Annotated in this window: 96 protein-coding genes, 5 tRNA genes and 1 pseudogene (1 of these 102 running past the window's edge); 83 read left to right on the forward strand and 19 right to left on the reverse strand. The window is 32.8% G+C overall.

What is annotated here, in order from left to right:
- From CVU84_14490 to CVU84_14505, 4 genes are all read left to right on the forward strand, one after another.
- Positions 1 to 322, forward strand: a 322-nt coding sequence (locus CVU84_14490; GenBank protein ID PKM93576.1) for a phosphoenolpyruvate--protein phosphotransferase, incomplete at its 5' end; no start/stop codon positions are given.
- Positions 323 to 426: 104 nt separating this feature from the next.
- Positions 427 to 1,518, forward strand: a complete 1,092-nt coding sequence (locus CVU84_14495) for a hypothetical protein (protein ID PKM93577.1) — start codon at positions 427 to 429, stop codon at positions 1,516 to 1,518.
- Between the two features lie 79 nt (positions 1,519 to 1,597).
- Complete coding sequence (locus CVU84_14500) at positions 1,598 to 2,011, forward strand: transcriptional regulator (GenBank protein PKM93578.1); 414 nt, start codon at positions 1,598 to 1,600, stop codon at positions 2,009 to 2,011.
- A 17-nt stretch (positions 2,012 to 2,028) separates the two neighbouring features.
- Positions 2,029 to 2,856 carry a hypothetical protein gene (locus tag CVU84_14505; GenBank protein PKM93579.1) on the forward strand — a complete coding sequence of 276 codons (828 nt, stop codon included), beginning with the start codon at positions 2,029 to 2,031 and terminating at the stop codon, positions 2,854 to 2,856.
- Between the two features lie 35 nt (positions 2,857 to 2,891).
- On the opposite strand, the gene CVU84_14510 is transcribed toward CVU84_14505, so the two are convergent.
- Complete coding sequence (locus CVU84_14510) at positions 2,892 to 3,740, reverse strand: hydrolase (GenBank protein ID PKM93580.1); 849 nt, start codon at positions 3,738 to 3,740, stop codon at positions 2,892 to 2,894.
- Between the two features lie 504 nt (positions 3,741 to 4,244).
- On the opposite strand from CVU84_14510, the gene CVU84_14515 reads away from it, so the two are divergent.
- From CVU84_14515 to CVU84_14560, 10 genes are all read left to right on the forward strand, one after another.
- Positions 4,245 to 6,398 (forward strand): arylsulfatase, encoded by a 2,154-nt coding sequence (locus CVU84_14515; protein PKM93581.1) that lies wholly within the window; start codon positions 4,245 to 4,247, stop codon positions 6,396 to 6,398.
- 284 nt (positions 6,399 to 6,682) lie between these two features.
- Positions 6,683 to 8,158, forward strand: a complete 1,476-nt coding sequence (locus CVU84_14520; protein ID PKM93582.1) for a YdiU family protein — start codon at positions 6,683 to 6,685, stop codon at positions 8,156 to 8,158.
- 53 nt (positions 8,159 to 8,211) lie between these two features.
- Positions 8,212 to 10,158, forward strand: a complete 1,947-nt coding sequence (locus CVU84_14525) for an ATP-dependent DNA helicase (GenBank protein ID PKM93583.1) — start codon at positions 8,212 to 8,214, stop codon at positions 10,156 to 10,158.
- Positions 10,159 to 10,218: 60 nt separating this feature from the next.
- On the forward strand, positions 10,219 to 10,614 hold the full coding sequence (locus CVU84_14530; protein PKM93584.1) for a BlaI/MecI/CopY family transcriptional regulator: 396 nt from the start codon (positions 10,219 to 10,221) through the stop codon (positions 10,612 to 10,614).
- Complete coding sequence (locus CVU84_14535; protein PKM93585.1) at positions 10,607 to 12,400, forward strand: BlaR1 family beta-lactam sensor/signal transducer; 1,794 nt, start codon at positions 10,607 to 10,609, stop codon at positions 12,398 to 12,400. Before CVU84_14530 ends, CVU84_14535 begins: the two co-directional genes overlap by 8 nt.
- A gap of 165 nt (positions 12,401 to 12,565) precedes the next feature.
- The gene (locus CVU84_14540) at positions 12,566 to 14,617 is read left to right on the forward strand and encodes a hypothetical protein (protein ID PKM93586.1); all 2,052 of its coding nucleotides are present in this window, start codon (positions 12,566 to 12,568) and stop codon (positions 14,615 to 14,617) included.
- A gap of 106 nt (positions 14,618 to 14,723) precedes the next feature.
- The gene (locus CVU84_14545) at positions 14,724 to 17,228 is read left to right on the forward strand and encodes a hypothetical protein (protein ID PKM93587.1); all 2,505 of its coding nucleotides are present in this window, start codon (positions 14,724 to 14,726) and stop codon (positions 17,226 to 17,228) included.
- Complete coding sequence (locus tag CVU84_14550) at positions 17,209 to 18,195, forward strand: hypothetical protein (protein ID PKM93588.1); 987 nt, start codon at positions 17,209 to 17,211, stop codon at positions 18,193 to 18,195. Before CVU84_14545 ends, CVU84_14550 begins: the two co-directional genes overlap by 20 nt.
- 96 nt (positions 18,196 to 18,291) lie before the next feature.
- Complete coding sequence (locus tag CVU84_14555) at positions 18,292 to 19,281, forward strand: D-alanyl-D-alanine carboxypeptidase (GenBank protein ID PKM93589.1); 990 nt, start codon at positions 18,292 to 18,294, stop codon at positions 19,279 to 19,281.
- Between the two features lie 453 nt (positions 19,282 to 19,734).
- Positions 19,735 to 21,246, forward strand: a complete 1,512-nt coding sequence (locus CVU84_14560; GenBank protein PKM93590.1) for a hypothetical protein — start codon at positions 19,735 to 19,737, stop codon at positions 21,244 to 21,246.
- A gap of 225 nt (positions 21,247 to 21,471) precedes the next feature.
- Here the strand turns inward: CVU84_14560 and CVU84_14565 are convergent.
- Positions 21,472 to 21,546: transfer RNA gene (locus CVU84_14565), tRNA-Gly, on the reverse strand.
- Positions 21,547 to 22,225: 679 nt separating this feature from the next.
- On the opposite strand from CVU84_14565, the gene CVU84_14570 reads away from it, so the two are divergent.
- The 24 genes from CVU84_14570 to CVU84_14685 all read left to right on the forward strand — a co-directional run bounded on the left by CVU84_14570 (position 22,226) and on the right by CVU84_14685 (position 48,073).
- Entirely contained in the window at positions 22,226 to 22,957 is a 732-nt protein-coding gene (locus CVU84_14570; protein PKM93591.1) for a DNA-binding response regulator, read from the forward strand.
- Positions 22,958 to 22,963: 6 nt separating this feature from the next.
- A complete protein-coding gene (locus CVU84_14575) occupies positions 22,964 to 24,274 on the forward strand; it encodes a hypothetical protein (GenBank protein ID PKM93592.1) in 1,311 nt (436 codons plus the stop codon).
- A gap of 176 nt (positions 24,275 to 24,450) precedes the next feature.
- Positions 24,451 to 25,593 carry a hypothetical protein gene (locus tag CVU84_14580; GenBank protein ID PKM93593.1) on the forward strand — a complete coding sequence of 381 codons (1,143 nt, stop codon included), beginning with the start codon at positions 24,451 to 24,453 and terminating at the stop codon, positions 25,591 to 25,593.
- 136 nt (positions 25,594 to 25,729) lie between these two features.
- Positions 25,730 to 25,939 carry a hypothetical protein gene (locus tag CVU84_14585; GenBank protein ID PKM93594.1) on the forward strand — a complete coding sequence of 70 codons (210 nt, stop codon included), beginning with the start codon at positions 25,730 to 25,732 and terminating at the stop codon, positions 25,937 to 25,939.
- 123 nt (positions 25,940 to 26,062) lie between these two features.
- On the forward strand, positions 26,063 to 26,644 hold the full coding sequence (locus CVU84_14590) for a hypothetical protein (GenBank protein ID PKM93595.1): 582 nt from the start codon (positions 26,063 to 26,065) through the stop codon (positions 26,642 to 26,644).
- Positions 26,645 to 26,646: 2 nt separating this feature from the next.
- Positions 26,647 to 26,799, forward strand: coding sequence for a hypothetical protein (locus tag CVU84_14595; protein PKM93596.1), 153 nt, complete (start codon positions 26,647 to 26,649; stop codon positions 26,797 to 26,799).
- A gap of 60 nt (positions 26,800 to 26,859) precedes the next feature.
- The gene (locus CVU84_14600) at positions 26,860 to 28,029 is read left to right on the forward strand and encodes a hypothetical protein (protein PKM93597.1); all 1,170 of its coding nucleotides are present in this window, start codon (positions 26,860 to 26,862) and stop codon (positions 28,027 to 28,029) included.
- Positions 28,013 to 28,927, forward strand: coding sequence for a hypothetical protein (locus tag CVU84_14605; protein ID PKM93598.1), 915 nt, complete (start codon positions 28,013 to 28,015; stop codon positions 28,925 to 28,927). Before CVU84_14600 ends, CVU84_14605 begins: the two co-directional genes overlap by 17 nt.
- Before the next feature lie 39 nt (positions 28,928 to 28,966).
- Positions 28,967 to 30,025 (forward strand): asparaginase, encoded by a 1,059-nt coding sequence (locus tag CVU84_14610; protein PKM93599.1) that lies wholly within the window; start codon positions 28,967 to 28,969, stop codon positions 30,023 to 30,025.
- A gap of 111 nt (positions 30,026 to 30,136) precedes the next feature.
- Positions 30,137 to 30,208: transfer RNA gene (locus tag CVU84_14615), tRNA-Met, on the forward strand.
- Between the two features lie 43 nt (positions 30,209 to 30,251).
- On the forward strand, positions 30,252 to 32,438 hold the full coding sequence (locus tag CVU84_14620) for a hypothetical protein (GenBank protein ID PKM93600.1): 2,187 nt from the start codon (positions 30,252 to 30,254) through the stop codon (positions 32,436 to 32,438).
- On the forward strand, positions 32,416 to 34,677 hold the full coding sequence (locus CVU84_14625; protein ID PKM93601.1) for a hypothetical protein: 2,262 nt from the start codon (positions 32,416 to 32,418) through the stop codon (positions 34,675 to 34,677). The genes CVU84_14620 and CVU84_14625 overlap by 23 nt, the downstream gene beginning before the upstream one ends.
- A gap of 196 nt (positions 34,678 to 34,873) precedes the next feature.
- Positions 34,874 to 35,731: a class I SAM-dependent methyltransferase gene (locus tag CVU84_14630; GenBank protein PKM93602.1), complete on the forward strand. Its 858-nt coding sequence runs from the start codon at positions 34,874 to 34,876 to the stop codon at positions 35,729 to 35,731.
- 18 nt (positions 35,732 to 35,749) lie between these two features.
- Positions 35,750 to 36,739 (forward strand): hypothetical protein, encoded by a 990-nt coding sequence (locus tag CVU84_14635; protein ID PKM93603.1) that lies wholly within the window; start codon positions 35,750 to 35,752, stop codon positions 36,737 to 36,739.
- 74 nt (positions 36,740 to 36,813) lie between these two features.
- Positions 36,814 to 38,298: a hypothetical protein gene (locus tag CVU84_14640; GenBank protein ID PKM93604.1), complete on the forward strand. Its 1,485-nt coding sequence runs from the start codon at positions 36,814 to 36,816 to the stop codon at positions 38,296 to 38,298.
- Positions 38,299 to 38,429: 131 nt separating this feature from the next.
- Positions 38,430 to 38,762 (forward strand): hypothetical protein, encoded by a 333-nt coding sequence (locus CVU84_14645; protein ID PKM93605.1) that lies wholly within the window; start codon positions 38,430 to 38,432, stop codon positions 38,760 to 38,762.
- Between the two features lie 463 nt (positions 38,763 to 39,225).
- Entirely contained in the window at positions 39,226 to 39,426 is a 201-nt protein-coding gene (gene thiS, locus CVU84_14650) for a thiamine biosynthesis protein ThiS (GenBank protein ID PKM93606.1), read from the forward strand.
- Between the two features lie 5 nt (positions 39,427 to 39,431).
- Positions 39,432 to 40,229 (forward strand): adenylyltransferase, encoded by a 798-nt coding sequence (locus CVU84_14655; GenBank protein ID PKM93607.1) that lies wholly within the window; start codon positions 39,432 to 39,434, stop codon positions 40,227 to 40,229.
- 42 nt (positions 40,230 to 40,271) lie between these two features.
- Positions 40,272 to 41,750, forward strand: a complete 1,479-nt coding sequence (locus tag CVU84_14660; protein ID PKM93608.1) for a hypothetical protein — start codon at positions 40,272 to 40,274, stop codon at positions 41,748 to 41,750.
- A complete protein-coding gene (locus CVU84_14665) occupies positions 41,743 to 42,732 on the forward strand; it encodes a hypothetical protein (GenBank protein PKM93609.1) in 990 nt (329 codons plus the stop codon). Before CVU84_14660 ends, CVU84_14665 begins: the two co-directional genes overlap by 8 nt.
- Positions 42,733 to 42,799: 67 nt before the next feature.
- Positions 42,800 to 44,359 carry a methionine--tRNA ligase gene (locus CVU84_14670; GenBank protein PKM93610.1) on the forward strand — a complete coding sequence of 520 codons (1,560 nt, stop codon included), beginning with the start codon at positions 42,800 to 42,802 and terminating at the stop codon, positions 44,357 to 44,359.
- Positions 44,347 to 45,057 carry a TfuA-related McrA-glycine thioamidation protein gene (locus CVU84_14675; GenBank protein ID PKM93611.1) on the forward strand — a complete coding sequence of 237 codons (711 nt, stop codon included), beginning with the start codon at positions 44,347 to 44,349 and terminating at the stop codon, positions 45,055 to 45,057. The genes CVU84_14670 and CVU84_14675 overlap by 13 nt, the downstream gene beginning before the upstream one ends.
- A gap of 762 nt (positions 45,058 to 45,819) precedes the next feature.
- The gene (locus tag CVU84_14680; GenBank protein PKM93612.1) at positions 45,820 to 47,457 is read left to right on the forward strand and encodes a hypothetical protein; all 1,638 of its coding nucleotides are present in this window, start codon (positions 45,820 to 45,822) and stop codon (positions 47,455 to 47,457) included.
- A gap of 22 nt (positions 47,458 to 47,479) precedes the next feature.
- Positions 47,480 to 48,073, forward strand: coding sequence for a hypothetical protein (locus tag CVU84_14685; GenBank protein PKM93613.1), 594 nt, complete (start codon positions 47,480 to 47,482; stop codon positions 48,071 to 48,073).
- Between the two features lie 293 nt (positions 48,074 to 48,366).
- On the opposite strand, the gene CVU84_14690 is transcribed toward CVU84_14685, so the two are convergent.
- The 8 genes from CVU84_14690 to CVU84_14725 all read right to left on the reverse strand — a co-directional run bounded on the left by CVU84_14690 (position 48,367) and on the right by CVU84_14725 (position 55,066).
- Positions 48,367 to 48,438: transfer RNA gene (locus CVU84_14690), tRNA-Gly, on the reverse strand.
- An 82-nt stretch (positions 48,439 to 48,520) separates the two neighbouring features.
- Positions 48,521 to 48,605 (reverse strand) — tRNA-Leu (locus CVU84_14695).
- A gap of 35 nt (positions 48,606 to 48,640) precedes the next feature.
- Positions 48,641 to 48,714: transfer RNA gene (locus tag CVU84_14700), tRNA-Lys, on the reverse strand.
- A gap of 128 nt (positions 48,715 to 48,842) precedes the next feature.
- Complete coding sequence (locus tag CVU84_14705) at positions 48,843 to 50,075, reverse strand: hypothetical protein (GenBank protein PKM93614.1); 1,233 nt, start codon at positions 50,073 to 50,075, stop codon at positions 48,843 to 48,845.
- Between the two features lie 116 nt (positions 50,076 to 50,191).
- Complete coding sequence (gene lysA / locus CVU84_14710; GenBank protein PKM93615.1) at positions 50,192 to 51,448, reverse strand: diaminopimelate decarboxylase; 1,257 nt, start codon at positions 51,446 to 51,448, stop codon at positions 50,192 to 50,194.
- 15 nt (positions 51,449 to 51,463) lie between these two features.
- Complete coding sequence (locus CVU84_14715) at positions 51,464 to 52,141, reverse strand: TrmB family transcriptional regulator (protein PKM93616.1); 678 nt, start codon at positions 52,139 to 52,141, stop codon at positions 51,464 to 51,466.
- Between the two features lie 264 nt (positions 52,142 to 52,405).
- A complete protein-coding gene (locus tag CVU84_14720; protein PKM93617.1) occupies positions 52,406 to 52,639 on the reverse strand; it encodes a polya polymerase in 234 nt (77 codons plus the stop codon).
- Between the two features lie 669 nt (positions 52,640 to 53,308).
- The gene (locus CVU84_14725) at positions 53,309 to 55,066 is read right to left on the reverse strand and encodes an arginine--tRNA ligase (GenBank protein ID PKM93618.1); all 1,758 of its coding nucleotides are present in this window, start codon (positions 55,064 to 55,066) and stop codon (positions 53,309 to 53,311) included.
- Positions 55,067 to 55,451: 385 nt separating this feature from the next.
- Here CVU84_14725 and CVU84_14730 point away from each other — a divergent pair, with 385 nt between their 5' ends.
- Both CVU84_14730 and CVU84_14735 read left to right on the forward strand, forming a co-directional pair.
- Positions 55,452 to 56,342, forward strand: coding sequence for a fatty acid-binding protein DegV (locus tag CVU84_14730; GenBank protein PKM93619.1), 891 nt, complete (start codon positions 55,452 to 55,454; stop codon positions 56,340 to 56,342).
- A gap of 647 nt (positions 56,343 to 56,989) precedes the next feature.
- The gene (locus CVU84_14735) at positions 56,990 to 57,682 is read left to right on the forward strand and encodes a uracil-DNA glycosylase (protein ID PKM93620.1); all 693 of its coding nucleotides are present in this window, start codon (positions 56,990 to 56,992) and stop codon (positions 57,680 to 57,682) included.
- Between the two features lie 96 nt (positions 57,683 to 57,778).
- Here the strand turns inward: CVU84_14735 and CVU84_14740 are convergent.
- The 3 genes and pseudogenes from CVU84_14740 to CVU84_14750 all read right to left on the reverse strand — a co-directional run bounded on the left by CVU84_14740 (position 57,779) and on the right by CVU84_14750 (position 58,824).
- A pseudogene (locus CVU84_14740) lies at positions 57,779 to 57,964 on the reverse strand (spore coat protein).
- Between the two features lie 149 nt (positions 57,965 to 58,113).
- Positions 58,114 to 58,377: a hypothetical protein gene (locus CVU84_14745; protein PKM93621.1), complete on the reverse strand. Its 264-nt coding sequence runs from the start codon at positions 58,375 to 58,377 to the stop codon at positions 58,114 to 58,116.
- 72 nt (positions 58,378 to 58,449) lie between these two features.
- The gene (locus CVU84_14750; protein ID PKM93622.1) at positions 58,450 to 58,824 is read right to left on the reverse strand and encodes a hypothetical protein; all 375 of its coding nucleotides are present in this window, start codon (positions 58,822 to 58,824) and stop codon (positions 58,450 to 58,452) included.
- A gap of 167 nt (positions 58,825 to 58,991) precedes the next feature.
- Here CVU84_14750 and CVU84_14755 point away from each other — a divergent pair, with 167 nt between their 5' ends.
- From CVU84_14755 to CVU84_14805, 11 genes are all read left to right on the forward strand, one after another.
- Positions 58,992 to 60,008 carry a LacI family transcriptional regulator gene (locus CVU84_14755; GenBank protein PKM93623.1) on the forward strand — a complete coding sequence of 339 codons (1,017 nt, stop codon included), beginning with the start codon at positions 58,992 to 58,994 and terminating at the stop codon, positions 60,006 to 60,008.
- A gap of 3 nt (positions 60,009 to 60,011) precedes the next feature.
- Positions 60,012 to 61,184, forward strand: coding sequence for a galactokinase (locus CVU84_14760; protein PKM93624.1), 1,173 nt, complete (start codon positions 60,012 to 60,014; stop codon positions 61,182 to 61,184).
- A 14-nt stretch (positions 61,185 to 61,198) separates the two neighbouring features.
- Positions 61,199 to 62,182, forward strand: a complete 984-nt coding sequence (galE, locus tag CVU84_14765; GenBank protein ID PKM93625.1) for a UDP-glucose 4-epimerase GalE — start codon at positions 61,199 to 61,201, stop codon at positions 62,180 to 62,182.
- Positions 62,183 to 62,198: 16 nt separating this feature from the next.
- Positions 62,199 to 63,734 (forward strand): galactose-1-phosphate uridylyltransferase, encoded by a 1,536-nt coding sequence (locus CVU84_14770; GenBank protein ID PKM93626.1) that lies wholly within the window; start codon positions 62,199 to 62,201, stop codon positions 63,732 to 63,734.
- A gap of 72 nt (positions 63,735 to 63,806) precedes the next feature.
- Positions 63,807 to 65,450: a DNA-binding response regulator gene (locus CVU84_14775; GenBank protein ID PKM93627.1), complete on the forward strand. Its 1,644-nt coding sequence runs from the start codon at positions 63,807 to 63,809 to the stop codon at positions 65,448 to 65,450.
- A 156-nt stretch (positions 65,451 to 65,606) separates the two neighbouring features.
- On the forward strand, positions 65,607 to 67,361 hold the full coding sequence (locus CVU84_14780; GenBank protein PKM93628.1) for a sensor histidine kinase: 1,755 nt from the start codon (positions 65,607 to 65,609) through the stop codon (positions 67,359 to 67,361).
- A 2-nt stretch (positions 67,362 to 67,363) separates the two neighbouring features.
- The gene (locus CVU84_14785) at positions 67,364 to 68,332 is read left to right on the forward strand and encodes a hypothetical protein (protein ID PKM93629.1); all 969 of its coding nucleotides are present in this window, start codon (positions 67,364 to 67,366) and stop codon (positions 68,330 to 68,332) included.
- A 183-nt stretch (positions 68,333 to 68,515) separates the two neighbouring features.
- On the forward strand, positions 68,516 to 69,553 hold the full coding sequence (locus CVU84_14790; protein ID PKM93630.1) for a galactose/glucose ABC transporter substrate-binding protein MglB: 1,038 nt from the start codon (positions 68,516 to 68,518) through the stop codon (positions 69,551 to 69,553).
- Between the two features lie 132 nt (positions 69,554 to 69,685).
- Positions 69,686 to 71,188 (forward strand): galactose/methyl galactoside ABC transporter ATP-binding protein MglA, encoded by a 1,503-nt coding sequence (locus CVU84_14795; GenBank protein ID PKM93671.1) that lies wholly within the window; start codon positions 69,686 to 69,688, stop codon positions 71,186 to 71,188.
- Positions 71,189 to 71,199: 11 nt separating this feature from the next.
- Complete coding sequence (locus CVU84_14800; GenBank protein PKM93631.1) at positions 71,200 to 72,237, forward strand: galactose/methyl galactoside ABC transporter permease MglC; 1,038 nt, start codon at positions 71,200 to 71,202, stop codon at positions 72,235 to 72,237.
- Between the two features lie 142 nt (positions 72,238 to 72,379).
- Complete coding sequence (locus CVU84_14805; GenBank protein PKM93632.1) at positions 72,380 to 73,402, forward strand: methyl-galactoside ABC transporter substrate-binding protein; 1,023 nt, start codon at positions 72,380 to 72,382, stop codon at positions 73,400 to 73,402.
- A gap of 22 nt (positions 73,403 to 73,424) precedes the next feature.
- On the opposite strand, the gene CVU84_14810 is transcribed toward CVU84_14805, so the two are convergent.
- Positions 73,425 to 75,665, reverse strand: coding sequence for a beta-galactosidase (locus CVU84_14810; GenBank protein PKM93633.1), 2,241 nt, complete (start codon positions 75,663 to 75,665; stop codon positions 73,425 to 73,427).
- 119 nt (positions 75,666 to 75,784) lie between these two features.
- Here CVU84_14810 and CVU84_14815 point away from each other — a divergent pair, with 119 nt between their 5' ends.
- From CVU84_14815 to CVU84_14875, 13 genes are all read left to right on the forward strand, one after another.
- A complete protein-coding gene (locus CVU84_14815; GenBank protein PKM93634.1) occupies positions 75,785 to 76,606 on the forward strand; it encodes a hypothetical protein in 822 nt (273 codons plus the stop codon).
- A gap of 165 nt (positions 76,607 to 76,771) precedes the next feature.
- The gene (locus tag CVU84_14820) at positions 76,772 to 77,842 is read left to right on the forward strand and encodes a branched chain amino acid aminotransferase (protein PKM93635.1); all 1,071 of its coding nucleotides are present in this window, start codon (positions 76,772 to 76,774) and stop codon (positions 77,840 to 77,842) included.
- A gap of 66 nt (positions 77,843 to 77,908) precedes the next feature.
- On the forward strand, positions 77,909 to 78,751 hold the full coding sequence (locus tag CVU84_14825; GenBank protein PKM93636.1) for a hypothetical protein: 843 nt from the start codon (positions 77,909 to 77,911) through the stop codon (positions 78,749 to 78,751).
- A gap of 119 nt (positions 78,752 to 78,870) precedes the next feature.
- Positions 78,871 to 80,244 (forward strand): hypothetical protein, encoded by a 1,374-nt coding sequence (locus CVU84_14830; GenBank protein ID PKM93637.1) that lies wholly within the window; start codon positions 78,871 to 78,873, stop codon positions 80,242 to 80,244.
- A 279-nt stretch (positions 80,245 to 80,523) separates the two neighbouring features.
- On the forward strand, positions 80,524 to 81,369 hold the full coding sequence (amrS, locus tag CVU84_14835; protein PKM93638.1) for an AmmeMemoRadiSam system radical SAM enzyme: 846 nt from the start codon (positions 80,524 to 80,526) through the stop codon (positions 81,367 to 81,369).
- A 4-nt stretch (positions 81,370 to 81,373) separates the two neighbouring features.
- Entirely contained in the window at positions 81,374 to 82,801 is a 1,428-nt protein-coding gene (locus CVU84_14840; protein ID PKM93639.1) for an AMMECR1 domain-containing protein, read from the forward strand.
- A gap of 77 nt (positions 82,802 to 82,878) precedes the next feature.
- The gene (locus tag CVU84_14845; protein PKM93640.1) at positions 82,879 to 83,880 is read left to right on the forward strand and encodes a hypothetical protein; all 1,002 of its coding nucleotides are present in this window, start codon (positions 82,879 to 82,881) and stop codon (positions 83,878 to 83,880) included.
- Between the two features lie 27 nt (positions 83,881 to 83,907).
- Complete coding sequence (locus tag CVU84_14850) at positions 83,908 to 84,534, forward strand: hypothetical protein (GenBank protein PKM93641.1); 627 nt, start codon at positions 83,908 to 83,910, stop codon at positions 84,532 to 84,534.
- Positions 84,531 to 85,583 (forward strand): hypothetical protein, encoded by a 1,053-nt coding sequence (locus CVU84_14855; protein ID PKM93642.1) that lies wholly within the window; start codon positions 84,531 to 84,533, stop codon positions 85,581 to 85,583. The genes CVU84_14850 and CVU84_14855 overlap by 4 nt, the downstream gene beginning before the upstream one ends.
- A 3-nt stretch (positions 85,584 to 85,586) precedes the next feature.
- Entirely contained in the window at positions 85,587 to 86,564 is a 978-nt protein-coding gene (locus CVU84_14860; protein ID PKM93643.1) for a magnesium chelatase, read from the forward strand.
- Between the two features lie 10 nt (positions 86,565 to 86,574).
- Positions 86,575 to 87,876 carry a hypothetical protein gene (locus tag CVU84_14865; GenBank protein ID PKM93644.1) on the forward strand — a complete coding sequence of 434 codons (1,302 nt, stop codon included), beginning with the start codon at positions 86,575 to 86,577 and terminating at the stop codon, positions 87,874 to 87,876.
- 11 nt (positions 87,877 to 87,887) lie between these two features.
- A complete protein-coding gene (locus CVU84_14870) occupies positions 87,888 to 88,583 on the forward strand; it encodes a hypothetical protein (protein ID PKM93645.1) in 696 nt (231 codons plus the stop codon).
- 26 nt (positions 88,584 to 88,609) lie between these two features.
- Positions 88,610 to 89,566 carry a hypothetical protein gene (locus tag CVU84_14875; GenBank protein ID PKM93646.1) on the forward strand — a complete coding sequence of 319 codons (957 nt, stop codon included), beginning with the start codon at positions 88,610 to 88,612 and terminating at the stop codon, positions 89,564 to 89,566.
- A 497-nt stretch (positions 89,567 to 90,063) separates the two neighbouring features.
- Here the strand turns inward: CVU84_14875 and CVU84_14880 are convergent, their stop codons facing one another.
- The 3 genes from CVU84_14880 to CVU84_14890 are packed head-to-tail and all read right to left on the reverse strand — an operon-like array spanning position 90,064 to position 93,012.
- Positions 90,064 to 91,029 carry a 2-hydroxyglutaryl-CoA dehydratase gene (locus CVU84_14880; protein PKM93647.1) on the reverse strand — a complete coding sequence of 322 codons (966 nt, stop codon included), beginning with the start codon at positions 91,027 to 91,029 and terminating at the stop codon, positions 90,064 to 90,066.
- Entirely contained in the window at positions 91,017 to 92,102 is a 1,086-nt protein-coding gene (locus CVU84_14885; protein PKM93648.1) for a 2-hydroxyglutaryl-CoA dehydratase, read from the reverse strand. Before CVU84_14885 ends, CVU84_14880 begins: the two co-directional genes overlap by 13 nt.
- Positions 92,074 to 93,012, reverse strand: a complete 939-nt coding sequence (locus tag CVU84_14890) for a 2-hydroxyglutaryl-CoA dehydratase (protein ID PKM93649.1) — start codon at positions 93,010 to 93,012, stop codon at positions 92,074 to 92,076. The genes CVU84_14885 and CVU84_14890 overlap by 29 nt, the downstream gene beginning before the upstream one ends.
- 201 nt (positions 93,013 to 93,213) lie before the next feature.
- On the opposite strand from CVU84_14890, the gene CVU84_14895 reads away from it, so the two are divergent.
- From CVU84_14895 to CVU84_14935, 9 genes are all read left to right on the forward strand, one after another.
- On the forward strand, positions 93,214 to 93,705 hold the full coding sequence (locus CVU84_14895) for a phosphohydrolase (protein PKM93650.1): 492 nt from the start codon (positions 93,214 to 93,216) through the stop codon (positions 93,703 to 93,705).
- Between the two features lie 73 nt (positions 93,706 to 93,778).
- Positions 93,779 to 94,906, forward strand: coding sequence for a hypothetical protein (locus tag CVU84_14900; GenBank protein ID PKM93651.1), 1,128 nt, complete (start codon positions 93,779 to 93,781; stop codon positions 94,904 to 94,906).
- Positions 94,903 to 97,485, forward strand: coding sequence for a hypothetical protein (locus CVU84_14905; protein PKM93652.1), 2,583 nt, complete (start codon positions 94,903 to 94,905; stop codon positions 97,483 to 97,485). Before CVU84_14900 ends, CVU84_14905 begins: the two co-directional genes overlap by 4 nt.
- Before the next feature lie 51 nt (positions 97,486 to 97,536).
- Positions 97,537 to 97,740, forward strand: a complete 204-nt coding sequence (locus CVU84_14910; GenBank protein PKM93653.1) for a 2-oxoacid:acceptor oxidoreductase — start codon at positions 97,537 to 97,539, stop codon at positions 97,738 to 97,740.
- A gap of 26 nt (positions 97,741 to 97,766) precedes the next feature.
- Positions 97,767 to 98,834, forward strand: coding sequence for a 3-methyl-2-oxobutanoate dehydrogenase subunit VorB (locus tag CVU84_14915; protein PKM93654.1), 1,068 nt, complete (start codon positions 97,767 to 97,769; stop codon positions 98,832 to 98,834).
- The gene (locus CVU84_14920; protein PKM93655.1) at positions 98,835 to 99,572 is read left to right on the forward strand and encodes an MFS transporter; all 738 of its coding nucleotides are present in this window, start codon (positions 98,835 to 98,837) and stop codon (positions 99,570 to 99,572) included. It begins immediately after the preceding gene.
- The gene (locus CVU84_14925) at positions 99,573 to 100,109 is read left to right on the forward strand and encodes a 2-oxoacid:ferredoxin oxidoreductase subunit gamma (GenBank protein PKM93656.1); all 537 of its coding nucleotides are present in this window, start codon (positions 99,573 to 99,575) and stop codon (positions 100,107 to 100,109) included.
- Between the two features lie 197 nt (positions 100,110 to 100,306).
- Positions 100,307 to 100,870: a transcriptional regulator gene (locus CVU84_14930; GenBank protein PKM93657.1), complete on the forward strand. Its 564-nt coding sequence runs from the start codon at positions 100,307 to 100,309 to the stop codon at positions 100,868 to 100,870.
- A 49-nt stretch (positions 100,871 to 100,919) separates the two neighbouring features.
- Entirely contained in the window at positions 100,920 to 102,575 is a 1,656-nt protein-coding gene (locus CVU84_14935; GenBank protein PKM93672.1) for an acetyl-CoA synthetase, read from the forward strand.
- 214 nt (positions 102,576 to 102,789) lie between these two features.
- On the opposite strand, the gene CVU84_14940 is transcribed toward CVU84_14935, so the two are convergent.
- Positions 102,790 to 104,703: an ABC transporter gene (locus CVU84_14940; GenBank protein ID PKM93658.1), complete on the reverse strand. Its 1,914-nt coding sequence runs from the start codon at positions 104,701 to 104,703 to the stop codon at positions 102,790 to 102,792.
- A 174-nt stretch (positions 104,704 to 104,877) separates the two neighbouring features.
- Between CVU84_14940 and CVU84_14945 the strand changes: the two genes are divergently transcribed.
- From CVU84_14945 to CVU84_14985, 9 genes are all read left to right on the forward strand, one after another.
- Entirely contained in the window at positions 104,878 to 105,513 is a 636-nt protein-coding gene (locus CVU84_14945; protein ID PKM93659.1) for a redox-sensing transcriptional repressor Rex, read from the forward strand.
- Between the two features lie 230 nt (positions 105,514 to 105,743).
- The gene (locus CVU84_14950) at positions 105,744 to 106,340 is read left to right on the forward strand and encodes a hypothetical protein (protein PKM93660.1); all 597 of its coding nucleotides are present in this window, start codon (positions 105,744 to 105,746) and stop codon (positions 106,338 to 106,340) included.
- Positions 106,333 to 106,704 (forward strand): holo-[acyl-carrier-protein] synthase, encoded by a 372-nt coding sequence (acpS, locus tag CVU84_14955; protein PKM93661.1) that lies wholly within the window; start codon positions 106,333 to 106,335, stop codon positions 106,702 to 106,704. The genes CVU84_14950 and acpS overlap by 8 nt, the downstream gene beginning before the upstream one ends.
- Before the next feature lie 2 nt (positions 106,705 to 106,706).
- Positions 106,707 to 108,227: a bifunctional ADP-dependent NAD(P)H-hydrate dehydratase/NAD(P)H-hydrate epimerase gene (locus CVU84_14960; GenBank protein ID PKM93662.1), complete on the forward strand. Its 1,521-nt coding sequence runs from the start codon at positions 106,707 to 106,709 to the stop codon at positions 108,225 to 108,227.
- A gap of 47 nt (positions 108,228 to 108,274) precedes the next feature.
- Positions 108,275 to 109,435 carry an alanine racemase gene (gene alr, locus CVU84_14965; protein PKM93663.1) on the forward strand — a complete coding sequence of 387 codons (1,161 nt, stop codon included), beginning with the start codon at positions 108,275 to 108,277 and terminating at the stop codon, positions 109,433 to 109,435.
- 173 nt (positions 109,436 to 109,608) lie between these two features.
- Entirely contained in the window at positions 109,609 to 109,956 is a 348-nt protein-coding gene (locus CVU84_14970; GenBank protein ID PKM93664.1) for a PemK family transcriptional regulator, read from the forward strand.
- A gap of 157 nt (positions 109,957 to 110,113) precedes the next feature.
- Positions 110,114 to 111,478 (forward strand): MATE family efflux transporter, encoded by a 1,365-nt coding sequence (locus tag CVU84_14975; GenBank protein ID PKM93665.1) that lies wholly within the window; start codon positions 110,114 to 110,116, stop codon positions 111,476 to 111,478.
- 73 nt (positions 111,479 to 111,551) lie between these two features.
- Entirely contained in the window at positions 111,552 to 112,283 is a 732-nt protein-coding gene (locus CVU84_14980) for a YebC/PmpR family DNA-binding transcriptional regulator (GenBank protein PKM93666.1), read from the forward strand.
- Positions 112,284 to 112,774: 491 nt separating this feature from the next.
- Positions 112,775 to 114,730 carry a DNA ligase (NAD(+)) LigA gene (locus CVU84_14985; protein PKM93673.1) on the forward strand — a complete coding sequence of 652 codons (1,956 nt, stop codon included), beginning with the start codon at positions 112,775 to 112,777 and terminating at the stop codon, positions 114,728 to 114,730.
- Positions 114,731 to 114,889: 159 nt separating this feature from the next.
- Here CVU84_14985 and CVU84_14990 read toward each other — a convergent pair whose 3' ends face one another.
- Positions 114,890 to 115,117 carry a hypothetical protein gene (locus tag CVU84_14990; GenBank protein ID PKM93674.1) on the reverse strand — a complete coding sequence of 76 codons (228 nt, stop codon included), beginning with the start codon at positions 115,115 to 115,117 and terminating at the stop codon, positions 114,890 to 114,892.
- 166 nt (positions 115,118 to 115,283) lie between these two features.
- Here CVU84_14990 and CVU84_14995 point away from each other — a divergent pair, with 166 nt between their 5' ends.
- On the forward strand, positions 115,284 to 115,343 hold the beginning of the coding sequence (locus tag CVU84_14995) for a heme ABC transporter ATP-binding protein (protein PKM93667.1). It continues 1,500 nt past the right edge of the window; the window shows 60 of its 1,560 coding nt (coding positions 1–60); the start codon lies at positions 115,284 to 115,286; the stop codon falls past the right edge of the window.

Below are 115,343 nucleotides of genomic sequence, written 5' to 3' on the forward strand. Positions count from 1 at the left end.
TCCATTGGTTTCCCACCTATATTCACCTTATGATCCTGCAGTTATACGTCTGATTAAAAAGATTATCGATGCAGGACATGAAGAGGGTATTTGGGTAGGCATGTGTGGTGAAGCAGCATCTGATCAAAAAGCAATTCCTCTTTGGTTAGGAATGGGACTCGATGAATTTAGTATGAGTGCCTCTGCCATATTAGAATCGAAATGGTTGATTCAAAATATTAGTAAGAAAGATGCGGAAACATTGTGTGAACGTATCATGTTACTTAACACCGCAGCTGATATTGAGGAAGCATTAAGAAAAAATATAGACCCTATGAAGTAAGTACCTACATTTTCGATAGACTCCCTTTGTATAATCCCTACAGAATCCTCCCCAGATTTTCTAGGGATTATATATTTAAATTTAAACAAAAAGGAGCAAAACAGATGAATTTATTTAAAATAACAAATAAGAAAGAATGGGACAATCTAAATAAGCTTATTGAAAGCACATGGGACGAAGAGAACAAAGATATCATAACAAGTATATGGCCAAATCATATCAATGCGTCAAATTCAAGAGGAATAGGAAAGGTTGAGAGAAGTTTGTTTATAATGTTTTCTAATATGAAATCATTTGTGCAAAATATAAAATTGGTAAGTAAAGAAATCCTGGAACTCATTAAACACCTATCTAGTGCTGATGAAGAGAATAGATCCATTCTTGACGAGGAAAAAAATATGCTTGATAAAATGCGGTATGAAGTCGAAAATCAAGTTGAACACATATCTCAAGCCAATCTTTTAGCAGATGAAATGTCGACTTCTCTTATAGAAACAGATACATTTGTACAAACAATGTCTAAAAGTGCGGAGCTTGCCTTTACAACTGCAGCTGAAGGACAAGACTCTATTCAAAACTCTATGACGCAGATGCACTGTATAAAAGAAGGTGCGAATAGTTTAGAGGAGGTTATTCAATCTCTTAAAAAACAATCCGTTGAAATTGGAAACATGAACGCGTTAATTACTCAAATTTCAGAACAGACCAATCTACTTGCGCTTAATGCAGCGATAGAAGCTGCAAGAGCGGGTGAACATGGAAGAGGGTTTGCTGTTGTAGCAGATGAAATTAGAAAATTAGCTTCTCAGACACAAGATTCTGCACACAATATTCAGTTTTTGACACAGAATATTCAAAGTGAAATAACTGTTGCAAGTGAATTGATTAAAGACGAACATGAGAAAGTAGATATCGGTATTGTGTCTTTTGAAGAGTCTGAGAAAGCCTTCGATATGATTGGTGAATATATCAATGAAGTGGTTATGAATATATTAGAAGTAATGAATTCGGTGGGTAAGACTCAAATTTCCAGCAAAAGTGTAGTTGAAAAATTAGAAGAAGTTGGAGAATCAATGCATGTAGCTGTTGATTATACAGATGGGATGCTTAATGCCATTTCTAATCAAGTTCAAATATCTAAGGAGTCAAATGGTTTTATCGAACAATTAAGAAATATGAGTGGCTCTCTAGAATGAAGGATAAATGATCAACTATCCTCCTATTAAAATAATGTAAAATCAAAAGGCTTCAGAATGGTATCATTCAGGAGTTTTTTTGAATTTATCATTGACAAGTGCATACAAATGCACATATAATATTTTTATGAAGAAAATATTTAATTGCACAAAAAAAGTCAACGAACAAAATATTGATGACCTACTTAATGGAGATTTTTTCAAGATACTTAGTGAGCCAACAAGACTGAGTATTATAAAATATCTTATTATAAAGGGATCATCAGATGTAGGCACGATTGCTGAAAATTTTTCTCAAGATCGATCTGTTATTTCGAGGCACTTAAAAATGATGCAACAATCAGGGATACTTATTGTTGAAAAGTCCTCAAGGAATAAAGTATATACATTTGATGGATTTAATTTTCTTGAAAAGATGGAAGCATCAACAGCTAAGATACGAGAGCTTTTGGAAACGCATTGTATTTTACCAGAAAGTAAGCCTACAAATTAATTATTATTTTGACGGATATGTGCATTTGTGTGCAAGTATGCACGAAAGGAAATTCTATGACAACAGAAATTTTTTATTTTTCGGGATCTGGTAATTCTCTTTTTATAGCAAAATATCTAGGAGAAAGATTAGGAAATAGCAAGCTTACTTCGATAGCTAGTTTGAATAATAAAACAGAAATCAATTGTGAAGCTCAGACTATTGGAATTGTTTTTCCAGTCTATTTTATATCTATACCAGAGTATGTAAGTGATTTTTTGAAAAGGTTGAAAGTGGGTAAAGAGGCTTATGTTTTTGTTATTGCAAATGCAGGGGAAACGGTAGGAAATACGTTAATACATACAAAAAAAATATTAGCTAATAAAAGTATCACGATGTCAGCAGCATTTAAAGTCTATTTACCGGATAATAGCATCTTCTTTGCAACGGTAAAAAGCAAACATGAGTTGATGATGCTAGAATGCGAAAATCAATTGAAGGAGATCATTAAAAAAATTGTAAATAAAGAACTTATTGTTCCAGATAAAGAACCAATATATTATGCAAAGGCAACAGCGAATGTTGTTAAATTTTATTGTGAATATATCCTTGGGTTTGATGATTTTATAGTCGATGCCAAGGCCTGTATTGGTTGTGGATTGTGTGAGAGGGTATGTCCAGTGCAAAATATTAAATTAAAGGAAGGAATACCTAAATGGGAGGATCATTGTACCATGTGTTTCGCTTGCCTTCATTGGTGCCCAAAGCAAGCAATTGAACTCAAAAAGCAAAAGGTTCATCAAGATTTTCAATATACCAATCCCAAAATACAAGTTCAAGAAATGATTGAGAGGAATAATGATTAATACTATGATCAATTATTATAGTAATAGGGGATTCATTAACCAATATACATATTTTCATCAGAAATAAAATCAGCTACTTCAGAAATGATCTCTGATAATATTGTTTCATCTAAATTCAAAAGTTCCATGGCTGAATTGGAAAAATTATAGGCCAAACCATCTGAACCTATGTGTAGCCCCATCATCATAACCAAGCCATCTGCAACATGTGTTATTGCCACTAATTTTAAATTCAATTGAGCTTTTTCAGGTTGATGATGATAAGCGATTGCCTCAACTAAATCCTCAGGTAATTTCCATTTTTCTGCAATCCTAGCTCCAACTTGACAATGATTAAAACCTAGTATTTCTTCCTCTACTTCAAGGAATGGTTTATTACCTTCATTTATTTGATCCATGATATTTTGGAATTGGTCATTTAAGTAATGATCCAAAATAACCTTACCTATATCTTTTAACAAGCCCGCGGTATATGCTTGATCTGGTTGTGGGAATTTGATCTTTTTTGATATTACTCTAGCCGTAATTGCACATATTTGTGACTGTTTCCATAAAGCTTCTCGTTCTAAGGCATAACCTATTAGTTCTTTAGAGAGAACTGAACCTACCGAAGAGGCTAAGACCATACTTCGTATAGCTTGAAAGCCCAATAAGGTGGTTGCTTGTGAAACAGTTTTAATTTGTCTTGATACGCCAAAATAAGCCGAGTTTGCTAATTTTAGAACCTTGGTTGTAAAGCCTTGGTCTTTCAAAATTTCATTTTCTATATCACGAATATTTGTTTTTGGATCGTCGACCAGCTTTAGAATCTTGCTTACAGTCTGCGGAAAAATTGGAATTTCATCAATACGACTTACCAATTCGTTAAGGGTTATTGTGCCCACTATATTTAAACCTCCTTAAACAACGAAATAATACTATAATTATAACTTCGGGATATTAAATGAATATACTCTTTACAAGTTTATAATACCATATTATATTACTATAATCTATATATTTATCTAAAGGGTATCTAAAGGGGACAGGTACTTTTGACCTGTTTTGTCTTTTCTTTGTTCTGTGTGTTTTATCCTATATCTAAAGGGGATATCTAAAGGGTATCTAAAGGGGACAGGTACTTTTGACCTGTTTTGTTTTTTCTTTGTTTTGTGTATTTTATCCTAGAATTTTTGTTCTTAGTATTACACCTTGTCTTATACCTTGAATTCATTGCACTTTGATATTTGCTTTCAAAGTGTAAGACAAAAGTGCCTGACCCCATTGTCCCCCCATTGTCCCCATGTCTTAGCCAGCACTCATAGTTCAGATTGACGATTTTATATTGGAATGGTATAATTGTGCTGTCTATTGTAAAGAAATATTCGAGAAAGAAAGTGAGTTTAAATATGGTTTTAAAAATAAAGAATGTAGTATATAAAAGCGTTAAAACGAAGTTATCTTATATAGAAACAAAAATGAAGCAACTTGATAAATATCCAATATTACAATTGCTGACATTTTCAATAGTGTTAATTTTTGCATTAGAGATGTTGAGTCGGCGCTCAATTTTTAAAGGATTGGGATTTGTAATAGCTAATCCACTCATGTTTATATTCAATGTGTTGATCGTTTTATTAACATTATCCTTGACAATGATGTTCTCGAGAAAAAGTTTTTTACTTGTATTAATTTTGACCATATGGTTTGGACTTGGTATGATAAATTTTGTCTTATTGGGATTCAGAACTACACCACTAACGGCAATTGATTTTTATATATTAAAATCAGTATTTGGGATTATACATATATATCTTAATCCTTTTCAAATTATTTTGATTTTATTAATTGGTGTTGTTGTTATAGTAGCAATGATCTACTTATGGAAAAAAATGCCAAAGAATAAGGTTCAAGTTAGAATGCCATTGATTTATTTATGTGTTGTAGCTGTTTCGATGTTTATGGTGTCTAACATTTCCTTTAAAGTGAGCGCACTATCAAGTAACTTTGGTAATCTTGCAGAGGCTTATTCAGAATATGGTTTTGCATATTGTTTTTCTACGAGCCTATTTGATCGTGGAATAAATGAACCAGACGAGTATTCAGAAGAAAATATAGAGGCTGTTTTTAAAATTATTGAAAGCGAGTCGAATAAAACAACAAACAATTTAGAAGGCGGAAATATTGCTGGAGCTCGCCCCAACATTGTTATGGTTCAATTAGAATCTTTTTTTGATGTAAATCTTTTGCTCGACTTTTCTTTTTCAGAAAATCCGATACCCAATTTTACCCAATTGAAAAAGACGTATTCGTCTGGTTATCTTACGGTTCCTTCAATTGGTGCGGGCACTGCAAATACAGAATTTGAAATTATAACCGGCATGAATATTGAACACTTTGGTGCTGGTGAATATCCTTATAAAACTATTTTACAATCTACTACATGCGAAAGTATTTGTTTTAATTTAGACGAGCTCGGGTATCATAGCCATGCAATTCATAATAACACAGGAACTTTTTACGATCGAAATGCAGTCTTTCAAAAACTGGGTTTTGACAGTTATAGTTCTATTGAGTATATGAACAATGTTGAGTACAATCCTCTTGGATGGGCTAAAGATAATGTTTTAACAACTGAAATTCTTAAAGCACTTAATGCCAAAGAGACTCAAGATTTTATTTATGCAATATCGGTGCAACCTCATGGGAAATATCCAGATACGATTGTTGATGAAAATCAAAAGATAAAAGTGATACTAGACCCGAGTAAGAGACAACTTGAGGAAAATGGTTCGAAAAAAAACAATCCGGAAAGCAATTCGCTAGAAGATTACACAGAAGATACTGATTCAGAGAAGAGTGATATAGAGGAAATTGACATTGACGAAAGCTATATGATTGGATTTGATTATTTCGTGAATCAACTTGCTGAAACTGATAAATTTATTGGAGAGTTGATCGACGAGTTGTCTGTTTACGATGAGCCGACGGTAGTCGTCTTTTATGGGGACCATTTACCAGCCATGTCTTTTGAGAATGGTCATTTAGTAAACAATAATAAATTTCAAACCGAATATATCCTATGGAGTAATTTTCCAATGGAACAAACCAATCGCGATTTAAACGCCTATCAACTAAATGCATATGTGATGGAACGACTAGGTTATGATGAAGGAATTTTAACCAAATTTCACCAGACATATGAAGGTGAACCAGATTATCAAGAAGAGCTTGAGATTTTGCAATATGATATGCTATATGGAGATCGAAATGTATTTCAAGGAGAGAATCCCTATATAGAGAAAACAATTCAAATGGGTGTTTTTGAAGTTGTGGTAACGAATGTCTTAGAAAAAGGTGAAGTAATATTTATAGAAGGTGAGAATTTTACGCCATGGAGTGTTGTTTATATTGAGGAGGAACCAATGGAAACTCTGTATATCGATGAAAATACTTTGATTGTACCTTATGAAATATTTACGGATCAAGGTATTTATGTGGCACAAGTGAGCGATAATAATAAAATTCTCAGCCAAAGCAAAGAATGGAAGTCAATCAATTAAATTTTGCAGAGAAGAAATAGTGAAATAAAGGATAAAAAAACATTCAGGGGTTTGATTTTCTGAATGTTTTTTACTAGGCACGTGACTCGATCTAAATATTAACAGCATATAATTTTTCCGTAGCAAGCCTTGCATAATAATGGAAAAAGCAAAGAGGTTTGATTAACATTTCTAAAGTCAAAGAAGCTATAATATCAGCTTCTTTTTAGGTTAAATTTACTTGAAATAATAAATTGGCAGAAGTAGACACTATAAAGAGTTAGAAGAAGCAAAGGAGATATAGAATGAAAGATAGAAAAGAAATAATAGAAATAGGATGGAACTTAGACAACAGTTATGCTCGATTGCCAAAATCTTTTTTTACAAGTCTGAAACCAAGTCCTGTACGCTTGCCGAAGTTGATCATTCTCAATTCTGAGTTGGCAATATATCTTGGATTAAACGACCAAGGATTACAAAGTAATGATGGTGTAGCAGTACTTGCAGGCAACCAAGTTCCACAAAGCGCTTTGCCGCTTGCCCAAGCTTATGCAGGTCATCAATTTGGATATTTTACGATGTTAGGGGATGGAAGAGCAATGTTAATTGGTGAACAACTATCACCTTTAGGTCAACGATTTGATATTCAGCTCAAGGGTTCAGGTAGAACACCATACTCACGTCGGGGTGATGGTCGAGCCGCACTTGGACCGATGCTGCGTGAATATATTATCAGTGAAGCAATGCATGCGCTAGGTATTGCTACTACCCGTAGTTTGGCGGTAGTGACAACGGGTGAGTCAATCATTCGCGAAACAGAGCAACCTGGTGCTATCCTAACTCGGGTGGCTGCTAGCCATCTACGCGTCGGTACCTTTGAATACGTTTCAAAGTGGGGTACTATTCAAGATCTTCGTACCCTAGCAGATTATACAGTACAAAGACATTTTCCTGATGTTGATATTGATATAAATAAATATCTGATTTTACTTCAAGAAGTAATCAAACGACAGGCCGTACTGATTGCTAAGTGGCAACTAGTTGGATTTATTCACGGGGTTATGAACACCGACAATATGGCACTTAGTGGAGAAACCATTGATTATGGTCCTTGTGCTTTCATGGATACCTATGACCCAGAAACAGTATTCAGTTCCATTGATATTCAAGGCCGCTATGCCTATGGAAATCAGCCATATATTGCCGGATGGAATCTCACACGATTTGCTGAAACGCTATTACCGTTGCTACATGATAACCAGGAACAGGCTGTTAAGCTGGCTCAAGATGCAATTTCAGATTTCACTAAATTGTATCACAGTAATTGGCTTGCAGGTATGAGAGCAAAACTAGGCTTATTTAATGAAGAACCACAGGACGAAGCGCTTATTGAAGACCTACTTAGTATGATGAAGAAGTATCGTGTAGACTATACGAATACCTTCCTTGCATTAACATTTGATAAGCCTGAGGATACGCTTCTGTATGGCACCACGGACTTTGTGCAGTGGAAGGAACAATGGCAAGCTAGACTAGGTAGGCAGCAAGAGCTCAAAGATACCTCCTATCAGCTGATGCGAAACAATAATCCTGGTTTAATACCTCGGAATCACCAGGTAGAAGCGGCATTAGAAGTAGCAGTAAAACAAGGAGATTATAGCGTGATGGAACGTCTTCTTGATGCTCTTTCAAATCCCTATGCCCACGATATTAAACACGCTTATTATTCCACGCCCCAAACGACAACAACTTGTCCTTATCGAACCTTTTGCGGTACCTGATGTTTTTTATTAAAGGAACAATAATCCACTAGTATAGCAGGAGGAAATTTAGCATGTCTGTAACAATGAAAACACTTTTTGATTATGATAAAAAAGAAGAATTTCCAGTTAAATTGGCCGAATGGATTGGCCAAGTATTTTATGATATCCTTCCAGAGCACGGATATGAAGTCCGTGAGGAACAAATATTTACTGCTTTTCAACTTGCAGATGCAGTTTGTAAAAGAAATGTTCACTTAGCAGAAGCCGGACCCGGTACAGGCAAAACTTTCGCCTACCTACTTACAGCAATTGCATATGCTCGCTTCAGCGGGAAACCTGTAGTGATTGCATGTGCAACTACAGCACTCCAAGAACAACTTTCAGGCCCTAAGGGTGATATTTTGACCCTTGCTCATATACTTGGACTAGAGATAGATGCACGAATGGCAAAGGATCCACGTCAGTATATCTGCGATGCGAGAGTAAATGAATCTGAAAGCTTGCTTTTTGACAAATCAAATACAATGTCAAACGAGATTCATCAATGGTTAGCGAAAACGAATCGTGGTGAACGCTCTGAAATGCCACTTGTACCAGATCGTGTTTGGAAGCAGATTGGGTGGGATGAATATATGTCCTGTGATATGTGTTCTAGCCGTGGGTATTGTAAACTCGTTAAGGCAAGAGAACATTATCGACCTGCTAGAGATTTAATTATTGCTGATCATGGAATCTTCTTTGATGACCTATGGACACGAGATGAACGAATTGCTGATGGTAAATTACCTATCCTTCCCAGTTATGCAGCGGTCATTTTTGATGAGGGGCATAAAGTAATACTTCCAGCAGCCATGCATGCAGGAGAACAAATTATTAAGGAGGATATAGATACGATTACGGTATCTATAGAACATATCCAGGGTGCTAGGGAATCACTGATATCGATTACAGATGCTTTGGAACAAGCTTCTTCTGATTTTTTTAGTAAGCTTCATCAATGTGTGATCCCAGATGAAAGTTCGAATCGATTAGCACTTAAGGTAGATGATACATTACTTAAAGTAGCGAATACTTTTCATAAAGCGTTAGATCATCTGTTACTCGAATTTCAAATTGAGCAAGAACTATATATAGAATCTCTACCTGCTTATTTACTACAAACATATGAAGCTCAAATTGAAAGGGCTACGATAGCATTAAGTAGATTCTATAGGAATCAAAGTAGGGATGTTATCGCTTGGTTAGATCAGCAGGATGGCAGCTTTTGGGTAGTTCCAAAAAACATTGGTAAAATGTTAGACAATTATTTGTTTCAGAAGGGATTACCCGTAGTGTTTACGTCTGCAACCTTAAGCAATGAAGGTGATTTTGGTTACTTTACACGTGCTCTTGGGTTAAATAAACCATCCTGTTCTACAGTTGGAAGTTCTTTTGATATGAAAAACCAAGTTATTGTTTATTTAACCGAGAACTTGTCAAATACGAATAACGACGATAAGTTTTCCCTTGGCATGAAAAAATTAATATCTTTATTAGAAAAAAATGAGGGGCGTGCGCTAGTACTTACCAACTCCTTAGAGGAAGTTCGGAAAATCAGAATGGGATTTAAAGATTATCAACTACCTTTTGAGGTTTTATGGGAGGACAAAGGAGAGCGGGGATATCTTGTCCGAAAATTCCGAGAGGAAGTGTCTTCTGTATTGATTGGTGCTAATTTTTGGGAAGGTATCGATGTACCTGGAGAGGCGTTAAACCTTCTAATTGTTTGGCAACTTCCTTTTCCATCACAAGATCCTTTAATTGAACAACAACGTAAGGTGGCAAAGGAAGAGGGATTGGACCCAATGAAGACAGTAGATTATCCTGAAATGGGGCTTAAATTAAAACAAGGATGTGGTAGATTAATTCGAACGAAGGATGACCAAGGGGCGATAGCTATTATAGAGCCGGTTATAGGAACCCCTTGGGAGGAAGTCGTCATGGGTGCCCTACCACCTGGTGCTATAATAAAGAATTGACAAGGGTGAGATACGTGTTATAATAAAATTATTACACACGTAGTAATTGGGAGGTTTTTTATGAATACGATGCCAACTATTTCAGAAGCTGAATACCAGGTCATGAAAATTATATGGGCAAATGCACCCATTAGTACCAATGAAGTGATCGAAAAGCTAGTGGACACCAGTACATGGAGTCCTAAAACGATACAAACACTGCTCTCTAGATTGGTAAAAAAAAGAGTGTTGGATTATAAGAAGGATAGTAGGATATTTGTCTATACGCCTTTGGTGAAAGAAGAAGAATACTTAGTTCAGGAAAGCAATACTTTTCTGAATAAATTTTATGATGGAACGCTAAGCTCTATGGTAGTTAATTTTATTGAACAAGATAAATTAACGAAAGATAATATTGATGAACTGAAAAGAATTTTAGATGATAGCCTAGCGAAGGCAGGAAAGAAGTATGATTGATTTCTTATTTACACGCTTTATAATAAGTTCCCTTATTTCCTCCTCTCTAATTCTGTTTATTTTACTAATCAAAAGGGTATTTCAAAAGCATATTTCCATAAGGTGGCAATATAATATAGGGTTTTTATTTCTCATTATGTTGACGATCCCATTTATACCAAACCGATTATTCAATTCTGGGAATTTATATGATTTGGTATTCAATAAGATCAATATGAATAACAACATAACATCAGGAATTTTCCCGTTGAATAGTAAAGGAAATATATTATATAGTACTGATTGGTTGCAAGACTTTACCCTGTCGGTTAACCAATCTACTCCAGAATATTTAAACATATTGTTTATTGGAATATGGGGTATAGGGATACTCATTTTTACTATCTTTATTATAGTTAGCAATCGTAATATAAGACTTATTAAAAAATCTGTTCAGCCAGTAGAAAACAAAGATATTGAAGTACTATTTGAAAAGTGTAAAAATGATCTTAATGTCGTTAAAAACCTTATATTAGGTGAATCTTCTTTAGTACAAACACCTATGGCAATTGGTTTTTTTCATCCGTACATTATATTGCCCAAACGAATTATGAAACAGCTATCAACAAACGATATAAATTATATAATTCTTCACGAATTAAACCACTATAAAAATAAAGACATATTAATCAATTATATGATGTGTCTTTTCCAAATACTGTATTGGTTCAACCCACTTGTATATTTGGCTTTTAAAGAGATGCGTATAGATAGAGAAATTGCGTGTGACATGTCAGTATTAAAAATGCTTCATGAAGACAATTATATCGATTATGGAAGAACAATTATAAATTTTGCGGAAAAATTATCACAAGGAGCTTATTTAACCGTAGCGGTAGATATGGGTGATTCTAAGAAACAAATTAAAAAAAGAATTGAAAAAATTGCTTCATTTAAAACAGAAACAAAGCTATTAAGAATGAAAAGTATTGGTATTTTTACACTTATAGGTTTTCTTATTTTTAGTCAACTTCCTGCTATTTCAGCAGTAATTTATGATGACAATAAATATGATTTTCAAGAAAATCAGTTGGTATACGAAGATTTAAGTTCTTATTTCAATGGTTTTGATGGGAGTTTTGTGCTTTATGATTTAGAAACTGACGAATATTGTATCTATAATAAGAATAAAAGTATAACCAGGGTGTCCCCTAACTCAACTTATAAAATATTTAGTGCATTAATTGCACTGGAGTTAAATATAATACAGGATGGAAATTCAAATCTAAATTGGAATGGTACAAAATATCCTTATGAAGCTTGGAATCAACATCAAGACCTAGCTTCAGCAATGAAAAATTCTGTTAGTTGGTATTTTCAAGATCTTGATCAGTTAATTGGAAAGAAAAAACTGCAAACTTATTTTAAACAAATTGGTTATGGGAATTATAATCTTTCAGGTGGGATATCGGAATATTGGATGGAATCTTCATTACGTATATCACCTATTGAACAAGTGCAACTTATGAAAGATTTTTACAACAATGATATGATAGTTAAACAGGAAAATATTAACACAGTAAAGACTGTATTACAGCTATCTAAAAAGGATGGAGCTATCCTCTCAGGAAAAACAGGAACAGGTGTTGTGGAAGGCAAAGGAATAAATGGTTGGTTTATTGGATATGTGGAGAAGAATGGAAATACTTTCATTTTTGCAACCAATATACAAGGTGATGATGGCGCGAGTGGAAGCGTGGCTGCTAACATTACACTGTCTATTTTAGATGATAAAAACATTTATTAATGCATTGCAATTGAATCATTACTTCGTTGTGTGTTGTAAATAAGGCAAGCGCCGCTAGTTGACGCTTGCCTTTATTAATAACCAATTCTATGAAAAAGCTCTTGACTTTAAAATACTACAAGTGTAATATTATATTCATTACAAATGAAGATCTAGGGGGAAAATATGTATCATAAAAAAATGAAATCAAAAGTGGTCAGGATAACATGTATTGGATTAAGTATTTTAACATTAGCGTTTGTTAGTATTCTTATTTATTCGTTCTATGGTAGCAAAAAAACGATTCAACCTGATGCGCTTCTCCACCAATACATGGCCAATATTAATGACGGCAAATACGAAGAAATGTATACTTTATTGAGTGAGCAGAGTCAAGCTATTGTATCGCAAGAAGATTTTATCTTAAAAAACCAAAAAATATATGAAGGAATAGAGGGGAAAAATTTAACCATTAAGATTACTAAAATAGATGAGCTAGGCAAAACTCAAATACTTGTTAGTTATGATACTTATATGGATACTTTAGCAGGTGATATTTCTTTTTCTAATGAAGCATATTTTACAAAGAATGATAATAAAGAATACCGTTTGTTATGGCAACCTCAATTAATTTTTCCGATGTTAAACCCAGATGATAAAGTAAGAGTGAATACGTTGAAGGCAGAACGAGGTGATATATTAGATAGAAATGGAGAGGTAATTGTCGGCAAAGGGATTGCATCTTCTATTGGTTTAGTGCCAGGTAAAATGAGTGATAGTAAGGAGCTTGATATTGCAAGAGTTTCTGAACTTTTAGATATACCAGTTGACCATATAAATAAAGCACTGAATGCTACTTACGTGAAAGACGATACATTTGTTCCACTCAAAAAGATTCCTAAAGATCAACAAGAATTAGAAGAAGCCCTTTTGGAAGTCCCAGGAATAAAAATTTCGGACATAGCAGTCAGAGTTTACCCTTTCGGAGAAAAAACATCCCATTTAACCGGTTATATACAAAATATCAATGCAGAAGAATTGAAAAAACTGAAAGAGCAAAATTATAATGCCAATAGTATAATAGGAAAATCAGGACTGGAAAAAATTTTCGAAGACCGCATTCGAGCCATTGATGGATATGAAATTATTGTAGTTGATAGTAGTGGTGAGAAAAAAGAAACGTTGGCAAAAATGAGTCCAAAGGATGGAGAAACCCTTAAACTTACCATTGATGCCCAGATACAAAGTGTTTTATATGACCAATTTCGTGAAGATAAAAGTTGTTCTGTGGCTATAAATCCAAAAACAGGCGAGGTATTAGCTCTTGTTAGTACCCCTACCTTTGATTCCAATGATTTTGTGCTTGGAATGTCAACAGATAAATGGAATGTGTTAAATGCAGATACCAATAAACCTTTGTTCAATCGCTTTAAAGTTGCTTTATGTCCTGGCTCTTGTTTTAAACCAATTATTGGCGCAATTGGATTGACCACAGAAGTAATCAAGCCCTCTGATAATTATGAATCAAGTGGTCTCAGTTGGCAAAAGGATGGGAGCTGGGGAGAATATAAAGTAACGACCTTAAAAGAATATGGTGACCAGGTGAACCTGCAAAATGCTTTGGTATATTCAGATAATATTTATTTTGCAAAAGCAGCCTTAAACATAGGAGGAGATTTGTTAGCAGAACAATTAACAAATATTGGTTTTCAAGAGACAATACCTTTTGAACTTGGAATGTATCCATCAAGTTTTTCAAATACAGGCACCTTCGATACGGAAATTCAGTTGGCAGACAGCGGTTACGGTCAAGCACAAATACTTATAAATCCCCTTCATATGGCTTCTATATATTCTGCTTTCGTCAACGATGGAAACATGATAAAACCATATCTAATTTATAAAGAGAGTACAGTTCCTGAATATTGGAAAGAACAGGTTTTTACAAAGGAAGCAGCCCAAATTGTACGTAATGATTTAATACAAGTGATAGAGAATGGAACAGGGAGTGATGCTAAAATAGACAGCCTCACATTGGCGGGTAAAACGGGTACTGCAGAAATCAAACAATCCAAAGATGATCATGAAGGCACTGAGCTAGGCTGGTTTAGCCTTTTTACTGTAGATGAACATACCGAGAATCCTATTCTTGTAATTACTATGGTGGAAGATGTAAAAGAACGTGGGGGAAGCCATTATGTTATACAAAAAGTAAAGACTGTTTTTGAAAAACGATAAGTTCCTTTGGATGGTAGTATAATTCGAAAAAATGCTTGACTTTCTTAACCTACAACTGTAGTATTTAAATTACTACAGTTGTAATAATTAAAAGGCAGGCATACAAATGAACAGAGAATTATATCTTAAAGTTATAAAAATAGTAAAGAATCGTTTATTTATATTGTTTTTAGGTATTGTATTTTGTTTTTGGATACTAGCACAGAGGCTATTTGATTTACAAATTGTTAATGGAGAACAATATGCTTCTAATATACAAGCTACTATAGTCCGCACCATATCTATTCCATCTTTACGAGGCAATATTTATGACAGATATGGACGTCCCTTAGCTGTAAATGAACCAGCCTTTAATGTTATATTTGATACTAATATTGTGAATGCTGATTTAAATGGAGTTATTTATCAATTATTAAATACATTAGAAAAAAACAATGAATCTTTTATTGATGATTTACCAATTACCAAAGATGAGCCATTTGCTTTTACATTTCATAGCCCTTCTTCAGAAAAGTGTTGGAAAGTTGATATGGGATTGCAAAAGGAGCAGTTAGATTATACGGCTTCAGAAACAATAGAATACCTAAGAAAGTTTTTCAAAATACCTGAAAATCTGACTAACATTGATGCCAGAAATATGATTTCTATAAGGTCTGCAATTTATATGCAAAGATATCGTCAATATAATACGATTACAGTAGCTAGAGATGTGAATCAGGAGGTTGTTGTAGAAATGGAAGAGCGAAACAATAAATATACTGGTATTTATATAGATGTCGTGCCACTTAGATCCTATCCTGAAGGAGAAAGCTTTTCACATATATTAGGATATATTAGCCCTATTAATGAAGAGGAACTAAAAGAATATGAAGACTATGGATATACGAAGACGGACTTAATTGGAAAGATAGGTATTGAAAAAGCGTATGAGCTTACCTTGAACGGGCAAAAAGGGGAAGAAGTCGTAGACGTAACCGCTACTGGTAAAGTGATGAATAGAGTTGAAACGGTTTCTTCAACAAATGGAGAAAATGTTTTTCTAACATTGGATAGTAAACTCCAACAGGAAACAGCCAATATTTTAATTGAAAACTTAAAAGATGTTCTCATTAAAAAACTTGATTCAGGTGAAATAACAATAAAACAGTTATTTACATCAATGGTAGAAAGCAATAATATTTCTATTAAAAAAGTTATGAACGCTGATGATGAATTCACGCAAAGTATTTTAAAGACGTTGATATTAAAGGATAATCCTAAATTTAATATAAACAAATCTAAGGATTTGGAAAAAGCAAAGGAAATTATAATAAATGCAATAGAAGAAGACGCAGTAACAACTTTACAATTTATATTATGCTTGGTTGAACAGAAAATAATATCTTGTGATGAAGAGACGTTGATGAAATTGCATAATGGTACAGCGTCGTCGTACATGATTATAAAAGAAAAAATATCAACTAATGAAATCTCTCCTAGAGCAACGAATCTAGACCCATGTACCGGCTCTGTATCTGTAGTTGATGTTAATTCAGGAGATGTATTAGCACTTGTATCATATCCTACTTATGACAACAATATGTTGGTAAATACATTTAATAACGAATATTATGAACAATTATTAAATGATCCAACAACCCCATTAATAAACAGACCACTTATGGAAAGAAAGGCACCGGGTTCTACATTGAAAATGTTATCAGCCATCGCGGGGCTTGAATCTGGAGTGATTAACCCTTCAACAAAAATACAAGATTTAGGAATTTTTAAAAGCGCTGGACTACCCTATGCAAAATGCCTGATTTATTCTAGATATGGATTAACACATGGTGCAGTTGATGTTTCGAAAGCAATTGAAGTCTCCTGCAATTATTTTTTTTATGAAACAGCATATAGAATGGGAAATGCAAAAAAGGGGACAACACTTAATGGTATTACTACGTTTAATGATTATATAAAAAAGTTTGGACTTGATGATTATTCAGGGGTAGAAATTGAAGAATATAAACCCAAAATGGCTTCGCCTAAAGCAAAAGAAAATGCAATTAAAGCAATAGATAATAATGCAACGGCAAGCCAAATGGGCTGGATGGATGGAGACTCCATAAGGAATGCAATTGGACAATCTTTTAATAGTTATACTGTTATCCATATGGCAAAATACATTGCAACCTTGGCCAATGGGGGAACAAGATACAAATTAAATTTAGTAAAAGGTACAAAGGCAGCGAATGATATTGAAATGAATAAAGTCCTCCCAATCGTAGAGGAAGAACTCAATTTTGCACCTGAAAACTTAGAAGCAGTTTTTGAAGGTATGTTAGGTGTAACAAGCGGAAGTCAAGGCACACTTAGGAATGTGTTTGCTGATTTTCCCATTCAAGTAGCAGCAAAAACAGGAACTGCAGAGGAATCTGATAAAAGACCTTCACATACTTGGTTTACAGGTTTTGCACCTTATGAAAATCCTCAAATTGCTATTGTTGTAATGATACCTTTTGGAGAGTCATCAACAAACATTGCACCCCAAATAGCAAAAGAAATATTTGCAGAGTATTTTGGACTTAACAAAGAACAGGAGAGCCCTATTTATGAAAACTCGATCAACTGATTTTATATTTATTATTTCTATTGTTTTCCTACTTACAGGTTGCGATGATATGACAAGTTCTTTTGCTGATAAGGAGTATTCATTAACTGAAAATCAAACGTTAGTTCAAGATGGATCAAATGATTTATTTGAATGCTATCCAAATCTTGATGAAAGCTTAAAAAACAAAATAAGTGAACTACGTATACTTTGGTCAAAATTCAATGACGAAAAGAGTGACGACATCGATCCTACAGAAGATTTTCATAATTCTGAATATATAACAAAATTTAAAAATCTTTTAGGACTAAGAGAAAGCCTTGAGATATCACAACGTACCCTAGCATTGCTTCTGGAACAACATGGTTTAGAATCAATCGATAAAAAAATTGTTGTAGGAAAAAAAGAATATAACATTCGAGTAATAGGCTACAACGTAGATTTTGATGTGAAAGCTATTACGGACATTGTTGATGTGAGAGATAAGTGGATTTTTGTTCAGTGCTGGAATAAAGAGGAGTATTATTTTACAACATTATCAGACGGAGATATAAATATAGTTCATGATTTTATACCTTTAGAGATTAATCATAAGCTTCACATTATACTGAGAGGATATTCTTTTGCAGGTTATCCGCATACTCCTTTTTTATGGGCATGGCATTTGGAAGAAGACGGTTTTTATCCAAGTGATTTATTGAACTTTAATTCAGTAGAAACGGATGAGTATTGTATTTACGATAATATAGATTTAGCAAATGGCTACGGAAAAAGAAAATGGACATTTTATACAAATGGTTCATATTTATTAGCAGAAAAAAGATCTTCTACTAAGGGAAGTGAATCGTGGCCTTCCGACTATTTGAATATACGTTGTGAAATAGATGAGGAAAATAGAATATTTTCATTTGTTAGTACAGACGGGGAGGATAAAGGAGAATCAACCATAAAGCTTAAACTGGTTAATAATCTGTTTGTTATTGAATAGTATTCTTAAGAAAAGTTTAAGAAAAACCATCAGTTTAATTTTATTATTGTATATTATAATCGAAAGGTACAACAATGAAACTGAGGGAGAATACTTATGAAGAAAAGGATATTGATATTATTCCTGATTATGATGGTGCTAACATTAGGCAATTATACACTTGAAGATCAAATAGGTGGTAAAGAAAAGACTGATAATCATGTATATTCAACCAGTACCTCTGAAGTAGCAGACGAATTAACTGCGAATCATCCTGCTAACAAACAGATAAACAGTAATTTTGATGAGGATTTAATCTGTGAAAGTGCTATTTTAATTGATGAGAGTTCGGGAGAAGTATTATTTGAAAAAGAAGCATTAAAAAAAATGTATCCAGCAAGTACAACAAAAATCTTAACAGCACTTTTGTTTATGAATATGGGTAACAATAGTGATTTGATTGTTGTAGGTGATGAAATAAATAGAGTAGCAGTAGATGCTAGTAAAGCAGGTCTTAATCATGATGAACAGATATCGTACAAGGATTTATTAAGTGCTCTAATGATCCCGTCTGGGAATGATGCTGCCTATGTAATTGCTAAGTATATAGGTGCCCAACAAGTAGGAGAAATAGACTCTAATGTTGCTTTAGAGAGTTTTATTACACTGATGAATACATATGGTGAGGATTTGGGGTTAAAAAACTCTCATTTTGAGAATCCTGATGGTTATCATAATGATAAACATTATTCTTGTTCCTATGATCTAGCAATAATTACTAAGGAAGCAATGAAATATGATTTGTTTCGGAAAATTGTAAATACCTCATATTACGATATGTTAGAGACAAATCAACTCAATAAAACCGAAGGGGGAACTAGAAGTTGGATCAATACGAATCAATTGCTATTTGAAGGGACTGATTATTATTTTGAATTTGCAACAGGTGTAAAGACAGGTTTTACAGACCAAGCCGGGTATTGTTTGGTATCATCAGCAACTTATGACGGTAGAAGTGTTATTGCAGTAGTGTTAAATAGTACTGAAAATGGTCGTTATGAGGACGGTATTAAGCTATTGAGGTATGGGTTGGATTCTACGAATTAATATTTTGAATGTGTTTCATTAACAATTTATAGTTCTGATAATTCTTTAATCACCAATAACTATAAATTCGTTAAAATATTGTATCTTCATTATTGATGAAAATGTATTGAATATGTGATAGCGAGAGAAAGGCTTATAAGTTAAATTTATAGGTCTTTCTTTTGCTATGGTTGCCACCAAAAAGGCAGTAGATGACTTTGCTTTTCAAAAATTTACTCATGAAAATGTAGAGCAGACATAAAAAGAAATAAAGTAAAGTAAAAGTAAATACATTAAAAATATGGAAAAACAGCAACATAAATGGTATAATATACTAGTGATTTTTAATAGACTAATTGTTTCGACATTTTAATATACTAAAAAATTAAGGTTAAATTTGTGAGCAAGATATGGAATAGCTGGAACCAGCTCCGAAGAGGGGTATAACAAAAAGAAAAGAATTGGAGGAGTAACATGATGAAAAAAATATTAACAGCATTTTTAATTATGACATTAGTTATCGGAACAATGCTTATGCCTGCAGTGGCAGAAACAACAACCCCTACAACGATTAGTCCACCACAGTACTTTGGCGCATACCCATATATTGGAGAGCACTTTACATTTACAATCAGTGCACCTGATGATATGAGGGCATATATAGAAGCTGGAACCATGCCAGGTTATACAGATACCCAAATAGATTATAAAATGGGAAATGGTGATTGGCATTACACTAGTGATTGGGATACTGCAGGAAGAAGTCTTAAAAATACCTTTAGATTTTCATTTATTAAGGACAAAACATATATTGCTCATGGCAGGGATAGTTTAATCGTACTATTTCCGGATGATACTGCTAGTCTACAATCCTTGAAAGATAAAGGTTGGGACTGGAATTATTTTAAAACGAATCCAATTTCCTTTAGAGCCAGGTTTGTTTCATCTTTTGACAATGGGGTAACTTTCGTCTATTCAGATTGGTCAAATACCTTTGTTCTTTCAGATAAGGTTGACTATAACCCTATAGAGCTTATGAAGCATGCACCAACGCTAACCACAGCGGCCGTAGAAAAGAATTCTGGCGGTATGCCATTCTTAAATATTAAGATTGGTAGGTTGCCTGGAGAAGTGCAATCTTTGAATTCTATGACGGGAGAAAGCGTATGGACAGAAATCTGGATGAGAAAGTTAGGAGATAAGGAGTTTAAAAAAATAAATAGCTCATTTTTCTCAAACGAGTATTTATTGATCGGTGTAATGGATTACTTTGATAAAACGTTGGCAAATTATGATTCTGAGAGTTATGAAGTGAAAATCAGATTTAGTCTTGACATGAGAAAACTACCGTTTGAAAATAATTCAAATACCATTTATAGTCCGTACTCGAATATAATTTCCCATAATATGCCTGCTTGGAGTGAGGCATCTGCGTGGGCAACAGATGAGCTTAAAAAAGCCGAGGACAAAGGATTGATTCCCGATATATTAAAGGGAGAGGACTTAACTAAACCAATTAACAGAGAAGAGTTTGCAGAGCTAGCTGTTTTGCTTTATGAAAAAACAACGAGTAAAGCAAGTATTCCGCTTACTCCAAATCCATTTACTGATACAAATAACCCTCAGATTTTGAAGGCAGCTAAATTAGAGATTACTTTCGGTACCTCATCAACAACATTTACGCCAGCTAAGCTAATTAATCGTGAAGAATGTAGTGCTATGCTGTTTAGGACAATGAATGCAATTACACCAGATGGTGATTATAATATTGACGGAATAAAAGATTTTCCAGACCAAAAGGATATTTCAGAATGGGCTATTGTTGCAACAAAATATATGTCTAAGTTAGGTATCATTGAAGGTGATTCCCAAGGTAAATTTATGCCTAAGGCAACGACAACAGCACAACAAGCTTCAGCCTACGGTATGGCAACAAGAGAACAAGCAATTATAATGTCAGGCAGGACGTTTGATGCAATTAAGTAAACAGGTATAGGGTTTTTTATCCTCGAAAGTGGGGGATCGGTTATTTTACCACTCCAGTTGATTATCTTACCTAACTTAAGATGATAAAAAATCGTTTGGTTATACCACTGCAAAAAATCTGTATATAGAAGAGAATGAATGGGTTAAGAATGTGAATGGTACTATAAGGTCGAAATTTTTAACTATAACACAAAAACCGTGTTCTTAAGAATACGGTTTTTGTTATGAAGCACAAGAAGAGACTCAAACTCGCGACCCTCTCCTTGGCAAGGAGATGCTCTACCACTGAGCCACTTGCGAATATCTTCCGAAGAAGTTATACAGATATATCTATTGGATGCAGTTGAGGGCTTCTATATGTCAATTTTGGGGAAATGGAATTGCCCAACTTTTCTTGATGAGTTTTAAAAAAAATATTATTTAGAGTTACAGATAAAAATATTACTATTTTATAGTCCAGCTAAGAATTGTCAATAAGAAATAGTGCAAAGTTTGAAATACTCATTCCTTGATAAAAAGGTAAATTTTAATAGACTTTTTGACATTTCGTCAAATGGCTGGTGCGTTTGAAGCAATTATGAAGTTTGGAAAACAACCTTACGAAGGAGTGAGATAGTATTCAGAAAAGAAATTTTATAGAAGAATAGATCTACACGTCGAAAAGTCAACAGTAAGTAATAATGTAATTTGCCAACATCTTTAACCACTTAACAAACATTGATCGCTATAACGAAAAAAAATTGATTAAATATTGCATAAATATGAAATATAGTATATAATTTTATTATAGTGTATAAAGAGATGACTTAGGGAGAGGGTTAGTGACAATTTAAGACTTTTTGATAATTAAGGGAATATAATGTTCCCTTAATTTAAAAGATGCCCTCATCTTAGCAGCAGATACATTTGTTAAACAAATAACAAGTGGTTTTTTGTTGATATTACTGAGGGTATTATTGTTTTAAAGGGGGATATAAAGATGAAATTCTACTTCGCTTTATGTGATGATGAAAAAGAACATTTGTTAATTTTACATGAAAAAATTGCGAATATTATGGAAGAAAATGATTATGAAGTTATTGTTAACGGGTATGAATCAGGACAAGAACTTATTAATTGCATAAAAAACCGGATTAACAAGTATCACATTATATTTCTAGACATACAAATGACGGAAACAAATGGCATAGAAACTGGTAAAAGAATTAGGGAGCTTAATAAAAATATAATCATTATTTACATTACGGGGTTTATGGATTATTCGATAAATGCATTTGAGATAAGAGCATTCGATTATATACTTAAACCAATTAATACAAATAAATTAAAAAAAGCAATATTAGATGCTATTGTTCGCATTGAATTATTTGAGAATCAGCAAAGGAATATAGAACAATTTCTTACATTAAGTTATAACAAAGAGATTCTTAATATAAGACTAGAAGATATTATTTACATAGAGAAGATTAAAAATAAGAGCATTATTATATGTGGTGAAGAAAAATATGAAGTGTATGATAGCTTATGTAATATTAAAAAGAAATTAAATGAAAACATATTTATTCAACCACATCAAGGATATATAATTAATAAGAATAAAATAAACCACTATAAAAACCAGCAGCTTACACTTACCTCCAAATATATAGTACCAGTGAGTAAAAACAATATAAATACTATAAGAAAAGCTTTTTTTGAAAGTTTAAGGTGATGTTTGATGGATATGATTTGGGAGTTTATTAATTTTACAGTAAATATAGTAGAAACAGTAATTATTTTTAAATATGTGGAGACGTTTTTTGTAAAAAAGTATACTGAAAATAAAAATTGGATATGGATTACTATAATAAGCATTTTATCATATTCGATATGCAATATTAGTGAAAACTTTTTATGGAAGTTTATGCTATACATTATTATACTGTTATTTGTTGTTATCTTATTTGAAGGAAACATTGGCAAGAAATTGGTAGTATGGCTTAGTTTGTTAATTGGTGTAATTGCTATTGAAAATATTGCTGTACTTATATTAATGGTACTTTTTAATCAACCAGTAATAGTTTTTATAGATAATACTATCTTTCGTCTGGTTGCTATTTTAATTTCAAAAATCTCTCTATATTTCTTAATCTTAGGGTATGTAAATCGAAAAGAGCATAGATTATTAGAAGTAAAAAATAAGTCGTTTGTCGTGACCTTAGTAGCTTTGTTTTTTGTGAATATAATAGTAATTATGGTATTGGTGTTAATGGTTTATAAGAAAGTTAATACTCAAGATAATTTAATGAATATAATGGTGTTCAGTTGTGCAATGATTTGCATATTAGCAATTTGCATTTATGAAAGTATGCTGAAACAAAATAATGAGCAAATGGATATTCGGTTACTTAGCCAACAAAAAGATTTGCAATATAAATATGTTAATGCTATCGAAACTTCGATAGATGAAATGAAACGTATAAAGCATGATTTTTCTAATCATATGATGTGCATCATGGGGTATCTTGAGACTAATAAATACAGTGATCTAAAGAAATATTTAACAAAGCTATTTAATCCTATAGAAAATACTGATGAGATTATTGTTACTGGTCATCCTGTTATTTCTTCTATGATATACTCAAAGATCATAGAAGCTAAGAAAGGAAATATTAAGATAAAATTGGCAACTAGTTTTGAGTCATTAATAAATATTGAAGATATAGATTTATGCATTCTTATTGGAAACATATTAGACAACGCTATTGAGGCATGCATGCATGTTGAAGAAGATAAAAGAGAAATCATGCTATGTATTCAAACAAAATGCGATTGGTTCTTAATTGATTGTATAAATAGAACGAAGAATCAAATTTTTGTAAGAAAAGGAAGCATTATAAAGACAAGCAAAGAAGATAAGGTAAACCATGGAATAGGTTTGAGAAATGTTGAGTCAATAGTCAAAAAACATAAAGGGGAAATAGCTATTGATATAATTGAAGGAAATTATATTATTAAAGTAACTATGATTAATGATTACGTCAATTGAAACTTTTGTCATAAATCAGCTAATCATCATGAGTTGAAGTCCAATCACCACATGGTGATTGTTTTTTTTTGTTTTTTTTAATAAAATGCATTTAGAGTAAATAAAAGAAGGGACTAGTAGTAACTTCAGTTATGTAATATAAATTAGCCATTTTATAAAATAGGAGGTGAAATAGTTTGAATATTAACTTATCTGTTCCAATGGTTTATGAAGAAGATTATGTTAAGAAGATAATAGAGCTAAACAAGAACAGAAAAAAAATTACTACAAAAATATATGAAGTATATGGTTCGCTGAAAGAAGATATTATTGGCAATTTGAGACCTGCTGAAACACTAAAAGATGTCAGCAAAGAAAAAATGAAAGAACTAATTGATGTTTTGCACAGTAATAATATCAAGTTTAATTATACTATGAATGCTACGGTTTCTGATGGGCGTGAATATAGTTCTGGGGGAAGAAAGGAAATACTTAAGTTTATTGATTCGTTAATTAGAATAGGAATTGATAGCTTTACAATTACATCTCCATATTTAATTAGATTGATAAAAGAACATTTTAAAGATGCGAATATTACAGCATCAATATGTAATGAAATTGATACTGTGCAAAAGGCGAAACAGTTTGAAGATATTGGTGTTAGCTGTATTGTTTTAAATAGAGATATTAATAGAGATTTTAAAATGCTTAAATCAATTAAAGAAAAGAATAATTGTGACATAAAAGTATTATGTACAACACCATGTATATATAGATGTATGGATGTTTACTATCATTCAAATTTATCATCAACTATGTCAAACGAATTGAAAAAAGCAATGAAGATTTCTACTAAAGAGTTTTCACATACATCTGTTAATTGTTTGTATAAAAAAATAAATAATTTATATGAAAATATCAAATCGCCATGGATAAGACCAGAAGATATGAAATACTATGCTGAAATCGGAATAAACTATTTCAAAATTGATGGAAGAGATAAAACAGCTGAATATAATCTTGATGTTATAAAATCATATCTGGATGAATGTTTCGAAGGTAACCTGCTATATTTGATGAATGATGGGTATCCAAAAGATATGATCCAAATTGCAAATAAGTTAGATGTTGCTTATTTAAAAATGGGAATCAATAATAGTTCTTTAAATTCTTTTTTACAACCATTTGTTAATGGAAGCATGAATTGCAGAGATGGATGTGATATTTGTAAATATTGTGAAAAAATTGCGGAAAAAGAAGTTAAAGTAAATGAAGAATGGAGAGATATATTTTTGCAATATTTAAAGTGCGAAAATAGAAGGAGATTAGAAGCTAATTAATATATCTCAAATTCACATCTAAGAAAAACAATGCTATCTTTGTTAAACGGATAAACTACATAAGATATACAAGATATAACGGCTATTAAAAAAACATGTATTGTATTGTTACTTAATTTAAATGAGGGGTAGGAATATGAAATTTACATTTGAAAGAACATTGAATGATGTATTGAATGATGATGATGCAAAGAAAATATTAGTTAATCATTTAGGAGGATTAGTTGATGATCCAATAGTAGAAATGGTAAGAAGTAGAACATTGAAAGAAGTTGTAATGATGGCGGGGAGCTTGATTCCAGAGGATATAATCAAGTTAATTGAAAAAGAGTTAAACGATTTATAGTAAAAAAATTAGTTCCAAAATGATATATGTTATTTTGCTTGTTACTATATTACAATTGTCTAATGGAAATGTACTGTTTTGCTTTATTCTATAGGATTCTAAGAAAATGAGAGAAGGACAATAATGATTTCAAATATTTCAAGTAAATTAGCTATAGTTATGTATAAAAATAACAACAAACAAATTGCTGATATAGAGGTTTACAAATACGGTCTAGAGTTGATGATATCTTCTATAGTAAATATGTTAGTAATGATTGGATTATCATTAGCATTAAGTTGTTTTAAAGAAGCTATATTATATATTTTGTTTTTTGCAATTCTAAGAATTTCAGCTGGTGGATATCATGCATCTACTCATTTTAAATGCTTACTTTTGTACTCATTAATTATGTTTCCAATAATTCGTTTTATAGAAATTTTAAAAGTTGGATTAAATAGTCATTTTGTATTACTAGTGTGTTGTGTATCGATTTTTTGTGTATTTAGATATGCTCCTGTTGATTCGGAAAATAAGCCTTTGAATAAGAAAGAATATTATTTATTTAAGAAGAGTAGCAGAAATACCGTTTTAATTCAATCAACGATATTAATTCTATTAGTATTGTTAATAAATGACATATTTATTTACATATTGAGTTGTTCCGCAGGAATGTTTGTTGAATCCATTACCTTATTACCAATATTAAATCGAAGAAGGAGTTGAAAATGAATATGAGATTAAAGAAATACAATGTAAAAATTTGGGCTCAATTAAGTTTGATTGTAGTAACTATAGCGGATATGAGCTTATCGACCTGTTGTTTATGGTTATTAAACCAGCCTATATTACCAGAACAGCTAAAGAATAATAGATTGTAGGATTCAAAAGAAAAGTTGATAAAAGAGAAGGATTAATGTATTTACAAGGGAGAAATTAATATGATAAAAGAAAGACTAGAGTTTATTCCTTTAACAAAGCTTGAATATTTAGATGATTTGGTATATCAAAATAACGATTATTTTAATTATGATATTGAAGTAATACAAAAACTGCAGTTTGGCTTTATTAAGCAGGCATACACACATCATTATAAAGTCAATAAAGATTTTAGAAATTATTCAAATAGGAGGGGTGTTAAACCAGACGACATAAAAAAACATGAGGATTTAATTAAAATACCATTAATACCAAGCAGTATTTTTAAACTTAAAATAGTTAAAAGCTGCAATGAAAATGAAATTATAAAGGTTTGTACAAGCTCTGGAACAAAAGGATCCATTAGTAAGGTTTATAGGGATGAGGTCACGTTAAATAGATTTTTAGGTGCAATGCAGACTGTCATTGATAATACTTTAGGCTTGGATGATGTCTTTTGTATTAATTTAGGCCCTTCAACAGAAGAAGCTGGTGATTTGTGGTTTTCCTATGTATTAAGTTTAATGGATATGGTATTTCCGATGGAGAATTTCATAGTTGACGGTAATTTTTATCCTCAAAAGGTTGTGGATCAAGTATGTGATGTCGTAGACAGATTTGAAAATATTGTCATCATAGGAGCTCCTATTATGTTTATTGAATTAATGAAGCATATGGAAGATCATGATATTAAAATCGATAAGTGTAAGTCAATTATGTTTATTACTGCTGGAGGTTGGAAACGTGCCTCGGGGCAAGCGATTTCTAAGAAAGAATTTTGTGAGCAATTAAAAAAATATTTTATTGGTATGAGTGAAGAGAATTCTAGAGACATATTTAATATGGTTGAGCTAAATACAATTTTTTGTGAATGTAATAAAAAGATTAAGCATTCTCCGCCATGGGTAAAAATATATATTATCGATCCTTTTACGTTAGAGCTTGTAAAGGATGGAGAAGTTGGTTTGATAGCTTATTTAGATCCGACAGCAGTAAGTTTTCCTTGTTTTATATTGACAGATGATGTTGGTAAGATTTCATTAAATGGACAATGTGAATGTGGTCGAACTGGACAAGGTCTTGAAATTATAAGGAGAGTAGAAAGTAAAGAATCCAGGGGTTGTGCTTTGAAAATTGATAAAAGATATTCCACTGAATATTATAAAGGAGGAGCTAATGGTACGAAGTTTTAATGAAAGAATTATTAATATAAAAACGAAAAATGGTGACGTCATACATAGCGTTTATAATTATTTCAAAGAGAATACACCACTTATTATAATACCACCTCAATTTGAAAAAACTATCAGAACAAATTTAACCTTAATGATTTATTTAATAAATAACGGATTTAATGTACTGAGATATGATAATAGATACCATAATGGAAACAGTACAGGAGATATAGAGGACTATAATTTGAAAACAGCATTAGAAGATCTAGAAATAGTTATTCAATATGTTAAATCTGATTCTAGTATTTATAATAATAATGGTATAGGACTTTTAGGTGTGAGTATAACAAGCCGTATCATATACAGATATCTGAGTGATAGTGTTAAGGATATTGATGTTTTTTTAACATTAGTTGGTGTTGTAAATATGCAGTATACGCTGAATTCAATAATCGGCTTTGATATTGTTGATGAGGTGATTAAAGAGCCGAAAAAAATATGGGGAACTAGAAAAGTTATAAAGTATCCCGTCAATTGGGATAATTTCATAAAAATTCTAATTAACGAAAATATGCACAATTTGGAAACCGCTAATGAAGATATTCAAAAGATTAAAACACCGATTTATATTATTGCATCTGAAGATGATAAATGGGTTGATATTGAAGAATACGAAAAAGCATTTATTACAAATAAAGAAATACTTAAAGGCGTTTACAAGCTTCCAGGTGCAGGACATGAATTATATAAAAATCCTGAGGCTGCAAAATTTGCGGCAGAACAGATTGTAAAAGTGTTTCAAGAATTTTGGGGCATTGAATCTGAACAACATATTATAAAACCAACAATAACAGACATTATAGCACACAATAAAAAGGAACGTGTTAGGGAGAAACAATATGAAAACGTAGGTTGATAAAGTCAACTTTTACAATTTATGAGGAGGAAATTAAAGATGGTTATTGCATTAAAAGAAGAAACAAATCTGATTACACCCAAAAAGAGTTGGAATGATCTAAAATTTCATTATTTATCAGTCATTGAAGATCCCTGGTATAAATCTGTAATGGATTTGCAGCATTTAATATCTTACTATACCTATATGTTTTATGAACAAAGAAATTTGAAAACTTTACATTTACCAATTACAACAAGCTCAATATCTAGTCCTATGGGATTAGGTAGCGATTCAACGCCTGTAAAAGTAAATATATGTGATGTTGATACATATCTTGCAGATTCTATGCAATTTATGCTTGAGTATGGATGTAGAATTTATGAAGAAGGCTGCTTTTATATCATGCCTTCTTTTAGAGGAGAAGTAGCAGACGAAAGACATTTATGCCAGTTCTATCATAGTGAAGCAGAAATAATAGGTGGCCTTGATGATGTAATAGCTTTAATAGAGGATTACGTTAAGTATTTATGTGAGAAACTTATAGAAAGCTATGAAGAAAAGTTATTAAAAGTAGCTGGAACTGTAGAGCATATAAGAGAAATATTAGCGGTAGTTGATGGATTTCCACGCATTACCTTACAAGAAGCAATAAAATTACTTGACAAAAAATATTCTAACTCTCTAAAACCGCTATATATCAAACACCCTGAAGGATTTACTATATTAACGAACTATGGTGAGAAAAAACTGATAGAGTTATTTGGAGGGATTGTATGGGTTACTCACTTTGAGCATTTGTCATTACCTTTCTACCAAGCATTCTCGGATAAAGAACAAAAATATGCATTAAATGCAGATTTATTATTTGGTATAGGAGAAGTCATTGGGGCAGGAGAAAGACATAAAGATTACGAAAAAGTGAAAAAAGCATTAAAAATTCACCAAGTAGAGGAACAGGAATATGAATGGTATTGTAATATGAAAAAGAAGTATCCTATGCAAACTGCTGGTTTTGGGATGGGTGTTGAAAGATTTATATTATGGATATTACAACATGATGATATAAGAGATTGCCAAGTCCTTCCAAGATTTAATGGTATTAATTGTTTGCCATAAATTAGAAATAGTCATAATTTATATAATCTTAATTGGTGAATAGTAGCATAAAAATGATTATGAAACAGGAAAATCACTTACTATTCACCAATGAAAAGATATTGTTTGTTTTGCGGTGTAGCTCAATTGAAGAGCACTTGGTTCATTCCCAGGAAGATATTGGTTCAAATCCAGTCACCGTAACTCGTACGGTATAATATTAACGGTAAACAAGGTGGGTATTTATATGAAAAACATAAATTGTGTTGATATTATAGAGATAGATTCTGAAGTATTATTACCATTTGCTTATTATTTAGCAGGGATGTATAAAAATCTAACATTTAATTCAGCGGTACCTTCCTTAAATACACAGCATACAAAATTGATAAAAGAAAGCCTGGATTTTTTAGGAATAGAGTATCAAACGGTAATGTTACAAGACAAAATAGAGCCAGTTGAATGGGATAAATTGTGTAATAAAATGTGTGATTCTATACTCCATAATTTGATTGAAGTATATAAAGAACTTTATCCAAATCAGTTATTAGACTTAGAGGTAACTAAAGTAAAACATGAGGATTTAAAGGATCAACCTATAATTGTGGGAATTACCGAGCAGGGTTTAGAACAAGCACTAAAAGGGGGTATTTTATTAGGAAGAACTGTAGTATATATTAATAAATTAAATGCCATAGCGGACTTTTTTGAAATATCAAAAATGGCTTCCTCAACTATATTATGTTTTGATGAAGAATTTGAAGTTCAGCAAATGAAGTTCATCTTGGATCAGAAGACAAAAGCAAAAAATTTAGTCCCTATAGGCTTTATGTATCCTTTTGGTCAATTGAATAGAGAAAATGTAATAACTAAAGCATTTATTTTTAATACCTATAGAAAAAAAGCAAAACTATTTAACTTTTACTATCCCTTAGAAAAGCAAAATGCATCCTTTAAGTCTGAAAAGTTTAATTTTTTTATTGGTAACACTCAGGAAGAAATAAAGGATTATATATTAAAGGAAGCCGAGTTTACGTTTGCAACACCACATTCAAACGGTGTAGATATGTCTATTGGTAACGTTGTATTGTGTGCTAAGAAAGACTATATAAAGGAGGAAGAAGATGAAATAAACAGGGTGATGCCATGCTTTTATTCTGATAGTTGTAATAGACTATCTCAAAATCGTTATTATATAGGTGCAAGTGAGATAAAAAGTAAAATACTTTTTTTATATACCTGTTGGGGGATTGTTTTGAAAAATGGTATATATGATGTGCGAACAACACTTGCTTATCAATTTGCTAAGTCAGTCTATTCACCCATTCTTATAACAACGTATGCTATGTCCTTACTTGACAGATATGCAGGACCTTATATTGTGGATTTGTATTGTATGGGGAAAAAAATAGGAGAAGCGATTGAATCATACAATAATAAGCATTATGAAAAATATATGGATTTGAATAACGTAGTTGTTTTATTTGGAGATCCAGAATTTAAACTTGAGATAAGCTCTGTAATTAATTTCAATGCGATTTTAACTGAAACGAAAAAATTAAGTGACTTTTTTCGCGAAGAAAACACAGGAAAACTTTGTTTTCATTTATTTGATAAAAATTTCTTTAATAACTTGGATTTTACAGATTATGTATTAAATGGGACTGCTTCATTGGGAATGAAGTATATACAGGAAGATATTGATGTGTTGAGAGAAAAAGTGAGAAATCTAAGAATGAATGCATCGCTGTTAAATAACCGTATGATGCAATCTAAACAATTTGTATACGATTATGATAAAAGTATTAAACAATTGAGTGTAGCCTATAAAGGTTTTCAAGTAGCATGGTATGAATTTTATAAAACCATGGTTAATAATTTGGGTGGATATATTAGATTTCAAGTGGATAGATATTTTTCGATGCCTGAGGAAGACAAAGAAGGTTTGCATAGGGAATGTCCATATTGTAAAACTTGTGTAAAAATAGAGAAAAAAGAACTGCAACCACACGGTTTGAAACGAAGACTAATAGAGTGTTTTAATTGTGCAACTATATTCGATGGGCTCGATTCGTTTTTATGGGGTGAAATAAAATGTGAGGAGGAATGGCGGCAAGGCAGTATGGTTAAAGTTTCTGTAGAGGCTTATACAAAAATGAGTGGTGAATATTGTTATTTAATAGGGCTTATCGTTGAACCGTTTGATAAAAAGAAAGGATTAAATATGCCTGCAACTTTTAAAAAGGGAAAGATTGACTTGGGAAAAATGGACTTAAATATATGCTTAGATGAGCTTTACATATACGATTATATAGATTTAGGTTGTTATCATTTAAATTGTATTATACTAGTAAATGAAAAAATTGTTTTTTTGAGACGACCTATATATATTACAAGGGGGAATAAAGAAGATGATGAAAAGTCAATATTGTAGCTTAGCTAAAATAATATATGAAGCAGAAATGGGTAAAGTCTGTGTTATAGAAAAAATGGGTCATACAAAGAATGAAGTTTATAAAGTTATAGGTGAGGATAATGAAAAATACTTGATTAAGTTATTTCTCAATGAAGGAGATTTAGATATAAAAAACTGTGAGCTTATTATGTATGAGGTGTTAGGAAGCGTAGGGTATTTGAAGAAATGCTTTAAAAAGGATTTTAACTCAAAGACATATAATATAAGTTATGTTATAACAGAATACTTGGAGGGAAGAACTCTATTAGAGGTTATTGAAAAGGAGCATTACTCAGAGGAACAATTAAAGAAATATGTTAAACAAATTTATGAATATATTCAATTTTGTAGGGATATAGAGACAAAAGGCGTTGGTAATATAAATGAGAAGTTGATTGGTGAAGATAATAATTGGTTTAACTTCATGATTAAGTTCCTAGATAACTGTTATGAAAGAACAAAAGGATTAAAACCCTGTGATAATGCCACAACTCTTATAGATATAAATTGTTTCTTGAGAAAATATTTAATTCAAAACAAGGTGTATTTTGAAAATATTATTCCTTCATTGATACCGATTGATTTAAATTTATCTAATTTTTTAATTAAGGATAATGATGAAGTAGTCGTTTTAGATGTAGATGCTTTTTGGTCAGGAGATTGCTTTTTGGCAATGGGAGAGTTTATTGGACATATTTATGGAACTCATATTTTTAACTATTTTATTGAGTTATGGTCTGATGTATACAAGAAAAACGCAAGATATCTGCATTTTTATGCGCTTTTGAGCAATTATTCTGTGTTGACCTTCTTGTCTAATAATGACATACATAATTTGCATAATTATAAGCCATGGGGGAATAAATGTACCTTTTTTGATTTGATTCATTCTCATAGGTACATAGTTGATAATGAAGCTATAAATATCTTGAATATACTAAAAAACAATCCTTATTTAAATAATGATTGGGGAAAGAAAGTTGAAATGGCTTGTGATAGAGAGGTAGAAATAAAGGAAACTTTATCAAACATAGAACGAATATCAAGTAAAGCTGGGATTACAAGAGTTCCAGAAATAACAGGATTGGATTCTACGGGCATTTTCGCATACCAGTGCATTCGACCAGATGCTGAAAAAAACGATGGAACCTTTACTGTATTTTCAGGAAAAGGGACTAGCGAAGAGCAGTGTAAGGTATCTGCTATCGTTGAAGGAATTGAACGATTTTGTGCAGAGAAAAGAAACTATCACAATGAAATTAAAGTAGCAACTTACGAAGAGATGATAAAAGAGCATAAGGTGATTCATCCTAAAGAGTTTAATTGTCCTAATTCTGTTAATTTTTCTGAACAGGAAGTTTTAGAGTGGATACCAGCCCAGGATATTATTTCTGGTAAATGTTATTATATAACTGCAAATGTTGGATTTTATCCATATACACCTAATTATGGAAGAATGCTATTTAGATATTTTACAACAGGCTTAGCCGGAGGAAATACTTATAGTGAAGCAATATCCCATGGTATTGCAGAAGCAATAGAAAGGGATGCGGCTGCCTTGAATTTGTTATTAAGAAATTATCCAGTTCTTATTAAGGATACTGTTACCAGCAAAAATGCGAGGGTAATTATTGAAAAAATACAGAACTCAAAATCGAGTTTAAATCTGATTATAAGATATATTACAACAATAGACATTAATGTCCCTGTTTTTTCAGTCATAATTGAAGATAAAGATATAGAAGATCCTTTGTTTATTAGTGGAGGCTATGGTGCACATCCCAATAAAGAAATTGCGTTAATAAATGCTTTAAACGAAGCAGCACTTTCAAGAGTAAGTACAATCAGCGGTTCAAGAGAGGATCTTGAAAAGTTTAGAAAGGCTAAAGAAAATAAAGATTATGCTACCTTTAAACAAAAATATAATTATTGGTTCTCTACTCAAGAACAAATTTCTTACGATGAAATTGAAGATTATAAATCTATTTTTTTAATGGAAGACATTGGATATATGTGTGATTGCTTAAAAAATGCGGGGTTGGAGAAAGTATTAATGGTAGATTTGTCGAACCCAGATATTCGTTTCCCTGTCGTTAAAATGCTTATCCCGGGAATTGAAAGATACTCATATGAAAGAGTTTGTATTGGTACTAGAGCAAAAATGTATTATAACTTAGTACATAATAAAAATACAAATAATAGTATTGTAAAGGCTTAAAACAAATGATGTGAAAGGGGGTGTTGACAAGGTGAGTATTGAGAATAAAGAGGATAAATCAACAAAAGAAGATAATAAGGAGAATATTGAATACTTTGAACTTAATGAGGGATTAGACGAAATTTTTGACGAATTTGAAGTAGGGCCAGAAACCGCATTGATGTGGTGAAAATAATTATCTTAAGGAGAATTAATTATGATTTTACAAGAGTATTTAGCAGAGGATATTAAAAAAATGGATTACAATCAGTTAATAGGCTTGGTAAAGGAAACCAATAGACCACCTGGGGGTTTTAACAGTATAAAATTGTTGGCATTAAGTGCATTTTTAACACCCAATAGCAGGGTGCTTGAAATAGGAACAAGTACGGGGATAACCTCAATTGAATTAGCCAAACTTGTAGGCTGTAAAATTAAGGCGATTGATATCAATCCAGTTAGTATTGAAGAAGCAAAGAAAAGAGCCAAGGCCGAAGGTGTTGATAACTTAATAGAATTTGAAGTTCAAGATGCAACAAATACAACCTTTCCTGACAACTTCTTTGATATGGTTTTCTGTGGGAATGTAACCTCTCTCATTGAACAGAGAGAAAAGGCTTTTGCTGAATATATTCGTGTGCTTAAGAAAAATGGTTTTATAGCGGCCATTCCTATGTATTACATAAAAAAACCATCTAAAGAATTAATTGAAGACGTATCAGCTGCAATACAAGTTAATATTATCCCCTGGGATAGAAAGTATTGGTTTGAATTCTTTAAGGACGAAAAAATAGAATTATGTTGGTATGAAAATTATCAATTTGATACTATTAAGACTGAAGATGTTCATGCTTTTTCGGATGAAATATTAAAAAGAGACCATCTAAAGTGTTTGAAATTGGAGGCTTATGAAGTGCTTAAGAAAAAATATAGAGAGTTTATGATGCTATTTAGGGATAATTTAAGTCATATGGGTTACAGTTTAATGTTAATCAGAAAAACACAATATGAAGTGGATAATGAACTTTTCACATCAAGCATCATTACTGATGATAATCAAGTATATGGTTATTAATTAATAGGGAGGTATATGATGCGTGAGGTATGTATTATATCCCATTCTGGAGATCCAGATGGCATTTTTTCACAGGCACTTTTGTTAAAGCATACAAGAAACGCAGTTTCTCGTATTCATAGTTTTATGATTGAAAATGATGAAATCATCCAACTCCTAAAGCGTGATGAAATAAGAAATTGTAGTGAATTGTATATTGCAGATTTGCCGCTAAATGAAGCGGCTATAACTGATAGTGAATTATTAGAATTATTGTCAGATAAAGATTTATATTATTATGATCACCATTATTTGAGCAACAGTAGAGACAATCTTTTGAAGAATATTTGCAAAGTTTACTTGAGAGAAGAGGCAGTTTGTGCAGCTAAAATTATCTCTCGAGTTCTTTTTCCATTAGAGCCATATCCCGAATTTGTATCTGAAATAGCACAAGCTTGTGATTTTAATATTATAAATGACAGGTTTTGGGTAGGCCAGAAATTAAGAAGAATAATAAGCGTAATATCAATTGATGAAAGAGATGAACTTGTAGATGATATTATTCGAGGAACATGGTTTGACGGAATGAATCTTCATGAAAAATATGTGGCTAAAGAAAGTGAAGCTAATAAGTTGGAAAAGGCTGCGATTATGTTTATGAATGAAATGACAGAATTATTTGAGATTAAAGATTACAAATTTGCGATTTCATATGCATCACAAATTTTATACATGAAGCCTGGTCTAAGCAATTTAGCAGTATGCAATCCTCAATGTGATGCGGTCATTGTTTTATATGAGGGAAAGTCTGATGTATTATTAACAGCTGCATTAGGAATAAATGCAAATGCAATACCCATTTTGGAATATTGTGTTTATAAAGGAGGTGGAGGTAGAAATAACGCAGGAGGATATAAGTTAGAAAAAGAAAAAATAATAAGTCGTGAAAACTATCTAGAAATCAAGAACCATATTATAAAGGATTTTACAGAGTATTTAAAAACAATTGAATTTGAATATAATTATTAATTATAACCGTATTTAAAGTAAGTTTATGATTGTACATAAGAGGTTTCTAATGATATAAATTATAGGAGAAGAAAATGGAAAAATCAATACATCTACCAGTTATTGTAGGCGGTAAAAAAGTATATCCAAATGAGGATAGAGAGAACTATATTATTTCATATGATTCGGGTGTTAAAGTTGTAATTCCTACAATTACAAATGAGGAAATTCAACAATTACAAGAATCAAATAAATATATATTACATGATTTAAATATTCAAGAAATCATATCTTTTTTTGTGAAAGTTGGAAAATTTTGGAGAGTAAATAATTTAAACAATCCTTTATATGAAGAGGCACTTGTAAATTTATGTTTAATCAATGGCTACGATAAAAAGATGGCAATAAGAGAGTTAAACATTATTGGGTCAGCTTGTTCACAGTTATCGGGAATGTATGACTTGATTGATCTTGAACTTGGAAATAGATTCTATTTAGAAGAATGGGTTCCACGAGGAGATGTCTTAGTTCATGTTCAGCCAGTAGGAAACGTATTAAATATTATGGTTGGGAATGTACCTGTTTCAGGGATAATGTCATTACTTAGAAGCAGCCTTACAAAAAACCAAACAATTGCAAAAATACCTAAAAGAGATCCTATTACGGTAATGTATTTTGTCATGTCTATGATAGAGTTATTCCCAGACCATCCTATCACAAGATCAATGAATGTATTGTATTGGCCTGGTGGTAATGAAATCGAATCCACAATTATAGATATGGCAAATGCTGTATGTGTTTGGGGAAGCGAACAAGCAGTGAAAAGTATACGTTCAAAGGTTAAAAATGGTGTAAATGTAGTTGAATTTGGTCCAAAGATGAGTTATGCATTAGTGGGGAAAGAATCTGTTAACTGCGAAAAAGTTGCAATAGACCTTGCACACGATATTTCAATATACAATCAAGAAGCTTGTTTTTCACCACAAATTGCATTCGTTGAAGGAAATTACAAGTTGTTTATTGAGCATCTAAAAATGGGTTTAAAGTTATATAGCAAATTATTTCCAAAAGGAACAATTATTGCTGATGCCAATGCACATGTATCTCGGACAAGGTTAGAAGCGTTATATAATGGCAACGAAGTATATTATGATGACCAGAAGGAATGGACTATTATTACCATTAACAGCTTAGATGAGATTAACGAACACCCTCTTAATCGAGTTATTTTCGTTAAACCTATAAAGAATATCACGGACTGTCTTGAATATATTGATGAAACTGTTCAAACTATTGCAATTTCTCCATGGGACAGAAATGTAGAAATAAGAGAAATTGCAACCTTAAAAGGTGCAGCAAAAGTTACTGAAATAGGATTAGTAGAAGCAATGAGAAATGGATCAACACATGATAACGTATACCCAATGCAGCATTTAGTAAGATGGGTATGTGTTGAAAGAGGTTGTGATTACTGGGGTAAATACATTGAGGATGGGCCTTTAGACACTACTAAATGGATTATGATGAATGAAAAGGAATTAGAAAACATTGATGCTTACTTAGAAAATGATGTAATCTGAATTGAGGTGGAAATTGTGAGAGAAAGCAATGATATTATTGAAGTCAAAAACTTATGATTTTCCTATAAAATGAACGAAGATTACAAGGCGCTTGACAAACTGAAATTTTCTATAAAAAAGGCGAAATTACTGTGATTATGGGAGCAAGTGATGCTGGTAAATCTACGCTGCTTTGTTGCTTCAATGGTTTAATACCCAATTTTACAAAAGGGCATTATCAAGAGGTTTTTGTGTGTTGTAAAAATCTAAAGGAAGAGAGGGTTGGGACGCTTACAAAGGGCATTGGTTTAGTATTTCAAGATATTGAGTTACAGCTTTTTTCAACAAATACGCTACTGAAATTAGCCTTTTGTCCGGAAACCTTTGTGGTTTCTAAGGAGGAAATAGAAGATAGAATTCATAGTGTTTGTAAAAATATTAACTTAGAGGGTTTTGATAATAGAGAACCGGCGCATTCAGCTTGATGATTAAAATCTATGGCAAAGAATAAATTTGTATTGTTACAGTATTAAGTGCCATTACTTGTGACGTTATAGTTGGTTGGGGGCAAGAAATATTTAAAATATTACCGTTTGCACCTATTACTTCAATTATAGTTAATGATATTATACCACTACTTGCTAAGCATTATTATTGGTACTTTATACAAGAATAATTGGGTAGATATTATGGAAATGACGCCGGTTAAGAACAAATTAACTGTTTTGGTACTTTATTAATGGTTGTTGGGATTATAAGAGCAGTTACACTTGGTTTTGTAATTGGATTAACAAAATATGATAAGGTTATGTTTGTCAGGGTATAGGAAAGGGTATAAACGGATCATCAAATATAATTATATTAGTAGGTTCATGAGTAATACTAATGTTAATAGGTGTTCATTTGCAAGGGAAATCATGGAAGTACGAGTGAAAAAGGAGAGTATATATGCGAGTAAATGTGAATGGAAAAATAACTAATGTTAGTAAAAATGAAAAACTTTTAGATTTGTTGGAACAAATTGAATTAAATCCAAAGTCAGTAGTAATAGTATATAATGGAGAAACATTACCCAGAGATGAGTGGGATGCAGCTCATTTAAAAGAAGAGGATACAATAGAAATTATAAAGTTTATAGTTGGAGGTTGATATCTATGTCCACCGATATATATAATCTGATAAATGAGAAAGAAGTGCAAAGGTATTCAAGACAAATTATGCTTAAGGGTGTAGGCATAGAAGGACAAAAAAAGTTAAAGAATGCAAAGGTATTAGTTGTAGGCACTGGAGGACTTGGATCTCCAATTTTATATTATCTAGCGGCTGTAGGTGTTGGAACTCTTGGGATAGTAGATTTTGACATAGTTAATCGTACCAACCTACAGAGACAAATACTTCATTATGAAAAAGATCTTTCAAGATATAAAGTAGACTCTGCAGAGGAGAAATTGTTAGAGCTTAATAATAATATTAAAATTATTAAACATAAGCAAAAAATTGATGAATTTAATATTGAAAAAATTATAATTGATTATGATATTGTTGTTGATGCAGTTGATAATTTGAAATCTAGATATATTATTAACGATTTCTGCCATTTTTTGAATAAGCCACTGGTTGAAGGTGCTGTATCAGGTTTTGAGGGCATATTGTTAACAATTTTGCCCTCCTTTAAAACCTGTTGTTATAGATGTTTATTTCCAGAACAAGAAGAAGAGGCTGTTACATACGGAAGTGAAAACGGTATATTAGGGGCAGTTGCTGGCGGTCTTGGAAGTCTTATGGCATTAGAGGTTATAAAGCTAATATTAGGTATAGGAACACCTTTAACAAACAAAGTATTTGTTTATGATGGTTTAAATTTAAAATTTAGAGAAATAGAAATCGCTCATAAAAAAGATTGCATATTATGTGGTGAAGCACCACAATTAAAACGAGAGTTTTATTACTGAATATAATAAGGCACAATTATCTTTGACTATAGTGGAGGCATTATGAAAAAAATAATTACTACTGCTGCCTATCCATTCATTCCAGCAGAGCTTAACATGGCACATATGGCAAGTACATATATTCCAGCGGATGTGTATCATAGATTTATGAAATTGCTTGGGTATAATAGTGTTTTTGTTTCGGCTACGGATGTTCATGGTGTAGCCGTCAAAAATATATTGAAAAATAATGATATGGATTTAGAAGAAATAATTTGCACTTTTCACGAAAAATATAAAAAGTTATTTTCCTGTTTAAACGTAAAATTCGACACTTACAGCAGAACAGATACCAGGGATGTTGAAGAACTTGTTCGTCAATCTCTTATAAAGATTAAAGAAAAGGGTTATATTATTAAGAAAGAAAGTAGCAATTACTATTGTAAGCAATGTTCGGAATATCTTCCCAAGAGATTTCGTATTAAGACTCAAGAATTTACCCAAACAAATAAGATGAAGTTAAGTGGTAATCAAGAGGACATGTGCTGTTTTTTTTGTGGTAATACAGAAATTGCAGAACAAAAAATTGATCATTGGTTTCTTGACATTCCTAAAGGCAAAGAGATTATTAGTGAGATAGTTACAAAACAAACTAATAAAAACGTAAAAACATATTTAGAATCTGTAATCAATTTAGGTCTAAAGGAATGGGATTTTACAAGAGAGGACTATATAGGGATTAGGATTCCATTTGAAGAAAAAGAACAATATATTTATTTATGGTATGAGTCTTTGATTGCATATATGACACTCTTTGATAGAGAGGAAGATGTAGAACTTAGGCACTTTATGGGTAAAAATATTATTTACTATCATGGCATTATTTGGCCATTACTTTTAAGGGAAGGTTTAAATATTAAAAATATGGATATGCATATTTGTGCAAAGGGATTTATGAATATTACAAAATCAGACTCAGTACTAATAGATATTGAAAAAGCTGTTCAAAAATTTGATAAAGATTATTTAAGGTTTTATATTATATATAGAACCCAGGACACAATTGATGATTTTAGTTTTACAGAAAATCATTTTAAGCAGATCATAAATAAAGTTTTGTGCCGTCAGCTAGGCGGATTCCTTAATAGGTGTAGAAGTATTTTAATGAAAAATAAAGTAGAAAATGTTCCGAAATGGAATAAAGAAGACGAGTTATTAACGGACAGTAAGCCTTTATTAGAAGTGGCTATTTTAAATATGAATGTTAATAATGCATTAATGCTTGTAATTGAGTATATTAAAAAATGCGGAAAATATATTCAATTACATACTATATACAAATCACCTTCTAAGGAACAACTTGGTTTATTATGTCACATGATGGCATCAGTAATTATTTTGCTCAAACCTTTTATTCCGGATGTAATAAATAATTACAATATATTTAATAACATAGAATTAAAATCCTTGGATCAATTAGAATTTTTAGAAGGGGAAAAAGTAATATATAATAATTTGATATGGGAGATGCTTGATGAATAAACGTATAAGAAAAGGTGATACAGTTTATGTATGTGCACCTTCAAATTCCATGAGTGATATTAGTGATGAAATGATAAAAATAGGGGTAGAACGATTTAATACATTAGGGTATAATGTAAAAATAGGAAAAAATGCGAATAAAGAAGGGGTAATGGGAATTGCTTCTTTAGAAGATAGACTTGAAGATTTTGAAGCAGCATTTAACGATGAAAGAATTTCATTGATTATGCCCATTTTTGGAGGGTACAATTCTAATGAGTTGTTAAAACACTTAGATTATGGGAAAATAAATCGTTCTGGCAAGACTATCATTGGTTATAGTGATATTACAGCTTTACTGAATGCTATTAATATGAAAACGGGTAATAAAATGCTCCATGGTATCTCATTTTCATCTTTTTGTGATCCTAATATTTTTGATGAAGTCGTAAATATTTTTTTGAAAATAATTGAGGGAGAAAAAAATATTATTTTAGAGTCTCCAGAATATTGTGCCGAGGATTTATGGTTTTTGAAAAAAAAGTATGGACCTAGAGAAAAATATAAAAATACTGGTTGGCGGATTGTGAAAGAAGGAGAAGCGGAGGGGGAATTAGTAGGAGGTAACATTGATACTTTACTTACTTTGTTGGGTACAGAATTTTTCCCTAATATGGACAACAAAATATTATTAATTGAAGCTGAATTTAATCAAAATCCTAAAAAATTTATGCAAATGTTAACACAGCTCATGCAAATGGGATGTTTATCAATTATAAAAGGTCTAGTAGTAGGAGCTTTTTCACGGACAAACTTATTATATGAGCCCAATGTATTGGACGAAATGTTAATAAGGTATACAAAAGGATATAATTACCCTATTATTTCTAACACTCATTTTTCACATATAGATCCAATTTATACGATTCCAATTGGTGGTAGAGTCCATATCGATTGCATTGAGAAGCCGTCTATATGTATTAAAGATTCTTTGTATGATTGATGATAACTGAAAAATGAGTTTTTAAAAACGAAGTAAGTAAATATAAATAAATGTAAGGAGCTAAACTATGAATTCAATTTATATCACCACACCTATTTATTATGCTAGTGGAAGCCCACATTTAGGTCATGCCTATACCACGATACTTGTCGATAGCTTTATAAAGTATTATAAAATGCTTGGTTATGATACTAAATTTACAACTGGAACTGACGAACATGGGTTGAAAATTGAAAGAATATCAGAAAAAAATAATAAAAAACCTGAAGAGTTAGTAAATGAATTGGCAAAGAAATTTCAAAACGCATGGGGCAAATTAGAAATTGAATATGATGATTTTATAAGAACAACTGAAGATAGACATAAAACGGTAGTAATGGATATGTGGAACAGAATGGAGAAAAATGGAGATATTTATCTTGGTAAATATGAAGGATTGTATTGTGTTGATTGTGAACAATACTATGCGGAAGGTGAATTGCTAGAAGATAACGTATGTCCTATCCATAACAAAAACGTTGAAGTTATGAGTGAAGATACTTACTTTTTTAAGTTATCTAAGTACCATGATACTTTAACAAAATATATTGAAGATAATCCTGATTTTATACAGCCTATTACAAGAAAAAATGAAGTATTAGGTTTTTTAAGATGCAATACATTGCAGGACCTTTCAATATCCAGAACTTCCTTTAAATGGGGAATACCTGTACCAAATGATGACAAGCATATTATGTATGTATGGATAGATGCATTAACAAACTATATCTCTAGTTTAGGTGGCATAGATTCAGAAGATTTTATACAATATTGGTCAAACACAATTCATTTTATTGGGAAAGACATTCTAAGATTTCATGCCATTTATTGGCCGTGTATGCTTCTTTCGGTTGGAATTCCATTGCCTAAAGCGATTATTGTACATGGGTGGTGGACGATTTCAAATAAAAAGATATCAAAGTCAGATCCAGCTACGAAAATAGATCCTACAGCTTTAGCGGAAGATATTACCTTAGATGGACTTAGATATTTTTTATTAAAGGAATTAACACTAGGAAAAGATGGAAATATTGATTGGAATCATTTAATAGCTAGTTTGAATTCAGGACTTGCAAACAATATTGGAAATCTTGTTAATAGAACGGTTAATATGATTAATAAATATCTTGGAGGGGAAACTCCTATAGTTTTAATGGATACAATAAATGAGTTTGATTTAGAAGTAAAAAATGGTGCCTTTGTGATGGTAGAAAAAGCAATGAGTTATATGGATGAATTTAACCCAGCAGGTGCAGTAAATAGCATTATTGAGTACGGTAATATACTTAATGGTTATTTAGATAAAACATTGCCATGGCAGTTAGTAAAATACCCTGAACAGAAGGATAGACTTGGTGAAATATTTGCATATTTAATTGAAGGAATTAGATGGATTTCAAATTTGATATATCCATTTACGCCTAAAATTGCTACAGTCATTAAAGAACAAGTAGATTTTGAAAAAGAATTTAAATGGGTATTAGAGTTTGAACTTAATAAGAAAGTCATTCTAAATGATGGAATTATCGTATTTAAACGTATTAGCAAGGACGAAGAAAAGGAATTGCTTGAAAAATGGGAGAAGTAAAAAAAATAAATAAAATTGTTTTAGATAAGAATATTTCACCAACTATTTTTATTGGGTCTTCTATGTCTCAAAAAGAGGTCAAAGCTATAATGAAAATTGAAGCTGATATAAAACCTCCAATAAGAAGAGGTGATTTAAAACAAATCAATCCACATACACAACTGGTTGCCATTGTTGATGGCATTTTTTACTCTAATCTTGCTATATCACCAAGAGAGATACTGGATCTTTTAGAAAGAGGTATAACTGTTATTGGTAGCTCTAGCATGGGTGCATTGAGGGCAGTAGAGCTTGATAGATATGGAATGGAGGGTATTGGGAGAATTTATAATATGTATAAAAATAATATTATACAATCTGATGCTGAGGTTGCCTTGACATTTTCGCCTAAAGATTATAAACCAATAACTGAGCCATTAGTTAATATTAGATATGCGATAAAGGAAGCGGAAGAGCATCAGATTGTTAGTGTATCAGAAGTAAATACCATCGTAGAATGTGCGAAGCGTATTTACTTTAGTGACTTGTCATACAATAACTTATTCAAGACACTGAAGGGTTTAATTAGAGAAGAAACGATTGAAAAACTTAATAGATTTATAAATGAAAACAAACAGAGGCTTGATCTGAAAAGAAACGATGCTATTGAACTCATAAACTATATTGATGATATGTATGAAAGATATGGTAAATGCTAATTAGTCTATACGACTAGATGGTTGATCGATACGTATCAGCAAGTTTAAAAATTATGGTTGAAGTACATCCCTTTCCGAAACTTGCTCTTTCTGTCAGCAAACAGCTACTGAATCTTACGGAATTCGAAGGATTATTAGGATTTCTAACAAATATAAGCGGAAAGGAATAGATTAGTTGAAAAGCTACTATTCTATCAAAGCAAATATAGAGATCTTAAAAGAATTATGGCATGAGAACTATGTTGAGATTCTAGATTTAAATGAATCAGTACCATTCTAATTACATATACGGGGAAATGCCTAGACTGTGTTTCACTATACTAAAGATATGAGGTGGTAAACAATTTGGTAAAGAAATTCATTGACATTCGCTATTATATGTTACTTCTTGGAGATTTACAATAATTAAATATACCGGAAACACCAAAAAGGCATTCGGAATTTTACATTCTGAATGCCTTTCTTTTTACTAAGCACGAGACGAGACTCGAACTCGCGACCCTCTCCTTGGCAAGGAAGCAGTTAATTATTATTTGTCCTGTAAGACAAAAGTACCTGTCCCCATTGACTGAGCTATTTATTATATGAAATAATTAATTAATTAAATTATTTAACATTACAAATCTATTACATTTTAAATATAAGATTGTTATTATAAAATATTAAGTATATACTAAGGGCGAGCTTCCATCGACGAACTTTAGGAAAGTGAAAATAGAAATAAAAAATGTTAATTTTTAACCAATTAATGGAGGTAAATTTATGAGAAATAAAAAATTAAATAGGATTTTGACTATGACGTTATCAGCAACATTGATGATTGGCTTGTTTAGTTCAAACATAAATATGGTTCATGCTAGTTTGTCCGCAGACAAAGTGAGTATAGAACTGGAAATAGGCAATGATAACGAGAAAAACAATTTAATATCTTACAAAGCAGATTCAGAAGGAAATATATCTGGTCCAGAAGATTTTACGATGGAAAATAATGATATTTATATACTGGACTCAACAGATAATAAAGTAATTAAATCTACTAACAATCAAGTTTCAAATATAATAAATCTGCATAAGAAGGCTATAAAAATTGCAAGTAATAATAATAATTTGTATACTCTAAATAATGACTTTAGTATTACTAAGTATGATGAACTTGGCAATGATTCAACAATAGAGCTTGATAAAAATATTGTTGACGAAGCGATTGTAGATTTTCAGGCAATCGACAACTATCTATATATTACTACAACAGAAGGGAATAGTGGAAAAACTTATAAAATAAATCTGGATGCAGATAATGAAGGAATTTATAAGAGCAGTGAAAGCTTTGAGGGAAGAATTTTTGATAAAAATACTATTTATAGAAATGAATTAATACCTGAAGAAGGGAACAGCATAGGACATAGTTGTGAAATGACAATTCAAGACATTCAAACTGGTTCAGAATTTAGTATATTGCTAACCTCAAAGCATTGGGTAATGGGGGCTCAATACTTAGGTATTGATGAAAAAGGAAATTATAGGATTAAGTTAATTGAGATGGAAACAAAAAAAGATTATACTACAGAAGTAGAAGAAACTATAAGAACAATAAACCCCAATGGACAATTAGTAGGAATTAAAGCTGAAGTTAAACAAAAAAAATCTATTCCGAATCAAACTAAAGTTTTTGAAAACGAGATGTATGGAATTAATAATTTGGAAAAATCCGTGCAAATTGCTAAGGTAACTTCTCCAAATGAAAGTAGTTTAGAACAATTTAAATCTAAATTGGATAATGATACAGAAATATTGGATGAAAATCAAGATTCAGAATTACTAATTGAAAATACAGCAACTACAGCCGTATCAACAATTAGTAGAAGTACGATTATGTCTAGTGCTAAAACTTATCACACATCTTTTGCTTGGACTTGTAGTAGCTCAAATTTAGCTGCAATGACAAGTTGGATTAAACCACGTTATGTAGGTTCGGCTGGCAGTTATAGTTGTATGCCATATTGTTGGGGAGGATTTGCTTCTAGAAACCAGTTTATTACAGCTATGAATAATAGTGGTAGAGTTGGGAATATTAATTGTCCATATACGGGATATGTTAGTAATACATATGGACTTGACTGTTCAGGTTTTGTGTCAAGAGCTTGGGGGTTAACAACTAAATATTCAACTAGGAGTATTACAGATGTAACGACAAACATTAATACATCAGCTTTACAACAAGGTGACGCACTTAATTTGAGCGGAAAACATATAGTGTTATTTGAAAAATTAGATTCAAGTGGTAATTATGTGCTTTACGAAGCGACGCAAATGAATAGTTACGACAGGGTGGCACATACTATACGTTCTGCTACTAGCTTGTCCACTTATACGCCAATAAAGTATAATTATGTTTATTAATTTTACATAAAGGAGCTTTTAAATGAAAAAAATTTTTATTATATTTTTAGCAATTTTTTTAGTTGGTTGTAGTCCAGCTGATAAAGAAACTGCTACTAAGAAAGATACTAACACAAATATTGCTAATTATACGTTTTCAACTTACAATATTAAGCTTGGAATAGCTACGAAAGATCTAGTTCTCAAAGATCCGTATTTCATAACAATTGACGGACAAAATAATTATGTATATAAAAAACAGAATTCTGAGTGTAAATTACAAAAAAATGATTTGCTTCTTGTTATTGAAGAAGAGGAGGAATATTATAGGGTAGAAGTGGCATTTGGCGATGTACCGAGAAGTAGGGGCTATGTGGATAAAGATGAGATTAGTTTCAATGAGGCGCTTTTTGAAGATGCGAATCAGGTGCGAATTGAACAAGCAATGACTTATGATAGTAAAAATGGCAAAGAGATTGACCTGAAAAGTGGTACGGGTAGTGTTGAGGAAAGGGAGGGAGAATGGATTTTGCTTCAATTACCAGGAGGTGGAAGCGCTTTTTGGATTAAAACTTCATCTCTAAATTTTAACCTTGATGCAGAAGCAGAGTTGTTGGATATATCTATTGTAGACTAAGATTAAATTAGCTGCTGGTGTATATGCGTAGACGAAAAGTCAGATTATCTCCAATGTTGTCTAGGTGTTTTTCGGGAGATACAGAGAATAATTTTAGAGTGAAGACTTCTTTAATAAAAGCACCAATATATTCAGTGATAAGAATGATAAAGAAAGACGTACAGAATTGCAAATAGAATACATTTGGAAGAATAATCCATGCCTTTACAAGTGATATAAAAGTGAATTAAATAACTTTATGACATCAAAAAGCATTCGGAATTTTAACCTTCTGAATGCTTTTCTTTTTGCTAAGCACGAGACGAGACTCGAACTCGCGACCCTCTCCTTGGCAAGGAGATGCTCTACCACTGAGCCACTCATGCATATCTTATTATGAAGAAGTTAATTATTATTGGTCCTATAAGACGAAAGTGCCTGTCCCCTTTGGGCCGCCTTTTGGACCGATGCAGTTGAGGGGACTTGAACCCCTACCCAAGTAATATGGACTAGATCCTTAGTCTAGCGCGTATGCCAATTCCGCCACAACTGCGCATGAAATACTTGTTAGATGCTTCGTGTGAGATATGAGCCACCCGGGACTCGAACCCGGGACACCTAGATTAAAAGTCTAGTGCTCTAGCCAGCTGAGCTAGTAGCCCGAAGTTGAAAAATTATCTCAACAGCAAGGATGATTTTACTACAAAACAACATCGATGTCAATACCATTCTGCAATTTTCATAAATAATACCATTTCAATTTTCAAAATAATAAACTTATAAATGAAAGTTAATCTAAACAAAGGTCTGAGTAGTGCATAGCATTATTTTTGCCATTACGTTTGACATGATAAAGTGCCCTGTCAGCGGACTCAAGTATATATAAAATACGTTTTTCATCGTCAGGTACCATAGTGGTCACACCACCACTAATAGTGACGTATGGACGCTTATCATTGTCTTTGTGAAGAATGTTTAAGCTTTCGATTTTTTCACATACTTGTTTGGCAAAATGAATAGCTTCTTCTTTTTCGAGTACAGGCAAAATGATAATGAATTCTTCGCCACCATATCTCCCCATTGAACAATAATGATTTTTAGAAAACTCAAGGCACAAATCCTCGATTGCAGTAGCAACTTCAACAAGACAAGCGTCGCCTTTAACATGTCCATAACAATCATTATACTTTTTGAAATTATCGATATCAATAATAATTATAGATAGGTTTTGAGAATTAAGCTTACAATATTTCCAATTGCTTTTTAGAATGTCTTCAATTCTTCTTCTGTTATTGACTCCAGTCAAGGCGTCGGAGTAGGAATAGACGGAAAGTTCCCGATTGTATTCCTTTAGTACCATGTTTTTTTCTTTGAACTTACTAAACAGTTGAAATTCAGTTAATTTATTTAAATATACCGCATAGGATATTATACTTGATACAAAGATCATTAATAGAGTACTGCAAAAGCTGGTGGCATCAAATTCAAAAAAGAACATCATAAATATTGAATAAAGAATTGTTACGATTAAATGTTGGATGAATATAATTGCAGGTGTAACAAATATAAGAGTAGCTATGAGCATAATAAAGGAAAAGAGTATAAATATATTTTTCTCCAATAGAGATATACTAATGGCAACAGATAAAATCATGATGTTTTGAATGGGAATGATTACTAAGAAGTTTCTTTTCGTTTGAAGTGACAAAGAAGTTTTTAAATGTTTTAAAATATAAAAAAACACCAGTATAAACAACATCATTAAAAAACTCATAGTTGCAGAAACGAGATAGTGGGATTCGTTTGTTTTTTTATACAAGATAGTATAGTAGGTAGAAAATAATGATGAAATCAAAAAAATCGATCCAAATAAATAGAACAATCTTACGATGTCGGCGCTAAAAATATAAGCATAGTACTTATTTTCTAGCTCATCATCAATTTTGGGTATATTCAAGAATGAAAACACTTTTTTTAGCATTGCGATGTATCCCCCGATAGCATTGTATCTTATATTCAACATTTTATATTATAAACTTGTAAAAAGCAATTTTATTTTGCGTAAATAGTTTAATGTTCTAAAAATAGCTAGGACCAATATTCTAATCACTAGCTATTTTGTACTGTTTTCTTAAATTTTTATAAAATAAAATTATTTACCAGTGATTCAAAAGTATCTCTTTTTCTAATTAAGGTAGACTCACCGTTTGTTGTAACCAATACTTCAGCAGGACGTAGTCTATTATTATAATTAGATGCCATACAATAACCATATGCTCCAGCGTCTAAAATACCCAGCAAATCATTTTCGTATATTTCTGGAAGCATTCTTTCTTTAGCAATAATATCTCCAGATTCACAAATATTTCCAACAATTGTTACGAATTCACTTTTAGTTGATGGTTTGCCTGCTATTCGATAAATTTCTATATCATGGTGACTATCATACATAATTGGTCTATTTAATACGTTAAAACCTAAGTCTGTACCAATATATTTTATATCATAATTTGTTTTAATAGAGTGAACGGTACCAATAAGCAAACCACATTCAGCAACAATATATCTGCCTGGTTCAATTTTGAACAAGAGTTCTTTCCCATAATCTTTAGCAAAGGCATACAATACGCCATCTAACTTTTTACCTAACGCCTTTAAATCTAAACGAGGCTGATGATCAAGTTTTTTGTAAGGAATCCCAAAACCACCACCTAAATCAATAAAATCTAAATCTTTAAAATTCATAGCAATACGAAGAAGTGAATTGATACCTTCAATGTATTTGTCGCCTTCCATAAATAAGGAACCAATATGCTGGTTAATCCCTGTTAGATGAAGATTGTATTTTTCAAGTATCTCTTTTACCTCTTTAATTTTCGTAGGCTCTACACCAAATTTCGTTTTTTTGCCACCAGTTACAACCTTTTCATGATGACCGGCACCAACGCCTGGGTTAAATCTAACACATACTTTTCCACCTTGATTTATTTTTCCTAGCATTTCTAATTGAGAAAGAGAATCTACACTTATTGTTATGTTGCGATTAAGTGCATATTGCATTTCTTCAGCAGATACATTATTGCTAATAAATAATATTTGTTCAGACTTAAAGCCTGCCATTTCTTCAAGATAGATCTCGCCAGGAGACATTGCATCAACATTAAGATCTTCATCCTTTGCGATTTTCAAGAGGGATAGATTTCCATTCGCTTTTACGGAATAGTTTACTGAAAAGTTAGGATATGTTACAAGACCTTTTAATTCCTTGCATCGAGCTCTTAGTATGTCTTCATTATAAACATATAGAGGACTACCATATTTTTTGATTAATTCATGGGGTGTAGTATTGGCAAAAAAATTGGTATTTGTAGAAACTAGATTATGCGTATTTAACATTTTGCTATCTCCTTTTTAACGGTTGTTTTTATGATCTATTACTGCAATTTCATTGATAAAGGATTCTCTGATTAAGCTTAATAGGGTTGAATTCTTTGAATATAAGCATTGTTTAAAATTACCGGCTATAACCTCTTTGGTATCTGCGATAAGCTTAATTGAGTCATTTGGCTCAGTAGGGTAGTATATATGTTCAGCGGCATCTGTTAAATCAGATGGAGAAAGAATTACTACTTTTAGGTTATTGGCTATAGCGGCTTTTAAATCATGTTCTAACAGATGGATCACTTCCTTATCACAGGAAATATATATTCTTTTTTCTGCGGACTCAATAATATTTTTAAACTTACTTACTATATGATGTTCACCGGTAATAGTAATGTAAGGCTCCTGATTTGATGATGTAAACGTGAGGTTTTCTCTGATGACGTTTATATTAGTTTGAAAGTCTCGTTCAGCATTTTTGATAAGTTCTTCTTTTGGTACCGCTATGTATTTCGAGGAAGCACCTTCAATTAGATATGCATATCCTTTGTCGACTAAGCTTGATAGGGCAGCATAAGCGTTAGACCTCGAAATACCAGAAAGCTTAGCAGCTTCATATCCGGTAAGCTCACTATTTTTGCATAAATGAATATATATAATAGCTTCTTGTTGCGTAAAACCTATTTTTTTTAAAGAGTTTAATAACATCGATTCACTTCCTTAGTATTTCTTTATAGAACCACTATATACTAGCGATGTTGTAAAGTCAAGAATAACATAGAAAAAATTGCTCATGCAGAATTGCTTATGCAGTAATTTCTTACGAAATAAAATCTAAGACATATGGCTATTAATTTTCATTTACATTATTTCATTTTACTTGGTGAAGGCCATGTCATGAAAGTTTATTAGTAAACAAAAAAGTCCCTTAAAAAGGGACAATGTATAAGAATAAAAAAAACCCAATTGGGTTTAGCCTTGAATTAAATATTGAATTAATTGTTTCATATCATCAGGATCAGATGCAATGATTTCAATCTCTGGAATAGTTCCATCAGAAAAAATTTGTGCTAGTGAAAAATATTGTGATAATTTTGACTTAAGATTTAAACAATCGCCGTCAGATGTAATCAACTCAACTTTTCCATTACACTTATCAATTACTTCGAAAAATCTTACGATATCAGTAATGTTTTTAATTTTCATGTGTTGTACCTCCTTATAAATTAGTAAACCTAATTGGTTTATTGATATTATTATAACACTTATAAATTAAAACAGATATGGGAAATCCTTACAAAGTTTCCTTTAGTTAATTGAAAATTTAGAATATTATGCACTAATTTGTGAAAACTATGGTTGTATTTATCATCTTTAAGAAAGGAAGAGCATAATATGGCAAAAGCAGGGATGAGGAGGCCAGATCCAGAAGAGCCTCATGGAACAGAAAGTAATGAAAAACAAAGTTTTACTAAAAACGCTCAAAGACCCGTACCACAGATACAAGGAAGAGCAAGGAATGGACATGAAAAAGCCAATCCAGAGTAGGTAATTAAAAGAAATCATGAAACGAGAATTATGAAACGAGCATCAACAAAAGAGTATCAACAAACGAAAATCAATAAACGAAAATAACAAACGAAAATGATTAAACGAAAATCATCAAACAAAAATAATCAACCAAATCATCAAACGAAAATCAACATAATAAAACTTGACCAAAATAAAAAATTGAGCTCTAAATTAAGTTACAAATCAAATGATAGCAATCAACATTTGATCTGTATTTCAAAATTTAGGCTCATTTATTATTAAGAATGAGGTTCTGATTAAGCATTTAAGGTGCTTCCGCAGATAGTTAGCTAAGGTGTAACACTACATTTTCTCAGGAACTTCTATACCTAAAATATTTAAGCATATGTTCATAACAGTAATAATTAATTGGCATAAAGCCATCCAAGATTTTTGTTGATTCACATCTTCTTGATTTAAAATGTGATGTGTATGATAAAAAGCGTTTACCAATGTAGATAAATCATATACATATTCACAAACAATGCTAGGAGCTCTATCTTTTGCAGCCAGATTCAGTACTTCTGGTAATTCGTTCAACTTTAAGAAAATATTTCTTTCTACTTCACTAGCAGGTAAAGCAATATTACTTGGAGTAATATTTAGGTCCTGTAGTTTTTTAATAATATTGTTTAAGCGTACATAACTATATAATAAATAAGGCCCTGTTTTTCCTTCAAAGGAAGAAAATTTCTCTAAATCAAAAACATAGTCCTTTGTTCTAAAGTTACTAAGATCAGCAAATTTTAAAGTTGCAAGTCCGATTTGCTTTGAAATGGTATTTACATCGAGGTCTTCTTTGTCTCTGACTTTTTCTCTTGCATTGGCTTCAACCATATCAATTAACTCGGATAGTTTAATCGTACCGCCATCTCTTGTTTTAAAAGGCTTTCCGTCCTTGCCATTCATGGTACCAAAGCCAATGTGCTCAAGACTTGTTTTTTCTGGAACAATGCCATTTTGGTAAGCGCATAAAAATACTTGCTTAAAGTGAGTGCTTTGTCGATTATCTACCACATATAAAATAATATCAGGATTAAAGTCTTCCATTCTTTGGTAAAGCGTTGCTAAATCCGTTGTTGTATATAAAATGGAACCATCCGTTTTGTATAATAAAAGGGGAGGAAGTGCTTGTTCATCTTCTGTAGTTAGAATATCAACCACCAAAGCACCTTCGCTTTCATATACGACTTCCTTATTTTCTAAATGATTTACAACCTTACTTACAAAAGGATTGCTATGACTTTCTCCATACCATAAATCAAAGTCAACATTTAAGCGTTTATAATTAATTTTGATATCATTCAGAGAAACATCAACGATATGTTGCCATAAAGCTAAATAGCCCTTGCTTCCATTTTGAAGCTTAAAGGTTGCTTCCTTCGCAGATGCTAGTACATTTTCATCTTCTTTGCTAAGCTTGCTAATGTAAGGATATATTTGTGCTAAGTCATCTAAAGAAAATGGAGGTTCTGTAGGGTATTCACCTAAAAAAGCATCATCAAAGTAGGGAAGACCTGCATATCTTCGCTCACATTCCGATATAATCATACCCATTTGTAAACCCCAGTCACCAAGGTGAGTATCTGCAATTACGTCATGGCCTAAAAATCTCATTAATCTTTTCAGGGATTCGCCTATAATTGCTGATCGTAAGTGTCCAACGTGTAAGGGTTTGGCAATGTTAGGACCACCATAATCCATGATGATTTTTAAGGGATTATTTACAATCTCACAGCCTACTCTTGGATCACTAGCGAGGTGATTCATATGATTGGCAAGATAACTATCTTTTAAAGTAATATTTATAAAACCAGGCTTTACAGTTTCAATAAATTCAATTATTTCATCTATACCCTCAAAGGATTTTAATTCAGCAATTACTTCATCACTAATTATAAAAGGTGCTTTCTTGTATTCCTTAGAAGCACTCATCGCACCATTACATTGAAATTGGCAGAGGTCCGGCCTTTGTGATCGAACAACACCACCGTATTTTTCATCATAGCCTAAACGCGTAAAGGCTTGTTTAATAAAGTTGGATAGGACATCAGTTAACATATTTCTACTCCTTTAGAATCTAAAAAATTCCACTACTTTCCTACTGGATAAAAAGGTAGTTGCCCTTTTCATGTATAATATATATACCAGAAATATTGTTTTCTGACAAATATATTTCACATGAAAGTTCAACTAATGTCTTTTTGTGGTATAATCATTATATAATAGAATAAAACAATAGTAAAGATAAGCTTGAATCTAGGCAAGAAAATCGGCTGCGCCGCGTTAAATAACTTTGTTATTTATACGTAGATTTAAAACTTGCGTTACCTATCTGCCGCTTTTCCAATTGCTTATGCAGAAGTTTTATTATGAATAAAAAAGCCTAGACATGCAGTAAGACTTATTATAAACTTAATACATGTGCGATTACTAATAGGAGGAAATACTAGTGGAATTAAAAATACTGACAGATTCTAGTTGTGATTTGCCACTCAAATATGTAGAAGAAAACGCTCATATCCTTCAATTAATAGGTATGCCAATACATATTGATAACGAAGAATATATAGATGATTTAGGAAAAACACTAACTCATGATTTCTTTTATAAAAAACTAAGTGAGGGCGTATTTCCAACTACTTCTCAAATTAATTTGCTTGTGTTTTTAGAGCATTATAAGAAATGCTACGAAAAGGGTGAAGCCTTGATTTATTTAGGTTTATCTTCAGGACTTAGTGGGACTATGAATAATGCAGTATTGGCAAAAAATATGTTTCTAGAAGAACATGATGATGCTGATATTACAATTGTTGATACGATTGCCGCCTCAGGTGGATTAGGAGCGTTGGTTGCTCATGTAGTTGAATTAGCCAAAGAAGGGAAGTCGAAGGGCGAAATACTTACATGGATAGATGATCATATTTTGAAAATCAATCACTGGTTTGCTATAGATGATTTGGAGCATTTGAAAAATGGTGGTAGAATACCAGCAGCGATTGCATTGGTTGGTACTGCTCTTAAAGTAAAACCAATCCTAACAATAGCTCATAATGGTAAGATAAAATCATATGCTTCGGTTAGAGGAAGACATAAGTCAATTAAATACTTATATGATAAATTCACTGAAAATATTGAGGAAGTAGAACATAAACACGTTTTTATATGTCATGCACATTGCATTGAGGATGCGCAAAAACTTGAGGAATTGATACTTAAAGAGTATAAACCAAAAGAATTATACATAACTGAATTATCTGCTACGATAGGCACTCATGTGGGCCTTGGTATGTTAGCAGTGGCATTTGTAGGTAAGAATATTAGAGAAGATAAATAAAAAATAAAAAAACTGCGAAAGCAGTTTTTTTTATTCATTAAGAAGGTTCCGCATAAGCAATTTGAAAAGCGGCAGATAGGTAACGAGAGTATTCATTCGACGTATAAATAACAAAGTTATTTAACGCGGCGCAGCTGATTTTCTTGTGATTGTTCAGTTTAATTTAATTGGCTAAATCACTTCATATTATGATATTAAATATGAAATTAAAGAAGCTTTTGTGATAGAATCATCCACTTTTGATGAAGCTGTATCATCCTCAGTATCTTTCGAAGTTTTAAATTCAGATGTTACAATTTCAAGCGACATATTAAAATCCTTTTCCATAGTTAATCTCCCTTTTTTGATTCCCCAATCAATTAAAGCAAGAGTTTATTTGTTTATTATTATAACATATTTCCACGGAGTAGTCAAAAAAAAAGTTAATTTTATCTGAATTTTCTTTTTATGAAATAATAAGACGTTTGTTCTTGCGTTAATTCAGGTAATTTTTTTTAATTATCATACAAATCACATTAGACTTTATATAACCGTCTTCAATAGTATATGAAGGCCTTGCTCAATATATACAAAAGAATTGTATAAAATTACTATTGAACTGCTGATAAAATAAAAATATAATAAACTAAAGATTTTTAAAACTACATATGAAGGAGTTTTCCGAGATGACCTTACATAACGATTGGGATCAAATCATTGGGCAGGAATTTAACAAAGAATACTATATAAAAATACAAGAATTTTTAATACAACAATATAAGACTAAGATTGTTTATCCAGATATGCAGCAAATATTTACAGCATTAAAACTAACTCCGTTTGCTGATGTACGAGTTGTAATTCTGGGGCAGGATCCTTACCATGGCCCAAACCAAGCGCATGGTTTAAGCTTTTCTGTTGCACCAGGAGTTGATTTGCCACCCTCCTTAAAAAATATATACAAAGAGTTATCTAACGATCTGAATTGTGATATACCAAGCCATGGTTGCTTAGAAGGATGGGCTAAGCAAGGAGTTTTACTGTTAAATGCGGTGCTTACTGTAGAAGCGGCTCAAGCATCATCCCATAGCAATATTGGGTGGCAATATTTCACGGATGAAATAATGATTAAGCTAAATGAAAGAGAAGAGCCAGTGGTATTTATATTGTGGGGAAATTATGCGCGTTCAAAAAAAGCACTTATTACTGAAAAAAAGCATTTCATATTAGAATCAGTTCATCCAAGTCCTTTATCAGCTTATCGAGGGTTTTTTGGAAGCAAACCCTTTTCTAAAACCAATGACTACTTACATTCTATTGGTAGGAAACAAATTGACTGGAAAATATATCCCTTGGAGTAGAAAAAAACACGGTAGATTCATATCCCTTGATATAATTCAACCGTGTTATTCTTTTATCTTATGTAAGGTTGTACTAATTAGACTTAACAGAATAGTTTAGTAGTTTCTGAATGGACTGTAAAGATTTAAGCCGACACCATAACCATAGCCAGGATAACCGTAACCACTTCCATAACCATAGCCACCATAGCCGCCATAGCCGTAACCACTTCCATATCCACCAAGACCATAGCCACCAAGACCATAGCCACCAAGACCATAGCCACCATAACCATAGCCATAGTTAAATAGACTAGCTAAGTTTGAGCCGTAAGGAGTACTTCTAAATGGGCATCTTCTATACATAATATCCCTCCTTTGATAGAGCCTTACATCTTATTTTATTCATTTGGGATATTTTGTGTGACAAGTATTCAGTGGTCTTATACATCTTAACAAGTACAAATAGAACCTTCCTCAAGTTGGAAGACTTTTGTTATTGTTATTGTAGGGGATAGAGTTATTATTAAGAATAGTGATTTAACAACAGAACGGGTCCCTTCTCTAAAGGTTAATTGAAAAGGGATATTTCCTTTAACAAGTATATTCATTATACTATGTACTTGATTTAAGTTAATGGTACATAGCTCATCATATTCTTTAAAGAGGTATTTAGATAACAAGCCAATTATATCTTTGCATTTTTCTTCATTCATATAGGTATCCTGAAATATGTGATATATAATTTATTATATTCAGCAAGGTTCCCTTTGGAAGCTTGTTATATATTATGTTATTGCCATCGCTAAGTAAAATAAAATACCAGTTGCAGATATAATTAGTGTAATAACGAGAGAGATACTTAAACGATCAGCTTTTCGTTTTAAACGCATAGTATTTACTAATATTGATACGAAAGAAATAATAAAAAGCAAAATACAAACTATAAATGACCAGAATAATAAGTTTTGATCCCAAAAGGTCCTAACAGTAACATCGAAGAAGTGATCAAAAAAAGTAGCCTGTTGAGGTTTGGCTTTATCAGTAAGCATAATGAAAACACCTAAAATAATCCAAACGATCAAACGAGCAATTTTTACCCACTTAACAAGTAGGTCGGGACCTGTTCTTTTTTCTGGCTTTAAATGTTCAACATGTAACATATATAAACCTCCAATACCCATTATTCTACTAACATTATACCATAATTTTCAATATATTTAAAGACAAGGTTAAAAAATAAAAAACCAATATGACTTTTATAATATTGACTTTGCAAAATAGAGTTGCTATAATATTTTTATAGAAAACCTTTTCTATAAGGAGGTTGATGGTTATTCATAAAAAAACAACAATCATTGATGTTGCAAGATTGTCAGGTTTTTCAATCTCAACAGTCTCGCGTGTTCTCAATGGTAACTACCCAGTAAAGCGGTCTACAAAAGAAAAAATTCAAGAAACGATAGATGAATTGAAGTTTTCTCCCAATATTCTTGCCAGAGGATTAATAGGAGCAAAAACCTCTACCATTGGTATTATTGTACCATCATTAGAAAACCTTTTCTTTTCTGAATTAATTAGAGGAATTGACGACATTCTAAGGGATAACGATTATACTGCTTTTATTTGTTCGACAAATGAAGATGATATTCTTGAAAAGAAGCATATTTCTAATCTTGTTGATCGTAAGGTTGATGGCATTATTTCAATTTCTCCGGACACAAGATGTATGGGGAGCGAATATGAGGTTATTGCGAAATCCATGCCAGTAATTATTGTAAATGGAGAACATGAGGGTTTAAACTATCATTGTGTTTCGAGTGATCAAGGAGCAGGAACAATCAATGCATTAGAATATTTAATTTCTGAAGGACATAAGAACATAGCATTTCTTCGAGGTCATGACATTTTTGCATATAACATAAAAGAAGACCTTTTTCGAGATTTACTCCTAGAAAAAGGTTTAAAGCTTGAGGAAGCACTCGTTGCGAGAATCAGTGCGGGTAACTCTATATCAACAGTAGATGAAAGTATGTTGGCAATGCTTAAAATTTTTAATGAAAGAAGAGATTTTACTGCATTATTCGCATGTAATGATTTGATGGCAGTCGGAGCGTTGAATGCGGCACTTCAACTTAATATTAAAGTGCCTCAAGAACTTAGAATTATTGGGTTTGACAACACTTTGATTTGCGACATAACCCAACCAACGCTGTCTAGTGTAGATCAAGGAATGAAATTATTAGGAGTGACATCTGCACAGAAGATGATGGCATTAATAAATGGGGATGCATCGACGATAAGCAATAATATTATAAAAACAAAATTAGTCTTAAGGAAGACTTAATATATGGAGGTAATGATGAAGCAAAAATTAGAGGCAGAATTTATTCGAAGATATGGAACGAGTGAAGAAAAGATTCATTTCTATTTTTCGCCAGGAAGAGTGAATTTAATTGGCGAACATATTGACTATAATGGTGGATTTGTGTTCCCCTGCGCACTCGATATGGGAACCTATTTAGCAATCCGAAAGCGAGCTGACAAAGAAGTTCATTTTGCGACCATCAACTTTTCATTATCTACCCATATTGAGTTAACAGAAACCATAGAGAACAATGTAAATGATGGGTGGTCTAATTATCCAAAAGGTATCATCAAAGCTTTTCTTGATACGAACATTGCACTTTCAGGAATGGATTTATTGTACTTTGGTAATATACCAAATAGCTCGGGACTTTCTTCTTCTGCTTCAATAGAAGTGGTCACGGCCTTTGCACTTAATGAGTTATTTCAAGGTGGTTTGAGCTTGTTAAGCTTAGTGCAGATGGCTCAGGCAATTGAATGTGATTTTATAGGTGTAAAGTGTGGTATTATGGATCAATTTGCCGTAGCTTTTGGAAAAGAAAGCAGTGCAATATTATTGAATTGTGATTCCCTAGACTATGAATATGCACCTCTTAATTTGTATGATCACAAAATCGTAATTTGCAATACGAATAAGAAACGTGGTTTAAGTGATTCTAAGTACAATGAAAGAACGCAAGAATGTGCAAGTGCATTAAAGTCCTTGCAAGTAAAGTTGGAAATCAAGCATTTGTGTGATATTACACCCGTAGTTTTCGAAGAATATAAATCATTGATTCATCAACCGATACCATTAATTCGTGCGACACATGCGATTTATGAAAATGATAGAGTAATAAAAGCTGTTGAGGCACTACATGAAAACAACCTAGAAGTTTTTGGTCAATTAATGATTGATTCTCATGAGTCCTTAAGGGATTTATATGAAGTTTCCTGCTTTGAGTTAGATGTAATGGTTGAGGAAGCATTGAAGATAACTGGTACGTTGGGAGCAAGAATGACGGGAGCTGGTTTTGGTGGGTGCACAGTTAATATAGTAAGGAATGATTCAATTGAAGAATTCATTCGAGAGGTTTCAGCGAATTATCTACTAAGAACTGGTTTAAATGCAGATATTTACATAGCATGTGTTGGTGATGGCGTTAAAATAATATAAGGAGGCAAATTCAAATGGCTATATTAGTATGTGGTGGTGCAGGATATATTGGCAGTCATACGGTTGCCCTTTTAAAAGAACAAGGTAGAGAAGTTATTGTAATAGATAGTCTTTATAAAGGTCATAAAGACGCAATCGTTTCAGGGGTAAAATTTTATCAAGGAGATCTACGTGATAAGGTTTTTCTTACAGAAGTTTTTTCTGAAAATGATATTGACGCAATTATTGACTTTGCAGCTGATTCACTTGTCGGTGAAAGTGTAAATGAGCCTTTGAAATATTACAACAATAACGTATATGGAACACTATGCTTACTTGAAGTAATGAAGGTATTTGGCGTGAAGTATATCGTTTTTTCATCTACAGCGGCAACTTTTGGAGAGCCAAAATCTTGTCCAATACTTGAAAATGCAGATACGGTGCCTACAAATCCTTATGGTGAAACGAAGTTAACAGTAGAAAAGATGCTATATTGGTGTTCAAAAGCCTATGATTTTCATTATACAGTTTTGCGATATTTTAATGCCGCAGGTGCACATATGAATGGACAGATAGGGGAAGATCACAATCCTGAGAGCCATTTAATACCGCTGATCCTACAAGTTGCCCTTGGAAAAAGAAAACAAATTGAGATATTTGGAGACGATTATCCTACGATAGATGGTTCTTGTGTAAGGGACTACATACATGTCACTGACTTATCTGAAGCTCATATTTTAGCACTTGATAAAATGATGATTACAGGTGAGTCATCGACCTACAATTTAGGGAATGGATTAGGATTTTCTGTAAAAGAAGTGCTTGAAGTTGCACGAAAAGTAACGGGACATCCAATACCATCCGTTATATCAGAAAGACGAGCAGGCGATCCAGCAATACTAATTGCTTCATCTGAAAAAGCAACAAATGAGTTGAACTGGCATCCAAAGTATAATACGCTAGAAAAGATAATTGAAACTGCGTGGAGTTTTCATAATAACCATCCAAACGGTTATTAGGAAAGGTGAATATATGATGAATACACAATTAATAGCAGCAGAATACATCGAAAAATTGCTTAGATATGGTATAGAAAATGAACTTATATATCAGTTAGATATCCCTCAGATTAGAAACCAATTGATGGATTTACTAAATGTTATTGAACCTTACCAAGATGCGGAAACAGTGATAACTGAAGAATTGAAGGATATACTGCTTGTACTACTGGATTATGCTGTTTCAATTCATCTCATTCGGGGGACAATAACAGAAAGAGATTTGTTGGATTCTAAAATTATGGCGCAGCTATTACCTAGGCAGTCTGAAATAAGTCGTATATATGAAGATCTTCAAACATCAAAAGGGAAGATTTCTGCAACAGATTATTTTTATCGTCTATGCCAAAGTTCTAATTATATTAGAATGGATAGGATTATAAAAAATTTACATTGGATAACCTCAACGGAGTATGGGGATATGGAAATAACGGTTAATCTGTCAAAGCCAGAGAAAGATCCAACTGAAATTGCTGCCCAAAAAGATGCTCCTATGTTGGATTATCCAAGATGCTTATTGTGCTTAGAAAATGTGGGCTATGCTGGAAGGCTGAATCATCCTGGTAGAAGCAATCATCGGGTCCTACCGATTACTTTGGATAAGGAAACTTGGTATTTTCAATATTCACCCTATGTTTATTATAACGAGCATGCCATAATATTTAGCGAGCTTCATCGTCCAATGTCTATTTCTAGAAAGACCTTTGTAAGAGTTTTGGATTTTGTTGAACAATTACCGCACTATTTTATTGGATCAAATGCAGATCTACCCATAGTTGGAGGGTCCATATTAAGCCATGATCATTTCCAAGGTGGACATCATGTTTTTCCAATGGAGAAAGCAGGAGTAATCAAAGAGTTTTCAAATCCTAGGTATAGAAACACTAAAATCAAAATGATTAAATGGCCATTGTCAGTGATTCGATTAACTTCAAATAATAAAAATGAGTTAATTGATTTAGCTACTAGTATACTAGATGCATGGCGTCAATACAATGATACGGAAAATAGCATTTTATCCCACACAGGTGAGGTGCCTCACAATACGATAACTCCTATTGCGAGAATCAATGTTCTAAAAGAATGGGAATTGGATTTAACCTTAAGAAACAATCGAACAAATGAAACTTGCCCAGACGGAATATTTCACCCTCATCAACATTTACATCATATTAAGAAAGAAAATATTGGTTTAATAGAAGTTATGGGGCTTGCTGTTTTACCTCCTCGGTTAGAACAGGAGATGGTGCAGATAGAAGATGTCTTAACAGGTAGATTGAATATAGAAGAAGCTGTAAAAATAGATTCGCTGCAGAAACACGCGTTATGGATGCGAGATCTAGTAGAAAGATACGGAACAAACCAAACAGAAGAAATTGCTAAGAAGCTTTTGAGAGAAGAAGTAGGAAAAAAATTCACCCAGGTACTTGAATGTTCAGGTGTGTTTAAGCAAGATCAGCAAGGACTTGAAGCCTTTGAGAAATTCATAAATTTATGTGTTGAACTAAAATAAAGAGTGTAACGAGTGGATTTGTTGTTATTTGTATATGGGTTTTAGTTAAATCGGTTCAAAGGAGAAAATGATATGTATCGATTAATGCTAGTAGATGATGAATATGCAGTAAGAAGACATGTAATAGATAAGATTAATTGGCAACAATATGATTTTGAGATTGTATGTCAAGCTGAAAATGGCAAAGAGGCCTATGAGTTATTTGAACAATATTTGCCAGATGTTGTTATTACTGATATTAAAATGCCATTTATGGATGGTCTAGAGTTATCTGAAAAGATATTTGAAAAGTATCCATATACAAAAATAATTGTACTAACAGGATTTGATGAATTTGAATATGCAAAAAAGAGCATAAGCTTACATATTATGAATTACATTTTAAAGCCAATATCAGCGAGTTCACTCATTGAGGTTTTACAAGAAGTTAAATTGAAATTAGATGAAGAAATAAAACAGAAACGTGATACAGATAGATTAAGAGAGTATTATCAAAAAAGTTACCCCTTGCTGCGCGATAAATTTTTAGAGGATTTTGTAAAAGGGGAATATTTAGCTGATGAAGTAGACGAATGGCTTTGTTATTATCAGATTCCACTTAAAGCAAACTATTATTTGGTATCCGTTATTCAAATTGACAATTTTTATAAAGAACGACAATTTATTGATATGAAAGATACCGAGTTTAAAAAGATGGCTTTGCTTGAGCTTGTAGAAGAAATCAATAAAAAGGAAGATTTAGGTATCTGTTTTTTGTCCAATAATCAAGTGAATATCATAGCCCAAGACAATACCATTTCAGAAAATGAGTTTTTGAGTAGCATCACTAAGAAGCTAGAAATGATTAGACAAGGCATAGAAAAATATCAAACCTTTACCATTACGATTGGAGTTGGGCATGTTTGTATGAGTTTATCGGATATTCCTAGCTCAAGAAAAAGTGCTTTAAGTGCCCACGACTACAAACTGATAACTGGCAATAATCGGATTATTTATATCAATGATTTGGAGCCAAATGAAGGAATTTCTTTAGAATTTAAAGACATTGATGAACGCGGCGTTATTAGAATGTTAAAATCAGGTGCAGTAAATGAATTTCATGATTATATTAATCAAGTTTTTAATCATATAGCTTCTAACAACCATAAATCAAATGGAAATCAACTATATTTATTTGAACTAGTAACTCAAATGATTATTACTTCAAAAGAGTTAAAAATCGACTTATCAAAAGCAGAGGGTACAGAGTTTAACTTGTTTAAATTACTAGGTGAAGACCAACAATTAGATCAGCTAAAGGACAAAATCTTGCTGCTTGGTGATTATGTTATGGAAGAAGGTGTTAAATCCAGACAAATCACAACAGATAATTTGGTTACCTTAGCAAAAGCTTATGTTCAAAAGGAATACAAGGATAGCGATCTGAGTATTCAAAAGATATGTGATTATCTTAATTATAGTCCGAATTATTTTAGTTCGGTTTTTAAAAAAGAGACTGGGATATCATTTATGAATTATCTAATGGATAGACGATTGGAAGCGGCTAAAGAACTTTTGCTGACAACAGAATTAAAATCCTTAGAAATAGCACTTGAAGTAGGATTTTCATCATCAAATTATTTTGCATATTGCTTCAAAAAACAATTGAATATTTCGCCCATGCAATATCGAAAAGACAATATATTAACCGAATGGAAGAAGTCCCCCACTTCTTAAGTGGGGGAACTAATTCCAACATCAGTGGGGGTCAAAGCCCCCACTGATGTGCAAGCGAAGCTTGCATTCGGTTACGAAACCGTAGCGAATGCGGAGGTTTTGTAACACTTAAAAATCTAATTATGATTTATCATCATTTTTATATATGGAGGCCATATGATTAAATGGAAAACCCATGTAATGTCAAAAGGTTATAGTATTCAGTATATTATCGCAATTTCGACAATTATCGTAGCAATACTACCGATGATTTATACAGGTTTGTCCATATATGAAAAGTATTCAGATCAAATTATCGAGAATTCAAAGGTATATACTGGACAAATAATGGAACAGCTAAAAATAAATATTGACGATTATTTAGCCCAAGGGATTACTAGTCATAGTGATGTTGAAAATCTGTTGATGAACAATACAAGTGAAAACGACACTTCGGCGATTACCAATCTCAATATGTACTATTCATCGAGAAATGATATTGTTTCTATTTCTTTGTTTCATCTTGATGGTACTTTAATGAATACCGTTCCTAACTTACCACTAGCTGAAAATATTCAAATTTCAAAAGAAGACTGGTACCAAAACGTGATAGATCAAAACTCCATTTACTTTGTTTCTGATCCACATATTCAAAGGATTATTCAAGGTCAATATAAATGGGTGGTATCTATTTGCAAAGTAGTTGATTTTGGGGGGGCAAATACTGAGAAAAAAGCTATTTTAGTTGTGGATATGAGTTTGCAACCTCTCGTTGAATTGTGCGATAATTTAAATCTTGGGGGTAGTGGTTATGTATATATTGTAAATGAAGTTGATGAAATTATTTATCATCCACAGCAAGCAGTCGTTTTTTCAAGGTTAAAAGAAGAAATTTCTTACAAGTATAACGAACAAGGTGAAACCTATAGGAATTCCCAAGGGGATGAGGTGCTAATTGTAAATAACAGCTTGAACTTTGTAAATTGGGATTTGATAGGGGTCTCCTATATTAAAAATATATCAGATCGAAATGTTCAAATTGCAAAAGAGATTATGGTAACCATTCCAATTATTTTGATTATTGTTGTGCTATTATCTTGGTATATATCGTATAAGATTTCCTTGCCAATTAAAGAATTAGGTAATCATATGAAGATTGTTGAAAAAGGTAATTTCGATATTCAATTGGATTTGAAAAATGGTGAATTAGAAGTAATGAATTTAACTGCCACTTTTAATATCATGGTAAAGCGGATTAAAGAATTAATAGATGAGAACAAAAAAGAACAGGAAGCAAAGAGGCATAATGAATTAAATGTTCTACAAGCCCAAATAAATCCTCATTTTTTATACAATACACTAGATTCTATCATGTGGATGGCAGAAGCGGGAATGAGTGAGGATGTTGTTTTGATGGTTACAGCTCTTGCGAAATTATTTAGAATAAGCATTAGTAAGGGTCAAAATATTATTGCAGTTGAAGAAGAATTAGAACATGCAAAAAATTATTTGTTAATACAAAAAATAAGGTACAAAGAGAAATTTAATTTTTCAATTTATGCTAGTGATGAAGTGAAAGCGCTTAAAACTGTTAAACTCATTCTCCAACCGGTTATTGAAAATGCCATTTATCACGGGATTGAATACATGGTTGATTTAGGAGAAATTGATATTTATGCTGAAATTGTTGGAGGAAAGTTGCTCTATACGGTAAAAGACAACGGTCTTGGAATGACGCCTGAAGTACTTGAATCTATTCGTAAAGGCACCATAGAAGTGAACCCTAACAAAGGTGGAAGTGGCGTAGGTGTAAGTAATGTGAACCAACGTATTAAATTAAGATATGGGAATGAATATGGAATGGAAATCACTAGTGAAGAAGAAGTTGGAACAGAAGTGAAAATATGGTTGCCCATTATTCGAGGTGAGTAAATATGAAGATTGATCAAAGGAATGGTGTAATTTGGCTTGTTGCAGGACTAATCATTATGCTAATCGTTTTGTATCGGCTAAATGGAGATTTTGAACAAACCGAAAAGATGCAAATAACCATCATCACAAAATCTAAATATGGCGAAAACTGGGAGACAATTTCAAAAGGGATTCAAGCTGGAGCCAATGAATTTGGTGTAACCGTTAAGCTTCTCGCCCCAGACAGCAATAAGGATGTAGAAGCGCAGAAAACCTTGCTTCAAGCTGCATCAACAAATGGAACGGATGCGATTATTATCGCACCCATTGATTATAAGGTGCTTAACGAAACAATGGAAGATTTGAGTAAACAAGGTATACCAATGATTACAATGGTATCAAGAAATGAACGGTATCCGAATAAGTACTATATTGGACTTGATCATTACGAAACAGGGAAAAAAATAGGTCGAGTAATCGTTAAAGAAATAGGTACCAAAGGAGTGGTTTCTCTAATGGGTATGGTAGAATTATCAGATGATAATGTAATGAGGGAAAAAGGCATTCGGGATTATTTAAGTGAACATACTTCTATAAGCATCGTAGAAAAGGTGGAGAATATTACCGGTGAATTTTCAATAACGATGCATACGAATAATATGTTAAAAAAGCATCCAGAAATCAATGCATTTGTGGGCATAGATGAGGAAGCTACGAGAGGTATTTGCTTGGCATTGAAAAACAAAAAGCCAGGATTAACGGTTATTGGGTATGGTAGTAGCCATGACATTGTAAACAACTTAGAATTAAAAGTAATAGACAAGCTCGTTGTACCCAATTATTTTGGGATTGGTTACATGGCAATAAAAAATACGGTAGATTATATGAATAAAAAGGAGTTTGATGAAATCACATATATTGAGCCAATGGTTATCGATTTGGACAGTGTATACGATGAAAACGTACAAAAGGTATTGTTTTCTATTCAATAATACAATGAAGTATAGATTTTAGGATCTATACTTTATTTATTATATCCAAAATTAAGAATTAAATGAATGAATTGTAGTAGAAATTCAACAACTAATCGTAGAATTTCTTGCGCAATTGTTTGATAACTTCTTTATAATAAGGTTTGTAATCATTAACTATTATCTCAATTAGGGGGTTTATCAATGAAGAAAAGTTTAGCAATATTATTAGTATTGGCTTTATCAATTGGTCTTTTTGCAGGCTGTGCTAAAGAAGCAGTTGAAACATCAGGTGGTGGAGAACTACCAAATATCGGTGTAACTATTTATAAATATGATGATAACTTCATGTCATTTGTAAGAAGAGCTATTGAAAAAAATGCTGAAGGCAATGCAACTCTAGAATTAAATGATTCACAAAATGACCAAGCAAAACAAAACGAACAAGTTGATTTAATGATTTCTAAAGGTGTAAATGTATTGGCAATTAACTTAGTTGATCCACAAGCGGCTGCTTCAATTATTACAAAAGCAAAAGATGCTGGCCTACCATTGGTTTTCTTTAACAAAGAACCAAGTGCAACAGACATGGCAAGTTATGATAAATGCTGGTATGTTGGAACTGCTTCAGCAGAAGCTGGTGTTATTCAAGGAGAATTAATTCTTGAATCATGGAAAGCTCATCCAGAATGGGATAAAAATGGCGACGGAATTATGCAATATGTTTTACTTAAAGGTGAACCAGGACATCCAGACGCAGAAGCTCGTACAACTTTCGCAGTATCAACAGTAACAGATGCAGGCGTTAAAGTTGAAGAATTAGAACTTCAAACTGGTATGTGGGATACAGTAAAAGCGAAAGAACTTATGGACACATGGTTATCAAAACATGGTGATGCGATTGAGTATGTTATCGCTAATAATGATGGTATGGCACTTGGTGCAGTTTCTTCTCTACAAGCAGAAGGATATTTCACAGGCGACAAGTTTATGCCAGTAGTTGGTGTAGATGCTATTCCTGACGTATTAACAAAAATTGAAGAAGGTACTATGGTTGGTACAGTACTTAATGATGCTGCAAACCAAGGTAAAGCTACTGTAGATTTATCTAGAAACGTTGCACAAGGTAAAGATCCATTAGATGGTACTACATGGGTACTTGATGAATCTAAAGCAGTTCGTGTTCCTTATGTAGCAGTTACTATGGAAAATCTTGAAATGGCTAAAAAATCATACGAATAATACATAGTAAATAGCAAATATTTATTGCCGAAGATGTCAATGGCATCTTCGGCTTTGATATAGCTTTCGAAACATTATTTGATAGGATAGTATCAATACAGGAGGTTTAAGATGGTCGATATAACCCAAGAAATTGCTAATAAACCATTTATATTAGAAATGAAGAATATGTCTAAGTCCTTTCCTGGGGTTAAAGCTCTTGATCAAGCGATGCTTTCGGTAAGAGAAGGGACTGTGCATGCTTTACTTGGTGAAAATGGTGCGGGCAAGTCCACTTTGATGAAGTGTTTGTTTGGCATTTACCATGAAGATGAAGGGGAAATCATATTTAATCATCAAAAATTGAAAGTCTCTTCAGCAAAGCAAGCACTTGATCATGGCATTTCAATGGTACATCAAGAATTAAATCAAGTTAAAGATATGAGAATTATGGACAATATTTGGCTGGGTAGATTCCCAACAAAAGGCCCCTTTGCTGATGAAGTGAAAATGTATCAAGCGACAGCAAAAATATTTAAAGAGTTAGAAATAACGCTAAATCCCAAACAAAGGGTAAGAAATCTTTCGGTTTCGGAAAGTCAAATGACAGAAATAGCAAAAGCTGTTTCCTATGATTCCAAGGTTATTGTTATGGATGAACCTACATCCTCATTAACAGAAACAGAAGTGAAGCACTTATTTAGGATTATTCGATCTTTAAAAGCAAGAGGTGTTGGAATCATCTATATTTCTCATAAAATGGAAGAAATTAAAGAAATATCTGATGAAGTAACTATCATGAGAGATGGTAAATACATAGCAACGAGAAATTCGAACGAAGTAACTACGGATGAGATTATAAGCTTAATGGTAGGTAGAGATTTGACCAATCGTTTTCCAGTTAAAGTCAATAAACCAGGCAAAGTTATCATGAAGGTGGAAAATTTAACTTCATTACATCAACCAGCAGTGATTGATGCAAGCTTTGAACTAAGAAAAGGGGAAATACTTGGCATAGCAGGTTTGGTTGGTTCTAGAAGAACAGAATTATTAGAAACCATTTTTGGTACCCGCGTTAAAAAATCAGGAACCATTTATTTGAATGGCAAAGAGATTAAAAATAAACATCCTAAAGAATCAATTAAAAATGGATTTGCATTGGTTACAGAGGAACGTCGTGAAACAGGGATATTTGGTGTTTCAAATATATTATTTAATTCAGTAATAGCGAATTTAAAAAGATATGTTCTTCCAATCCAATTATTAGATAATAAAAAGATGCAAGAAGATACACAGTGGGTAATCAATAGCATGTCCGTAAAAACACCATCACAAAAAACGCGAATTCAATCTCTATCAGGTGGAAACCAACAGAAGGTTATTTTAGGTCGATGGTTATTAACTGAGCCAGATGTTTTGCTATTAGATGAGCCAACAAGAGGTATTGATGTTGGTGCTAAGTATGATATATACGAATTAATGATAGAGCTGGCAGCAAAAGAAAAGGCAGTCATCATGGTTTCCTCTGAGATGCCAGAGCTAATAGGTGTTACAGATCGTATACTTGTTATGAGTAATGGTCGTGTAGCTGGGATTGTTAATACCGATGAAACAAATCAAGAAGAAATTCTTAGGCTAGCTGCCAAATACTTATAAGGAGTGAAAATATGGAAGAAAAAGTTATAAATTCAAGAAAGAACATGTATGACAATATTACGAAGTGGATGATGAATAATGCGATCTACTTGGTATTGTTAGCCCTACTAATTATAATCATTATTATTTCACCTGATTTTATATCTCTTAGAAACTTTAAAAACATATTAGCACAAGCCTCCACTCGTGTTATTATGGCACTTGGTGTAGGGGGAATCATTGTTGCAAAAGGAACGGATTTATCCTTAGGACGACAAGTAGGATTAGCCGCTGTTATTTCAGCTTCCTTACTACAAGATATCAACTATGAATATAGAATGTACCCCGAATTACCAGTACTAAAGATTATTATCCCTATTTTAATTGTTATGCTTGTAACGGCATTATTTAGTACGTTAAATGGTTTTATCGTTGCTAAGCTACATGTAGATCCATTTATTGCTACCTTAGGTATGATGGTTATTGTTTATGGGGTTAATTCCATTTACTATGACCGACCACCTTATGGAGCTCAACCTATTGGTGGACTAGATAAGAGATTTACTGGCTTTGCACAAGGATCTATACATATAGGTCCCATTGATATCCCTCTATTGATTATTTATGCTATGATTATTATTGGAATCATGTGGGTAATATGGACGAAAACAAGCTTCGGTAAAAATATGTTTGCCATTGGTGGCAATAAAGAAGCCGCCTTGGTATCAGGTGTAAATGTTGTATTATGCACGATTTTAGTGTATACCTTAGCTGGCTTATTATATGGTCTTGGTGGATCCCTTGAAGCAGCGAGAATTGGTAGCGCAACAAACAATACCGGGAATATGTATGAATTAGATGCAATATCGGCCTGTATTGTTGGAGGGTTATCCTTCAATGGAGGAGTTGGCTCGATATCTGGTATTGTTACTGGTGTACTCATCTTTCAGGTTATAGCGTATGGGTTATCATTTATAGGGGTAAATCCATATTTGCAGTTTATAATAAAAGGATTAATTATTATTATTGCAGTAGCTATTGACTCAAGAAAGCACGGTAAAAATAAGTAAATCCGTTTTAATTCCCATAGTTTGACAAAAAGACTAATAACAGGATGTTTCATTAGTCTTTTTGTATTTTATTACTTGATGAAAAATAAGGTTTCTAGTAAAATAAAAAGTACTAAGATATGATGATAAGGAGAAAATTCCTATGAAAAGAGCAAAACGAAATCTTATTATTATAAATATATTTCTGTTATCAATTCTAATTGTGGGTTGTTCAAAGGGGAATAGCGATATTTCAGCAATTCAGGTATCAGATTCTTTTAAAATAGGTGTGCTAATTTATCGATTTGATGATCAATTTATTTCTTCTGTAATTGATGTAATTGAAGAAGAAGCAGAAAAATTGAATGAAATAAGTCCTAAGAAACTTGAAGTTACCATTTTTGACGGTAAAAATCAACAAGATATACAAACAGATCAGATGAAACAGCTCATTAAGGACGATTTCGATGCACTTGCAATAAATCTAGTTGATAGAAGCAAAGCATCTGTCATTATTAACTTAGCTAAAGAAGCAGATATACCAGTTATTTTTTTTAATCGAGAACCTGTACAGGTTGACATGGCAAGATGGGATAAAATTTATTACGTGGGTACAAAAGGAGAAGAATCTGGATTGATTCAGGGAGAGATAGCAGGTGAATATTGGCTAGCACATCCAGAAGCTGATAAAAATGGGGATGGCATTATGCAATTTGTTCTGATTGAAGGACAGCCAGGACATCAAGACGTGATTCCTCGTTCTAGATATAGTGTGCAAGCACTTCAAGACATGAACATACAAGTAGAAGAACTTGTGAGGGATACAGCGAATTGGCAAAGATTAGAGGCGCAAGATTTAATGAATAACTGGTTAGATTATTTTGGTGATGATATTGAGATGGTTTTATCCAACAATGATTCAATGGCGTTAGGTGCTATTGATGCCATGCGCGATCATGGTACTGAAATATTGCCGGTAGTTGGAATTGATGGAATAGATTTGGCGAGAGAAGCTTTGTATAAAGGTGAAATTATTGGAACAGTATTCAATGATAATTTAGGGCAAGGTAAAATGGTTATGGATATGGCATACTATCTAGCCCAAGATTTAGATCCTACACTTTTTATTGATCATATTGAAGATGGTACCTATTACTGGGTAAATTATCAAAAGATTATCGATTGAATAAGCTGTTCCATTAAATGTGTTATTTTACAACGTTAATTACTATATTTGCGTTTAAATTGCAACAGGTGGCATGAATGGTAATGGTTCCCACCTCACCAGTAGTTTTGATCCATGCACCTCTGCAACCGCCAATGAGTGAAAAAGTGGAAGGGCCAATAAGTAGAGCAGGACCATTCAATGACACTGTTACAATTTCGTCGGTGTATGGTAATTCATGATTTGATTGATCCAATAGTTTAAAGACAATTCTTGTCGTATCTATTTCAGCAGAGCGTAAAACCAAGTCATCTGCTTCCATGAAAAGTGTAGTAGGGAGTGGATTTTTGATATAGGTTTCCCTGATTCTTTCTTCATGATTCACATAGCCAACAAGAGTAATATCTCCAAAAGACATGCCCCATTGACTATCTAATTTATCGATGATAATAGGTGGATAGGTTACTCCAGGGTAACGATCTTTAGCAGGGCAGTAGGTGCCAATAAGTTTGTCTTCAGTTAAGAGTTGTATGCTGTCACAGTTTGTAAAAATAGTCAAAGGGGCAACGCCACCTATAGCTCTTTCTCCTCTGCTATAACGAGTAACTGCGTCCATAACAATCATTTTTTTAGGGCTTACTTGGCTTTTGTAAAATGCAGCTGCATATTTAGGAATTCTAAACATGTCCATTACGCCGTGATAACAGATTCTATCACCAGAACCAAAATCAAAATGTGTATTGTAATCAAAGGCGCACCAACCAATTGCACCACTCTTATGAGGATCAAGAGCTGCTGCATTATGTACGGATAAGTGTCTTAAGGCGTGTTCATTTAACCGTTCTTCTTGGTCGTAACGCTTTGTTGGATACATATGTCCATTAAATTCGGTTACCAAGTAAGGCACATGATGATCTAATCCTGTCACCTCTTGTTGAGGTCGCAAAACACGTTGTTCGCTAGGGTCTCCAAGAGTGAAATCATTCATAGTGTACACATCTTCTAATAATTCACTACCTTGAATACATCTAACACCACCTGTTGGTCTTGTGTCATCTAATTCATGTGCTATTTTGTTCGTTTCAAGAAAGAAATCATGATCATCGGAAGATTCATTAATACGAACACCCCAAATAATAATTGATGGATGATTAAAATCTCTAACAATCATTTCTCGCACATTTTCACAAGCAACCTTTTTCCAATTTTCATCTCCAATGTGTTGCCAACCAGGGATTTCTTCAAATACCAAGAGGCCTATTTCATCACATCTATCAAGGAAATGTTTGGATTGAGGATAATGAGAGGTTCTAACTGTATTTAAACTAAGCTCATATTTGAGTATATCAGCATCCTTTATTTGAGCGCGTTTTGGCATAGCATAGCCCACATATGGAAATGCTTGATGTCTATTGAGTCCTCTTATTTTAAGGGGTTGCCCGTTGAGGAAGAAACCGTTAGGAGTGAAAGTAGCTGTTCTAAATCCAATCTTCGTTTCAAAGGCATCTATTAAGTGTCCATTTTGTAAAAGAGTAATCTTAAGTATGTACAAAACGGGAGTATCGATATCCCAAAGCTTTATATTTTCTAAATCAATGAAGTTAAGGACGTGGTTTTCTTGTAGACTATTTATAGTTATTTCTTTTTGTGTGTTAGCTATTGCACTACCCTCTTGTGATCGTAGTTGAGCAGTAATGGTGAGAGAAGTAGGAATCATATTATTGTTTTGTATGATAATGGTTGCTTCAACCTTCTTTTTAGGAGATAAAACTTGGTTTGTTCTTGCGAATACATTCTCTATGTGTACGGGATGAACAAAGCGAAGATTAACCTCTCTATAGATACCACCATAGGTTAAATAGTCAATTACAAAACCAAAGGGAGGGATATCATCTCGTTCGGTAGAATCTACCATTACAACCAAGATGTTTTCCTCAGTGTAATTTATATGGGGAGTTAATTCAAAGGAAAAGGGTGTATAACCACCTTTGTGCTCACCTAAATAAATGCCATTTATATATACTTGGGCATATGTCATGACACCTTCAAAATCAACATAAATAGATTGATCTTTGTTGGTTTCAGTTATTGTAAAACACTTTCGATAACAGGAAACAAATTGATAGATTTTTTCATCGAAATAGTTATAGGGTATTTCTTGATTCGTATGGGGGAGTGAAACAATTTGAAAGTTATCAGGCAAATACTCTTTTTCTGTATACTTGATATCAAAAGACGGTATAAATTGCCACTCCATATTAAAAGGTTTTATTACTCTTGACATATAAATCCCTCCTGAATATAATTATATTAATATTATACATTCTTTCGAATTGTTAATAAATAACTATATTTTAATTTCCGTATAAATATATGAATATCTAACGTGGAAAGGAGTATGATATGCCCCAATATTTTCCCACAATTAATAAGGATCAAATGCGTTTGCCTATTTACTTAAAAACAATAGGTATTCATTATGAAGAAACCATCGTAAATCGTCCACAAGGATTCCCATCATTTCAGTGGATACAATGTGTTTTTGGAGAGGGCTTATTTCAGTATGATCAAAAAGAATATACGATTCGTAGTGGTCAAGGCTTATTTATCTATCCTCATATTCCACATAGTTATTATGCACTTGAAAAGCCATGGATTACCAATTGGGTAAGTTTTGATGGGTATAGTATAAAGACTTTGTTGGAAGGTTTACATATGAATAAAACAGGCATCTATGAAGTTTTAAATAAGCCATTATTAGAAAGTAGGTTCCACGAATGCTTTCAACTAGCTACTTCAAAAGGCATATATGAAAATATAGAAACCTCTGCATTTTTGTTCCAATTCATTGTTGATATCGCAAAGCATACGGAACCCCTTGAGAAGGTTTCGCTAAATAATCATAAAAATAAATTAGAGTCTGTGCTTAAGTATATCGAGGAGTATTATTCTAACGAAATCACAATTGAGCAATTGGCAGAGTTGGTAAATGTAACGCCGCAGTATCTGTGCGTTCTTTTTCAAAGAATTGTTAAGAAACGACCTTTTGAATATATTAATCAAGTACGTATCAATAAGAGTAAAGAGTTGATTTTAACCAATCGAACAACCTCTATAGCGACAATAAGCAAAAAGGTTGGCTTTGAAAGTCCAAGTTATTATGGGGTACAATTTAGAAAAATGGAAGGCATGACTCCAGGTCAATTTAAAGACTTATTTGATTGACATAACAATAAAGTTTTTTGAACAGATGAGCTTTTTAGTAATCATTGACATTTTCAATGAATAGTTCTATTATTATGAAAGAAAGAAATTATTTTAGAGCCAGATTATCCTCGGGCAAGCCCGATTGCTATAATATTAAATCATCTTACAAAGGGGAATTTTAAAATGCTAAATATTAAAGTAGAAAAAACAACGCAACCAAAACAAAAGCCAAATGATCCTGATAATTTAGGGTTTGGACAATACTTTTCAGATCATATGTTTGAAATGACTTATACTGAAGGCAGAGGCTGGCATGATCCAGAAATCAAACCGTATCAACCAATTATTTTAGATCCATCTGCAATGGTTTTCCACTATGGTCAAGAAATGTTTGAAGGCTTAAAGGCATATAAAACTGAAGATGGTAAGGTTTTACTTTTTAGACCGGAAAAAAATATTGAAAGAACAAATATTACGAATGATAGACTTTGCATTCCTAAGGTAAATGAAGAAGATATTCTTCAAGCAATAAAAGCAATAGTTGCGATAGATCAAGATTGGATTCCTGAAGCAGCTGGTACTTCTTTATATATTAGACCTTTTATTATTGCAACTGATCCATACTTAGGTGTAAGACCTTCAAACACATACAAATTTCTTATCATCGTTGGACCTGTAGGCGCATATTATAAAGAAGGAATCAATCCAGTGAAAATATGGGTTGAAAATGAATATGTACGTGCTGTAAAAGGTGGTACTGGATATGCCAAAACGGGTGGAAATTATGCGGCTAGCTTAAAGGCTCAAGTGAAAGCAAAGGAAAATGGTTATACACAAGTATTGTGGTTAGACGGAATCGAAAGAAAATATATTGAAGAAGTTGGAACCATGAATGTGTTCTTTAAGATAAATGGTGAAGTCATTACTCCTTCGCTAGAAGGTAGTATTTTACCTGGGATTACTAGAAACTCTGTAATTGAATTATTAAGATCATGGAATATAACCGTTATCGAAAGAAAGATATCAATTGATGAAGTATATGAGGCTGCAAATGTAGGAACCTTAGAAGAGGTATTTGGAACAGGTACGGCAGCAGTCATTTCGCCAGTTGGTGAATTGAATTGGGATGGAAAAATATTTAAAGTAAATGAAGCAAAAATAGGAGATTTATCTCAAAAGGTATATGATTATATAACGGGAATTCAAACAGGAAAGTTAGAAGATACCTTCAATTGGGTAGTTGAAGTGAAGTAGTAGTAAGAATGCATATGAAAGACTTTCTATTTTAGGAAGTCTTTCAGTATTATAGGGGGAGTTATTTTGGATTTATATGAAATACTATTTAGTTTTATGATATATGGATTTATTGGCTGGTTTTGGGAAACGCCCTATGTATCTATTAGACAAAGAAAATATGTAAATAGAGGCTTTCTAAATGGCCCATTTATACCTATTTATGGCTTCGGAGCATTGTTTATGATACTTTCAGAGGGTTTTCTTAGGCCAATATTACCAACAAATGATATTCTTCAGTTCTTGGTGTTGATGCTATATGCGGCTGTAATGAGCTCTATATTAGAATATGCTACATCTTATGTATTGGAACAAGCTTTTCATACAAGATGGTGGGATTATTCTGAAAAGAGGTTTCATTTAAAAGGACGAATTTGCTTATCTTATTCCATATGCTGGGGATTTGTTGGCTTTGGTATTATTAAATGGATACATCCAGTAGTTACCAATTTGATATCTAGTATTCCCCTGAAATTTGGAATAATTGTAGTCATTGTATATTGTATCATATTTTCTTTGGATGTAATAGTTACGTTTAAGGATCTGATTTCTTTGAAATCTGTTATGGCAGAACTTTTAGTCTTGACTACAGAGCTTAAAGATAAGGTTGTTGAAGGCTTTTCAGTTCAAAAAGAGAAGCTTTCTGATAGTATAGAAACAAAGCAAGTTAAAATTAAGGAAGAAATATTACATATGAAGGCTCAAGGAGAGGCAGTAATATCTGAGAAGCAGGATAGCCTAATGAAAAATTACAATTTACTTCTAGAAAAAAGTAAAAGATATTCAAGGTTTTACTATGCATTTCCAAAAGCAAGCTCTAATAAATTTCGCGATCTTATTGATGTCGTCAGAAAAAATATTAAAAGATAGCAATATGACAAGCTTATACAAGAAATGATAAATTAATAACAATTAAAGGCAAAAATGAATTGATAATTGATGCTTAAAAAGGTATAATTAAATCAATTACTTATTAGGAGGAAATCAGCTTGCTAAATATGGGTGCTAGGCGTAAAAATAATTCTCAAGAAACTTTAGATTTAGGACCAATGATTCAAGACTTAGAAGCGATTAAGTTAGGAAAACAAATAAACACAGTTGAATATGCTGGTGTTAACAAGGAAACAGTAGATAAACTCAAAGCTCTTGTTGGTTCCGATTGTTCAACACATAATTCCTTTGTTAATGAAGTAGATCAACTAATGCAAACCTTAATGACTATGGACTTTGTTAGGGAAATGATTAGAGGCGCAGAGCATCAATCAGAAATGGTCGAAACAATTGCAGCAACAAGTGAAGAAATGGCAGCAAATATAGAAGATATTGCTCAATTCGTTAAAGATTCATTAAACTCAGCTCATGATTCCAATCAGAAAGCTTTAATAAGTAAGAAATTAATGAATGAAACTGTAGAGTCCATTGAAGGAAGCTACAAAGAAACTGAATTGGCAAAAGAACAAATCATTGGTGTAAATGAACAAACACAAAAAATAGATGAAATGGTAAATATAATCATTTCAGTTGCAGCTCAAACCAATCTATTAGCACTAAATGCATCTATAGAAGCGGCTCGAGCAGGTGAAAGTGGAAAAGGCTTTGCAGTTGTTGCAAATGAAATTAAGAAACTAGCGGATCACACTAAGGAGTCTGTAAACTTTATTCAAGAAAGTGTTCGCAATCTTAGAACGCAAGTGGAAGCATCAACAGCTGCAATAGAGAAAGCAAGTGCTTCATTTTTAAAGGGCAAGAAATCTCTTGCAGAAGTATTGTTAGCCATAGAAGCCGTAGATGTATCAACAAAAGAGATTGAAGCCAATATGCAACAGATTAATTCCAATATTGAGCAACAAACCGCATCTTCTCAAGAAGTATCCTCTTCAGCTCAAATTATCAATGAGAAGACGAAGGATTTACATATGGACAGCATCAGAACGGGTAAAGGGTTTTATACCATATCCCTTGAAATTGATGACTTAAGAAAAAATCTAATAAAAAAATCAAAGGGTATTACTACTCGTGATTCTATAGAATTATGTATTACTGATCATCTTAATTGGAGATGGAGAGTATATAACATGATACTAGGAAATACTCAAATTGAGGCAAATCTAGTTGCTGACCCAAATCAAAGTAGACTCGGAAGATGGCTACAAAATTACGGTTCAAAGGAACCTGCCTTTGAGCAATCCATCAGAAGGCTTGAAGGTCCAAGGACTCGTCTTCATCAGTATGCAGAAAAAGCTGTTACTGCTTACAATAAAGGTGACATTCAAGGTGCAGAAAATTATTTGCACCAATTAGATGAAGTATCTTTGGAAATGGTTCAAATATTAAGAGAAATGCAATCGAAATGTTCAAGGTAATACATAATAGAAAATCAATCAAACTTTAAGGTAGAGGACTTTTCTAATATACAAATAATATGGGCCGTTTTCTAAGAAAACGGCCTTTATTTATCCAGTAGGATAGTTCTACTTTCCACGAAGCATAGAACAAAGCGTTAGATAGCATATATTATTATGTAACACGCTGACAAGCACTTTGTTCTTATTACACCTACGAATGAATTGTTAAAATATAATTGCAAATAATATATATAACCGAATGCGGAGCTTTTGTAACATTGAAATGAGGTGATCAAGATGAGAGAAGCATTGTATTATAAAACGACCAATAAACAGGTTGAATGTAGATTGTGTCCTCACAATTGCATGATTCTAGAAAATAAAGTTGGACGCTGTAAAGTGAGACAAAATGTAGATGGAAAGTTATATAGCTTGAATTATAATCAAATTAGTAGTATCCAAGTCGATCCTATAGAAAAGAAACCAATCATGAAATGGATGCCAGGAAGCAAAATTCTTTCCATAGGTAGTTATGGTTGTAACTTTCATTGTGGATTTTGTCAGAATCATTCTATTAGCTTAGAAATGCCCGAAACAATACAGATATCACCAGAAGAAATTGTTGGAAAAGCCCTTTCCCTAGGGCTACCCTCCATTGCTTATACTTATAACGAACCTACTGTGTTTTATGAAATGATGTTGGAGACTGCTCAGTTAGCACATGAAAAGGGGATTAAAAACGTTATAGTAACGAATGGATTCATTCATCAAGAACCTTTAAGGGAAATATTACCGTTTATTGACGCTATGAATATAGATTTAAAAGCAAATGATGATGATGCATATTCTAAGCTTGGGGGTAAAACAGTAGAGAATGTTATTGAAACCATTAAATTAGCGAGCCGATATTGCCACGTAGAAGTAACAATATTAATTGTACCCCAAATGAATGATGATCCAAATCAATTTGAACAACTACTAATTAGGTTACACAAGGCAGCACCTAATATAGTATTGCATTTATCAAGATATTTTCCAAGGTATCAATATGATGAGCCGGCTACTGATATTAAACTTATGCTTGAGTTTAAGGAAATAGCGCAGAGATACTTTAACGATGTTTATTTAGGAAATGTGAGGTAACCTTATGAAAAAATATGGAGTCTTTTTTATGCCACATCCACCTATTCTTATTCATGCTATAGGAAATGGAAAAGAACAAGAATCAAGAAGCACACTAGAAGGTATGAGTAATTTAGCTAAAGCAATACAACTTGAAAAACCTGATACAATCATCTTCATTTCACCACATGGAAACAGTTTCAGTAACGGGACCTGTATACTTTACAGTGATGAATTGTATGGTGATTTCAGTGATTTTGGAAATCGAGAAACGATGTTTCATAAAAGTGTGAACAAAGACCTGGCTATGAATATATTTAATCGACTTGAGGATGCGTTTATAACTGTGGTGCTTATGGATCAAAAAACTGCGAAACAATATGGAGTTAAAGTTCAATTAGATCATGGAGTGATGGTACCAATGCATTTTATTGATGAACACTATAGTCAGTATAAGGTTGTTCATATCACACCTGGATTTACGGACTTAGAAGAGAATTATAGGATTGGAAAGCTTATTGATGAGGCTATAAGTAATTCAGAAGAAAAAATTCTTATTGTGTGTAGTGGTGACTTATCTCATGCACTTAGTGATGAAGGACCATATCAGTATCATCCTGAAGGTAAGACCTTTGATGAAGTGGTTAGACATAGTATAGAAAATGGTGATCCATTATCCTTATTATCTCTTAGTAACCATATCATTGAAGAGGCTGCACAATGTGGTTTAAGATCTTTTTTGATGGGCTTTGGCGCAATGGATGGAGTTCATTTTGAATCAAAGGTTTTGAGCTACGAGGGTCCCTTTGGTGTTGGATATTTAACCGGAATGCTAATGAAATCTGAACAGACAAAGGAATCTTTCATTCAAGTTATGAAAGAACAGAAACAATCTCAATATACTGAAAGAACTAATAATGAAGATCAGTATATTACGTTGGCTAGAAAAACAATTGAAGAATATGTTAGAACAGGTAAGCGGTTAAATTTAGAGTATGTGAAAGAGCATTTTACAGAAGAGTTTTTCAATAATGGTATTTCAAAACGATCGGGAGTTTTTGTATCCATTCATAAAGGTGGAAAGCTTAGAGGCTGTATTGGAACAATCTCTGCAGTAGCAGATCATCTTATTGATGAAATCATCTATAATAGTATCAGTGCGTCTAGTAATGATACAAGATTTGATGCCATATCTAAAGAAGAGCTCATGGATTTAGAAATAAAGGTTGATATTCTTTTTGAACAGGAAGCAATTCACTCTAAGAAAGAATTAGATGTGAAAAAGTACGGTGTGATTGTTGAAAAAGGAGCTAAAAGAGGCTTGTTGTTACCTAATTTGGAAGGGATCGATGACGTAGAGCAACAAGTGAGCATTGCTATGCAAAAAGCGGGAATAGATCATGAAGAAGGTATGAAGCTTTATAGGTTTGAGGTAGAAAGACATGAAATCTAAGGGAATGATGTTAATTGCTTTCTTATGATAGATATGATATTATATTACAAAATATAAAGAATTATGTGAGGGAGAACATGAGAGATATATTAGGGATCAACCAGATTTTAGACAGGACGTATTTCCTGTATCAGAAAAATATAAAAAGCTTTCTGGGCTATACCGCCGTGATGTTAATGTTATGTGCCATAATGATGTATGGTATATTTTTTGTCATTAGCATTATTTTTGTTATTATTTTTATAATTGGCATCGCAATTACTGGAAGTGGTTCAGGAAATATATTGGCTGGATCTATGGGTTCTTTCAATAATGCAATCGTATGGGCAATAGTTATATATGTGGGCATAATTGTTATCATGATATTTGCATCCTCTGTTATGAAATTGATAGCAGCTGGTCCTGTGAATGCAGTTGAAGCAGCTAGGAACAGGAATAAGATTACCTTTGGCGAAATGTTCACCTATAGTTTTAAGAAGATGCTTTATGTGATTACTTCTACCCTGGCATATTATATTGTTTTGTGTGGTATTGCAATTATAGGTGTTGCAATCTATTTGCTGAATTTTGTAGCATGGCTTCAAAACGCATCAATAGAAATGAATATTATAGTTGGAGCATTTATTGGATTCATTGTATGCATTGTTAGCCTTTGGTTTGGAGTGAAGGGTGCCTTTTATTTACAAGTTGCGCTTTGTGAGAAAAAGCATTTCTTTCGTGCGATTACTGGTAGCTTTCGGTTGGTAAAGGGCCAGTTTATAAGAACTTTTGGTAATTTATTCAGTGTTATCTTGTCTTATTTTGTAGTCTATCTTAGTTTAGGTGGATTGATATCCTTGATCGTCAATTTTTTGCCAATGCTACTACAAGATAGAGAAGGTACTGGTATTTTTGCAGTTGTTATCCTTATTCAAATGGCTATGATGCTATTTCAATTTGTCTTAAGCATCGTTATTACACCGATACAATATATTGCAGTACCACTCATTTACTTTAATGAACGTAATAGGAAATATGGAGATGATTTGCATTATAAAATAGATAAACTTATTCATATCCAGAAATCAGTACTTAAATAGATATAGAATTAGGGTGGAGGATTTGTCATGGAAATGCCATCGTTTGAGGTTTTTAATGAAACAGTTGATCAACTGTTGGGAACTCTAAAATACATAAAGTTTCATGAACTAATATTTAAGATCATTGCTAAAACATTAGAATTACTTGGGCGTTTTATTGGACGTATATTTGCAAATAAATCCGCTGCAGGTGCAACCTCAATGAGTGCCAAAATTATATTAGGCATTATACTAATAACAGTGATCATGATTGTTATTATTTTAATACTATTTTTTATTATACGAAAAAGACATAAACGGAAAATTAGGTCTATTTTAGGTGAGAAAATAAATAAGGACTCTACAGTGATTACTTTCTTAGATAAGAGCAAAGTTTATGAAGAAAAAGGTGAATATAGACAAGCCGTGAGACTTCGTTTTGTAGCAATTTTATTTTTCTTACATCAAGGTCACTTTTTATACCACGATAGCACAATGACTGGTAAAGAAATGGTTGCTAAATTAAAAAAGGATAAGTTTACTGGTGTTCATGAATTTGAAAGGATTACTCAAAGGTTTAACACTATTTGGTATGGGATGACTGAAATTGAAGAGGCAGAGTTTAAGATATGGTGTGAAGAAGAAAATTTTTTATGGCAGGGGGTAAAAAAATGAAAAAGAAGAAAACCCTAACTGTTAAAAAAGCATTGCTCTATCTTTTTATTGTTATAATCGTAGGATTATATGTAGGCATTCAATTTCTAAAAAGCAATAAAACCCCAAATTCTTTTAGTAACACAGGATACTTTGGCAATTCCTTATATTATGATACCTTAAAAGAGCTTGGTTATGAGGTTTCTATTGAAATTAAGCCGATAGAAAATATAAATACAAAAGGTCTTGTAGTACTAAATGTAGCATCGGAGCTCAACACCCTAAACGAAAAGGATTATGAAAAAATATTTAAGTATGTAAAAAGTGGTGGAAGGATGTTAGTGCTATTTTCTAGTTCTGATTACATGAATGTTGATCATTCTCAATTTGAGGAATTGACTGAAGCTGAAGATGAGAATGCTGGACAAATCTATAGCAAATGGATTTCAGAGGCAAATGGAGTACTTATGTATGGAAGTATTTATTCAACAAATAATGCTGCTGTTAAAACAGATAGACAAATAGCTTATACTACTTTGATGATGCTTCATCCTTATATTGAAAAAGACGGTGTTGTATTTAACGAATACTATCTCTACGTGAGTGAGGGGAAAAGATCATTGTGGAGTGAAATACCTCAAGGCCTGAAGTTTACTATTTATCAAATTATAGTAGTGTTATTTCTATTTATTGGGTATAAGGGAAGGCGTTTCGGAGCACCTAAAATTCTATATGAAGAGGTTGAGCCAGATGAGCACCAGTATGCTAAGGCTGTAGGAGGCTTATATTATCGAGGCGGACATTATGAGGTACTTATTGCTTCATACTATAAGAACTTCATAAGCAAGGTCTATCACAAGCATTTATTGTATTCTGATCTTAATGAAGAAAATTGGATTACTGCATTTCAAAATGATAAGGAATTTAAAATAGCAAAAAAAGTGCATTCTTTTATGAAGCAGTATCAGCAGGGTGAGTTTAAGCAACTATCCAAGAAAAGAATGAAAAGTAAGATTAAGGAATTTTTAATTCACATACAAACTTTAGAAAAAAGTTTAGATCAAAAATAAAGAGTGGAGGATGTTAGAGAGATGGATATTCAAAATGTAAAAAAAATTTATGATGAAGTTCGAAATGAAGTGAAAAAGGTGATTATTGAGCAGGATAAAATGATTGAGTATGCGATTATATCTTTTTTTTGCGGAGGACACATATTAATAGAAGGTGTTCCAGGACTCGGTAAAACTCTCTTTATCAAAGCATTAACAGATAGTATGAATATGTCAAGCAATCGTATTCAATTTACACCAGATATGATGCCAGCAGACGTTGTAGGAACAAAAATATATAATATGCAATCACAGACTTTTGAGCTTAGAAAGGGTCCTATCTTTGCGAATTTAATTTTAGCGGATGAAATTAATAGAACACCCCCAAAAACACAAGCTGGTTTACTCGAAGCAATGCAAGAGGAATCTGTTTCAATTGATGGTGTTACCATGGAGCTACCGCAGCCTTTTATGGTCATGGCGACTCAAAATCCTATTGAATTTGAAGGAACTTACTCCTTACCAGAAGCACTTATTGATCGGTTTTTATTTAAAATTCAAATTGATTATCCATCCTTAGGTGGAGAAGTAGAGTTGTTAAAACGTATGAATGATATTCATACAAGAAAATTAGACTCGAAAAATTGTGGAGTACAGTCTGTATGTAGGGAAGCTGATATTTTAGCAGTTAGAAATACAATTTCTGAGATTAAGCTTGAGACCTCCTTGTATAATTATATTGTTGAAATTGTTAGAGCTACTAGAAATCATAAAGTAATTGAGATAGGTAGTAGTCCAAGAGGTGGAATTGCAATTATGAATGCAGCCAAAGCCTATGCTGCTATTCAAGGAAGAGAATTTGTGCTACCTGAGGACATTAAGGAAGTAGCAATACCTGCACTTAATCATCGTATCATTCTGATTCCAGAAGCTGAGCTTGAGGGAATTCGTGTACAAAATGTTCTTACAGAAATATTGAATACGGTCAAGGTGCCAAGATAGGAGTGATCATATGCAACCAACAAAAAGGCTTATTTTCTTAGCGGCACTAGGTGTAATATTTACTGGACTAGGGGCTTTGATTTATTTGCATATTTTTATTTTCTTTTTCTATAATATCATGCTGCTTGCATTGATTTTAGTTGATTATAGAATTACGAAGGAATCCTTTGAAATAGTAAGAGACTATGATCCAAAGCTGTCCTTATTTGCTGAAGAAGAGATGGGCTTTGTTGTATATAATAAAAGTAAATATCCACTCGCTCTTCGTATTAAAGATACGATACCTGATTTTGCTTTTGAACTAGTTACTGATTATGCGATTGGTAAAGTAATGCCCCATGAAAAAGAGAGAATTTTTTATACCTTAAACCCTAAGAAAAGGGGTATCTATTCCTTCACAGAGATCTATGTTGCATACTTAAGTCGATTGAAGCTTATTAACAAACATGTGGTATATGAAATGAAGGCAGATATTAAGGTGTATCCCAATATCAAAGATTTAAAAAAGTATCGTTTAATGGTATTTGGTGGGTACATAATGCGAGGTGGAAAAAAGATTTGGAATAAAAGAGGCGAAGGTATGGAGTTTGAAAGCCTTAGAGAATACATTTATGGCGATGCCTATAGTAAGATTAACTGGAAAGCAACAGCAAGTATGAACAAGCCAATTATCAATCAATTTGAGATTGAGAAGAACCAAGATGTCATAGCGCTCATTGATTCGGGTAGAGCCATGAGCTATGAGGTCAGAGGTTATAAAAAATTAGATTTAGCGATTAATACAGCACTTATTTTATCTGATATTGCAAATAGTAGCGGAGACAAAAGTGGGTTAATGGTATTTAATACGGAGGTTCAACAATATGTGAAACCTGCGACCGGTGGACAACATAGAAATAAGCTGCTTGAAGCGTTATATACAATTGACTATAGTAGAGAAACCTCAAATTTTGGAGAAGCGTTTACTTATCTAACACACCAACATAAAAAACGTAGTCTGATTTTTATGTTTACAGAATTTGAAACTTTGGATGAAGCCAATGAATATATGAAGGTGCTTCCTGAAATATCAAAGAGACATCTTGTGATATTGTTTATGATGACCAAGGAAAAGGTAGTTGATTTATCCTCGTCTACTGCTATTTTAGATGAAGCGCTTTTTTTGAAGGGTGCAGCTCTTGAAATATTAGAAGAAAGAAAAAAAATAATAGCTAGCTTAAAACGTAGTGGTATTATGTGTGTAGAATGCTTGCCTGATTCTTTAACTACTGATGTGATCAACCACTATATTCAATTAAAGCGAAAATATTAGAGGGAGAAAAAATGAATAAAACAATTAAAATTGTAACACCAGACAACGTTGAAATTGAATATACCTTAGCTTCTGTAGGAGTAAGAGCCGCGGCAGCAGGTATTGATTTATTAATTCATGGAACAGTTTTCCTTTTTGCAGCGATTATTGCTGCCATCGTACTAGTGGTGAATGAAGCTGACGAAGATACAATTCTCAAAATAATTGGAATTATGTTTTTGATTTATGGTGTTTTAAATTATGGTTATTATATTATTTGTGATATGTTAATGAAAGGACAGACCATTGGCAAAAAAGTTTATAAAATACGTATTATTAGAGATAATGGAGAGGGAATAACGATAGCACATGCTATGATTAGAGAATTCATTCGTGCAACCATAGATTTGGTTGGCGTTGGGTTTGTTCTTATTTTCTTGAGTAAAAAGAATAAAAGATTAGGTGATATGATGGCTTCAACGATTGTTGTTGAAGAAGAGAAAAGAACCCTAGCATATTTAGACCTAGTCTATAACACACTAGGTAAATATGATCTATCCAAAGAAGAAGCAACTCTTTTACAGGATTATTTTTCAAGGAAGGATGCCATGGAAGAAGCATCAAAAAATAGACTTCAAAAAAAATTAGTAGCTTACTTTGTCAAAAAATTAAATGTACAAGAGCATATATCAGATGAGGATGTTTTTTTGAAAAGCATTCTACAATAATAGAGGATATATAATGGAGAGACAAAATGGCAAGAGAAGAAACCTATATTAGCCAATATAAGCCCCAGTGGGAGCAGTTAGAAAACTACATTAAAACAATAGATAAAAAAGGTTATGGCAATTTATCTGCGAAAGAGTTAAAGGATTATTTAAACCTTATGAAAAGGGTTAGTCATCATTTAGCTTATTCAAGAACTCATTTTACTGGAAGTCCTCTTTGTCAATATTTAAATGATTTATCCGTCAGAGCTCATAATCACTTATATGTTGTCAAGAAGTCAAACTTAAAAGAGTTTAGCAACTACTTTGCTAACGGATTTGCAAAAAGGCTGAAGGATAACAAGCATTATATTATTGCAGCCTTTTTCATTTTTATGTTTGGCTTTATCTTAAGTTATATTCTCGTTCAGAATGATGTCCAAAATGCTGGTTTTTTCTTGCCAGAAGAGTATATTCAACTAACAGATTGGGATCTTGCAGATAGTGAATGGGAAGAAGAACAATTTTTTTTCCTATCCAGTTACGTGACCATCAATAACATCGGCGTCTCCATCAAAGCCTTCGTATATAGCATAACAGCAGGAATACTAACTACATATATCTTGTTTTTTAATGGAGCATTGTTAGGGGCATTAACCTCTTTGGTAACCCAAAATTCCTCTCATATTTTAAACTACTGGGCCCTTATATTACCCCACGGCATCATCGAATTATCCGCCATCTTCATTTCTGGAGGTGCAGGTCTAAAAGTAGGAAAATCCCTACTGATTCCAGGCCAATATAAAAGAAAAGATGCCTTCATAAAAAGTGCAAAAGAAGCAGTCATGCTAATGCCCGGCATAATCCTCATGCTAATTATGGCAGGCCTAATAGAAGGCTTTCTAACCCCAGCAAGACTTCCAATGCTCTACAAACTAATCTTCGCTGGCATCACAGCCATAGCCATGCTTTTATATATTATCATACCTAGAAAAGAGGCCTAGATAATCTGAAGAATTCATCAGACTGTCGACAAAAGCATTTTTTCTGATAAGTGTGTACTCATGAAAGGCAGTAAGTGTTCATTTTTCTGGCCTTTCCCTTCGGCCGGTCCGGCGAAAAATGAACACTTACTGCCTTTCATATTAATCTAGAAGAAAAAATGCTTTTATCTCTGTTTCGTAAATAGAGAATTAATTTGTCAACAATCTGAATAAAGATTTCTTGTCTATATTGCAAGAAGACGACATTACGAAAGTCGTATAATTCAATTAAGTAAAACATAAAAATTACAGAGACAAAGTAATTACAACTAATTTCCATTACAGAGACAAAGAGGTTATACTATGTGTTTGACAGCGAGCAGGATTGCGAGCGGCGCGACTGACCCGCATGGATGCGGGTTGGAGCGAAAAAAACACATAGTATAACCTCTTTGTCGACAACGATAGTTATCCTAAAATGCATATATCGATAACTACCATTCATTCCCCTCAATAACCTATGATGTCTTTTTGATTTTATGGAGCCACTTCCCACAACGATCACCATAATACCCAATAATCACCCCATTTTCCTCAATAGCAACCACCTCACACCGATTACTACATCCCTCACACTCAAACCCTCGAGTCGACAAATGAGCAGCCTCTAAATCAAACCCTTTAAATTGGGTAACCCCCTTGCTTCGTTCCACTTCTTCCTTGGCTAAAACTGCCGCACCAATTGCACCCATAACATTATAATGCTCCGGCACGATAACCTCTTGAGCTAACGCTTCTTCAAAAGCCTTTCTAATCCCTATATTAGCAGCAACCCCTCCTTGAAAAAAGATAGGCCCAACGATTTCTTTCCCTTTGGCAATATTACTCAAATAATTCCGAACCAATGCATCACACAACCCTTTCACAATCGATGGAGTATCATAACCCATTTGTTGCTTATGAATCATATCAGACTCAGCAAAAACAGCACATCTACCTGCAATTCTTACAATATGATTTGCTTTCAGTGCATAAGCTCCAAAGTCTTGAATAGGAATTCCTAATCTATGTGCCTGCCTATCTAAAAATGAGCCTGTACCAGCTGCACAAACTGTATTCATTGCAAAATCAGTAACAATACCATCCTTCAGAATGATGATTTTAGAGTCTTGACCACCAATTTCTAAAATGGTTTTCACATATGGATTTATATGAAGTGCAGCTACAGCATGAGCAGTAATTTCATTTTTAACACTATCAGCACCTACAACAGTACCAATAATTTTTCGTCCACTACCTGTTGTGCCTACTGCTTTAATTGCCTCATCCAAGTATTTTCCTTTTAATAGCTTTAAACCCTCTTGAACAGCTTTCATAGGTAACCCCTTAGTACTTAAGTACAGATGATCTACCACTTCAAGCTCTTTGTTAAGAATAACAAAATCCGTACTTACAGATCCAATATCAATTCCTAAATAATACATCTTTCACGTCTCCTTTCAAGCATATCAGTAAAAGCTTCAACTCTAGTCATAAAGCCTTCCTCCCCAGTCATTTCATCTACAATCAAGGTAAGAATTGGGAAGCTTTTATCAGTAGATATTTTTTCAAGTATTGGCTTGGCGATGACTTCTGGCGTACAGCCAATAGGGAATATTTGAATAGCACCATCATAGCCTTCCTTGTGGGCTATTAGGGCCTTTCCTACAGTTTCTCTTGTATAGCCACCAGCACATGTATAAATATATTCTTTAGCAGCCTTATGCATAGAGAATGAATTTAGTTTGAAAGGCTTTAATATGCTATCTTTCAACCACCAAGAGGGTGTTAGACTTCTAGAAATACTAATGCCATAATCCATCAAATGATCTTCGATATGTTTATTAGAAAAAGGTTCGGAAATGGTATAAATCTCTCCGATAATAGCTATTTTAAGAGGTTTTTTACTCAGATCAAGAGAAATGGATTTCAAGGAGTTTTTATAATTCTTTAAAATGGATACAGCTTTTTGGGGAGAATTGGTTACTAGTACATCTTTATAGCATGAATGAAGCAATCGTTTGCATTCTCCTTGGTTTTTTTCATATCCTGATAAATAACGTAATTTGGCTTCAATATCATCTATTAGAATGATAGCTTTTAAGGCAATTAGCAAAGCTTTCATTTTTTTGAAAGTGTTATAGGAGGAATGCCCACCTATTTTTTTTATCCCTTCAAATAATGCTTTTTTGCCATCTTGTGTGTATAGAACAATAAACCCTACATCGTAACCGGCCTTCTTAAGAAGCCGTTGCTGAAAATTGGCATACTCTCCGAATCTACAGGGTCCGTTCGTAGCTAAGATGATAATTGTATCTGCACCTTTTTCGATGCTTTGTATATAATTTCCTAACATAAGCTTAAACGGTTGGCAAATTTCTTCTGGAGAGTGGAATACACCAATATCTAAAGCAGTTTGATTTGATTGAGGAGGAATCACATAATGAATGCCCAAACCATCAAATAACACTTTTAAGCCTATATAGGAATTACCATAATGCGGAATTGTAACAATCATTTTTTTTCTCCTTTTCATCATATTTACCACGCTTGAGCATATCTGAAAAAGCCTCTAATCTAGTATCCATACCAACGTCACCAGAATGCTCATCAAGCTTAACCAATAATAGGGGAACATTTGACATATCTTCTCTAATGGCTTCAGAAATAACAGCATCTATTCCACAGCTAAAACAAGAAATGAAAATAATTCCATCAATTTCTTTCTGCTGGGTTAAATAGGCAGCACTTCCATAAGCTTGTCTGTAATAATACCAAAAGGGTTTTCGTGGAAGCATGGCAATGTAATTATTTAATATTTTATCACCAAAAAAATCAGATGAAATGACGCCAATATCTAATTCATTAAGTTTTTTAATGATGTTCATATTTACATAAGAGTCATAAATATTATATCCATGGCCAAGAAGTAAAATTTTAAAGCGGTACTGAGTTTGATTCATTCTTTTTTTATGGTTTAGCTGACGAACCATAGCGCTATAAAAGGCATTTTCAACAACCGATTTTTTAGGCGTAATGAGCTTACCTACATCCTTTGCCCAGTGATATAATTGTTTTTGAGAATTAAAATATAAGGATTGATAAGTGATTTGGGGTAAATTATGCATGCTATGAACAACCATCTCAGGAAGACTACAAAGATGTGGACATATATATTCGTTGTTTGTAATCTTCATGATTCGTGGCACAACCATAAGGTCACATTGATTTTTTATTGAATCAACATGACCATGAAAAATTTTAATAGGTAAGCAGGCTTCGCTTGTACAGCAACGAATTCCAGCATCCATTACTACTTTATTCGTATCAGCTGATATAATTAGCTCTGCACCTATTTCTTCAAAAAAAGTTTTAAAAAAGGGATGGTATCTATAGTATAAGAGACCTTTAGGTAAACCTACTTTCATGAGGTATTTCCTTTCTTGATGTTATATTAATGAACTACAGAAAGTAATCTCTTCTAAATTTTCCCCATAAATGTAAAATTATTCAAGAGCTAAAATTTAAATATTTATATGTATTGATGTAAACTTTATACAGTGATATAATTAATAATATTGTGTTAATATTGAGCGATGGTTTGTAATAATATGGGGGTATGAAATAAGATGGATGCATTTAATATTAGAGATGAAGAATATATTGACCTTATCGCGCCCATAGTAGAGCATCATGAGTTTAAGAAGTTAAAAGGCTTTAATCATCATAAGGGTAGCGTGTTTACCCATAGTGTTTTAGTGTCTTATTTGTCATATAAAATTGCAAGAAAATTTAATCTAGACTATATATCTATTGCAAGAGGTGGTCTTTTGCATGACTTTTTCTTATATGATTGGAAAATTGAAGGTAAGCTTAACAAGAAAAGCTTTATGAAAAAGCATGGGTTTACTCATGCGCGAGAAGCTTTTGACAATGCAAATCAATTTTTTGAAATCAATGATATTGAAAAAGACATTATCATTAAGCATATGTTTCCTTTAAATCTACCACCACCAAAAACACTTGAAAGTTGCATAGTTACCATGGTTGATAAGTACGTAGCAATCGTTGAATATAGGGATCGAATATTGAATTCTCAAAGGCTCCTAAGGCTTAAGTAAAAGTTTTGGGTTATCATGTAATCATGTTAGCGAATTTAAAATATCATACAATGATAAATGGGGGAAATGGAACATGAATCATAAATTTATAACCACTTTACTTAGTACTTTGTTGATATTATCGTTATTCATTGGTACAGGCTGTACTAAACCAGATGTTATTAAGATTGGAATTCTTGGAGATATTACTGGAAGGTCTTCTTATTTAGGAGTCTCAAATAGAAATGCAGTAGTACAAGCTGTTGAGGAATTTAATAAAAGCTCGGAGGATTTCCAAATTCAATTGAGTATAAAAGATGATAAGGGTTCATCAGAGGAAACCTTAAAGTGCATTGATGAGTTTATTTCTGAAGGTGTGAAACTTGTTATAGGACCTTTAACAAGTAATGTTGCCTTAGTGATTAAAAATTTACCTAGTGAAACAGCAAGTAATATTCTATTCGTAAGTCCAACAGTTTCTGGGAACTTTATGTATGATATAGATGACAACTTCATTACATTAGTTGACTCAAGTGATAAACAAGGAATGATGTTAGCAAAAGGTGCTATAGAACTAGGATTGAAAAAGATTGCAACGATTTATGAATATAACAATAAAAGCTATTCTGAGCCAGTAGTAAAAGCTTTTGAAGATGTCTTTAAGAGTTTAGGTGGGGAAGTTGTTTATGCTAAACATTTTAACTCTTCTGAAAAGGCTCCTTTTAATGAACTTGCTAATGAAATCATTGCTTCTCAAGCAAATGGAGTGCTCATAATTGCTGGTGGATTAGACTCCTCTCAACTTATTCAATACCTTCATAAGCAAAAACCAGACTTACCAATTTACTGCGGAACGTGGGCAAAAACAACGGATTTTATTTCAAATGGTGGAAAAGCAATCGAAGGAACATATTTCGTAGGGATTATGGATGAATATGCTAATAACGCCGAGTTCAAACAATTCGCTGAGAATTATAGAGAGCTTTATGACTTTGAACCAACCTTTGCTGCAATGTGTGGATATGAAAGTGCAAAAATATTAATTGAGGCAATTCAAAGAGGGGACTCAGTAGAGCCTCAAGTAGTTAAAGAAGAAATTATTAAAAATAATACGTTTAAAGGGTTGAATTTAGATCTATACATTGATGAAAATGGTGATAGCGAAAGACCATATACAATGTTTCAAGTACAAGAAAGTAAATATATTAAGGTGAGAGAATGATGAGACAACCTAAAACATTAAAATATCTACTTAAAAAGAATATTTTACTGATTACTGTTATTCCAACAATAATTTTCACAATATTGTCGACTGCTTTTGTGCTGAATTTTATCAAAAAGAATGAAGACCATCAACAGAATATGGTACTAGATATGATAGAAAGTGAAATGAAAAAAATGCTAGACTCCAATTTGTTCGTTTTGACAGAGGTGGATGCTACCCTGGAAGGGCGACTGATAGAGGACGATAAGGTCAATCAATATTTAGAAGGAATTATTAGTAGATATGAGTTGTTTGACAGTATTAGGATAGTGGATAGAGAAGGAAATGTTGTTCATGCACCAACCAGTGAAGAGGATATTATTGGATTTAATGTGGCTTATCAGGATTATTTTCAGTCTGCTTTAAATTCAACAGATAGTTATTGGTCAAAGGTATTTATGTCAGCAGAAAGCTCGATGGCAACAATTGCTATTTCCATGAACACGAAAGATGATGAAATGATCATTGGATATTGCTCTTTGAGTGCCATTCAAAAAATAGTTGATGAAATACAAAAAGAACCATTACATAATATAGCAGTTGTTGAAGGACACGGAGCTTTCATTGCACATAGTGATTTTAATAAGGTAACAGCAAGAGAAAGTGAACTGAATTATGATAAACTTAAAGTAAATGGAACATATGTGATTGATCATAATAATGAAAAATTTAGTGCTTCATCAAGAACCTTTATAAACAATGACTTTACAATTATATTTTATAAGCCTCTTTTTGAATCTTATTCAATTGTTGGATATCTTCTATTGATTAGTTTAAGCTTTATCATCTTAGTTTTTATTTTAAGTATTCTCATTGCAAATATTCAAACCAAGCCAATCATAGATACGATTTCTGAGCTTATTGAACATTCAGGAGAAATAAGCCAAGGAAATTATGATATTACACTTGAGCATGCCGGTATCGAAGAATTTAATGAACTAAAAAACAATTTTAATTCCATGTCAATGATGGTTCAGGAAATGTTTAATAGGTTATCTGAGTCACAAATGGAGCTTGAAATATTAAATGAAGATTTATGTCAACAGAACGAAGAAATTAAAAAAAGTGAAGAACAAATCTCTGTAATTATTAATAGTACCTATGATGGCATTTTAGTTTTGGATACGAAGTACAATGTTCTATGGGTTAATAATGCAGTGTATGAGTTATTTGATATTGATAAAAAGCATTTTATGAGAAATACAAAATGCTATGATTTATTATACGGATTTCATTCGAAGTGCTACCATTGTGATATGGAGGTTGTTAAGCTAAGCAGAGATAAGCTAAGTAAAATAATCTCTTACGATAAAAAGCTTATTGAAGAAACCTATATACCGAATTATGATGATCAAGGAGAATTTTTAGGTGTTATTAAAACCTTCCGTGATATAACGGATAAGGTAGCCTTAGAGACTAAGCTTAATAGAGCTATTAAAATGGAGGCGATTGGAAGGCTTACTGGTGGGATAGCTCATGATTTCAATAATATACTTCAGGTTATTATAGGTTACACAGATTTGGTTATGGTACAAATGCAACAATCAGAGGAAAGTGAAAGTGTTCAATCAAAGATGAGGACTATATATGAAGCAGCGAATAAGGCAGAAAGATTAATTAAGAAGTTAATGACTTTCAGTAAAATTGAACAGATATCTCCAAAGAGCATCAATCTAAACATTATTGTTCGAGAGCTTGGAACCATGTTATCAAGAATAATAGGAGATGACATTGTATTAAGCTTACGGCTTGAAGAAATGCTTCCAGAAGTATTTGCGGATCCTACGCAGTTTGAACAAATCATTATGAATTTATGTATCAATGCCAAGCATGCAATGCCAAATGGTGGTAGTATAGATATACATACTTATTCTATTGAGAAAAATAGTATGACCTATGTAGCATTAGAAGTTACTGATACAGGTACTGGAATCTCAGAAGGCATCAAAGAGAAAATATTCGATCCATTTTTTACAACGAAAGATATTGGTAAAGGTACAGGACTTGGGCTTGCAATTGTATTAGGAATAGTGGAAAAACATCATGGGTTTATTGAACTTAACACAACTGAAGGCGTGGGAACAACCTTTACAATTTTCATTCCATCAACGCATATACAATCAATGATTCAACAAAGAGATGATTTCGATATTGACGATACAAAGTTAAAAGGAATTCACATTCTCTTTGCAGAAGATGATGATTCAGTAAGGACTATAGCGGCTTCCGTTTTAAAAGGTAAAGGAATTCATCTTATTGAAGCAGTTGATGGTAGAGATGCTTTGAAAAAATACATGGATATTGGGGAAAAGGTTGATTTGTTAATTCTAGATGTTATTATGCCAGGAATTAATGGGGTTGAGGTTTTTGAAAGCATAAAGAGTATCAATCCCAATATCAAAACTATATTTACCACAGGATATAGCAATGATTTTCTTGGTGAAGACTATAATTTGTTTCTTCAAGGAAAAGTACTTCAAAAACCATATAGAAATGAAGAACTTATTAGATCCATCTTAGAGGTACTTGAAGAATAATAATCAAAAACGAAATGAAAGCACCTTAAAATTAAAGAAAGGAGCATAAATATGGCAAAAGTAACCTTTAATGAAGAAAAGTGCAAAGGCTGTGAGCTATGTGTAAGTGTTTGTCCAAAGGCAATCATTTCACTAGCAGATAGAATAAATTCAAATGGATATCGTCCAGCCGAAGTTAAGGAAATGGATAAGTGCATAGGCTGTGCATTTTGTGCAACGATTTGCCCTGATGTGGTTATTAAGGTAGAGAAATAGATCATAAAAATTTAGGAGGAACAAAAATGGCTAAAGTTTTAATGAAAGGCAATGAAGCTATTGCTGAGGCAGCTATTCAAGCGGGATGTAAGTATTTTTTTGGATATCCCATTACACCACAAAATGAAATTCCGGCCTATATGGCAAAAAAGCTTCCTCAAATTGGTGGTACATTTTTACAAGCTGAATCTGAAATAGCTGCAATAAATATGGTATATGGAGCAGCAGGCACAGGTGCTAGAGTTATGACTTCATCATCTGGACCTGGTATTAGTTTAAAGCAAGAAGGAATATCTTATATTGCAGGAGCAGATTTGCCGTGTGTAATCGTGAATATCGTTAGAAGTGGTCCTGGACTAGGAGGAATTCAACCAGCGCAATCTGATTATTTCCAAACAGTTAAGGGTGGAGGACATGGAGATTACCACATGGTAGTTTATGCTCCGGCAACGATTCAAGAAGCGGTTGATGTAACGATGGAAGCATTTGATGTAGCTGACCAATATAGAACACCAGTTACCATTCTCGGTGATGGTATGTTAGGACAAATGATGGAACCGGTTGAATTTAAACAACCTAAAAAAAGAGTTCTTGAAGAAAAGACATGGGCAACAACAGGTTATCATGGTGATAGACCAAGAAATATAATTAATTCTTTATATATTGTACCTTCCGTACTCGAAGAAACTATTCGTAAACGTTTCGATAGATATGCAGTGATCAAAGAACAAGAAACAAAGGTAGAAATCTATAATTGTGAAAACGCAGAAATTATAATTGCTGCATATGGAACAACTTCTAGAATATGTAAGAACGTGATAGAGGCTGCTGAAAAGATTGGAATTAAGGTTGGTTTAATAAGACCAATTACTGTATGGCCATTCCCAGACAAAGCTTTTGAAGAATATGCAAATAAAGATTATGTTAAAGCTTTTTTAAGCGTTGAGATGAGTATGGGACAGATGGTAGAGGACGTTAGACTTGCAGTAAATGGCCGTAAGCCAGTTCGTTTTACTGGAAGAACAGGCGGAATGGTACCAACTCCTAAAGAAATTTTAGATGTAATAAAATTAATATTGGAGGAGGCAAAATAAATGGATGTGGTTTTTGATAAAACAAAAGGATTGACCGATAAGACATTCCATTATTGCCCAGGCTGTACACATGGCGTTGCTCATAGACTTGTGGCTGAGGCAATGGAGGAATTAGGTGTTTTAGATAAAGCAATAGGTGTAGCACCTGTAGGCTGTGCGGTTTTTGCATATGAATACTTTAATTGTGATATGCAAGAAGCATCTCATGGCAGGGCTCCAGCTGTTGCGACAGGAATTAAAAGGGTGCTACCTGATCATATTGTTTTTACTTATCAAGGAGATGGTGATTTAGCTTCAATTGGTACCGCTGAAATTATTCATGCAGCCGCAAGAGGAGAAAATATTACAGTTATTTTTATAAATAATACTACGTATGGAATGACAGGTGGACAAATGGCACCTACAACCTTAATCGGTCAAGTAACAACAACTTCACCAAATGGTAGGGATCCATTGCTTGCAGGTTATCCTATAAAAATGTCTGAAATGCTTGCTACGATTGAAGGCGCTTCATATATTGAAAGAGTTTCATTACATGATATTAAACATATTAAGCACGCAAAAAAAGCAATCAAAAAAGCTTTTGAAAATCAAATAAATAATAAAGGCTTTTCCTTAATTGAAGTTCTTTCAACATGTCCTACAAACTGGGGTATGACTCCTAAGGATGCAATGGTATGGCTTGAGAAAAACATGATTCCTAATTTCCCATTAGGGGTTAAGAAGGAGGTTGAGTAGATGACTGAACAAGTAATTATTGCTGGTTTTGGTGGGCAAGGAGTTATGTCAATAGGACAAATGCTTACTTATGCAGGTATGATTGAAGATAAAAATGTATCTTGGTTACCATCATATGGTCCGGAAATGCGTGGAGGTACAGCGAATTGCAATGTAATCGTATCGGATGAACTAGTAGGCTCACCGGTTGTTACAGAAGCAACAGCAGTGTTGGTACTCAACAAACCGTCCTTAGATAAATTTGAAATTTTTGTACAAGAAAATGGCTTACTTATAGTGAATAGTTCATTGGTTGATAAGAAAACCTCAAGAAATGATATTAAGACTTATTATATTCCAGCAAATGAAATCGCAGCAGATATTGGAAATGATAAAATTGCTAATATGGTAATGTTAGGTGCTTATATTGAACTTACTAAGGTAGTATCGATTGATAGTGTTTTAGAAGCCTTGAAAAAAGTACTTGGGGAATCAAAGGCGGGGCTTATTCCAATAAACCGTCAAGCACTAGAACGAGGAGCTGCTTGTATTCAATAAATACCAAAGCCAAGGTCTAATTTCAGTATTCCTTGGCTTTTTATTACCGAAAATAAGAGAAAAGCTTACAATATAAGCCCATTCTTGTATAAGAAAATCGGCTGTGCCAAGATAAAAGTACTCGTTACTCGTCTGCCGCTTTTGCAATTGCGTATGCAGAACTTTCCTAATAAATAAAAAATGAGAGGAGAAAAAGTATGTCGAACCTTTTACAAATTAAAGAAATATCTATAAGAATGAAGGATTTAAGAGAAATTTACGAATTATCTGAAGAAAGCTTAGCAAAGCAACTCAATGTAGATTTAGAAGTTTATAAGAATTATGAAAATGCCATTTGTGATATTCCTATTGGCTTTTTATATGACTTTGCCAATCGTTTTAAGGTTGAGCTGATGACTTTGCTAACTGGTGACGAACCTAGGTTGCTTCAATATGAAGTGGTAAGAAAAGGACAAGGCTTGAAAATAGATCGTAGAAAACAATATGATTATAGCAACCTTGCTTATAATTTTATCGGGAAGAAATTAGAGCCTTTTTTAGTTACGGTGCCACCTACAGATGAGGCTACAGCAATAACTTGTAGTCACCATGAGGGACAAGAGTTTAATTATTTATTAGAAGGCAAAATGAAGATGATTATAGGTAAGCATGAAGTAGTCCTTGAGGCTGGTGATGCTATTTATTTTAATTCAAATAGTCCTCATGGTATGAAGGCTTTAGGGGGAGCGAAAGCTCAATTTTTAGCAATTATTGCAGGTTAAACTGCAAATCTGAAATTATAAGCGATCATAAAAGGAGGAGAAAAAGGTGATTTATAAGGATTACTTATTACATAATAGAAAATTTACGGATTATGAAGATTACTACAAAAATTTCCAAGTTGTTGTTCCAGATAACTTCAACTTTGCGTATGATGTCGTAGATCGTATTGCAACAGCAGAACCTGATCGAATTGCACTCGTATGGGCAGATAGCGAAGGCAATGATCGAACATTTTCCTTTAAAGAATTGAGTTTACTGAGCAATCAAACAGCACATTACTTTAAGTCCCTAGGAATTAAAAAGGGTGACGCAGTTATGCTTGTTCTAAAAAACCATTATGAATTTTGGTTTTGTATTTTAGCGTTACATAAGCTTGGAGCAATAGCAGTTCCAGCAACACATATGTTAATGAAAAAGGATTTTATTTATAGGAATAACAGCGCTAGTATCAAAATGATTGTTGCTGTTAATTCTAGTGAGCTATTAGAGAGTGTTGATGCCTCTCAGGATGCTTCCCCAACCCTACAGAAAAAGGTAGTTGTTCTTGGGCAAAAGGACGGTTGGGAGGAGCTATATGCTGGAATTGCAGCAATGCCAGAAAGCTTTGAAAGACCTACGGATGACCAAGATGTAAATAAGAAAGATTTGATGTTGTTGTATTTTACGTCAGGAACTACTGGTAATCCTAAAATGGTTCAACATAATTATGGATATCCATTAGGGCATGTCAATACTGCATTGTATTGGCAACAAGTAATGGATAAAGGTTTGCATTATACTGTAGCAGATACGGGTTGGGCAAAAGCGGTATGGGGAAAAATCTATGGTCAATGGTTATGTGGTAGTGCTGTTTTTGTTTTAGAATACGATAGATTTGTGGCAACTGAACTGCTTGAAGCGATCGAAAAGTATGGCATAACAACCTTTTGTGCACCACCAACAATATATAGGTTCGTTATTAAAGAGGATTTAACTAAATACAACCTAACCTCACTAAAACATTGTAGTGTAGCAGGAGAACCGCTTAATCCTGAGGTTTTTAATCAGTTTTTAAAGGGTACAGGCATTAGATTACAAGAAGGATATGGTCAAACTGAGTTAACAGTTACACTTGGAACATTTCCATGGATGGAGGCAAAGCCGGGTTCAATGGGAAGACCAGCGCCAGGATACGATTTAGATTTAGTCGATGAAGATGGAAATACTGTTAAGCTAGGTGAAGAGGGTCAAGTAGTTGTAAGACTAGATCGAGTAAAACCAACAGGTATGTTTGGCTGCTACTATAGAGATGAAGTTGCAACAAGCAGAGTGTGGCATGACAATGTCTATTATACTGGCGACATGGCATGGTGTGATGAAGATGGTTATTATTGGTTTGTTGGTAGAGCTGATGATGTAATCAAATCCTCTGGATATAGAATAGGGCCTTTTGAAGTTGAGAGTGCCTTGTTGGAGCATCCAGCAGTATTAGAATGTGCAGTTACTGGTGTTCCAGATGAAGTAAGAGGTCAGGTGATCAAAGCAACGATTACTTTGTCAAAAGGTTATTTGGCAAGTGATGCTTTAGCAAAAGAAATTCAAGAGCATGTAAAAAAGGTAACGGCACCTTACAAGTACCCTAGAATTATAGAATTTGTTGATGCCTTACCTAAAACAATCAGTGGAAAAATTAGAAGAATACAAATAAGAGAAGAGTCAAAATAAAATGAATAAGGAATTAGTAAGGAATCAGTAAGAAATTAGTAAGGAATTAGTAACGAATCAGTAAGGAATCAGTAACGAATCAATAACGAATCAATAACAATATGAATCAATGACAATACAAATAAATAGCAATATCAAATCAAATAAAAAACACCAATTGTTACATCGCTTCAGCGAATTGTAACAATTGGTGTTTTTGGTTATGGGTCTGGAACTAATCTTCATGTAACGTATCCCAAAGCTGATATAAATCTGAAAGTTCGTCTTCAAGGTTCGTCTTTTGATCTGAGAGTTCTTGTACCTTCAGATGATCAGTGTAGATTTCATCTTGACACAATAATAAATCTATTTCTTTCATTTTATCTTCAACTTCATGTATTTCAAGCTCTGTTTTCTCAATGAGCTTCTCTTTTTTTCTTTTTTGTGTTTCTAATTCCTTATTCTGGAGCCAAAGGGCTTTATTCGTTTTGGTTTTAGAATTGTCTGGTTCCTCATGCAGTTCAGAGGAGTTAATTTCTTCAGAGCGTTTTTCAATATAATAATCATAATTGCCAGAGTAGCTCTTTATACCTTCAAAGCTTAAATCTAAAATACGGGTAGCAACTTGATTAATGAAATATCTATCATGAGATATAAAAAATAGAGTTCCCGTATATTTATTTAAGGTAGACTCAAGTACTTCCCTAGAAACAACGTCCAAATGATTTGTCGGTTCATCTAGAAGCAACAAATTTGATTGTGACAGCATCAACTTGGCAAGAGTTAATCGACCTTTTTCACCACCACTTAAAGAAGTAATCTGCTTAAAAACATCATCCTTCGTGAACAAAAAGGCAGCAAGCACATTTCTAATATCCCCAACATTCATAGTAGGGTAGGTATCGGATATTTCATCTATTAAGTTGTTTTGAGGATTTAATAGGCTATGCTCTTGATCATAGTATCCAACATGAACATTTGCACCTAACTTAACTCGTCCATTGGTAGGTTGGATATGATCCGTTAGTATTTTGAAAATAGTAGTTTTTCCTGAGCCGTTTTTACCAATAAGAGCTATTTTTTCTCCTTTCAATAGATCAAAGCTGACGTTCTCAAATATTTGTTGAGAGGAGAATGACATTTTTAAATCCTGTACTGAAAGCACATCATTTCCACTTTCATGCTTTGGCTTTAAAGTGAATTTCATTGTATCATTTAAGGCTTGAGGCTTATCTAATCTTTCTACTTTATCCAAAGCTTTCTCGCGGCTTCTAGCTCTTTTTATGCTTTTTTCTCTATTGAAGGATCTTAATTGCTTAATGACCTCTTCTTGCTTTTTAATATCCTTTTGTTGAGTTTCATAATGTTTTTCTTCAATCTCTTCATTGATTGCTTTATGTTTCGCATAAAAAGAGTAATTGCCCATGTAAGTCTTGCATTTACCTGCTTCAAGCTCAATTACCTTTGATACTATTTTGTCAAGAAAATAACGGTCATGAGAGATGATAAGTAAAGTGCCGTTATAGGTCGTTAAGTAGTTTTCTAGCCATTCTGTAGCATTGATATCAAGATGATTTGTTGGTTCATCAAGTAATAGTAGCTCAGGTTGACTCACTAAAATTTTTGCCAAAGCGAGACGTGTCTTTTGACCACCGGATAAAACCGAAGCCATTTTATCGAATTCTTCTTCACAAAAACCTAAGCCCTTCAGAATACCTTTAACTCGACTTTTGTAGCTATAACCATCGAGCATTTCAAATTCATGACGTAGATTCATGTATTTGGTAGATAATTGCTCGAAGATTTCTTCGTTTTTTGCATGTGTAGCAATCTCTTTTTCAACATTTAGTAGCTCATCTTCCATTTCTAGAATATTCGCTTTAGCACTTAAAATTTCTTCGTAGATGGATTTGTCTGAGTCTAGCGTTGAATTTTGAGATAAGTATCCTACGGTAGTTTGATTAGAAATTACAACATTACCTGTATCAGGAAGTAATTCCTTTGTTATTATTTTAAATAGAGTAGATTTGCCAGCGCCATTAATACCGACAACTGCTACCTTTTCTTTTTCATTGATTTGGAAGCTAACATCCTTAAATAGGACATCAGTGATAAAAGCTTTTGCTAAATTATTGCCTGAAAGAATCATGTTTACATACCTTTCGTTTTGATTTCTATTATCATAACATTATTCTAAGTATTTGAAAAGACTTAGTATAATAGAAAATATATTGTAACAATTTGAGTTTTTTTGATTGACACATATTTAACGAATAGATATAATATATACTATGGGTAAATACATATGAACTGGGGTGTTTAAATGATAGAAAAAAAGATTTCGGTTGCAGTCATTAAAAGATTACCGAGATACTATAGGTATTTAGGAGATCTACTTGAAAATGATGTAGTAAGAATTTCTTCAAAAGAATTAAGTAAAAAAATGGATGTAACAGCATCACAAATTAGACAAGATCTTAATAATTTTGGGGGTTTTGGACAACAAGGATATGGTTATAATGTAGAATATCTTTATCATGAAATTGGTAAAATACTTGGTCTTGAGAAAAAACACAAAGTCATTATTGTTGGGGCAGGAAATCTAGGCCAAGCCTTAGCAAATTATACTGATTTTGAGAAAAGAGGTTTTATTCTTGAAGGTATTTTTGATGTTAATCCAAGATTGGTCGGCATGACTGTCAGAGGTATAGAAATAAAAGATATTGGTGAAATGGAAAAGATTGTCAAAAGTGGTGAAATTGATATCGCTGTACTGACAATTCCGAAACAGAAGGCAGTAAAAGTAGGTAATGACCTCATTAACTGGGGAATTAAGGGTATATGGAATTTTGCTCCTATTGATTTGAAATTAAAACTTTCTTCTGATGTAGTTGTAGAAAATGTGCATTTATCCGATAGTTTGATGACTTTATCTTATAACATTAATTGCAAAGAATAATTAAATAGAATGAAAACATAAACCCTCCAAACAAAAGTTAAGAGGGTTTTTAGTTATTGTTCAGAGATTATATTTAACCAGAAAGTGTGCTTCACGAGCAAAGGTTATGAAAATAATTTCTGAATTTATGCTATAACTTGGATAATTGGCTGGAAAAATGCTATAGTAATCCCTTAAATTATACGATATAATATATGATAAATCAGTTTAGTAAAAGGGATGTGATGGAAATGACCAAACGTATTAAAATTATTCAAAAAACTCACCCATTAACGTTAGATCAAAGATGGCATGCCCTTTTTGCAAATAAAAAAACTAGAACAATGAAAATTCTAGAAAAAAAACTAAATCTACTTATCAAAAACCAAGGTCAATGCAATAATGATTACAAAGAATATTCACAGTTAAAAAAGAAGTTAATGTCGGATATTATTGAAGGTATGTCGGATGCTTTTGAGGATGTTAACAATCATTCCCTTCAGAATATGGACAAGAATAAAAAATACATAGAAGAAATCAATGATAAATTAGATGAAATTGAAAATAAATTAGTTGGATTACCAAGAGAAATGGAAGTAGTAAATAGTAAGCTGCTTGAGGTTAGTATGTCTCTATGTTATAAGAGGATGATCAAAAATAAAGATAGATTATCTCAAATGGATATGCAAATAGTTAAGTTAAGAGAGCAATTGAAAGAGTTAGTGGTAAAGAAAAATGAAAGTAAGGAAGAATATGATTTGTTATATGCCTATATGCATGATTTGGTAGGACCAAATGTTATAGAGCAATTTGACAAAGTATATTTGGGAGGAAAAGAGTTTGATTAAAGGTATTGGTAATGATATTATAGAAATTAATCGAATAAAAAAGGCAATAGAACGTCCGAGGTTTATGGAAAAACATTATACGAGTAATGAAATAGCCTTATACCAATCAAGAAATAACAATATTGAAATTCTTGCCGGAAATTTTGCGGTTAAGGAATCAGTGTCAAAGGTTTTTGGGACAGGTGTTAGAGGTTTTTCATTAAAAGATATTGAAGTACTTAGAGATGAACTTGGGAAGCCTTATATTTTATTACACAATGAAGCAAAAAAGTTTGCTGAAGAAGCACAAATCGAACAGATACTAGTTTCAATCGCCCATAGTGAAAAATATGTGGTAGGTTTTGCAATAGGGGAAGGTGTATAGTAATGGTAGCAGTAACAGGACAAGAAATGAAAGAAATTGATAGGTTCACGATAGAAGAAATCGGAATTTGTAGCATAGTATTAATGGAAAATGCAGCGAATGCATTTATGAATGAACTTATGAAAGAGCCTAATATTAAGAATTCTTATGTTGTGGTTTTTTGTGGATTAGGAAATAATGGTGGAGATGGTTTTGCAATTGCAAGATTATTAAAACTAAAGAACATAGATGTCCAAGTAGTTATTTTAGGATCACCTGATGAAATAAAAGGAGATGCGAAAGTTAATTATAATGTATTATTGCAGCTTGATATTCCAATTAGATTGATACTCTCTGAACTAGATTTAAAACATCTTATCGAAAGCGTCCCAAAACATGCTGTTTTTGTGGATGCTATTTTTGGTTTCGGTTGTAATAAAAATATTGATGGATTGTATGCGCTTACTATCTTAGCTATAAATGGACTAGAAAATAAAACCTTTTCAGTGGACCTGCCATCTGGAGTTAATGCTAATAATGGAAAAATTATGGGAGTTGCAATTGAAGCATACAAAACCATAACCTTTTGTTTGCCTAAAGTTGGTTTATTGCTTTATCCAGGAGCAGCTTATACGGGAGACGTAGTGGTTGTAGATATTGGTGTGCCTGAAAAAGCCTGGATGGATAAACCTTATCAACATGAGATCATTGAAAGTTCCTTTAGTCAACTATTACCTAAGCGACGTGTGATTTCTCACAAGGGTACTTATGGAAAAGCTCTGATCATAGCAGGTTCTAAAAGTATGATGGGAGCTGCAATCTTATGCGCTAGATCAGCCTATCAAGTAGGCTGTGGAATCGTAAAAATAATTGCAGAAAAAGGACATGAGGATGCATTATTTGCTAGTATCCCTGAAGCTATAGTTGAAGGATATCATAGAAATGAGAACTTTAATGAAGACCTAGAAAGAATGAATGAGGCAATTAAGTGGGCAGATGCAATCTTAATTGGACCAGGTATGACTGAGGATGAATATACAAAAAAACTTTTAGAAATGGTATTAAAAAATGAGGATAAAAAAATAATTATTGACGCAGATGGATTAAATGTTTTATCAAAAAACATGGATCTTCTGAATCAATGGAATCATAACATAATCATTACTCCACACATTGGAGAAATGGCAAGATTAACTGCACATAATACCAATGAAATTATTGGAAATACTGTTGAATTTTCACTTGCTTTTAGTCGAGAGAATAAGATTATTACAGTGTTAAAAAGTGAAAGAACAATTATTGCACACGAGGATGGTGTGTTTATTAATTCATTAGGTAACAATGGTATGGCAACAGCAGGTTCAGGAGATGTACTTGCCGGAATCATCGTTGGTTTATTGGCACAAGATGAAAAAGCGCTGAAAGCTGCTACACTAGGTGTATATATTCATAGTAAAGCTGGAGATATTGCAAAAGAACAGTATGGTGAGCATAGCTTAATGGCAAGTAATATCATTGACGCTATTTCTACTGTAATGAGATAAGTTGTGTTCGAATAGTTATAGGTAAAACCATCAATAGGAGGCATAAAATGAAACAATATCATAGAGTATTTGCAGAGATTAACATAGATTATATTGAAGATAATTTAAAGGCTATTAAAGACTATGTTGGACATAATAAAGAAGTCATGGTTGTTATTAAAGCAGATGGCTATGGACATGGAGCTATCCCTATTGCAAGGCAGTTATATGAAGCTGGGATTAATTGCATTGGTGTAGCAACAATACAAGAAGCAATTGCACTTAGAAAATATGACATAGACATTCCTATTGTTGTGTTAGGATATTCTCCTGTCGAAGAATATGAAAATCTTGTTGAGTACGATATTATTCAAACAGTTTACAAATACTCTATGGCAAAAGGTATTTCTGATGCAGCAACTAAGGCAGGAAAGAATGCAAAAATACATATTAAAATTGATACAGGTATGATGAGGATCGGATTTTTCCCGGATCAAGCAACAGTAGACACAATTATCAAAATGCACACTTTACCTAACTTAGAAATTGAAGGCATATTTACGCACTTCGCACAAGCTGATGGAGAAGATAGGAGTTTTACGAATGATCAAATTGAATTATTCAATTGTTTTATTTCTAAGCTTGAAGAGAATGCAATTACGATTCCTAAAATCCATGCATCTAATAGTGCGGGAATGATTGAGTACAAGAATGCTCATTTTGATATTGTGAGGGCTGGAATAGCCCTATATGGATTATATCCATCTTCAACAATCGATCACACAAAACTTATTTTAAAACCATCTCTATCTTTGAAGAGTAATATTATTTTCTTAAAAGAAGTTGGAGAAGGAGTACCAATTAGTTATGGTGGCACATATACTACTTCTAAAAGGTGTAAAATTGCAACAATACCAGTCGGTTATGGTGATGGCTACCCAAGGTCCCTATCATCAAAGGGAAGAGTACTCATTAGAGGTCAATACGCACCTATCATTGGAAGAATATGTATGGATCAATTTATGGTTGATGTTACTGATATAAAAGAGGTATGCGAAGGTGATGAAGCAGTTTTAATTGGTATGCAAGGAGAGTCTGAAATTTCAGTTGAAGAAATTGCAGAACTTGATGGTACGATAAACTACGAAATAGTATGCCAACTAGGTAAACGTATACCTAGGGTATATTATAAAAATAATCAAATCATCTATACAATTGATTATTTTTAATATAGGCTGACATGCTCTGTGGCACGCTATATGAAAGTTTTGCCTTATAATATTAATAATGCATTTAGGATAATAAAAATGAATAATACGTTTAATATTGGAGATAATTATTTTAGAGAGATAAAGTAAGAAACACATAATAAATCAAATAATTATTTCGGAGAGTGAGTATTGTGGTAATAAAGCGTGGAGATATTTATTACGCTGATTTAAGACCTGTAGTAGGGTCAGAACAAGGTGGGATCAGACCAGTATTAATCGTTCAAAATGATATTGGCAATCGTTATAGTCCAACAGTAATCTGTGCAGCCATTACATCACAAATTAACAAAGCTAAGCTACCAACTCATGTTGAGTTAGCAGCTATAAGATATGATTTAGTGAAAGACTCAGTAATCCTATTAGAGCAGGTTAGAACAATAGATAAAAAAAGACTTAAAGAAAAGGTCTGCCACCTAGAGGATGAAGTAATGGAAAAAGTAAATAAGGGACTTGTCATTAGTTTTGGTGTTAATACATAAAGTTGAGAAGGTTGTACTTAGTACAGCCTTTTTTTATTTTTTGCAAGGAAAGTTCTGCATATGCAATTTCTTGTTCCCTTCCTACTTTTTAGTTGCAATAATAAATAAATCATGGGATAATGCTACTGATATAGACTAATTAAAATTAGAGGTACTCATGGAAGAAAAAAATGATCGACATTTTTATAAAACGTTAGTTTCAATAGCCATTCCTATAGCGGTACAAAGCCTAATTACCAATTTATTAAATCTTATTGATGTATTTATGATTAGTTCCTTAGATACTTCATCAATAGGTGGCGTGAGTATTGCTAATAAAATATTTTTTTTGCTGAACTTATTTTTATTTGGTACGAATAGTGGTGCAGCAATACTATCTTCTCAATACTTTGGTAACAAGGATTTTCTAAGTATAAGAAAAGTTTTAGGTATTTCTTTAATTTTAGGAATTGGAGGAAGCTTCTTCATTTCACTTGGGGCAATATTAATACCAGAAACAATAATCACTGCATTCGCGCCTTATGAACCAGAGATGATCAATGAAGGCGGAAAATATTTAAGAATTATTGGCTTTAGTTATATGTTTACTGCCATTACTTTTTCCTATAGTTTTCTTCTTAGAACTACACATAATGCGAAGTTACCAATGGTTATAACAGCCGGGGCAATCTTAATAAACACTTTTTTTAATTGGGTACTCATCTTTGGAAAGCTTGGAGCACCGGCATTAGGAGTCGAAGGTGCTGCAATTGCTACAGTAGTAGCAAGGATAGTTGAATGTATACTTCTCATATACTTTGTATATAAATATCATCTACCATTAGCTGGAAAACTATCAGAAATATTTAGATTTTCTAGTGCTTTTTTTAGACATTACATAGGTGCAGTTGGTTTTGTAATTTTAAATGAGATTATATGGTCATTGGGTGTGACAGGATATTCTTTTGTTTATGGCAGAATGGGTGAAGTAGTTACTGCATCTATGGCGATTACACAACCAATTGAACAGCTATCCTTTGTAGTTTTTTTTGGTTTATGTAACGCTTGCGGAGTTATGCTAGGCAACCAATTGGGTGCAAATGAAAAGGAAAAAGCGATGGAATATGCAAAGAAATTTTTGTTTCTAGTAACAGCAGCAGGTATCATTACTAGCATTGCAATATTGTTATCCTCTTCATTTATTGCAAATTTATTTAACGTTGAACCATTGGTTAAGAAAAACATCATTAACTGCTTATTTGTATTTAGCCTCTACCTGCCATTTAAGGTTCTCAATATGCTCATTATTGTAGGTATTCTTAGAAGTGGTGGAGATACCTTTGCAAGTATGATTATTGATTTAGTTGGAGTATGGTTGATTGGTATACCTATGGCTATATTTGGTGGGTTGTACTTAAAGTTGGATATACATTTTGTTTATGCCATGATACTTATTGAAGAGGTGTTTAAGTTAATTCTTTGCTTGTTTCGATATTATACAAAAAAATGGGTTAAAAATATTGTTATTGATAGACCTTCATAGCATTCAGCTAATTGTCAAATATGGCTTTATATGATAGAATATCATAGATAAAATGAAAGGGTGGTAATATAAAATGTCTGGACATTCAAAGTTTGCCAATATTAAAAATAGAAAAGAAAGAAATGATTCCAAAAGAGGAAAGATTTTTACTAAGATCGGTAGGGAAATTGTTGTGGCTGTAAAAAGCGGTGGTTCTGAACCAGCAACAAATACTAGGTTAAGAGAGATCATTGCGAAAGCAAAAGCAGAAAATATGCCAAATGATACAATTCAAAGAAGTATTAAAAAAGCATCAGGTGAATTGGGCAATGTAATTTATGAAAGCATTATTTATGAAGGCTATGGTCCAAGTGGAGTTGCAGTTGTTATAGAATGTTTAACGGATAACAAAAACCGAACCGCTGCAAATATTAGACATGCATTATCAAAATATGGTGGTAATTTAGGAACTACCGGGTGTGTATCTTTTATATTCGAAAAAAAAGGACAAATAATTATTGAAAAAGATGATGATGTAATAGAAGATACGCTAATGATTTTAGCTATAGAAGCTGGTGCTGAGGATTTTATTTCAGAGGATGAAGGGTATGAGATTATAACAGAAACTGATCATTTTGCTGCTGTTTATGACGTTCTTGTAAAAGAAAAATATCCAATGTTATCAGCAGAAATAACTATGATTCCGACTACGACAACAGACTTAGAAACGAAGGAAGACATAGATAAACTTCAAAAAATGTTAGATCAGTTAGAAGAAGACGATGATGTTCAGAATGTTTATACCAATTGGGGAAATGAAGAATAATATATTTTTGTAGTATAACGAATCAGAGTATGTAAAAATTAGTCGCCGATTTATAAAATGCGATAGGTAATTAGACCTATAAATATAAAAAAATTACATATTTTGGCTAAAATTATATATAATATTAATGGGATTAAATTGGATAAATATAATAACTGGGCGTGGTGATTATGAATCTAAAGGAGAGGGAAGCAGACGAGCTCGTTATGCTTACAAAGTGCTTTGTAACTTTTGTGGAAAATCAGTATCAGAAGAAAGAAATAACTGAGCAAGAGTATCAAGTACTTATTTGCAACAAGATTGCTTTTTTAAATGCTGTGGAGAAACAAGCAGTTTACAGGTAATTTGTCTAACAGTAAACAAGTAAATTTTGTGCAAATGAAAAATCAGGGATGAAACAAGAAAATAAGCCTAAGAGGCTTTTTTTCTTGTTTATGTACAATTATTCAAAGCTATATTATAATAATACCAAGAATGAATTAGGGGGAATCATGTTGAATAAAGATATTACCACCATAAAGGAACTAGCACAAAAGCTTAACCTAGCTTCCAAAGCTTATTATTTGGAAGATCAGGAAATTATGACTAACTTTGAATATGATCAATTGTATGATGAGTTATTAATGCTGGAAAACAAAACGGGATTTGTGTTATCAGATTCCCCAACACAGAAGGTTGGATATGAGGTTTTAAGTAGCCTTCCAAAGGAAAAGCATGAGTCAATTATGTTATCATTAGATAAAACCAAGGATGCCGCATCCTTAAAAGATTGGATAAAAGAGCAAAGAGGCATTTTGTCATGGAAATTAGATGGTCTTACTATTGTGTTAACCTATGAGAATGGGTTGTTAACGAAAGCGGTAACAAGAGGTAATGGGTTAATTGGAGAAGTAATTACCAATAACGCCAGAGTTTTTAAGAATATACCAACAAAGATTTCTTTTAAAAAGAGGTTGATTCTTAGAGGTGAAGCAGTTATAAAGTATTCTGATTTTAATAAATTAAATGAACTATTGCCAGTGGAAGAACAATATAAAAATCCAAGAAATTTATGCAGTGGTTCAGTTAGGCAATTAAACAATGAAATAACTGCAAAGAGGAATGTCCATTTTTTTGCTTTTCAACTTGTACAAGCGGACGAAGTGGATTTAGAAGACTCAAAGGTCAAACAACTTGAATGGCTAGAACAATTAGGTTTTGAGACGGTAGAGCATAGAGTTGTAACGAAAGATAACATTGCAGAGCAAATAGAAAACTTTGCAAGAGAAATAGTTAACAATGATTTTGGCTCAGATGGTTTAGTTCTTACTTATGATTCAATAGAGTATTCAAATGGACTAGGCGCAACCTCCAAGTTTCCAAAGCATTCAATTGCATTTAAATGGAGGGATGAGATTAAGGAAACAACTTTAACAAAAATTGAATGGAGCGCATCTCGTACAGGACTGATTAATCCGATTGCGATTTTTGAACCAATTGAGCTTGAAGGAACAACTGTTTCTAGAGCTAGCGTTCATAATCTTAGTATTTTAGAGGAACTTGAGCTTGGAATTGGTGATATTATAGAGGTTTACAAAGCGAATATGATTATACCGCAAATTGCAGATAATCTTACTAGAAGCAACAATATAACCATACCGAAATTATGTCCTGTTTGTGGAGAGGCTTGTGAACTTAGACAAATAAGTCAAGTAAAAGCTCTTTACTGTTCAAATGTTGATTGTACAGCTAAAAAAATCAAAAGTTATGCGCATTTCGTATCAAGAGATGCAATGAACATTGAAGGAATATCAGAAGCAACTCTAGAGAAATTTGTGAGTGATGGATTGATAAAAACATTAGGAGATATATTTAGGCTAGAAGACCATAAGCAGATCATTGTTCAAATGGAAGGCTTTGGAGAAAAGTCTTATCAAAATATTATAAATTCTATTGAAAAATCTAAAAAGGTTTATTTGTCAAATTTTATTTATGCATTAGGTATTTCAAATGTTGGATTAAGCAATGCAAAACTGCTTTGCAGAAGCTTGGATAATAGTTTTGTTGAAATATTAAAGGTAAAAACAGAAAATTTACTGCGGATTGAAGGTTTTGGAGAAGTTATTGCTACTTCTGTTGTTGAGTTTTTTGGAAATGAAAAAAATATTGAGATGATTCAAGATTTAATGAAATATATTTCTTTTATTAAAGAAGAAATAAACAATAATGAGCTCATTTTAGAGGGTAAAGTATTTGTAATTACTGGAAGCCTTGAAAAATATGAAAATAGAAATGCATTAAAAGATAAAATAGAAGCATTAGGTGGGAAAGTTACTGGTAGCGTTACTAGTAAAACAGACTACCTTATTAATAATGATGTTCAGTCAACCTCTTCTAAGAACAAAACGGCAGTACAATTAGGAGTAACAATCATTAATGAAGAGGATTTTGAAAAATTAATGAGTTAAGCGTGCACAATTTGCATGTCGATTTTTATCATTAACTTTATTTTTAGATCAGAATGGGATATAATATCATATGGCACGTGAAAGGTTGTGATACATATGGCCAAAGACAAATGCTGTTCAAAGTGGAAGAAGAAAGGCGATTACTGTAAGCAATGCCCCTTAATTCTTGAAAATAAAAAGAAAGATAGTAAAAAGAAGAAAGACAAGAAGAAAGACAAGAAAGAAAACAAGAAAGAAAATAAGAAAAAAAATAAGAAAGAAAATAAGAAAGAAAATAAGAAAGAAGTCAAGAAAGAAGGCAAGAAAGAAGTCAAAGGCAAGAAAGAAGTCAAAGGCAAGAAAGAAGTCAAAGGCAAGAAAGAAGAAAAAGAAAAGAAAGATAAAGATAAGAAGATTAATTACGAAAACAAGAAGGACAAAGATAATAAGGACAAAGATAATAAGGACAAAGATAATAAGGACAAAGATAATAAGGACAAAGATAACAAGGACAAAGATAACAAAGACAAAGACAACAATAAGTAAGAAATCTTAGACGATAGGTGAAAAATAAATGAGCATATTAACTGTACAAAACGTAAGTCATGATTTTGGAGGCAGACAAATACTTCTA

This window comes from Firmicutes bacterium HGW-Firmicutes-1 (genome assembly GCA_002841625.1).
Lineage (GTDB): Bacteria > Bacillota > Clostridia > Lachnospirales > Vallitaleaceae > HGW-1.

Bases quoted from the DNA above. Each gene is read 5' to 3' on its own strand.
- CVU84_14495 (PKM93577.1), top strand. From the start codon at position 427: ATGAATTTATTTAAAATAACAAATAAGAAAGAATGGGACAATCTAAAT.
- CVU84_14505 (PKM93579.1), top strand. From the start codon at position 2,029: ATGTGCATTTGTGTGCAAGTATGCACGAAAGGAAATTCTATGACAACA.
- CVU84_14515 (PKM93581.1), top strand. From the start codon at position 4,245: ATGGTTTTAAAAATAAAGAATGTAGTATATAAAAGCGTTAAAACGAAG.
- CVU84_14520 (PKM93582.1), top strand. From the start codon at position 6,683: ATGAAAGATAGAAAAGAAATAATAGAAATAGGATGGAACTTAGACAAC.
- CVU84_14525 (PKM93583.1), top strand. From the start codon at position 8,212: ATGTCTGTAACAATGAAAACACTTTTTGATTATGATAAAAAAGAAGAA.
- CVU84_14530 (PKM93584.1), top strand. From the start codon at position 10,219: ATGAATACGATGCCAACTATTTCAGAAGCTGAATACCAGGTCATGAAA.
- CVU84_14535 (PKM93585.1), top strand. From the start codon at position 10,607: ATGATTGATTTCTTATTTACACGCTTTATAATAAGTTCCCTTATTTCC.
- CVU84_14540 (PKM93586.1), top strand. From the start codon at position 12,566: ATGTATCATAAAAAAATGAAATCAAAAGTGGTCAGGATAACATGTATT.
- CVU84_14545 (PKM93587.1), top strand. From the start codon at position 14,724: ATGAACAGAGAATTATATCTTAAAGTTATAAAAATAGTAAAGAATCGT.
- CVU84_14550 (PKM93588.1), top strand. From the start codon at position 17,209: ATGAAAACTCGATCAACTGATTTTATATTTATTATTTCTATTGTTTTC.
- CVU84_14555 (PKM93589.1), top strand. From the start codon at position 18,292: ATGAAGAAAAGGATATTGATATTATTCCTGATTATGATGGTGCTAACA.
- CVU84_14560 (PKM93590.1), top strand. From the start codon at position 19,735: ATGATGAAAAAAATATTAACAGCATTTTTAATTATGACATTAGTTATC.
- CVU84_14570 (PKM93591.1), top strand. From the start codon at position 22,226: ATGAAATTCTACTTCGCTTTATGTGATGATGAAAAAGAACATTTGTTA.
- CVU84_14575 (PKM93592.1), top strand. From the start codon at position 22,964: ATGGATATGATTTGGGAGTTTATTAATTTTACAGTAAATATAGTAGAA.
- CVU84_14585 (PKM93594.1), top strand. From the start codon at position 25,730: ATGAAATTTACATTTGAAAGAACATTGAATGATGTATTGAATGATGAT.
- CVU84_14590 (PKM93595.1), top strand. From the start codon at position 26,063: ATGATTTCAAATATTTCAAGTAAATTAGCTATAGTTATGTATAAAAAT.
- CVU84_14595 (PKM93596.1), top strand. From the start codon at position 26,647: ATGAATATGAGATTAAAGAAATACAATGTAAAAATTTGGGCTCAATTA.
- CVU84_14600 (PKM93597.1), top strand. From the start codon at position 26,860: ATGATAAAAGAAAGACTAGAGTTTATTCCTTTAACAAAGCTTGAATAT.
- CVU84_14605 (PKM93598.1), top strand. From the start codon at position 28,013: ATGGTACGAAGTTTTAATGAAAGAATTATTAATATAAAAACGAAAAAT.
- CVU84_14610 (PKM93599.1), top strand. From the start codon at position 28,967: ATGGTTATTGCATTAAAAGAAGAAACAAATCTGATTACACCCAAAAAG.
- CVU84_14620 (PKM93600.1), top strand. From the start codon at position 30,252: ATGAAAAACATAAATTGTGTTGATATTATAGAGATAGATTCTGAAGTA.
- CVU84_14625 (PKM93601.1), top strand. From the start codon at position 32,416: ATGATGAAAAGTCAATATTGTAGCTTAGCTAAAATAATATATGAAGCA.
- CVU84_14630 (PKM93602.1), top strand. From the start codon at position 34,874: ATGATTTTACAAGAGTATTTAGCAGAGGATATTAAAAAAATGGATTAC.
- CVU84_14635 (PKM93603.1), top strand. From the start codon at position 35,750: ATGCGTGAGGTATGTATTATATCCCATTCTGGAGATCCAGATGGCATT.
- CVU84_14640 (PKM93604.1), top strand. From the start codon at position 36,814: ATGGAAAAATCAATACATCTACCAGTTATTGTAGGCGGTAAAAAAGTA.
- thiS (PKM93606.1), top strand. From the start codon at position 39,226: ATGCGAGTAAATGTGAATGGAAAAATAACTAATGTTAGTAAAAATGAA.
- CVU84_14655 (PKM93607.1), top strand. From the start codon at position 39,432: ATGTCCACCGATATATATAATCTGATAAATGAGAAAGAAGTGCAAAGG.
- CVU84_14660 (PKM93608.1), top strand. From the start codon at position 40,272: ATGAAAAAAATAATTACTACTGCTGCCTATCCATTCATTCCAGCAGAG.
- CVU84_14665 (PKM93609.1), top strand. From the start codon at position 41,743: ATGAATAAACGTATAAGAAAAGGTGATACAGTTTATGTATGTGCACCT.
- CVU84_14670 (PKM93610.1), top strand. From the start codon at position 42,800: ATGAATTCAATTTATATCACCACACCTATTTATTATGCTAGTGGAAGC.
- CVU84_14675 (PKM93611.1), top strand. From the start codon at position 44,347: ATGGGAGAAGTAAAAAAAATAAATAAAATTGTTTTAGATAAGAATATT.
- CVU84_14680 (PKM93612.1), top strand. From the start codon at position 45,820: ATGAGAAATAAAAAATTAAATAGGATTTTGACTATGACGTTATCAGCA.
- CVU84_14685 (PKM93613.1), top strand. From the start codon at position 47,480: ATGAAAAAAATTTTTATTATATTTTTAGCAATTTTTTTAGTTGGTTGT.
- CVU84_14705 (PKM93614.1), bottom strand. From the start codon at position 50,075: ATGTTGAATATAAGATACAATGCTATCGGGGGATACATCGCAATGCTA.
- lysA (PKM93615.1), bottom strand. From the start codon at position 51,448: ATGTTAAATACGCATAATCTAGTTTCTACAAATACCAATTTTTTTGCC.
- CVU84_14715 (PKM93616.1), bottom strand. From the start codon at position 52,141: ATGTTATTAAACTCTTTAAAAAAAATAGGTTTTACGCAACAAGAAGCT.
- CVU84_14720 (PKM93617.1), bottom strand. From the start codon at position 52,639: ATGAAAATTAAAAACATTACTGATATCGTAAGATTTTTCGAAGTAATT.
- CVU84_14725 (PKM93618.1), bottom strand. From the start codon at position 55,066: ATGTTAACTGATGTCCTATCCAACTTTATTAAACAAGCCTTTACGCGT.
- CVU84_14735 (PKM93620.1), top strand. From the start codon at position 56,990: ATGAAGGAGTTTTCCGAGATGACCTTACATAACGATTGGGATCAAATC.
- CVU84_14745 (PKM93621.1), bottom strand. From the start codon at position 58,377: ATGAATGAAGAAAAATGCAAAGATATAATTGGCTTGTTATCTAAATAC.
- CVU84_14750 (PKM93622.1), bottom strand. From the start codon at position 58,824: ATGTTACATGTTGAACATTTAAAGCCAGAAAAAAGAACAGGTCCCGAC.
- CVU84_14755 (PKM93623.1), top strand. From the start codon at position 58,992: ATGGTTATTCATAAAAAAACAACAATCATTGATGTTGCAAGATTGTCA.
- CVU84_14760 (PKM93624.1), top strand. From the start codon at position 60,012: ATGGAGGTAATGATGAAGCAAAAATTAGAGGCAGAATTTATTCGAAGA.
- galE (PKM93625.1), top strand. From the start codon at position 61,199: ATGGCTATATTAGTATGTGGTGGTGCAGGATATATTGGCAGTCATACG.
- CVU84_14770 (PKM93626.1), top strand. From the start codon at position 62,199: ATGAATACACAATTAATAGCAGCAGAATACATCGAAAAATTGCTTAGA.
- CVU84_14775 (PKM93627.1), top strand. From the start codon at position 63,807: ATGTATCGATTAATGCTAGTAGATGATGAATATGCAGTAAGAAGACAT.
- CVU84_14780 (PKM93628.1), top strand. From the start codon at position 65,607: ATGATTAAATGGAAAACCCATGTAATGTCAAAAGGTTATAGTATTCAG.
- CVU84_14785 (PKM93629.1), top strand. From the start codon at position 67,364: ATGAAGATTGATCAAAGGAATGGTGTAATTTGGCTTGTTGCAGGACTA.
- CVU84_14790 (PKM93630.1), top strand. From the start codon at position 68,516: ATGAAGAAAAGTTTAGCAATATTATTAGTATTGGCTTTATCAATTGGT.
- CVU84_14800 (PKM93631.1), top strand. From the start codon at position 71,200: ATGGAAGAAAAAGTTATAAATTCAAGAAAGAACATGTATGACAATATT.
- CVU84_14805 (PKM93632.1), top strand. From the start codon at position 72,380: ATGAAAAGAGCAAAACGAAATCTTATTATTATAAATATATTTCTGTTA.
- CVU84_14810 (PKM93633.1), bottom strand. From the start codon at position 75,665: ATGTCAAGAGTAATAAAACCTTTTAATATGGAGTGGCAATTTATACCG.
- CVU84_14815 (PKM93634.1), top strand. From the start codon at position 75,785: ATGCCCCAATATTTTCCCACAATTAATAAGGATCAAATGCGTTTGCCT.
- CVU84_14820 (PKM93635.1), top strand. From the start codon at position 76,772: ATGCTAAATATTAAAGTAGAAAAAACAACGCAACCAAAACAAAAGCCA.
- amrS (PKM93638.1), top strand. From the start codon at position 80,524: ATGAGAGAAGCATTGTATTATAAAACGACCAATAAACAGGTTGAATGT.
- CVU84_14840 (PKM93639.1), top strand. From the start codon at position 81,374: ATGAAAAAATATGGAGTCTTTTTTATGCCACATCCACCTATTCTTATT.
- CVU84_14845 (PKM93640.1), top strand. From the start codon at position 82,879: ATGAGAGATATATTAGGGATCAACCAGATTTTAGACAGGACGTATTTC.
- CVU84_14850 (PKM93641.1), top strand. From the start codon at position 83,908: ATGGAAATGCCATCGTTTGAGGTTTTTAATGAAACAGTTGATCAACTG.
- CVU84_14855 (PKM93642.1), top strand. From the start codon at position 84,531: ATGAAAAAGAAGAAAACCCTAACTGTTAAAAAAGCATTGCTCTATCTT.
- CVU84_14865 (PKM93644.1), top strand. From the start codon at position 86,575: ATGCAACCAACAAAAAGGCTTATTTTCTTAGCGGCACTAGGTGTAATA.
- CVU84_14870 (PKM93645.1), top strand. From the start codon at position 87,888: ATGAATAAAACAATTAAAATTGTAACACCAGACAACGTTGAAATTGAA.
- CVU84_14875 (PKM93646.1), top strand. From the start codon at position 88,610: ATGGCAAGAGAAGAAACCTATATTAGCCAATATAAGCCCCAGTGGGAG.
- CVU84_14880 (PKM93647.1), bottom strand. From the start codon at position 91,029: ATGTATTATTTAGGAATTGATATTGGATCTGTAAGTACGGATTTTGTT.
- CVU84_14885 (PKM93648.1), bottom strand. From the start codon at position 92,102: ATGATTGTTACAATTCCGCATTATGGTAATTCCTATATAGGCTTAAAA.
- CVU84_14890 (PKM93649.1), bottom strand. From the start codon at position 93,012: ATGAAAGTAGGTTTACCTAAAGGTCTCTTATACTATAGATACCATCCC.
- CVU84_14895 (PKM93650.1), top strand. From the start codon at position 93,214: ATGGATGCATTTAATATTAGAGATGAAGAATATATTGACCTTATCGCG.
- CVU84_14900 (PKM93651.1), top strand. From the start codon at position 93,779: ATGAATCATAAATTTATAACCACTTTACTTAGTACTTTGTTGATATTA.
- CVU84_14905 (PKM93652.1), top strand. From the start codon at position 94,903: ATGATGAGACAACCTAAAACATTAAAATATCTACTTAAAAAGAATATT.
- CVU84_14910 (PKM93653.1), top strand. From the start codon at position 97,537: ATGGCAAAAGTAACCTTTAATGAAGAAAAGTGCAAAGGCTGTGAGCTA.
- CVU84_14915 (PKM93654.1), top strand. From the start codon at position 97,767: ATGGCTAAAGTTTTAATGAAAGGCAATGAAGCTATTGCTGAGGCAGCT.
- CVU84_14920 (PKM93655.1), top strand. From the start codon at position 98,835: ATGGATGTGGTTTTTGATAAAACAAAAGGATTGACCGATAAGACATTC.
- CVU84_14925 (PKM93656.1), top strand. From the start codon at position 99,573: ATGACTGAACAAGTAATTATTGCTGGTTTTGGTGGGCAAGGAGTTATG.
- CVU84_14930 (PKM93657.1), top strand. From the start codon at position 100,307: ATGTCGAACCTTTTACAAATTAAAGAAATATCTATAAGAATGAAGGAT.
- CVU84_14940 (PKM93658.1), bottom strand. From the start codon at position 104,703: ATGATTCTTTCAGGCAATAATTTAGCAAAAGCTTTTATCACTGATGTC.
- CVU84_14945 (PKM93659.1), top strand. From the start codon at position 104,878: ATGATAGAAAAAAAGATTTCGGTTGCAGTCATTAAAAGATTACCGAGA.
- CVU84_14950 (PKM93660.1), top strand. From the start codon at position 105,744: ATGACCAAACGTATTAAAATTATTCAAAAAACTCACCCATTAACGTTA.
- CVU84_14960 (PKM93662.1), top strand. From the start codon at position 106,707: ATGGTAGCAGTAACAGGACAAGAAATGAAAGAAATTGATAGGTTCACG.
- alr (PKM93663.1), top strand. From the start codon at position 108,275: ATGAAACAATATCATAGAGTATTTGCAGAGATTAACATAGATTATATT.
- CVU84_14975 (PKM93665.1), top strand. From the start codon at position 110,114: ATGGAAGAAAAAAATGATCGACATTTTTATAAAACGTTAGTTTCAATA.
- CVU84_14980 (PKM93666.1), top strand. From the start codon at position 111,552: ATGTCTGGACATTCAAAGTTTGCCAATATTAAAAATAGAAAAGAAAGA.
- CVU84_14985 (PKM93673.1), top strand. From the start codon at position 112,775: ATGTTGAATAAAGATATTACCACCATAAAGGAACTAGCACAAAAGCTT.